At 41.5% G+C, this 115343-nt stretch carries 99 protein-coding genes, 3 tRNA genes and 2 pseudogenes (2 of these 104 only partly in view); 50 read left to right on the forward strand and 54 right to left on the reverse strand.

Annotated elements, in window-relative coordinates; translation table 11 throughout:
* Positions 1-893 carry the 3' portion of an NAD(P)/FAD-dependent oxidoreductase gene (locus M1F03_RS16620; RefSeq protein ID WP_154621985.1) on the forward strand. 529 nt of this gene lie to the left of the window's left edge, so 893 of the gene's 1422 nt are visible here — the last part of the coding sequence; its start codon lies off the left edge, out of view; the stop codon is at positions 891-893.
* Between the two features lie 183 nt (positions 894-1076).
* Entirely contained in the window at positions 1077-1568 is a 492-nt protein-coding gene (locus M1F03_RS16625; protein WP_154621986.1) for a RidA family protein, read from the forward strand.
* Between the two features lie 118 nt (positions 1569-1686).
* On the opposite strand, the gene M1F03_RS16630 is transcribed toward M1F03_RS16625, so the two are convergent.
* The 4 genes from M1F03_RS16630 to M1F03_RS16645 are packed head-to-tail and all read right to left on the reverse strand — an operon-like array spanning position 1687 to position 5348.
* The gene (locus tag M1F03_RS16630) at positions 1687-2442 is read right to left on the reverse strand and encodes an ABC transporter ATP-binding protein (RefSeq protein WP_154621987.1); all 756 of its coding nucleotides are present in this window, start codon (positions 2440-2442) and stop codon (positions 1687-1689) included.
* A gap of 1 nt (position 2443) precedes the next feature.
* Entirely contained in the window at positions 2444-3427 is a 984-nt protein-coding gene (locus M1F03_RS16635; RefSeq protein ID WP_154621988.1) for an iron chelate uptake ABC transporter family permease subunit, read from the reverse strand.
* Entirely contained in the window at positions 3414-4376 is a 963-nt protein-coding gene (locus M1F03_RS16640) for an ABC transporter permease (protein WP_154621989.1), read from the reverse strand. The genes M1F03_RS16635 and M1F03_RS16640 overlap by 14 nt, the downstream gene beginning before the upstream one ends.
* Before the next feature lie 3 nt (positions 4377-4379).
* Positions 4380-5348, reverse strand: a complete 969-nt coding sequence (locus tag M1F03_RS16645) for a siderophore ABC transporter substrate-binding protein (RefSeq protein WP_154621990.1) — start codon at positions 5346-5348, stop codon at positions 4380-4382.
* An 827-nt stretch (positions 5349-6175) separates the two neighbouring features.
* Between M1F03_RS16645 and M1F03_RS16650 the strand changes: the two genes are divergently transcribed.
* The gene (locus M1F03_RS16650) at positions 6176-6634 is read left to right on the forward strand and encodes a hypothetical protein (RefSeq protein ID WP_163863126.1); all 459 of its coding nucleotides are present in this window, start codon (positions 6176-6178) and stop codon (positions 6632-6634) included.
* A gap of 24 nt (positions 6635-6658) precedes the next feature.
* Positions 6659-7003: a thioredoxin family protein gene (locus M1F03_RS16655; protein WP_247047704.1), complete on the forward strand. Its 345-nt coding sequence runs from the start codon at positions 6659-6661 to the stop codon at positions 7001-7003.
* A 1-nt stretch (position 7004) separates the two neighbouring features.
* Here the strand turns inward: M1F03_RS16655 and M1F03_RS16660 are convergent, their stop codons facing one another.
* Both M1F03_RS16660 and M1F03_RS16665 read right to left on the reverse strand, forming a co-directional pair.
* Positions 7005-8432, reverse strand: coding sequence for an SPOR domain-containing protein (locus M1F03_RS16660; protein WP_318840016.1), 1428 nt, complete (start codon positions 8430-8432; stop codon positions 7005-7007).
* Positions 8433-9562: 1130 nt separating this feature from the next.
* Positions 9563-10762, reverse strand: coding sequence for a nicotinamide mononucleotide deamidase-related protein YfaY (locus tag M1F03_RS16665; RefSeq protein WP_318840017.1), 1200 nt, complete (start codon positions 10760-10762; stop codon positions 9563-9565).
* Between the two features lie 281 nt (positions 10763-11043).
* Here M1F03_RS16665 and M1F03_RS16670 point away from each other — a divergent pair, with 281 nt between their 5' ends.
* Complete coding sequence (locus M1F03_RS16670) at positions 11044-11697, forward strand: CPBP family intramembrane glutamic endopeptidase (RefSeq protein WP_318840018.1); 654 nt, start codon at positions 11044-11046, stop codon at positions 11695-11697.
* Between the two features lie 74 nt (positions 11698-11771).
* Positions 11772-13124: a molecular chaperone gene (gene yegD, locus M1F03_RS16675; RefSeq protein WP_318840019.1), complete on the forward strand. Its 1353-nt coding sequence runs from the start codon at positions 11772-11774 to the stop codon at positions 13122-13124.
* Positions 13125-13369: 245 nt separating this feature from the next.
* On the opposite strand, the pseudogene tnpA reads toward yegD, so the two are convergent.
* The 3 genes and pseudogenes from tnpA to M1F03_RS16690 form a co-directional block, all read right to left on the reverse strand.
* Positions 13370-13733 (reverse strand): annotated as a pseudogene (gene tnpA, locus M1F03_RS16680) (IS200/IS605 family transposase).
* A 346-nt stretch (positions 13734-14079) separates the two neighbouring features.
* On the reverse strand, positions 14080-15783 hold the full coding sequence (locus M1F03_RS16685; protein WP_154622004.1) for a lysophospholipid acyltransferase family protein: 1704 nt from the start codon (positions 15781-15783) through the stop codon (positions 14080-14082).
* A 414-nt stretch (positions 15784-16197) separates the two neighbouring features.
* Positions 16198-16788: a HutD family protein gene (locus M1F03_RS16690; RefSeq protein WP_251464731.1), complete on the reverse strand. Its 591-nt coding sequence runs from the start codon at positions 16786-16788 to the stop codon at positions 16198-16200.
* A gap of 448 nt (positions 16789-17236) precedes the next feature.
* Between M1F03_RS16690 and M1F03_RS16695 the strand changes: the two genes are divergently transcribed.
* From M1F03_RS16695 to M1F03_RS16710, 4 genes are all read left to right on the forward strand, one after another.
* Positions 17237-19276 (forward strand): McrB family protein, encoded by a 2040-nt coding sequence (locus M1F03_RS16695; RefSeq protein WP_196713676.1) that lies wholly within the window; start codon positions 17237-17239, stop codon positions 19274-19276.
* A gap of 29 nt (positions 19277-19305) precedes the next feature.
* A complete protein-coding gene (locus M1F03_RS16700) occupies positions 19306-20598 on the forward strand; it encodes an McrC family protein (protein WP_318840020.1) in 1293 nt (430 codons plus the stop codon).
* Positions 20599-21151: 553 nt separating this feature from the next.
* Positions 21152-21883, forward strand: coding sequence for a class I SAM-dependent methyltransferase (locus tag M1F03_RS16705; RefSeq protein ID WP_318840021.1), 732 nt, complete (start codon positions 21152-21154; stop codon positions 21881-21883).
* Between the two features lie 763 nt (positions 21884-22646).
* The gene (locus M1F03_RS16710) at positions 22647-26156 is read left to right on the forward strand and encodes an AAA domain-containing protein (RefSeq protein ID WP_318840022.1); all 3510 of its coding nucleotides are present in this window, start codon (positions 22647-22649) and stop codon (positions 26154-26156) included.
* Positions 26157-26313: 157 nt separating this feature from the next.
* Here the strand turns inward: M1F03_RS16710 and M1F03_RS16715 are convergent, their stop codons facing one another.
* Positions 26314-26796 (reverse strand): glutathione peroxidase, encoded by a 483-nt coding sequence (locus M1F03_RS16715; RefSeq protein WP_154622100.1) that lies wholly within the window; start codon positions 26794-26796, stop codon positions 26314-26316.
* A gap of 745 nt (positions 26797-27541) precedes the next feature.
* On the opposite strand from M1F03_RS16715, the gene M1F03_RS16720 reads away from it, so the two are divergent.
* The 4 genes from M1F03_RS16720 (at position 27542) to M1F03_RS16735 (ending at position 33547) form a co-directional block, all read left to right on the forward strand.
* Complete coding sequence (locus M1F03_RS16720) at positions 27542-28090, forward strand: hypothetical protein (RefSeq protein WP_154622099.1); 549 nt, start codon at positions 27542-27544, stop codon at positions 28088-28090.
* Between the two features lie 9 nt (positions 28091-28099).
* Positions 28100-29785 (forward strand): site-specific DNA-methyltransferase, encoded by a 1686-nt coding sequence (locus tag M1F03_RS16725; RefSeq protein WP_251464734.1) that lies wholly within the window; start codon positions 28100-28102, stop codon positions 29783-29785.
* Positions 29782-32640 carry a DEAD/DEAH box helicase gene (locus M1F03_RS16730; RefSeq protein WP_318840023.1) on the forward strand — a complete coding sequence of 953 codons (2859 nt, stop codon included), beginning with the start codon at positions 29782-29784 and terminating at the stop codon, positions 32638-32640. Before M1F03_RS16725 ends, M1F03_RS16730 begins: the two co-directional genes overlap by 4 nt.
* A 343-nt stretch (positions 32641-32983) precedes the next feature.
* Entirely contained in the window at positions 32984-33547 is a 564-nt protein-coding gene (locus M1F03_RS16735) for a PH domain-containing protein (protein WP_318840024.1), read from the forward strand.
* A 956-nt stretch (positions 33548-34503) separates the two neighbouring features.
* On the opposite strand, the gene M1F03_RS16740 is transcribed toward M1F03_RS16735, so the two are convergent.
* A tRNA-Leu gene (locus M1F03_RS16740) sits at positions 34504-34588 on the reverse strand.
* Between the two features lie 464 nt (positions 34589-35052).
* Between M1F03_RS16740 and ampH the strand changes: the two genes are divergently transcribed.
* Positions 35053-36279 carry a D-alanyl-D-alanine-carboxypeptidase/endopeptidase AmpH gene (ampH, locus tag M1F03_RS16745; protein WP_154624861.1) on the forward strand — a complete coding sequence of 409 codons (1227 nt, stop codon included), beginning with the start codon at positions 35053-35055 and terminating at the stop codon, positions 36277-36279.
* Between the two features lie 1103 nt (positions 36280-37382).
* Here ampH and lptG read toward each other — a convergent pair.
* Positions 37383-38459 (reverse strand): LPS export ABC transporter permease LptG, encoded by a 1077-nt coding sequence (lptG, locus tag M1F03_RS16750; protein ID WP_154624860.1) that lies wholly within the window; start codon positions 38457-38459, stop codon positions 37383-37385.
* Positions 38459-39556, reverse strand: a complete 1098-nt coding sequence (gene lptF / locus M1F03_RS16755) for an LPS export ABC transporter permease LptF (RefSeq protein ID WP_163863162.1) — start codon at positions 39554-39556, stop codon at positions 38459-38461. Before lptF ends, lptG begins: the two co-directional genes overlap by 1 nt.
* Before the next feature lie 278 nt (positions 39557-39834).
* Here lptF and pepA point away from each other — a divergent pair, with 278 nt between their 5' ends.
* From pepA to M1F03_RS16775, 4 genes are all read left to right on the forward strand, one after another.
* Positions 39835-41346, forward strand: a complete 1512-nt coding sequence (gene pepA, locus M1F03_RS16760) for a leucyl aminopeptidase (protein WP_154624859.1) — start codon at positions 39835-39837, stop codon at positions 41344-41346.
* Between the two features lie 243 nt (positions 41347-41589).
* Positions 41590-42039 (forward strand): DNA polymerase III subunit chi, encoded by a 450-nt coding sequence (locus M1F03_RS16765; RefSeq protein WP_154624858.1) that lies wholly within the window; start codon positions 41590-41592, stop codon positions 42037-42039.
* A gap of 13 nt (positions 42040-42052) precedes the next feature.
* Positions 42053-44947, forward strand: coding sequence for a valine--tRNA ligase (locus M1F03_RS16770; RefSeq protein WP_196713702.1), 2895 nt, complete (start codon positions 42053-42055; stop codon positions 44945-44947).
* A gap of 304 nt (positions 44948-45251) precedes the next feature.
* Entirely contained in the window at positions 45252-45752 is a 501-nt protein-coding gene (locus tag M1F03_RS16775; protein WP_251464737.1) for a GNAT family N-acetyltransferase, read from the forward strand.
* A gap of 52 nt (positions 45753-45804) precedes the next feature.
* On the opposite strand, the gene M1F03_RS16780 is transcribed toward M1F03_RS16775, so the two are convergent.
* The 3 genes from M1F03_RS16780 to M1F03_RS16790 form a co-directional block, all read right to left on the reverse strand.
* A complete protein-coding gene (locus M1F03_RS16780; protein WP_154624856.1) occupies positions 45805-46203 on the reverse strand; it encodes a MerR family transcriptional regulator in 399 nt (132 codons plus the stop codon).
* Positions 46204-46414: 211 nt separating this feature from the next.
* Positions 46415-46774, reverse strand: a complete 360-nt coding sequence (locus M1F03_RS16785) for a helix-turn-helix domain-containing protein (RefSeq protein WP_154624855.1) — start codon at positions 46772-46774, stop codon at positions 46415-46417.
* Positions 46775-46803: 29 nt separating this feature from the next.
* The gene (locus tag M1F03_RS16790; protein WP_272661266.1) at positions 46804-47094 is read right to left on the reverse strand and encodes a DUF1471 domain-containing protein; all 291 of its coding nucleotides are present in this window, start codon (positions 47092-47094) and stop codon (positions 46804-46806) included.
* A gap of 286 nt (positions 47095-47380) precedes the next feature.
* Here M1F03_RS16790 and M1F03_RS16795 point away from each other — a divergent pair, with 286 nt between their 5' ends.
* The 6 genes from M1F03_RS16795 to M1F03_RS16820 all read left to right on the forward strand — a co-directional run bounded on the left by M1F03_RS16795 (position 47381) and on the right by M1F03_RS16820 (position 55543).
* On the forward strand, positions 47381-48610 hold the full coding sequence (locus M1F03_RS16795) for an efflux RND transporter periplasmic adaptor subunit (protein ID WP_251464739.1): 1230 nt from the start codon (positions 47381-47383) through the stop codon (positions 48608-48610).
* The gene (locus M1F03_RS16800; protein ID WP_251464740.1) at positions 48610-51750 is read left to right on the forward strand and encodes an efflux RND transporter permease subunit; all 3141 of its coding nucleotides are present in this window, start codon (positions 48610-48612) and stop codon (positions 51748-51750) included. Before M1F03_RS16795 ends, M1F03_RS16800 begins: the two co-directional genes overlap by 1 nt.
* 201 nt (positions 51751-51951) lie before the next feature.
* Complete coding sequence (locus M1F03_RS16805) at positions 51952-54450, forward strand: heavy metal translocating P-type ATPase (protein WP_318840025.1); 2499 nt, start codon at positions 51952-51954, stop codon at positions 54448-54450.
* Positions 54451-54508: 58 nt separating this feature from the next.
* Entirely contained in the window at positions 54509-54778 is a 270-nt protein-coding gene (locus M1F03_RS16810) for a glutaredoxin family protein (RefSeq protein ID WP_163863173.1), read from the forward strand.
* A 44-nt stretch (positions 54779-54822) separates the two neighbouring features.
* Positions 54823-55287 carry a Cu(I)-responsive transcriptional regulator gene (gene cueR / locus M1F03_RS16815; RefSeq protein ID WP_196713705.1) on the forward strand — a complete coding sequence of 155 codons (465 nt, stop codon included), beginning with the start codon at positions 54823-54825 and terminating at the stop codon, positions 55285-55287.
* A 58-nt stretch (positions 55288-55345) separates the two neighbouring features.
* The gene (locus M1F03_RS16820; RefSeq protein WP_154624848.1) at positions 55346-55543 is read left to right on the forward strand and encodes a heavy-metal-associated domain-containing protein; all 198 of its coding nucleotides are present in this window, start codon (positions 55346-55348) and stop codon (positions 55541-55543) included.
* A gap of 192 nt (positions 55544-55735) precedes the next feature.
* On the opposite strand, the gene rraB is transcribed toward M1F03_RS16820, so the two are convergent.
* Positions 55736-56146 carry a ribonuclease E inhibitor RraB gene (gene rraB, locus M1F03_RS16825; RefSeq protein WP_195848196.1) on the reverse strand — a complete coding sequence of 137 codons (411 nt, stop codon included), beginning with the start codon at positions 56144-56146 and terminating at the stop codon, positions 55736-55738.
* Positions 56147-56309: 163 nt separating this feature from the next.
* Between rraB and argF the strand changes: the two genes are divergently transcribed.
* Positions 56310-57335, forward strand: a complete 1026-nt coding sequence (gene argF, locus M1F03_RS16830; protein WP_154624846.1) for an ornithine carbamoyltransferase — start codon at positions 56310-56312, stop codon at positions 57333-57335.
* A 140-nt stretch (positions 57336-57475) separates the two neighbouring features.
* On the opposite strand, the gene phnX is transcribed toward argF, so the two are convergent.
* Together phnX and phnW are read right to left on the reverse strand one after the other, a co-directional pair.
* Positions 57476-58285 (reverse strand): phosphonoacetaldehyde hydrolase, encoded by an 810-nt coding sequence (gene phnX, locus M1F03_RS16835; RefSeq protein ID WP_251464741.1) that lies wholly within the window; start codon positions 58283-58285, stop codon positions 57476-57478.
* On the reverse strand, positions 58282-59397 hold the full coding sequence (gene phnW, locus M1F03_RS16840) for a 2-aminoethylphosphonate--pyruvate transaminase (RefSeq protein ID WP_251464742.1): 1116 nt from the start codon (positions 59395-59397) through the stop codon (positions 58282-58284). The genes phnX and phnW overlap by 4 nt, the downstream gene beginning before the upstream one ends.
* A gap of 140 nt (positions 59398-59537) precedes the next feature.
* Between phnW and phnR the strand changes: the two genes are divergently transcribed.
* From phnR to nrdG, 12 genes are all read left to right on the forward strand, one after another.
* Complete coding sequence (gene phnR, locus M1F03_RS16845) at positions 59538-60257, forward strand: phosphonate utilization transcriptional regulator PhnR (RefSeq protein WP_249999435.1); 720 nt, start codon at positions 59538-59540, stop codon at positions 60255-60257.
* Between the two features lie 113 nt (positions 60258-60370).
* Positions 60371-61384 carry a 2-aminoethylphosphonate ABC transporter substrate-binding protein gene (phnS, locus tag M1F03_RS16850; protein ID WP_251464743.1) on the forward strand — a complete coding sequence of 338 codons (1014 nt, stop codon included), beginning with the start codon at positions 60371-60373 and terminating at the stop codon, positions 61382-61384.
* A 7-nt stretch (positions 61385-61391) separates the two neighbouring features.
* Complete coding sequence (gene phnT, locus M1F03_RS16855; protein WP_251464744.1) at positions 61392-62501, forward strand: 2-aminoethylphosphonate ABC transport system ATP-binding subunit PhnT; 1110 nt, start codon at positions 61392-61394, stop codon at positions 62499-62501.
* 1 nt (position 62502) lies between these two features.
* Positions 62503-63372 (forward strand): 2-aminoethylphosphonate ABC transporter permease subunit, encoded by an 870-nt coding sequence (gene phnU, locus M1F03_RS16860; protein WP_251464745.1) that lies wholly within the window; start codon positions 62503-62505, stop codon positions 63370-63372.
* The gene (phnV, locus tag M1F03_RS16865) at positions 63366-64160 is read left to right on the forward strand and encodes a 2-aminoethylphosphonate ABC transport system, membrane component PhnV (protein WP_251464746.1); all 795 of its coding nucleotides are present in this window, start codon (positions 63366-63368) and stop codon (positions 64158-64160) included. Before phnU ends, phnV begins: the two co-directional genes overlap by 7 nt.
* A 313-nt stretch (positions 64161-64473) precedes the next feature.
* Positions 64474-65409: an aspartate carbamoyltransferase gene (gene pyrB, locus M1F03_RS16870; protein WP_154624845.1), complete on the forward strand. Its 936-nt coding sequence runs from the start codon at positions 64474-64476 to the stop codon at positions 65407-65409.
* Positions 65410-65422: 13 nt separating this feature from the next.
* A complete protein-coding gene (gene pyrI / locus M1F03_RS16875; RefSeq protein ID WP_154624844.1) occupies positions 65423-65887 on the forward strand; it encodes an aspartate carbamoyltransferase regulatory subunit in 465 nt (154 codons plus the stop codon).
* 98 nt (positions 65888-65985) lie between these two features.
* Entirely contained in the window at positions 65986-66372 is a 387-nt protein-coding gene (gene ridA, locus M1F03_RS16880; protein WP_004915899.1) for a 2-iminobutanoate/2-iminopropanoate deaminase, read from the forward strand.
* Positions 66373-66707: 335 nt separating this feature from the next.
* Positions 66708-67154 carry a GNAT family N-acetyltransferase gene (locus tag M1F03_RS16885; RefSeq protein WP_154624843.1) on the forward strand — a complete coding sequence of 149 codons (447 nt, stop codon included), beginning with the start codon at positions 66708-66710 and terminating at the stop codon, positions 67152-67154.
* A 126-nt stretch (positions 67155-67280) separates the two neighbouring features.
* On the forward strand, positions 67281-68588 hold the full coding sequence (locus tag M1F03_RS16890; protein ID WP_251465252.1) for an IS4 family transposase: 1308 nt from the start codon (positions 67281-67283) through the stop codon (positions 68586-68588).
* Positions 68589-69242: 654 nt separating this feature from the next.
* A complete protein-coding gene (gene nrdD / locus M1F03_RS16895; protein ID WP_163863180.1) occupies positions 69243-71381 on the forward strand; it encodes an anaerobic ribonucleoside-triphosphate reductase in 2139 nt (712 codons plus the stop codon).
* Positions 71382-71385: 4 nt separating this feature from the next.
* The gene (gene nrdG / locus M1F03_RS16900; protein WP_163863182.1) at positions 71386-71850 is read left to right on the forward strand and encodes an anaerobic ribonucleoside-triphosphate reductase-activating protein; all 465 of its coding nucleotides are present in this window, start codon (positions 71386-71388) and stop codon (positions 71848-71850) included.
* Here nrdG and M1F03_RS16905 read toward each other — a convergent pair.
* Together M1F03_RS16905 and M1F03_RS16910 are read right to left on the reverse strand one after the other, a co-directional pair.
* The gene (locus tag M1F03_RS16905; protein ID WP_196713706.1) at positions 71847-72284 is read right to left on the reverse strand and encodes a YhbP family protein; all 438 of its coding nucleotides are present in this window, start codon (positions 72282-72284) and stop codon (positions 71847-71849) included. The genes nrdG and M1F03_RS16905 overlap by 4 nt on opposite strands.
* Positions 72285-72398: 114 nt before the next feature.
* Positions 72399-72650: a DUF1471 domain-containing protein gene (locus M1F03_RS16910; protein WP_154624840.1), complete on the reverse strand. Its 252-nt coding sequence runs from the start codon at positions 72648-72650 to the stop codon at positions 72399-72401.
* Positions 72651-72947: 297 nt separating this feature from the next.
* Here M1F03_RS16910 and M1F03_RS16915 point away from each other — a divergent pair, with 297 nt between their 5' ends.
* Positions 72948-73250, forward strand: a complete 303-nt coding sequence (locus M1F03_RS16915) for a GIY-YIG nuclease family protein (protein WP_154622828.1) — start codon at positions 72948-72950, stop codon at positions 73248-73250.
* Here the strand turns inward: M1F03_RS16915 and M1F03_RS16920 are convergent.
* Together M1F03_RS16920 and ubiT are read right to left on the reverse strand one after the other, a co-directional pair.
* Entirely contained in the window at positions 73232-73735 is a 504-nt protein-coding gene (locus M1F03_RS16920) for a GNAT family N-acetyltransferase (RefSeq protein WP_154622829.1), read from the reverse strand. The genes M1F03_RS16915 and M1F03_RS16920 overlap by 19 nt on opposite strands.
* Positions 73729-74253: a ubiquinone anaerobic biosynthesis accessory factor UbiT gene (gene ubiT, locus M1F03_RS16925; RefSeq protein WP_163863186.1), complete on the reverse strand. Its 525-nt coding sequence runs from the start codon at positions 74251-74253 to the stop codon at positions 73729-73731. The genes M1F03_RS16920 and ubiT overlap by 7 nt, the downstream gene beginning before the upstream one ends.
* Positions 74254-74672: 419 nt before the next feature.
* Here ubiT and ubiU point away from each other — a divergent pair, with 419 nt between their 5' ends.
* The 3 genes from ubiU to M1F03_RS16940 are packed head-to-tail and all read left to right on the forward strand — an operon-like array spanning position 74673 to position 76724.
* Positions 74673-75668, forward strand: coding sequence for a ubiquinone anaerobic biosynthesis protein UbiU (gene ubiU, locus M1F03_RS16930; RefSeq protein ID WP_251464747.1), 996 nt, complete (start codon positions 74673-74675; stop codon positions 75666-75668).
* A 13-nt stretch (positions 75669-75681) separates the two neighbouring features.
* The gene (locus M1F03_RS16935; protein ID WP_154622831.1) at positions 75682-76557 is read left to right on the forward strand and encodes a U32 family peptidase; all 876 of its coding nucleotides are present in this window, start codon (positions 75682-75684) and stop codon (positions 76555-76557) included.
* 17 nt (positions 76558-76574) lie between these two features.
* Positions 76575-76724 (forward strand): hypothetical protein, encoded by a 150-nt coding sequence (locus M1F03_RS16940; RefSeq protein WP_251464748.1) that lies wholly within the window; start codon positions 76575-76577, stop codon positions 76722-76724.
* Positions 76725-76813: 89 nt separating this feature from the next.
* Here the strand turns inward: M1F03_RS16940 and M1F03_RS16945 are convergent.
* The 7 genes and pseudogenes from M1F03_RS16945 to M1F03_RS16975 all read right to left on the reverse strand — a co-directional run.
* Positions 76814-76981: pseudogene (locus M1F03_RS16945) on the reverse strand (PAAR domain-containing protein); the annotation flags it as partial.
* A 158-nt stretch (positions 76982-77139) separates the two neighbouring features.
* Positions 77140-78333 (reverse strand): glutathionylspermidine synthase family protein, encoded by a 1194-nt coding sequence (locus tag M1F03_RS16950; protein ID WP_163863188.1) that lies wholly within the window; start codon positions 78331-78333, stop codon positions 77140-77142.
* A gap of 2 nt (positions 78334-78335) precedes the next feature.
* Positions 78336-79052, reverse strand: a complete 717-nt coding sequence (locus M1F03_RS16955) for a DUF1190 domain-containing protein (RefSeq protein WP_251464749.1) — start codon at positions 79050-79052, stop codon at positions 78336-78338.
* A 16-nt stretch (positions 79053-79068) separates the two neighbouring features.
* On the reverse strand, positions 79069-79476 hold the full coding sequence (locus M1F03_RS16960) for a DUF350 domain-containing protein (protein WP_196713708.1): 408 nt from the start codon (positions 79474-79476) through the stop codon (positions 79069-79071).
* A gap of 267 nt (positions 79477-79743) precedes the next feature.
* Positions 79744-80904 (reverse strand): ABC transporter permease, encoded by a 1161-nt coding sequence (locus M1F03_RS16965; RefSeq protein WP_154622836.1) that lies wholly within the window; start codon positions 80902-80904, stop codon positions 79744-79746.
* Positions 80904-82049, reverse strand: a complete 1146-nt coding sequence (locus tag M1F03_RS16970) for an ABC transporter permease (protein ID WP_251464751.1) — start codon at positions 82047-82049, stop codon at positions 80904-80906. Before M1F03_RS16970 ends, M1F03_RS16965 begins: the two co-directional genes overlap by 1 nt.
* 11 nt (positions 82050-82060) lie before the next feature.
* Positions 82061-83032, reverse strand: coding sequence for an HlyD family secretion protein (locus M1F03_RS16975; RefSeq protein ID WP_163863196.1), 972 nt, complete (start codon positions 83030-83032; stop codon positions 82061-82063).
* A gap of 240 nt (positions 83033-83272) precedes the next feature.
* Here M1F03_RS16975 and M1F03_RS16980 point away from each other — a divergent pair, with 240 nt between their 5' ends.
* The 3 genes from M1F03_RS16980 to M1F03_RS16990 all read left to right on the forward strand — a co-directional run bounded on the left by M1F03_RS16980 (position 83273) and on the right by M1F03_RS16990 (position 86167).
* Complete coding sequence (locus tag M1F03_RS16980) at positions 83273-84958, forward strand: sensor histidine kinase (protein WP_154622839.1); 1686 nt, start codon at positions 83273-83275, stop codon at positions 84956-84958.
* 15 nt (positions 84959-84973) lie between these two features.
* Complete coding sequence (gene btsR, locus M1F03_RS16985; RefSeq protein WP_154622840.1) at positions 84974-85690, forward strand: two-component system response regulator BtsR; 717 nt, start codon at positions 84974-84976, stop codon at positions 85688-85690.
* A 102-nt stretch (positions 85691-85792) separates the two neighbouring features.
* The gene (locus M1F03_RS16990) at positions 85793-86167 is read left to right on the forward strand and encodes a YjaA family stress response protein (RefSeq protein ID WP_154622841.1); all 375 of its coding nucleotides are present in this window, start codon (positions 85793-85795) and stop codon (positions 86165-86167) included.
* Between the two features lie 237 nt (positions 86168-86404).
* Here the strand turns inward: M1F03_RS16990 and M1F03_RS16995 are convergent, their stop codons facing one another.
* The 16 genes from M1F03_RS16995 to rlmE form a co-directional block, all read right to left on the reverse strand.
* A complete protein-coding gene (locus M1F03_RS16995) occupies positions 86405-88336 on the reverse strand; it encodes a DEAD/DEAH family ATP-dependent RNA helicase (protein WP_154622842.1) in 1932 nt (643 codons plus the stop codon).
* A gap of 169 nt (positions 88337-88505) precedes the next feature.
* Positions 88506-89423 carry a lipoprotein NlpI gene (gene nlpI / locus M1F03_RS17000; protein WP_154622843.1) on the reverse strand — a complete coding sequence of 306 codons (918 nt, stop codon included), beginning with the start codon at positions 89421-89423 and terminating at the stop codon, positions 88506-88508.
* A 78-nt stretch (positions 89424-89501) separates the two neighbouring features.
* Positions 89502-91625: a polyribonucleotide nucleotidyltransferase gene (pnp, locus tag M1F03_RS17005; RefSeq protein ID WP_154622844.1), complete on the reverse strand. Its 2124-nt coding sequence runs from the start codon at positions 91623-91625 to the stop codon at positions 89502-89504.
* Between the two features lie 401 nt (positions 91626-92026).
* Positions 92027-92296, reverse strand: coding sequence for a 30S ribosomal protein S15 (rpsO, locus tag M1F03_RS17010; RefSeq protein WP_154622845.1), 270 nt, complete (start codon positions 92294-92296; stop codon positions 92027-92029).
* Positions 92297-92418: 122 nt separating this feature from the next.
* Positions 92419-93363, reverse strand: a complete 945-nt coding sequence (truB, locus tag M1F03_RS17015; RefSeq protein ID WP_318840026.1) for a tRNA pseudouridine(55) synthase TruB — start codon at positions 93361-93363, stop codon at positions 92419-92421.
* Positions 93363-93773, reverse strand: coding sequence for a 30S ribosome-binding factor RbfA (gene rbfA / locus M1F03_RS17020; RefSeq protein WP_154622847.1), 411 nt, complete (start codon positions 93771-93773; stop codon positions 93363-93365). Before rbfA ends, truB begins: the two co-directional genes overlap by 1 nt.
* Before the next feature lie 202 nt (positions 93774-93975).
* Positions 93976-96708 carry a translation initiation factor IF-2 gene (infB, locus tag M1F03_RS17025; RefSeq protein ID WP_154622848.1) on the reverse strand — a complete coding sequence of 911 codons (2733 nt, stop codon included), beginning with the start codon at positions 96706-96708 and terminating at the stop codon, positions 93976-93978.
* 23 nt (positions 96709-96731) lie between these two features.
* The gene (gene nusA, locus M1F03_RS17030) at positions 96732-98240 is read right to left on the reverse strand and encodes a transcription termination factor NusA (RefSeq protein WP_154622849.1); all 1509 of its coding nucleotides are present in this window, start codon (positions 98238-98240) and stop codon (positions 96732-96734) included.
* A gap of 23 nt (positions 98241-98263) precedes the next feature.
* Positions 98264-98716 (reverse strand): ribosome maturation factor RimP, encoded by a 453-nt coding sequence (gene rimP, locus M1F03_RS17035; protein WP_014657325.1) that lies wholly within the window; start codon positions 98714-98716, stop codon positions 98264-98266.
* Between the two features lie 207 nt (positions 98717-98923).
* A tRNA-Met gene (locus M1F03_RS17040) sits at positions 98924-99000 on the reverse strand.
* A 58-nt stretch (positions 99001-99058) separates the two neighbouring features.
* Positions 99059-99148, reverse strand: a tRNA-Leu gene (locus M1F03_RS17045).
* Between the two features lie 93 nt (positions 99149-99241).
* Positions 99242-99580, reverse strand: a complete 339-nt coding sequence (secG, locus tag M1F03_RS17050) for a preprotein translocase subunit SecG (RefSeq protein ID WP_154622850.1) — start codon at positions 99578-99580, stop codon at positions 99242-99244.
* 261 nt (positions 99581-99841) lie between these two features.
* Entirely contained in the window at positions 99842-101179 is a 1338-nt protein-coding gene (gene glmM / locus M1F03_RS17055) for a phosphoglucosamine mutase (protein WP_154622851.1), read from the reverse strand.
* Positions 101172-102020 (reverse strand): dihydropteroate synthase, encoded by an 849-nt coding sequence (folP, locus tag M1F03_RS17060; RefSeq protein WP_154622852.1) that lies wholly within the window; start codon positions 102018-102020, stop codon positions 101172-101174. Before folP ends, glmM begins: the two co-directional genes overlap by 8 nt.
* Positions 102021-102088: 68 nt before the next feature.
* Positions 102089-104065: an ATP-dependent zinc metalloprotease FtsH gene (gene ftsH / locus M1F03_RS17065; protein ID WP_154622853.1), complete on the reverse strand. Its 1977-nt coding sequence runs from the start codon at positions 104063-104065 to the stop codon at positions 102089-102091.
* A gap of 57 nt (positions 104066-104122) precedes the next feature.
* Entirely contained in the window at positions 104123-104752 is a 630-nt protein-coding gene (gene rlmE, locus M1F03_RS17070; protein WP_154622854.1) for a 23S rRNA (uridine(2552)-2'-O)-methyltransferase RlmE, read from the reverse strand.
* A 207-nt stretch (positions 104753-104959) separates the two neighbouring features.
* Here rlmE and yhbY point away from each other — a divergent pair, with 207 nt between their 5' ends.
* On the forward strand, positions 104960-105253 hold the full coding sequence (yhbY, locus tag M1F03_RS17075; protein WP_154622855.1) for a ribosome assembly RNA-binding protein YhbY: 294 nt from the start codon (positions 104960-104962) through the stop codon (positions 105251-105253).
* A gap of 118 nt (positions 105254-105371) precedes the next feature.
* Here yhbY and greA read toward each other — a convergent pair whose 3' ends face one another.
* The gene (gene greA, locus M1F03_RS17080) at positions 105372-105848 is read right to left on the reverse strand and encodes a transcription elongation factor GreA (protein ID WP_154622856.1); all 477 of its coding nucleotides are present in this window, start codon (positions 105846-105848) and stop codon (positions 105372-105374) included.
* Positions 105849-106108: 260 nt separating this feature from the next.
* On the opposite strand from greA, the gene dacB reads away from it, so the two are divergent.
* Entirely contained in the window at positions 106109-107557 is a 1449-nt protein-coding gene (gene dacB, locus M1F03_RS17085; protein ID WP_154622857.1) for a serine-type D-Ala-D-Ala carboxypeptidase, read from the forward strand.
* A gap of 75 nt (positions 107558-107632) precedes the next feature.
* Here the strand turns inward: dacB and cgtA are convergent, their stop codons facing one another.
* The 3 genes from cgtA to rplU form a co-directional block, all read right to left on the reverse strand.
* Positions 107633-108805: an Obg family GTPase CgtA gene (cgtA, locus tag M1F03_RS17090; RefSeq protein WP_196713711.1), complete on the reverse strand. Its 1173-nt coding sequence runs from the start codon at positions 108803-108805 to the stop codon at positions 107633-107635.
* 130 nt (positions 108806-108935) lie between these two features.
* Positions 108936-109193, reverse strand: coding sequence for a 50S ribosomal protein L27 (rpmA, locus tag M1F03_RS17095; protein ID WP_004915755.1), 258 nt, complete (start codon positions 109191-109193; stop codon positions 108936-108938).
* A gap of 19 nt (positions 109194-109212) precedes the next feature.
* The gene (gene rplU, locus M1F03_RS17100; RefSeq protein ID WP_004915752.1) at positions 109213-109521 is read right to left on the reverse strand and encodes a 50S ribosomal protein L21; all 309 of its coding nucleotides are present in this window, start codon (positions 109519-109521) and stop codon (positions 109213-109215) included.
* A 335-nt stretch (positions 109522-109856) separates the two neighbouring features.
* Between rplU and ispB the strand changes: the two genes are divergently transcribed.
* On the forward strand, positions 109857-110828 hold the full coding sequence (ispB, locus tag M1F03_RS17105; RefSeq protein WP_154622859.1) for an octaprenyl diphosphate synthase: 972 nt from the start codon (positions 109857-109859) through the stop codon (positions 110826-110828).
* A 25-nt stretch (positions 110829-110853) separates the two neighbouring features.
* Here ispB and M1F03_RS17110 read toward each other — a convergent pair whose 3' ends face one another.
* Both M1F03_RS17110 and M1F03_RS17115 read right to left on the reverse strand, forming a co-directional pair.
* A complete protein-coding gene (locus M1F03_RS17110; protein WP_154622860.1) occupies positions 110854-111216 on the reverse strand; it encodes a DNA-binding protein in 363 nt (120 codons plus the stop codon).
* Between the two features lie 146 nt (positions 111217-111362).
* Entirely contained in the window at positions 111363-111710 is a 348-nt protein-coding gene (locus M1F03_RS17115) for a DNA-binding protein (protein WP_154622861.1), read from the reverse strand.
* A gap of 517 nt (positions 111711-112227) precedes the next feature.
* Here M1F03_RS17115 and M1F03_RS17120 point away from each other — a divergent pair.
* Positions 112228-112500: a helix-turn-helix domain-containing protein gene (locus M1F03_RS17120; RefSeq protein ID WP_251464754.1), complete on the forward strand. Its 273-nt coding sequence runs from the start codon at positions 112228-112230 to the stop codon at positions 112498-112500.
* A 79-nt stretch (positions 112501-112579) separates the two neighbouring features.
* On the opposite strand, the gene mdh is transcribed toward M1F03_RS17120, so the two are convergent.
* The gene (gene mdh, locus M1F03_RS17125; protein WP_154624536.1) at positions 112580-113518 is read right to left on the reverse strand and encodes a malate dehydrogenase; all 939 of its coding nucleotides are present in this window, start codon (positions 113516-113518) and stop codon (positions 112580-112582) included.
* A 439-nt stretch (positions 113519-113957) separates the two neighbouring features.
* Between mdh and argR the strand changes: the two genes are divergently transcribed.
* Positions 113958-114428 carry a transcriptional regulator ArgR gene (argR, locus tag M1F03_RS17130; protein ID WP_154624535.1) on the forward strand — a complete coding sequence of 157 codons (471 nt, stop codon included), beginning with the start codon at positions 113958-113960 and terminating at the stop codon, positions 114426-114428.
* Positions 114429-114612: 184 nt separating this feature from the next.
* Here the strand turns inward: argR and mpl are convergent, their stop codons facing one another.
* On the reverse strand, positions 114613-115343 hold the 3' portion of the coding sequence (gene mpl, locus M1F03_RS17135; protein WP_318840027.1) for a UDP-N-acetylmuramate:L-alanyl-gamma-D-glutamyl-meso-diaminopimelate ligase. The gene runs 649 nt beyond the window's last position; 731 of the gene's 1380 nt are visible here — the last part of the coding sequence; its start codon lies beyond the right edge, outside the window; the stop codon is at positions 114613-114615.

Genomic DNA, 115343 nt, shown 5'->3' on the forward strand with positions numbered 1-115343 from the left:
AACTGGCAAAACGTCTTCCTAATGCTCAGACACCATGGAAAATTGGTGGATTTGAAGAAGATGCTGGTAGTCTCGATCCTGAAGTTGTGACGCCAACGATGGCGAACTACGCAAAATCACTCGGGATTCGTATCTATACCAATTGTGCCGTAAGAGGCTTGGAAACCGCAGGCGGTAAAATTTCAGATGTGGTGACTGAGAAAGGCTCCATCAAAACCTCTAACGTGGTTCTAACGGGCGGTATTTGGTCTCGTCTGTTTATGGGTAACCTCGGCGTTGACGTTCCTACACTCAATGTTTATCTCTCACAACAACGTATCACGGGTGTACCGGGCGCACCAAAAGGTAACGTACACTTACCAAATGGTATCCACTTCCGTGAGCAAGCAGATGGAACTTATGCGGTTGCTCCACGTATCTTTACGAGCTCTATCGTGAAAGATAGCTTCCTGTTAGGTCCACGCTTTATGCACTTACTGGGCGGCGGAGAACTACCATTAGAATTCTCTATCGGTAAAGATTTGTTTAACTCTTTCACAATGGCAACGTCATGGCGTTTAGATGAAAAAACACCATTTGAAGAGTTCCGTACAGCTACTAACACACCAAACACAGACCATCTGGATGGCGTACTCGAAAGACTACGTAATGAATTCCCTGTGTTTAAAGAGTCGAAAGTAGTTGAACGTTGGGGCGGCACAGTTAGCCCAACCGATGATGAAATTCCAATTATTTCTAAAATTGAACAATACCCAGGCCTTGTTATCAACACAGCAACAGGTTGGGGTATGACAGAAAGTCCAGCATCAGGTCAACTGACTGCGGATCTATTGATGGATACTAAACCAGTCATCGATCCACACCCATACAGACTTTCTCGTTTTACTGAATAAGAGCGATAATTTCTACTGACGTTAATTGTTCTTTAAAATTTATTGTTCAAGCTGTGCATTGCATCAATGAATGTATGGCTTGTCTATATAAGTTGATACTCTAAATAACTCAGTCCGTCGCCAACAACGCGACGGCTTGAAGTATGAGGAGAACTATTACTGTGATAATGTTAAGGAGCTTACATGCGCTATAAAACTTTACTTCTTTCTCTCCCATTGGTTCTGGGTGTAGCGAGTGCAAATGCTGAAGGTGTAAAAACCAATAAGCTGCAAGGAATGCCTATCGCTGAGTCGGTAGAAATCAGTGCAACTAATGACATCATTTTCCTAAGCGGAAAGGTGCCAACTAAAATCTCTAAAGACGCTCCTGAAGGTGTCCTTGAGTCATACGGTAATACTGAAACTCAAACTATCAACGTCATGAAGCAGATCGAAGCTCACCTTGCTGATCTTGGCCTGACTCTGAACGATGTTGTGAAAATGCAAGTTTTCCTTGTTGGTGGTGATGAAACTAAAGGCACTATGGATTTTGCTGGCTTTATGGCTGGATACTCAAAATTCTATAATGACAAATCAGAAAACCTGCCCGCTCGTTCAACTTTCCAAGTCGCTAAACTAGCTAACCCAGCTTGGCGTGTTGAAATCGAAGTGACCGCGGTACGTCCTAAGAAATAAGTGATTTAATGCAGCGGGCGATGGTGATTTATTATCATTCGCTGCATCAATAAAATAACCTCTATACCGAACCGGTGATAGAGGTTATTTTTTATACGATAGAAACTAAGGAATTAAGCTAGTAATACATCGCAATGAGTTTGTCATCCACCGATTTTATTTCTATTGGTGTATCAAAGATATCCTCAATAATGTCCACCTTCATAATATCCTTGGGCGTGCCATGATAAACTAACTCCCCAGACCGCATGGCCAAAATATGATCTGAATAAACCGACGCAAAGTTAATATCATGGATAACTAAAATAATTGTTTTACCTAGTTCATCCGCTGCGCGACGTAATAACTTCATCATGATCACAGAGTGCTTCATATCCAAGTTATTTAACGGCTCATCCAATAACACATATTCTGTGTCTTGACACAAGACCATTGCAACATAAGCGCGTTGTCGCTGACCGCCCGATAACTCATCTAAATAGCGATGACGTAAATTAGAGAGATTTAAGAATGCGAGCGACTCGTCGATTTTCTTTTTATCCTCGACGGTCAAGCGCCCTTTGGTATAAGGATAACGGCCAAAACCAACTAACTCTTCAACCGTAAGGCGACTAGCAAACTGGTTTTCTTGACGTAATACAGATAAGTAAGTTGCTAATTTATCGCTTGGCGTTTTCACAACATCTAATTCATTCACTTTGACATGACCGGAGTCAGCCATTAATAAGCGACCAATAATAGACAACAGTGTCGACTTACCGGCCCCATTCGGCCCAATAATCGACGTAATACCACTATTTTTAATGGTTGTTGTGATGTTATCTAAGACCTTAGTATCCTGATAACTTTTCGATATCTGATTAATTTCAATCATACTAAAACCTTCTTAACACCATATAAATAAAGAATATGCCGCCGATAAATTCGATCACAACAGATAGCGTACCCGCCATATTCAAACCATAATCTAGGATCAATTGCCCACCAATTAACGCAATTACCCCCAACAAGAAAGAGACAGGCAATAGATAACGGTGTTGGCTACTACCACTAATAAAATAAGCTAAGTTCGCCACCATTAATCCTAAAAATGTTAATGGCCCGACCAAGGCGGTCGAAATAGCGACGAGTATGGAGATAAGCAGCAAGATTACCGTCACTTTATGACGATAATTAATACCTAAATTAATGGCATTCGCTTGACCAAGCGCCAAAACATCAAAGCAATAACGCATGCGCCATAATAGAATGCCGACAACAAGCGTAATGATGAGAGTAAAGAGAATTAGCTCAGGTGTCGCACGTGTAAAGGTCGCAAACATACGACTTTGTAGAATAGAAAATTCGTTAGGATCCATCAGTCTCTGCAATAGCGTAGCAGTACTGCGAAATAAGGTCCCAAGAATAATACCTACCATCAAAACAAGGTTGATATTGAGTTTAGCTGACACAAATAACCAGCGATAAAGCAATACCGAAAAGAGAACCAATAACGAAGATTCTAATAAGAACTTACCAATATTTAATAGCCATGATGCAGGAAAAATATCGGTATAAAAGACAAAGATGGATTGTAATAAAATAAATAACGCCTCTAGCCCCATAATGGAAGGCGTTAAAATTTTATTATTAGCAATCGTTTGGAAAAGTACCGTCGATACACCGGAAGCAAATGCAACCAGAATCATTGTCAGTACCATATAACCCCGATGCGGCAGTATATAAGCGAGGTTATTGCCTAGGTTAATCGTCATAAATAGCACAATCGCTAAAACCGATAACCCCAGTAAAATCCATATCCTTTGTCGTGGTGTCATACCCTTTTTGGGCAATGCAATTGATGCATTAACTTTTTGCATAACGTTGCTGCTTCAATAATAAGAAAAGGAAAATCACGGCGCCGATAACACCTAAAATAACACTTGCGGGTATTTCAAATGGATAGCGAATTGATCGACCGATAATGTCGCAAAGCAACACTAAGCCTCCACCGGCAAGGCAGATCCACGGCAGTGTTTTACGAATGTTATCGCCCATAATTAAGCTAACAAGATTAGGAATAATCAGTCCTAAGAAAGGCAACGCGCCCACGACAACGACGACGACCCCACTAATCAACGCGATAATAGAGAGCCCAATCGTCATCACTTTGCGGTAGTTTAAACCAACATTGATAGCAAATTCACGCCCCATTCCAGCCACCGTAAAGCTATCCGCAATCCAACACGCAAGCAATGTGAGCAACCCGACTAGCCATAAAAGCTCATAGCGACCTTGAATAATGCTAGAAAAATCTCCACTCATCCAAGCACTTAATGCCTGCAATAAATCAAAGGTATAAGCTGTAAAAATGGTGAGAGCACTAATCACCGCACCTAACATGATACCGACAAGCGGTACAATCAGAGCAGATTTTAAAATCACTCGGCGCAACAGGATCATAAACAACATAGTGCCTAACAAAGCAAACCCACTCGCAACCACCATTTTTGTCATGATATCCGCAGTTGGGAACAACACCATGACAAACAGTAAGCCTAAACTCGCTGATTGAGTGGTTCCAGCCAATGAAGGCTCAACAAAACGGTTTTGCGTGAGAAGTTGCATGATAAGCCCAGCAACACTCATTGCGCTGCCTGCTAAGATTAAAGAAACGGTTCGAGGAATTCGACTGATAAAAAAGATGTCTTGCATCTCGGGGTCAGTGAAAAGTGAAACGGGTGACACGTCACCCGCTCCAATAAACAAACTGATCACCGCTAATACCAATAAGGCGATAATTCCAAAAAATAGATAAAGCGTTTTCATTGATTAGTTTGTTTGGCTTTTTTCCAGTGCGTTATTAACATCATCCATTAACTGAGAATAAGTTTGAATACCACCAGCGATATAGACCGCAGTTGGATCAAGATAGGTCACTTGCTGCTTATCCCATGCAGATGTTTTTCTTACTAATGCATTATCTAATACTTGTGCAGCAGGCTGCGCATCAGTACGACCGATTGCACTATCACGATCAATCACAAACAACCAATCTGGGTTCAGTTTGACCAGCAATTCTGCGTTAACAATATTACCGTGTCTGCCTGTGTCTTCACCGAACACATAAGCAGGTTCAAAACCTAACTCATCAAAAATAAAGCCAAAACGTGAACCAGGACCATAAGCAGAAATTTTACCGCCACTCACTAGAATCACCATAGCTTTACCTGCATTTGGTGTTTTCGTTTTGATATCCGCAATTTTTGCTTTGAAATCACCAACTAACTGCTCAGCTTCTTTTTCTTTGCCAAACAGCATACCCAATTCAGTCGTGCGCTCTGTTAAGCTATCGATAAAACGTTTGTTATCAATATCCATTGAGATGGTGGGAGCAACCGCACTCAGTTTATCGTATGCATCACGAGCACGACTACCACCTAAAATGAGGTCTGGTTGAGCGTTACTAATGGTTTCATAAGCAGGTTCGAACAATGTCCCAGCATTGGTATATTCTTGGCCGCTATATTTAGATAAGAATTTGGGTAAATGGACGTTAGTTTGTGGAAGACCCGCGACTGGAGCACCCAGTGCATCCATAATATCTAGGGTTTCCATATTCATCACGAAGACTTTTTCAGGATGGCGGGGAACGTCTGTTTTACCTTGAGCATGCTCAATCGTGATCGTTTGTTTCTCAGCCGCCGCTGAGGTTTCTTTGTTTTCTTTAGATTGATCACAACCCGCCAGCACTAAGGCCGACAGTAAAACTAGCCCCGAAGTTAATGATTTTACAAACATCCAATTTCCTCCATCTATACTCTAAATAATGAGAGTTATCGCTTTAGGTGTGATGAGCCGACCTGATTTATTAAACACATCGCATGCTCAACACGGTTAGTAACATCACAAAAACAAGCTTTGAACTTATGATGTAACCCGCCGATTTCACCCATATCACAAATAATGGTGCTATCTTACCTTGTACTTAGTACAAATGATATTAGTTTACATTTGCATTCAAAAGAAATGGTAGCGAACGCACAAATTCCTAAAATAGATCTTATTCGCAACATATAAGTACTTTGAGGCTATCCGCAGCGGATCAATCATCATCGAATACAAAAAGGAGGGATATAAACTAATAAAAATCGAAACAACACACTGGGCCATATTGCCTATAGCACAACCGTTTCTACGATAGCGATGCTCACGTCAGGGCTATTGGAGGACAATGCAATCTTGCTACTCACACACTTGAAACTCGCATCCATTCTCTAATAAAAATCATGCATAGTGATAATTAAAATATAACACTCAAACAATATTACGATGTAATGATATCAATCATAGCTCCCTCTAAATAATACACTCGAGATTGAGAATAAACCCTGTTAAAAGTCGAAAAGCGTTTTATCAATAAACGGTATTTCCCTCTAATAGCGGTATATATTCCGACTCAAAATAGTATTGAAAGGTCGCTAATCAACTTATCTGAAAACGGCGTCAGCATAAATTAGCTGTAGCAAAATAAACTCATCAGTTATATAACAAATTAATCAAACCGTCTGATAATGTTTATAGTCGTTAAATGCTCCCCTTACACAATAAGAATATTAGGATTCATTATGCTAACTTACCGTAATATAGTGTGTTTTACCCTCTCTTTAGGATTACTTTCTCCCATTGCTCTTGCTAATTCCCATACTGTTACTGTCTTCCAGTGTGTCAATAAAAATCAAAAAAAGGTCAATGTCAGTTTAGTGAATGGGCAGTATATTTATCAGTTTGGTAAACTGAACCAAACACCGGATATCACTATGGAGAGAAAGCCAGAACAATTAGTGGCGCGCTATTTCAATCCAAAAGGTGCTGATACCGATACGGGTACTGCGCAAATCTATGAGATGGATTTTCGTAACGGTCACTACACCTATACCATATCCTCTGCATATTTAGGCACAAAGCATGAAGCAGAAGTCAATGTGTATCAAAAAGATAAATTTCTCACTAGCATTTCTTGCTTACCTAACACTATTGTCGATAATCTTAGCGAACATATTTTCGATTTACCGAGTGATAATTAAATTTTAGGTAAAATAGACCTCATTATGGCGATCATCAAACACCTCGATCAATGCAGTTTTAATCGTGCTCTCTTAAATCCAGAACAGCCTGGGCAGATCGCCGTTGTGTATTTTTCCGCCTCTTGGTGCCAGCCTTGTAAAAATATGCGGCCTATCTTTGAGCAATTACCGACACAACTAAATAGCACTGCTATTCATTTTGGCATCGTTGACATTGCTCAGTCTCCTACATTGGCACCTATCTACGGTATTCGATCAGTGCCCTCAATTGCTTTATTTAAAGATTCACGCTTACTGACGGTTGTGGCAGGCGAAGTCTCACTACAGCATGCCACAACAAAAATACAATCCGCACTCACGACGGAATAAATTAATGCAACTCCGATTGGACATGTCGCAAACTACGCACCCATGGCTTATCACGTTGAATGGCTGCGGGTAAAGTCTTCAACGCTCGTTTTGCTGACGATAAATTAGCAAATTCGCCATAAACCAAAACATACCATTGACGCCCATTGCGCACAGTTTCATACACTAAATAATTCGATAATTTATGGCGACGGGCTTGGTCATATAGACCGGAGGGTGAACTCGCACTGCCAAGCTGCAACGTATAATGTAAAGCGCTAGCTGTCCGCAGCTCACCTCCTAAGTTATACACTGGGCTTATCGTTGATGATGGCTTATTCTCGACTTTCGCGGTTTTTACCATAGCAGAAGAGTTATCCTGTTTGGCCGTTTCTTCCTCTGGCTTCATTGTGACATGTAATATCTTATTTTCAGGTAACTTACGAAGTGTCGCAGCCAAATCAATGAGTTTTGTCTCTGGTGTTTGTTCATCATCATGACGTAAGGGTTCCACTATTGGGTCAGACACCACACCCTCCCCTTCAATCACTCCCTGTACTAATCGTTTGCTTTGCCGTGCCGCATTATTCGCTGGCTCTCCTTGCTGCTCAGACAATGAGGGCTCTAGGGTTGTGGTTTGCGCTGATTTTTTTGGGAGATTGCGTGCAACCTCAACAGGCTGAAGCGGCTCTACAGGTAAATGGTTAGCTATTTGGGTCTCTTCTTTTTGTTGATGACTAAAAATATGATGTGCAAGTAACTTCCCGTGTTCTGATAACTGATTCAATACATCATGATATAGGTATCCACTCGCACGAATCACCTCAATGAAACTAGGCAGGGTAGAAAATTTTTGCTGAAATTGCTCATACCTTAGTGGTGCTAAAGTGGGATTAAATTTCGGTACTGAGATGATGGCATTTTGCACTAACGCAAGATCAATTTTTGGCTGACGAATTGGCTCTATTTTAAAAGGGTTGCTCCCAATACCTTTATTTGTCATTTCCGGTAATTGTTGGCAAAGCTTCAGATCAGGCTCTGCAATGAGCGCGCGAGATGCGGGTGATAACATTGCGGTTTCTGCTCGAATTTCAGCAAGAAAATTTTTGGCAAGGTCATGCACTTCTCCTTTCGCGTGTGACGCTTTTTCTAACCACCATTGGGCGCAGGCCGTATTTTGTATTCCACCATCGCCAAAATAAAATAAAATGCCTAAATGGAGTTGCCCTAGCGGGTATCCCTGTACCGCCGATTGATGAATATAATAACGACCTTTAACGAGATCAACAGGAACGCCATCCCCATTAATTAATTGCACACCTTTATCATGAGTCATTTCGACCGATGAACTCTGTGTCTGTGCAATGGAGTTACTCAGAAAATTACTGCCTAAAACGATAGATAAAATAGCAAATTTAACGATACTGCGATGATGCTGTGAAATAAACATGAAATAATTCCAAATAAGTAATGTAGAAATAAACGACATGCACATCGGTAATCAATTTAAACGTTATTTGTAAGGTCAGTTGTCACATTCAACGATGCATTATTCTCATACTTGTCTTATAAATAAGAAAAAGTGAAGACCAAACAACGATAATTTTTACCTAGCCCATAGCTACGTCATTCACTGGTTTCATTGTTAACACACCAAAATACAATTGCTAAACCATAGCAGTGAACGGATTCGTTCAATCTGTTTCTATTAATTTATATTTATAGCTCTGCCATAAGTTTGATAACATTTTGCGGACAACTGTATATCTACACAATGTCATATTAGAGGTTATCGTTCCTTCTATCTTCTCACGATGAGAGTCTGTTAAATACATTCTGAATCGCTCTCCATTTGATGGCTCCCTGTGATATGACATAATAGACACCCGTTGCCCTATTATATCGATAGAATCTCTACATCCGTATTTGTGCGTTCACCTAAATAGCCACATCATCTGATTACAGAGATGTTTCTTTGTTTATAATCGCGATTAGCTTGCAGTAAACCATACTGCATTGCCTAATGATAATACAATGAATTATTATAAAATCATCTATTTTTAATAAGATATTCTTCGTTTAGCCTTCTGTCTTTTCTAATATTCATTCAATATTTTCATACCATGCTTAACTCGCCAAATAAACACAATAAGAAAATAAAATAATTATCTTAATTAACAGCTAGTTGCTTTAAAAAATCACAATTGATATCTTTTGAAATAATAAATGTGATTTATTAAAACAATATAAATATATTTTACTTATATTGGCCCTCATTTAAAAAACAATTCACGCCCATTAAAGTCATTACGCTGATAAAGTGGCTAACATTTTATGTTGCTTAATCGATTCTCCTCCTTCATTGAGAATAAAAAAATAAAATCTCATCACCTCATTTACGTCATTAAATAAGTTAAAATTAAAACTCACCATATTAAGTAAAACTACCAACGGCAATGATGTTATATAATATAAAAATTTAAAAATTCAATAATAGATAGATATTATTCGTTTGATATTATGAAGGGGCGTTTTATAAACGCTGTGTTGTTTCATACCAAACACAGCGCATAGCCTAGATTACTTTATTAATGTTTCTGATTGTTCTAGCCACTCATATTGACCAAAAACTTCACGTTCATTGAGCCAACGATGCAACATATCTAACACTAACATGACGCTAACTTCCTGCTTTACCTTAGTACTATGATTGCTTGGCATATAACGCACACGCTGGGCATAGCTTTTTTCAGGTGTGTATAATGCTAATGATAAACATCCATCATGGAATCCACCCACCGCTAAACCGATATGCGTATTTTCTTGTTTAGCCATTTCACGAGCATGACTTATCAGCGTTAATAAGGATTGATCTTCTTGTTGACCAATCACTTTCCCGCCATTGAGTGGCACCGATGCAGTATTTAACGTCCATGTCAGCAATCCAGCACTAAACTCTTCACATATAGCAACGCTAACTCGTTTCGCATTTAGCTCTCGACAGATCACACTTGGTAAACCTTCGGTGCCCTCAAAAACCAAATTTTCGCCAACACCATCTTTAATCACTTGCCACTGAGTTAACATCTGCTCTTTTAATGTCGCAGGCCCCGTCAGCTTCAATTCAATAATCGGCATAGACGAGCGATAACCAAGCACACCCCCGTCGGGTAAAGGTAGCTGATCAAACTGTTTTGCTAAACTACTTTCACTACGGCCAAAACTGGTTAATCGCAAACAGAGCGGAGCTTCATGAAATGGATATCGCTGACGTAGCCGTGGCAAAATTTGCTCATGCACCATCACTTTAAATTCAGAAGGCACCCCCGGCGTAAAAAACAACCAGCATCCATTAAGTTCCATCGCGAAACCACATGCTGTACCAACAGGGTTATCCACGAGTTCCGCCCCTTCTGGTAATAGCGCTTGTTTACGATTTGTTTTTGGCATCACTCGCTCTCGGGATGCAAAATAGCGCTCCATCACGGCAATCCATTCCGCATGTTCAACTAAAGGCACTTCTGCCGCCATTGCGGCCGCCAGAGAACTTAAATCATCTTTGGTCGGTCCTAATCCACCATTAACAATCAAAATATCTGCATGTTCACTTCGTTCGCGTAAAGTTCGTACTAAATCATTTAGATCATCACCGACCGTTGCTCGCCCATTCAATGGGAAGCCTGCTTGGAACAAACAATCTGCTAGCCAAGCCGCATTAGTATCCACAATTTGGCCATGTAATACCTCATCCCCAGTACTTAACATCTCAACAATTAGCATCCATGAACCCCTGTTTGTGAATGTATAACAATTTTTACTAAGCTACCCCATAATTGCGCTCACTCAAATAAGTATTTAATGCATATCCCTTTGATTTATTTTGTCAGTCGTTTTCTTTTGACAGAATGGTGGAAAGGCGTATTTTCGATGATTTAAGCAACCTATATCGCAAAATATTTCATAAATTTTTATTTATAACGTGAATTTATCTTAAATTTACGTATATTACCAAACCGAAATCCAACGGAATAATCACGTTATACGAAAAAGGATATTTATCTATGAATCCGCCAAAGAGTCGCATCGCTCATTCACTCATTTGTCTCAGCGCATTTGTTGCTTGGTATTTATCACCCTTTTTCGTTCTATTGATGCCAGATGCGAATAACTTGTTAACTTCCGCATATGCATTTCCATTTATTTCAATACTGTTGATGTTGCCTTGCGCTTTAATTTGTTGGTCTTATTACCAAAAGAGATTCAACCTTATGCCTATTGGTAAAACTGACTGGCAAGCACTCATACTCCCCATCTTTGCGTTAATCGGACTGATGTTTCTGAATGCACTATTCGGTGTTGAAGAAGAGTGGGTAAAAAGCGTCAGCCATATTAGTGGGTTGGTGTTTTTCCTTTATGTAATCGCCTTAATTATTGCGGCACCTATTGGTGAAGAAATTATATTTAGGGGCTTTTTACTCAATGCTGGCATGTGGTATGGCGCGAGAGGAAAATGGCTCGCTATCCTCGCTTCCTCATTTTTATTTTCCTCTGTGCACTCGCAATATACCTCGTTCAGTACCTTTATTATTCTCATGATAATGGGGGCTATTTTTTGTCACGTTAGAATTCACACTCGCACACTCATTGCACCAATATTACTCCATGCGTTAAATAACACAGCGGCGGTATTATTCATGTCAACCATGTCATTTTAATAGTGGTAATTATGCACTGCTTCCGGTAAAGTTTGCCGCCTTTTCAATATGCAACGAAGGTCATTGGAGGCAACATGTTTATTGGCTTTGACTATGGAACATCAAACTGCGCTGTCGCAATCATGGATAAAGGAACCCCCACTCTTTTACCTTTAGAAGGCGATAACGCTTATATTCCTTCAACCCTTTGTGCACCTACTCGAGAATCTGTTTCTGAACATCTATTTCGCCATCTAAATATCACGCCATCGGATTCAATAGGTGAGCAAATTCTCAGACGTTCATTAGCTTATAACCGTGAAGAAGGTATTGAATTAGCGCCTGAAGATATTGTATTTGGTCAAGCAGCATTGGATTTATACCTTAAAGATCCTCGCGATGTTTATTATGTCAAATCCCCCAAATCCTTTCTCGGTGCCTCCGGCCTACACGAAGTTCAGATCAGTTTCTTTGAAGACTTAGTGTGTGCGATGATGGCCAATATTAAATATAAAGCGGAACAACACCTTCAGCAGAGGATCTCTGATACTGTTATTGGCCGCCCCATCAACTTTCATGGCCGAGGTGGTGAACTAGCCAACCAACAAGCAGAAGCTATTTTGGTAAAAGCGGCAAAACGAGCAGGCTTTAAAAATATCGCCTTCCAATTTGAGCCTGTTGCCGCAGGTCTAGAATATGAATCGACTTTACACCAAGATCAGACCGTATTAGTTGTCGATATTGGCGGTGGTACCACAGATTGCTCACTGATCAGAATGGGGCCAACTTATCGTCATAAAACAGATCGTACCGAGAGTTTATTAGCGCACAGCGGCCAGCGGGTTGGTGGTAATGACCTTGATATCTATTTGGCGTTAAAGCAATTAATGGATCAGTTTGGTATGAGCAGCCAAACAGTGTCAGGGATTAAAATGCCAATTTCTCAATTTTGGAACCCTATCGCGATCAATAACGTAGAAGCTCAAAAAGATTTTTATGCGAAACAAAATTTCGCCGCGCTCAATCGTTTAAGACAAGATGCACAAGAACCAGAAAAGTTAATTCGCCTCATCGAAGTTTATCATGACACTTTAGGCTATAGCCTCGTTCGCCGTGCTGAAGAAGCTAAAATTGCCTTATCTAACGATGAAAATTATTTGGCTCGCATTCCATTAACCAATGAAACGCTAGAAATTAATATTCATCGTGACCAAATGGTCGAATCTATCGAATCACCAAAAAGTAAAATGATTGAATTGGTTAAAGAGGCGGTCAACCAAGGTGGAGTTCAGCCTGATGTTATCTTTATGACTGGAGGTTCAGCACAATCACCAGTTTTAAGCCAAGCTATCCAGCAACAGCTCCCCAATATTCCGATTGTTCGCGGGAATGATTTTGGTTCCGTTACCGCAGGTCTTACTCGTTGGGCTGAAATCTGTTTTAAATAAACAGGTGACAATAGCATTTAGCCTGCTATCGACAGAATAATCCAGTTTGGTCACAGGGGATCATGATTAAATGAATCCCTTGGTTTTCTGTTCAAAAAGTAGAAAAAACCGATTCCAGAAGTTACCAATAGTCAAATGCCACCTCTAAAAAGGTGGCGTTACATTGATTCCCGATAAGGTAGCTGTATTCCTGATTAATCCTCTAGCAATGCCATTTGTTGCTCAAGTTATTGAGCAACTTTATCCTAATACCTTACATAACGCCTGATAATAGCGCCATTCCTCCCCAGCGTATCAACAAAATATCCACTAGCCCAAAATGGTGACTTCAGCGTTTTTTACATATCGGGAGCAATCGATTATCACGTCTTATTGCACTACATCCTTTCAGGACTCCCATTTGGGTTGAAATTGATAACTGAAGAGGGATCATGGCAACAAAATGGACATGCTCTGGCTGAACATTTAGCTCTAGCACTTCACTGCCCTTCATATTACAGAGAATATAAATTGTTCTATCAGGCTCTTTCCCGACATTACTTTCAATATCTTATAACGATATTTAGGCGTCCGAACTCGATGATATGTGCAACGCCAATACCATATGATGACCGCGGTATAAACCCCTGTGATTTCCTCTTTACTTGTGGTGAATAAGAGGATGCTTTTAGCATGGATTACCTTTCGGCTATCGTCTCACAAATTCAACCCTCCTAAAAAGGGGGCTTAAGACTGACCATTAAAATGCGTGCGCTAACACGGTATTCAGACTGCTGACAAACCTATTATGTTTGGCAGCAAGTCGAATAGGTTTTGAAAATAAACGAAGAAAATCAATTTATAGATTTTCAGCTGATAACACAAAGTGGGAAAACCACGCTTTTATCCCGCGTTGTCAACAACCTCAATGCCGTGTGCTAGCACGGCATTGTTTCTCAAAGCACGATTTCATTTGCTATACCTGATGTACTGCGACATAGCGTTGGTAGCGCGTAGGTTTGAGTTTCGTCAAATCCACTAACACCAACCCATCAATACAATTGTTAAAGGCGGGGTCAGTGCCAAAATCAATAAACTGTACCCCACCTGGCTCACAGAGTTCAGTATATTGCTTGTATAAAGTCGGTATAGAACAACCAATATTATTCAAAAGGCTCTTCAGTTTAATTAAATCTTCTTGATAATTATCCCCTGAAAATTGCGCTAATACCTGTGGTAGTGATGCAGGGTATGGTCGACGAGACTGTGCTATTACATGTTCGGGCGAAAAATAAAGCCGATAAAAAGCAATTAATAAGTCTCTCGCCGCAATAGGCATCGCACCAGATATTGATACGGGACCAAATAAATAACGATATTGAGGATATTTAGCAAGATAAGCCCCGATTCCCAACCAAAGGTAATCAAGTCCCCGCTTTCCCCAATATGCCGGTTGAATAAAGCTACGGCCTAATTCTATGCCTTGCGCAAGGATGGGAAGCATTTCTTTATCATAATGAAATAACGTATGGCTATAGATGCTTTCAATTCCTTTTTTTGCCAATTGTTCAGCAGTAGGAATAAAACGATAAGCGCCAACAATTTCTAATTCATTTTCATCCCATAACACCAAATGATAATAATCATCGTCATAAGTATCTAAGTCTCGCCGCCTTCCCGAACCTTCACCGACTGCCCGAAAAGCAATTTCTCGTAATCGACCCAGTTCACGTAAAATTGGGGTTCTCTCTTCATCTTTTCGACGATAAAGAAAAATAGCCTTGCCGTCTGGAGCTGTACCTAATCGTTCGCATGCGCTTAATGCCTTTTTTAATTCAAGGCGATCTTCAGGTAAAGCAATCGCGGACTCACTAATAAATAACCCTTCTTTTCCTTGCCCTAGAAGATAAGTATGGCGACGAAAACGCTCAGCAAGATCATGCGCTCGCGTATGCCCATCATGCCAATGAGTAAAGGGAATACGACCACCAATGCGAATTTTTATTCGTCCGCCCCGTTGCTTAAACATTTCACGCACTAATAATAGGGTAGATAAAGGACGATAAATAAATGAGGTCAAATAAAATAGATGGCTATTTCGCCCACTAACATGAATAGGCACGATTGGGGCTCGCGCTTTAGCAGCTAAGCGCAAAAAGCCAGTATGCCAATGACCATCACGAATGCCTTTAGCGCTCAATCGAGAAACTTCACCCGCAGGAAATAAGATCAAAGCCCCCTGTTTATCTAGATGCTGCTGCATCGCTTCAATTTGTTTTCTGCTCGTACGGTTCCCCATATTATCGACAGGAACAAATAAACTACTTAGTGGCTCAATATAATTTAAAAGTTGGTTTGCAACGATTTTAACATCTGGTCGAATGGTTGCTACGGTTCGCAAGATGGCTAAACCATCTAACGAACCTATCGGATGATTTGCCACTAACACAACAGGGCCTTGAGAAGGGATATTTTCTAGGTCGCCATCAACTAATTCACAACTAATATTAAAATGCTCAACTATTTGCTCAACGAGATCTATTCCTTTTAAATGTGGATAGTCTTCTGCAAACTGTTTAAATTCTTTTTCCAGTAAAAGTATTTTCAGTAAATTACGTTGCCAAGCGGGAGGAGATCGCTCAGGAAATATATCTTGCAACAAAGCATCCAAACTAAACATAATATTGTCTCCTAGTTTAGTTATTGCAAATCTAAGCTAGAATAATGACAGTCATGTGTCAAACTCATGACAGAAAAATTAATTAATCACTATTTGATTAATTAGCTATATTCTTTATTAATATAGCATAAAAACCCAATATCATCAGTGTGACACCGCGAATAATGTTATTCTCTCCAATCGCTCCAAATATGAACATCACAACACACTTTAATAATAAGGAATATAAAAGCACGGAGATTTATTATAGATAGCGATAATCAGATTAAGGGTATGTGAGACTTTACCTCTTTCATTTCCGTTGTTTTTTAGTAAAAAACTTTATTATTTAGAATTAATAAAGATAAAAAAACAATCTTCATTCACGCTGTTCATTTTATAAAAAAGAACAGCGTTACCAACTAAGATAAAAGATTATGACTTAGAGAATAACTCAATAAGACAAAAGTCATATTCTGATAGAGATGCTGCAATATACGCTAATGAATTCCCTTCATTTTCCACCAACAATGTTTCAAATGCATTCAAAGCATAAGACTTGCCATCGACAGTGACATTAAGTTGGTCTGCGATATTAAATATCAATACTCGCTCGGCATCACTAATCCATGGAACAGGACTTTGCTGTGTATGGAACCAATGAAGGTGAGCCGCATATTTTTCCGGATTATAGATAAGGTTAAAATCACGAATGGCCTCATCTAACAATTCAGCATAAACATCACTTTCTCCATGAAATGCAAAAAATTGTTTTTGCCGCAATGTTACCGCTGCTTTTTGGTCAATATGTAGAGCCAGCCCCGAACCACCATCAAGTACACCAATGATCCGTTTTCTATTTGGAAAATGGGAGAAAGCGCCTGCTGTTTTAACATCTGCAATAGAAACGCGCCAATCAAAATCAGTCAACCCAACACCGTGACTACGCGCAATTTCTAAAGTAAAACCCTGCCCATTTTTCCACGGCATCTTTTGATAGTTTTCAGCTGATAATACTCGGGTCATGGATCCATTAGCCTTTAAGTTAGTGGTTTTGTTGTAAGGATTTAAACATATACTAAAATATATCTAAATTATACTGAACTCGTTTTAGTCGTTCATTACACGATGGAATGATTAAGTGAGCAAACCGATAATTTTTTACTTAAATTAGATAGATGGCATAGTGATAACTATAAAATCATCCACCACTCAAGCGTTAAACCACCCCGTTTTCTAAGATATTCTGCAAAAAATTAAGGGGCACTATGTGAATCTATTTTAATGATTAAAAACCAAGCAGCAATACGCGTTGAATTAATTTATCTAAAAACTTTTCTTGGACACTTAAAAAAATAATACAATCAGTTAATTTTACTAGTAAGATTAACTGATTGTATTAGAATCAAATAACTAAAAATAAAAGTAAAAATTTAAATAATCAGTCGTATCACATAGTAAAGGAAACATCACAATGGCTCTTGTGGATAATGTTGAGGCGGGTAAGCTGACTCTAAGTGAATTGATTAACACTTTGGCAAAAGATAAAAACTATTCTCTGTCAAAGTGGAATAAACGATACCGAGAATTAACAGCACAGCTACAGAAAACGTCAACATTCTTGATGCCTGAAACCGATGATTTGCTAAAACGACTATGGTATGAACGTAGTAATGGTATTGCGAGTATTAAACAAGGTGTTCCATCTTTAGTTGAATACGAACAGAATCTCCCACTACTTAGAGAGCTCACTGAGCGCATTCGTCAGCAGCCAGATGAAGCAACCTACCAATATGTCAACGATGCTCTGCAAGAGGCCAAAAAAAATGGGCAATTTAAGCGTATGTACTGGAGCTTAAAAAATCGTGTATTTGCCGCCTTTTCACCCGAAATCTGCACCAGCACAGTGGACGAAAATGCGTTTTCTAAAACAGCAGATTTCCTTAATAAGCAATTTCACCTCGGTTTGGTACTGAAGGGAAATTGGTTACAAAAAAACCACGAATTGAAGCAAGCTATCCACGCTCAATCTCCCAATATAGATCCTTATTACGTGAATATGGCTACTTGGCATCTCTATGAGTTGCTCCGTGAACGTGATAATCAACAAAAAAAGAAAACGGTACCTACCCCCCGATTAACCGCCAGTCATGAACCCAACACCACTAAGACCCTTTCACATCAACCAACTAACGTGATCTACTTTGGCCCACCAGGCACAGGTAAGACTTACACGTTGCAGCAAAAAATGAAAGAGTACACCTCTCATGCTATACCAGCCGACCGCGATGCTTGGCTGGATTCTCGCCTTGAGCCATTAAACTGGATGCAGGTGATAACGTTAGTGTTGCTTGATCTTAATAAACGCGCAAAAGTGCGCCAACTTATTGAACATACATGGTTTCAGCGTAAAGCATTATTAAATGACCGTAATAGCAATTTATCAAATACAGCTTGGGCTACGTTGCAAGCCTATACCGTTCCCGAGTCATTAACCGTTGATTATAAGAATCGGCGTGAACCTGCGATATTTAATAAAACAGATAATAGCGAGTGGCTGCTAATTGATGCACAGCTCGAACAAGTAGAGGATTTGCTCGCACTTTACACCGAGCTTAAACATGGCCCTAAACCTGAGGAAGCCATCCAACGTTTTGCTGTGGTTACTTTTCATCAATCTTACGGCTACGAAGAGTTTATTGAGGGTATCCGCCCTCGCTCTGACGAAAATGGCAACATCTCTTACCCTATTGAGCCGGGTATCTTTATGCGCCTATGTCAACGCGCCAATGCCGACCCAGCGCATCGCTATGCTATTTTCATTGATGAAATCAATCGCGGCAATATTTCCAAAATTTTTGGTGAACTGATCTCGCTCATTGAAGTGGACAAACGGGCTGGCATGCCCAATGCCATGAGCCTGCAACTGTCTTATAGCCGTGCTCATTTCAGTGTTCCCGCCAATGTTGATATTATTGGAGCCATGAATACCGCAGATCGTTCTTTAGCTATGATGGACACGGCTTTACGCCGCCGCTTTGACTTTATTGAAATGATGCCTGACCTATCTTTATTAAGTGATATAAAAGTTAAAGGTATTGAACTTGAGCCTTTGCTAGAAAGACTTAACAGCCGTATCGAAGCACTTTATGATAGAGAACACACATTAGGACATGCATTCTTTATACCCGTAAAAAAAGCACTCGATACTCACGATGAAGATTCCGCATTTGAACAATTAAAGTGGGTATTTCAGAATAAAATTATCCCTCTCTTGCAGGAATATTTCTTCGATGACTGGAGCAAGATTAGATTAGTACTTGCTGATAATCAAAAATCTGAGGAGCATTTACAATTCGTCATTGAAAAAAATAACGATTTAGATACGCTTTTTGGTAGCGATCATCCATTAGGAAGCCATATTCAGCAATTAACAACATATGAATTAGAGGCATTTGATCAGGAAATTTGGGATACCCCACAAGCCTATAAAGCAATTTATCAACCACAATAATCCCCTTTTTATAAGTAGGCTAGAAATATATGGATGAAGTCATTTCTATTTTCGAGTATGACCTTTTAGGAAGAGAAAAATCATCGCCTACTGGCGTGAGAATACTTCATCCAGAACTCTTTGATTATTTAGAGCAACTGAGTTTAGCAACTCCTCAAGGAAGCAAATTATTCAAATTGACTTCACGCTCAGGTTTTAAATTACTTCAGGTACAAAACTACGCTGGAGTCTTATATACACCTCACGGCACACAGCTTGAGATATTACCTAAAATTGGTAAAAACCTCACGAGTAAGAGTGCACGAGAAGCCTTTCTTACAATGTTAAGCCATCTTCCTAACTTTCGACACCTTCGAACACAACAGACAACGCTACAAACTCAACATACACCGCTGCTTGAAATTTTTATCCACCAATTTTTGTATAGCGTTAGCCTATTAATTAAACAAGGTTTACGTTCAAATTATGTAAGTGAGCAAAATAACTCGTCATATATGAAAGGAAAGTTAATTCTTTCAGAACAATTACGACATAACATAGTGAACCGTCATAGATTTTGTATTGAGTATGATGAATACATGCCTGATTGTGCAGCCAATCGGCTTTTACACTCCGCACTAAATGCGTTGGTTAGTTTAAAATTATCATCAGAGAATCAACGCTGGCTTTACGAATTACGCTTTGCTTTTGACAGTATTCCACTGAGTCGTGATATTGAAAGCGATATAAATAGCCTACGCTTGGAACGCGGCATGGCTCATTATCATGAACCACTCATTTGGGCACAATTAATTCTCAGGGGAATGAGCCCAACCTCTTTACAAGGAAATGTTAAAGCAATATCACTTTTATTTCCTATGGAAGCAATATTTGAGGCTTTTGTTGCACAAACCATCCACAATGAATTGCCTCCGGAATTTAAAATTGCAGCGCAAGTAAGCAGTTATTCCTTAGTAACACATGGCAATAATAACTGTTTTAAACTTCGCCCAGACCTGCTAATTCAATCACGCCAGCCTGTTAAGGCTAAAATAGTGATGGACACTAAATGGAAGTTAATAAATTGCAAACAAAGAAAAAAATCGCTATATGGGCTATCACAATCGGACTTCTACCAAATGTTTGCCTATGGACAGAAATATCTTAATGGAGAAGGTGAGATGTATTTAATCTATCCAGCACATGATGATTTTAGCCAACCAATACAACAACATTTTGCTTTTTCAGATACCTTGAGATTATGGGTTGTACCATATCAGATTACAGAAAAAGCAGGCCAAAGAATGATGTGGCCAGATAAGAGCTGTAATCTGATTAAATAAACTTAATCTATTTCAATATAGATAGATTATTATTTTTTCTCTGATTACGAAAACTCATCTACCATCCCTTGAATTCATTTATCTTTAATAAAATTATTTAAACTCCGTAGCTAAAAAAATGAAAATATCGAAGTGATTTTCATTTTACCCAACAAAATCTTCTACAGAGTCATATTTTATGACAACACTTTATAATTATTGGTTATAAATCAATCAATATGTGAACCCTTGGTTTCTTAAGTGCTCTATTGGGACATCAGCAACTAATTTATATTGATCCCTAAGTAAACGTTAAGGTACTAATAGTAGAGAATAACGCCAACTATTTTGAACTAATTATTATTTTAACAACATAAAATAACTCAAGTATTGCTCTCTAAGCATTTTCCTCTACCTAGAGTTCTAAAACATTGTTAAGCCATGCCTATATAACACAAAAAGTGCGAACAAAAGTGCCACCTCATTATATTATTGAAATGACCTAAATATAGCTTATCGCAATCGATTGAACGTTATGATTTCAAATTGAGGATCACTTAGGAATTATATGACTATGTCTGAACAAAATATCTATGATAATCCAATTTTCTTTGAGAAGTACAAAAGCTTAAGAATGAATGACACGGGTCTGAATGGAATAATGGAAGAACCCGCGCTAAGGGTGTTACTACCGGATTTAACGGATAAAATTGTTCTTGATTTAGGGAGTGGATTCGGTGATTTTGCTCGCTATGCACATAGCATGGGAGCCAAAAAAGTTTATGGCGTTGAATTATCTGCAAACATGATTGAGCAAGCAAAGCTCATCACACACACTGACGATATTGAATATATTCATGCCTCAATGACTGATCTTCCTAAGTTTCAAGAAAGTTTTGATTTAGTGATTTCCTCTCTCGCGATTCATTACATTGCTAATTTTAATCAACTCGCCAAAGAGGTATATTCACACCTCAAACCAGGTGGGAAATTTATCTTTTCGGTCGAACACCCAATGTGTACTGCGAAATCATCATCATTTATGAAAAATATAAATGGTGAATTTGTCTGTATGCCCGTTGATAACTACCAAAACGAATCAATACGCCACACTACATGGTTTGTTGAGGATGTTATTAAATATCATAGAACATTAGAAAGTTATATCACTGGGCTGCTTGGTGCAGGGTTTACCCTCGATGCTTTAAAAGAGCCTAAAGTCATAGACTCAGCACTTATAGATAGGCCAGAAACAGCCATTTTTAATCGTTATGCACCTTTTTTAATATTAAGCGCATATCGCTAATTGTAAGCAGTGCACATTGGTTACGATTATTTAATCAGTATGGTGCTTTGTTCAATGCCAACATATTGGTTGCGATTATTTAATCAGTATGGTGCTTTGTTCAATGTCAACATATTGGTTGCGATTGACTACAGGGTGTCGATATGAAGTAAAAATTCAAAACGGCACTTTGGGAACTTACCGAGAGAAACGGTTAATACCATTTTTGAAAAGAATATATTGTCTTCCAAGCGCCAAAACCAAGGAGATGCTGGAGGCATGGAAATAAACTCTTTTTTGGTAACTAAAAGCATAATTGTTATTAAGAGATATATTCAACTCAAGAGAAGATGTATTGAATAAATTACGTTATGACAAGTTAACGTAATTACATACTACGAAAAAAGAATTTGAGACATAAAAAAAGACGCCTTTTAGCGTCTTATTTTCACTTAAGTGGTGCCGAAGGCCGGACTCGCACATAACACTTAACCTCATGATCTAAATTAAAATATTAAAGTATAAATTTATTTATACCAACAGATGAAATTTTTACTTTTTCTGATGGTTATCTAATACAAAAAATTGCAATGTAGATAGACGGGTAAAACCGCACAAGCTGATAAGCGAGCAGATAACTGACATCGTATCTAGGCCTCTTATCAAAAATTAAAACTAAGTTAAATTTTATATTGAAGTTATCCTGTGAGTATGGAGAATAGCACTCTATATATAAATTTATCTTATTATAATTAATTAAATATTATTATCTTTAGGACAGAAAATGGATGATAACTATCTAAAATTAGCCTCTTATTGGCGAAATTCACTAGCTGATGCGGAGTCAGGAAAAGGTGCTCTAGAAAAACGAGACACGAATAATTTGACTAAATGGGAAAATGTTTCATCAGGTCGCCTTGATAACATTATTACTGAACGTTTTTTTTCTGATGAAAAAAATGATGTAAACACAGTAGATGTCATTTTACGCCCTAAAGTTTTTATTCGCCTAATACAACATGGAAAAGAGCGCTTTGCTGGCAGTCCAACATTTGTCACCCCGCTTGTGACACTAGCAAAAATAAATAGAGAAGGTTTTTTATTTCCAACATCAGCAACCGCAATTCCTAGAGATCTACTTGAACCGTTATCCCACGGTTCATTCTCTATTGGTGAAATATCTACTTATGATAAATATAAAACGAAAAATACATCATCATCTATGCATTATGATGAATCGCACCTAGAAATAGAAGAAACTGAAGAAGAAAGAGAGAAAAGATATGAAGGCTATTTTCAAGGGTGGAAAACATATCTAGATGACTCATCTAAATTATTAAATAGTATCGCTGGCTCTTGGATAAACACTCATGAACAGTATGAACTTGCCGATTACGGATATATACTAAAAAAAGTAGAACCTAAAGGCGCTAGTACTCATATTCTTTCTCTTTATGACCACTTGCTTGTAAATAAGAAAGAAGTCCCATTATTTGAGCGGTTCGCTAACTTCGCTTCTCCTGAAATCGAGCCATTAATTTCGACTGAAGATACCTTTACTTATCGATTAGGTCATTCTGGGGATAAGTTCCCTTTAGCGCTGGCCCAGCGAGATGCACTAGGTCATTTTCTTAATGCCAATGACGGCGATATTTTAGCAGTCAACGGCCCTCCCGGCACAGGAAAAACGACTTTACTTTTATCCATTATTGCAACACTTTGGGCTAAAGCCGCGCTCGAAAAAACAAATCCACCAATTGTACTTGCGACTTCTACCAATAACCAAGCAGTCACAAATATCATCGAAGCATTTGGAAAGGACTTTTCCGAAGGAAATGGCACCATGTCAGGTCGTTGGCTGCCAAATATTAAAAGTTTCGGTGCTTATTTTCCTTCAAGTACCAAGAAAGCTGAAGCAGTCAATAAGTACCAAACTGACGATTTTTTTAAAGAAATAGAATCTAAAGAATATATTGAAAGCGCATTAAATTTTTATTTAAATAAAGCCAAATTGGCATTCCCCAATAAAGATTGTTCAACCCCTGAAAAAATTATCGCGTTGTTGCATGAACAACTCTCCGAGCAGTCCAGTAAATTAGTTGAGATAAAGCAAACTTGGGATTCTCTACAAGAAATTCGAGGGAAAATCGCCCAAATATCCGATGATATAAATTCTTATCTTAATGACCAGACCGCACGACTAGCAAAAACACAATCTAAAATAAATAGATTAAAAACAGCTTCAGTAGAATGGGATAAATATAGAGCGAATGAATCCCTATTTATTTCATTATTTTCATGGCTACCACCTGTCCGTAAAAAGCGTTACTACCAAGTTAAGCTGTTCCTTGATGATAAATTAGGCAGTTTAATTATTGAAAAAGAACCAACTGAAATCAATGATATTGATGGTTTAATTAAAACGTTACTCAATAGTGAAGAGCAAGAACAAAAGAGTTATCAAAAAAATATCGATCGCATACATCAAATTCTCCAACAAGAAAAAGATATATTTTCCAAATGGCTCACCATTGCTTCTGAACTTGGATATAAACAGGGTGAAGAACCAAGCTTGTTGCAAATTGATGAACTGGCTGACACACAAATCAGATTTCCTCTATTTTTGCTAACCACTCATTATTGGGAAGGTCGTTGGCTCATTGATGTACTCAATATTGATGATCTTAATAAGGAGAAAGGCAGGAACGGGCTTAAAACAGTGGAACCTCGTTGGCAACGTAGAATGATGTTGACACCTTGTGTGGTGATGACTTGCTATATGCTCCCTTCCCATATGGTTATATCTGAGCATAAAGGTCAGAAAGGTTTCGAAAATAGTTATGCATATAATCTTGCTGATTTACTCATTGTAGATGAAGCAGGTCAAGTGTTACCTGAAGTCGCTGCAGCTTCTTTTTCGTTAGCTAAAAAAGCACTTGTTATCGGAGACACTGCACAAATTCCCCCAATATGGAATATCACACCATCAATTGATACAGGAAACATGCTGGAAGAAAAAATTCTGGCCGAAAATACACAAGGACAAATCAATGCAGAATATGAATCAGTAACTGAAATTGGAAAAAGCGCAGCTTCTGGTAGTGTGATGAAAATTGCACAATTGTCTTCACGCTACCATTATGACTCTGATTTAGAGAGAGGTATGTATCTCTACGAGCACCGACGCTGCTTTGATAATATCATCGGTTACTGTAATGAGCTTTGCTATCAAGGAAAATTACTACCCAAAAGAGGTACTAGTAACAACCATTTATTCCCAGCAATGGGCTATCTCCATGTCGATGGAAAAGGTGAGCAAAGAAATACGGGAAGCCGTTTCAATCGCTTAGAAGCAGAAATCATTTCAGCTTGGTTAATAGAAAATCAACAACGTATTGAAAATCATTATGGAAAACCTATTCAGCAAATAGTTGGAATAGTAACGCCATTCAGTGCTCAAGTTTCAACTATTAAAGATGCTCTTAGTAAACAAGGAATTACTACTGGAACTAGTGAAGGAGCTCTCACTGTTGGTACTGTTCACTCACTTCAAGGTGCAGAAAGAGCTATTGTTATATTTTCCCCTGTATATTCAAAACATGAAGATGGCAGTTTTATCGATAGTGATAACAGCATGCTAAATGTAGCGGTCTCACGCGCTAAGGATAGTTTTCTTGTTTTTGGCGATATGGATCTATTTGAAATCCAACCCCCTTCTTCACCAAGAGGATTGCTTGCCAAATACTTATTCTTAGAGGAAGAAAATGCCTTACACTTCGAATACAAAGAAAGGAAGGATTTACAAAAATCGAATACCAAAATATACACGCTTCACGGTGTGAAAGAGCACGATGACTTTTTAAATCAAACAATTATTAACACTGAAAAACATATTACCATTATATCCCCTTGGCTAAATTTGCAAAAACTTGAACAAACTGGATTCATTGATTCAATGGCTCAAGCAGCAGCTAAGGGTATCCAAGTAAAAGTGATCACCGATAGAAATTACAATATCCACCACTCTGATCCTGAAAAACGTAAAGAAAGAGAAGTCAATCTTCATAATGCCTTGGAACAATTAGATTCTTATGGCATTGCTACAAAACTAGTACGACGAGTTCATAGTAAAATTGTTATCGGAGATGATAATTTACTCTGCATTGGCTCATTCAATTGGTTTAGCGCATCTCGTGAAGCTAAGTATGAACGATATGATACCTCTATGGTTTATTGTGGTGGAAGTTTGAAAGAAGAAATTCAAGCTATCCACAACAACCTTGATCGACGGTAACACTGTATATTAGCTCAGACCTGAGCTGACCGGTTTTGTAGGTAGAACACAACTATACCTGACGGTTTGGTCTGAGCAAAGAGTTGACGCAATCCTTTCATCGATAATCCATATTTCAAAAACAATCGACAATTAAATGGTTCGAATTTCCGAGCAATTAAATTCCAAGTGCGGTAAGGATTGCAGGTTCCATTTTTTCTGGGGGAGTGGTCGGTGCAAAACGCTTGAGCGGTTCACCATTACGTCCGATCAAGAACTTAGTGAAATTCCACTTGATCCGCCCACCCATAATGCCAGGTAGCTCGCCTTTCAGATAGCGAAACACCGAGTGCGCAGCGATTCCGTTAACATCTACTTTCTCGAACATCGGAAAGCTCACACCGTAGTTAATGTAGCAGGTCTGCGCGATTTCATCAGCACCGCCGGGTTCCTGCTTTCCGAACTGATTGCATGGAAAACCCAGCACCACAAAGCCTTGAGCAGCATATTTATGGTAGAGTGCTTCAAGACCACCATATTGTGGCGTAAAGCCACAATGACTGGCTGTATTCACGACTAGAACCACTTTACCAGCGTAGTCAGCCATAGAGATGAGCTGACCGCTAAGGCTTGTTGCTGTCAATTGATAAAAGGTGGTCATAGTAGCATCCTCAAAGCAAAAACCGTCAATATTGACATTGCCACGTAGTACGTTGCTGTCGGGTCATAGGGCGTGGAAAGCGAATCGAGTCCTGATGACAGGGGAGATCTGAAATCGTGTGCAGATTATCTTTGCAAATTCGAAAGAAAAAAACAACAAACAGGCGAGACTTAAGCTGCTTTCCGTTAATTGAAATATGATGATGTTTGCCAGAATCCCCATTTCATATACCAACCTAGCAATAGGCAGTTGGCTGGTATAAATCTCCTTTGCCAACAATCAAAGTAGTTGTTGCTGGCAAAAGTCAATATCGGGAATCAATAGCAACTACTTACCGCTACCGTGACAAAAAACAGAAGAAACCATATTCCACCTACTTCACATACCATTATCGAAAATAATATCAAAGTACAGCCTTTGTTACACACTTTAACAGCTCAATGTGAAGCTTTACGAAATTCGTTTATCCAGTAAGTAGAATGTGATAACGAACTTTATTACAATGAAAAAGTAGAAAAAATTGAACAGTGGTCAGAAAATCGTCGTATTACACTAGATATACTTATTAAGCTGCCAGATATAAAAATTAAAGATACACATAAAACTACCCGCTAGCTTCCTTCTCTGAAGCAAAAATGAAAGTAAAGCGCGCGTTCAAAGCCCTAGTATACGAACTGAACAACATCATATTGTAGTACCATGATGAAGATGAAGAGAAAAAAATCGAGCAAGAAGAAACTCACCTATGGAGTATGTTGTTGTCATGCAATGTGAAGAGCAGATAGAAAATAACACCCATCAACTTTTTGAACTTCCCTTCCCTGCTTCATTTTTACGATCGCAGCGGTCCATTCGTGAGATCTGTGTTACGCTGACTTATTTACCAGCAGTACATACCACACAGTTGGATTATACGCCCACATGGATCAATTTCCAGCTGGTTAGAGACTACTTTCTGGATGAAATGCAGGCTACTTTTAATCACCAGATGCCAAACCAAACAGAGACCCACGCTGGTGATGTCCAAATAAATCGAGATGTATCTACCCAGCAGAGGGAACGCGGTACAATACAACCATCAGTATGGACTTTCCGCCAACGTAACTCCGACAAAAAATGCTTCATCCGAGTTATTCGTCAGGACAGAGATAGATACAAAGCATTCAGCAGCGAGCTGAAACCTTACACACTAGTAGTAACCACAACTGATCGCGATAACGAACAGGCACAGCTTTATACACAAATTCAGGCGCAGCTCCATGAACAGGAACTCGCGCAAGCACGTATTGGATAAAAATAGATTATGTCAACTAAGCAAAAATTAGAACTTAACTGGATTGGTAAGCATAAGCGCCCTCGTTTAGAGCCACGTATTTTGCTTGAAGATAAGGCACTATCTTATGGAGATGATGATAGTGAAAATCTACTGATTCATGGTGATAACCTGTTAGCCTTGAAAGCATTGGAGCATGACTACTCCGGAAAAATCAAATGCGTGTATATTGATCCTCCGTACAATACAGGTACTGCATTTGAAAGCTATGATGATGGGCTTGAACATTCAATGTGGCTTAGCATGATGAGAGACAGATTAGAAATAATCTGGAGACTCCTGAGCTCAAACAATGGAGTCTTACTCATTAGTATTAATGATGACGAACTACATTATTTAAAGGTTTTATGTGATGATGTTTTCGGTCGAGACAAATTCATTGCAAACCTTATTTGGAACTACGAGGGAAATACTGATAACCAAGCTAAAATAATAAACTACCATGAGTATATTTTAGTTTACTCTAAGACTGGGAGAATAGATGACCCTTCCGTGTTCGACCCCAACCTGCCAGAATCCAGTAAATTATTTAATGCGGAAATAAGGAATACTATTGTAAAAAATGGTCCTAAAAACCCGCCAAAATCAGTTTTATTACCCGCTGGGTTTCCTTGTTCTTTTCAAGAGGGACATATATATAAGTCAGACGTCCAATATCCATCCTATGACAACGATCTAGTCATTGGAAATGGAAAACTCAAAAACCCTGTAACTGCTACAACTGGTTGGAGCTCGAAATCCATATTAGAAGCATTTATTAATAATAATTTTGAAGCTGTTTTAGATTCCAAAAAACAAGAAACTATTTTTGAAATCACAAAAACAGGTGCAATCGAAGCAGTTAAACGCCGTGAACAGCGAAAGGGGCATTTCGTATCTGTTCTAAGAGGATTTGGCACGACCAATCAAATGAGACTTATGCTTTCTAAAATTGGAATCAAGTTCACTTATCCTAAACCAGTGAACTTAATTTCTTATTTAATAGAAGCATTCACTGGTGAAAATGACATTATCTTAGATTCATTCGCAGGGAGTGGTACCACCGGCCATGCCGTTTTACAATTAAATAAAAATAAAAGTACAAATAGAAAATTTATTTTAATTGAACTAAAAAAGGAAACTGTCGACTCAGTTATAATCCCTCGTTTGCAAGCCGTTATAAAGGGGCATAAAGCGGCCGCAATTGAGCCTCATGGCGGAGGGTTTCGCTATTTCCATTTAGCCCCTTCGCTATTGAAAAAAGATAATTGGGGGAATTGGATAATCAACAAAGAGTACAACGCTGAAATGCTTGCAGAAGCAATGTGCAAGCATATGAATTTCACCTATGCACCAAGTCAGACTCAATACTGGAATCATGGTTACAGTACCGAAACGGATTATATCTACGTCACTACCGGTTCTTTGGCTTATGAACAACTCAAAGTTATAAGTGAAGAAGTAGGAACTGAACGCACATTGTTGATCTGCTGCAAAGCCTTTATGACAGAAGGTGCTGATTTCCCTAATCTGACACTAGTAAAAATTCCACGAGCCATTTTAAACAAATGCGAATGGGATCAAGACGATTATAGCTTTACACTAAATGTACTTTCTACTACCGAGCAACCTGACGATATTGATGACGAAGATACTGAAGGTGAAGAACAATTATGAGCCGAAGCAACGCCATAAAAATTGCCAATAAGATTAGTGCACGACTGTCACTACGCGATCCCCAAGATGAATCATTGCGTATCTTATGCAACGTACTTGAACAATTCAGTCTCAGTAAAGATCCCGATCTTAATCGCTGGATTGAATTGCTAAGCCAACAGTACCCTACAGTGAAAGGGTTTGAACGAGCCTTTCCTTCATTATGCTTCGCACTGGCTACTGGTGTGGGTAAAACACGCTTAATGGGTGCAATGATTACTTGGCTATATTTAACCGGACGCAGCCGTCATTTCTTCATACTATCTCCAAATTTAACCATCTATGAAAAACTTAAGATGGATTTTTTACCCGGTTCACCAAAGTATGTTTTCCAAGGTATTCCTGAACTTGCACAAACACCTCCGGTTCTAATCACTGGTGATGACTATCAGGAAGGGCGGGGTGTTCGTCTAGATTATGCAATTGCCGAAAGCAAAACGGGTGATCTTTTTGACAGTGAAACCGCTCCACACATTAATATCTTCAATATTTCCAAAATAAACGCATTGGAAAATGCCAAAGGTGCTGCTAAATCTAAGGTCGCTAAAATTCGAAGAATACAGGAATACATCGGAGAATCTTATTTTAGCTACCTAGCGAATCTACCTGATTTAGTTATTTTGATGGATGAAGCTCACCGTTATTATGCCAGCGCAGGCGCACAGGCACTTAACGATCTGAATCCAGTATTGGGTATTGAATTAACTGCCACGCCGAAAACTGTGGGAACAAACCCGCGCGATTTTAAAAATATTATTTATCACTATCCTCTCTCACGGGCATTAAAAGATGGATATGTAAAAATCCCAGCGGTTGCCACACGTAAAGAGTTCCGCGCCGCAAATTACTCTGAAGAACAACTAGAAAAAATAAAGTTGGAAGACGGTATCCATCATCATGAATATGTGAAAACAGAGCTAACCAGCTTCGCTAACAATACCGGTAACAAATTAATTAAACCTTTTATGCTAGTTGTTGCACAGGATACCGACCATGCAGACAGCCTAAAAGTACGTATTGAACACGACGATTTCTTCAACGGTGCCTACAAAGGCAAAGTAATCACCGTTCATTCGAACCAAACGGGTGAAGAATCAGAAGAGACTATGCAGCGACTTTTGGCCGTTGAGTATGATAAAGATACAGAAATAGTCATTCATGTCAATAAGTTAAAAGAGGGTTGGGATGTTACCAACCTGTATACTATTGTTCCATTACGTGCTTCTGCTTCTGAAATCCTGACTGAGCAAACCATAGGGCGAGGGCTACGCCTACCGTACGGTAAAAGAACAGGCGTCGAAGCTGTTGATCGTCTGACAATCATTGCCCATGATCGTTTTCAAGATATTATCGACCGTGCCAATAATGATGACTCGATTATTAAAAAAGTCCTTTATATAGGGTTAGATGATGATGAAAATGGTATTCCAGAAGTAAAACCTCAGCAAATTGTCGTACCATCAATGGCAGAATTTCTACTGGGAAATCAAGTTATTGATAATAATTTGCAGGTGTGTGAACCTCAGGCAATATATCAAACGAATTCTATATCAAAACCGGTGCTCACCACGAACACAGAACGTAAAGTTGCAGAACTCACGTTCAAAGTAGTCTCAGAAGAAGCTAAACGGTTAACCAGTAGCCACCAACTCAGCACCCCAGAGGTGAAAGCAAGCGTAACTCGGCGAGTACAACAAGCCTTACGTGAATGGGAAGTTTCCCAATCTCAAATTTCATCCACTTCGGAACAGAGCGATCTGACAGAAATAATTGAAAAGCAAGTTGAACAGTCGAATTTCCTATCAATGGAAGATACGGAAGTTCAGGAGTTAGTCGGAACGATTACCGAAAAACTGATGGAATATACTATCGATATTCCTCGAATCGTGGTTTTGCCAGAACGCGAAGTCAATTACGGATTTAATGATTTTAACCTTTCCCAGTTAGATCGTATTGCGCTAAAACCAGGTAGCAAAGAACTCTTACTCACGCATCTGGAGAATAACGAACAACGTACAATCAGTTGGCAGGAAGGCGGAGAAGAGGAAGAACGACTTGAAAATTACCTCATTCGCTATCTGCTCGACCACGATGAAATTGATTACGATGAACATGCCGACATGCTCTATAAACTGGCCGGACAAATGGTGGGGCATTTATGTAGTTATCAGTCCCAAGAAGATGCTGAATCCGTTCTGAAAAATGCAGGTCGGCAGTTGGCAGAATTTATATGGGTGCAAATCAAACAAAATATGTGGACAACGCCAACGGGCTATACTGGACGTATAATACAGGGTTTTGATGTAATACATCCAGCCACATTCAATTTTGCTGGTAATGAAAGACCGAGAGATTTCCGTGTTGTGATTCCAGCAGGAGAAAAAAATAAAGTTCGCCAGATGATTTTCACTGGTTTTACTAAGTGCTGTTATCCTTATCAGAAATTTGACTCTGTAGATGGGGAGCTCCGTCTCGCACAAATACTTGAGAATGATCCTTCAGTGATTCGCTGGATGAAACCTCGGCCAGGTCAATTCCGCATTGAGTATGCTAATGGTAAAAATTATGAACCTGATTTTGTTGTCGAAACGGATAATGGCTATTGTTTAATCGAACCCAAAAAAGCGACAGAAATCGACACGCCTGAAGTTAAAGCCAAAGCACAAGCGGCTATCCGGTGGTGTGAGTTTGCAAATCAAAATGCAGATAAACTTAAAGGGAAAGCTTGGCAATATGCTCTTATTCCTCATAATGAGATTGAATTAAGTCGTTCAATCTCAGGATTACTAACTGATTTTAAGATGTCATTTCAATAGTCTATAACAAATTAGTTTATATTTTTTCAGCCGTCGTTACATCTAGATGTAACGACGGTTTATAAAAGACCAAAAACTATATTCATCAAGATTCGCCCACTACGCTACATATCTTATGATAATGAGTCTCGATAGAGCGGACGATAAAACTATCTATCTTCTCTCCATCGAGATAGTTCTATCAACTTTAGATTATGTGCCGCTGGTGGCATATGAAAGGATAATAGCTACTCACTGTAAATTTACACCATATTTAAGAGATCTTATAAAACTTAAATACTTCTATAATTTCATCTATACTCTGCATATCGAAATCATTTACAAACTATTTTGAGGTATTCAAATGATTGATTATAAAAAATGTAATAAAGAGCAACTAAAATACGAGTTTGAGCGATTAGCTGCTCTTTCAAAATACAAGCCAACCTTCGGTGTTTTTGATATTTTCTCTAAACTACCTGATTTACTTAATATTAATGAACAGCCCTTATGTGTCAACGCAGGATTAGTAAAGTCTAATGTTTGGTTAGTTGTACCAACAGATCTACGACTGATATTTATTCATAAAAAACCAGGATTCTTACATAAAAAAATTGAATCTTCATTTATTAGCTATGAAAACATTACTTCCGTAGACTCTTCTTCTGGCTTTACTGGAGGTAAAATTATAATTAGCACCGCAGGTATGAAATACGAAATAAATAAGCTTCGCAAAGACTCAGTTTCCCCCTTAGTCAGTACTATTTTAAATAAAAAACACAATACAGAAACACAAAGAAAACCAGATATCGAGTCAGCAAGTCAAGATGATTTATTACTAAAATTAGAAAAATTAGGGGAGTTAAAAGAAAAAGGAATATTAACTGAAGAAGAATTTAAAGAACAAAAGGCTAGACTAATTAGCTAATATAAAAGCTACAAAATAAATTAGCGCAGCTTTATATACCAAGTGGGGCTATGTTACAAACAAAATTACGTAATCTACTGGTTGATAGCCCCTAGTTTATACTTTTGTACGTCAATATCTGTCATAAGATGCTGCCGGATCTCTATTCAATCGAAATTAGTCGGTAAACGTACTTCTTCTAGCATTTCCGTATAACCCCACAAACGCCGCCGAAGTCCTCTACTGGATAGGCGTCCTTACCTTTTACGAAAAACAGAATAGCAGGGTTATCATTCACTGTTAATATGATTTCTTCTCGTAAAAGAGATGATTATTTTAAAGATATGTTTATATGGCCTACTATTTATGTACGCCTCACTAGCTAAGAACTGTCTATACCAGTGGGATAAATACTGTGGATGGTGCTACAAGATATTTATCTGAATATTAATAAATTCAGTGTCTTTCTCTCGCATCCACTAAAGAGTGGCTCAGAGTATACAGCAAAGGTTATCAAATATTATTTGCAGCCAAAGCGAAAACGCAAATATCTAGAACGATTGAGGTGAATATACTGACATAAACCATCACTGTTTGTTAGCGTATAAGCTTTCTCGTTTGAATTAGTTATGCCAGCCTATCTATTGGTTAATGCCAAATTTTTTATCCTCTTCTCCCCAAAGCAAGCATAAACACTCAATAATTTAGAGCACACCTAAGCAGCAGGCAAAGGTGACGGATAAGCTTAGATAACGAATATGATATGAATAGCTCCCATCAAACTAAAATCATAGATTCTAACGAGAAAATCACAATATTATCATAAGGATAATGACACATTAATCGCCACTCTAAGGGGGATACGACAGCCATGAATTAGAATAGGAATAGGAATAGGAATAGGAATAGGAACGCTGTGATAAAGAGAATTTGAGACATAAAAAAAGACGCCTTTTAGCGTCTTATTTTCACTTAAGTGGTGCCGAAGGCCGGACTCGAACCGGCACACCCGAAGGCGGTTGATTTTGAATCAACTGCGTCTACCAATTCCGCCACTCCGGCACGAAGTGATGTGTTTCTTGGAAAACGTGGCTATTATACTTGCCTTGTCTCGACTAGCAACATTTATCTTGATTATTCAGTTTGTTCGCTTAAAAAAAAAGCATCTTCAGGGCTACCTTTGCAGATCTGATTAGATTGCATTCTTTCAAACGGAATCTCTATATCCTTTATTGGCTATTTAATGCTTTTTGTTTATTTATCAGCCTATACATATGTTACTTTAGTCAAATATTTGATTTAATTAGTAGCATCCTCAAGCCTGCTGGCGACTTTCTATAAATTTTGTTAGCGTATGCACATTATTGAATTATTAAAGGTATTTACACATGGGTTTTCTAGGTTGGATAGCGACGGGGCTCGTCATTGGCATCTTGATCGGTGCTTTGATTAAGGTCTTCTCAAAGAAAAAATAACCTTGGTCTGTTCGACCATTTGCAAAATTACATATCGACTGGCTCCTAAACATGAAGAAATCATTTCTAAAAATTCTGTCAGTGTCCGCATTGTCGCTCGTTTTAGCAGCATGTTCTAGCACGACAGAAAAGCAACCAAAGTTTTTACAGGGCAATAATGATGCCGAGTCTAGCGACTGGAAAGTATTTGAAGGTGATAGAAGAACCTATGAACGTGTCGCTAAAATTGTCGATCTGTATGCGAATCGTATTTTTAACGAAAGTGATGCCCGCGGGATGGCTATCATTGTCATTGATAATAACCAAACATTATCACGCTATTATGGTGAGACCGCTCCAGGTAATGGCAAAAAGCCAGGACCTCACTCGCTCGTTCGTATTGCATCGATTACAAAACTCATGACCAGTGAAATTTTGATTAAGCTTGAGCAAGACAAAAAGTTACTCATCACTGATCCGCTCCAGCAATATAGCTATCACGGGGTTTCTGTTCCTGATAACAATAGTGGGCAACCTATCCGTCTGTATCATCTTGCGAGCCACACCAGTGGGTTACCGAGAGAGCAACCGGGTGGTAAATGGGGAAGGCCTGTCTTTATTTGGCCAACCCAAGACAATCGTTGGACTTGGCTAAAAAATGGTAAGCTTGATGCGACACCAGGCACTGAAGCCTCTTATTCAAACCTTGCCTATGACCTTCTTGCTGATGCAATGGTTAAAGCATCTGGCCAATCCTACCCTAACCTATTTAGCCGTTATGTGACGTCTCCTGCCAAAATGACGGAAACCACCTATACCCCCAATGCCTCGCAGTGTGCAAGGTTGATGGAGGGAACAAAACCCAGCCCATGCCACAATACCTTAGCCGCAGCAGGGAGTGGCGGAGTCTATTCAACGCCCGCCGATATGCAAAAATGGATGCAGCAATTTTTATCGACGGATAAAAACCTAAGAAAAGCCACAGCAGCACGCGAGCAAGGTATTTATTTTCCAAGAGGTAAGCTGCTTGATGTTAAAGGCATGGATGTTGCGGGCCATGCAGATGGACTCGGACTGGGGTGGGTATATATGAAACCACAAAATGGTAGACCCGGTATTTACCAGAAAACAGGCGGTGGCGGTGGTTTTAATAGCTATATGGCGATGATCCCACAACAAAACATCGGTGTTTTTGTGGTGATGACGCGTAAAGATAGCAGTAAATTTAGCAAATTAACGATCGGTGTGAATGAGATGGTCGCTGCATTATCAGCTAACCATGCTTATGGGAGACATTGAAAGCGTACCGCCGACGCAATGAATGCACTGGCGAGTTACACCCCAACCCTAAAACACTATTTTGTTCAGCTTATGGCTCTTAAATTAGCAATAGGTTGATAAATAAAACTTTGTTCACTGTTACCGAACAGTTTTGCTCGGTAACAGTATTGGGAATACCACAAGAGTCAACAAACAAAGCCTCGCTTTTATCCCCTTTTCACGTTGGCGATGACAACCGATAAAAGGCTATTACACCAAGTGGTCACCTCCACCACAGTACGAACCTTTTTTGCATCATATTAATAGCTTATTAATGCTCTTCTTTGCGTATAACAACCCATCATTGCTTTTGGCAAGTCTCCCCCACTCCCACAATGCTAATGGCATAAATCATTCAAGGGGGGAATCCTATGCCATCAATTATCATTAAAACACATGATTAAACAGGGTTACTGCAAATACGAGTGAGCACTTTGCCAAAATGACAAATACCAATTGCCATAGCACCGAAGAACGGATGACTCTCCAACGTGCAAGTAATGGCAAATCACTTAACACTTTCTAGAATGGGCCTTTATGACGTGATTCTCGAGAAGCTCATGGCATCCGCTATTGGCAATCCCGCTATTTTCTCTCCCCCAAGAAAATAAAGTACATGCCAAAATAAGTGAGCTAAGTAACGGGTTTATCGCTAACTTAATAAAATACCGCCTCTAAAAAATGGCTTTAAATTGCGACCCCGATCAAGAGCTATATACTTTATTCACCCTCTAGCAATTCCATTTGTTAGTTGAGCTCTGGGGCAACGGTATTTTGAGGCCTTACATAACGCCTGATGAGGGTTTCATCACACCCACCGAGTCACACTAGATGATATTTGTAACGCCGCTAGACATGTCATGAACTTGTATATCCTCTTTATGTGTGGTGAGTAAGAGAATGTTTTTTTTAACATAAACGGCCTTCAGGTGTTTTAAGGCTAACAATAAAAATGAGAATTTTTATGGCTCATCTCACTATCCCTGACGTTTTCAAACACTGAGTCGTTTAATTCCTATAAATAAGCCACCGTATAACGCTATACGATGGCTTATTAACGTTTTATCGATTTTGAAATGGAGCTACTTACGTTTCACCAGCAGGACAATACTGATCCCGAGGAATAGGACACTAGGTAGTAGCGCTGCAATGATCGGTGGCACGGAATAAACCAAACTCCAGTTCCCAAATCCTTGGTTAAGGATATAGAACAAGAAACCGCCGACAATCCCAGAAACAACCCGAACGCCCATTGGTACAGTTCGTAATGGGCCAAAAATAAATGAAACTGCCATTAACATCATCACAGCGGCAGATAACGGCGCCAATATTTTCTTCCACATGCTTAATTCATAGACTGCCGCGACTTGCCCACTTTCTTTTAAGTAGGCGATATATTGATAAAGCCCTCGAATAGAAAGTGAATCCGCGCTAAGTGACACTATACCGAGTTTTTCAGGCGTAAGATTCGTTTTCCAATCGTATGTTAAACGCTGAGAACCTGTGATTTTTTTCTCATTATTTAAAATAGATTCATCGACCTGAGACAGTGACCACTGTTGGTTATCCTTGTCATACGTTCCGCTTGAAGCAAACATCACTGAGGTCAGCTTATGTTGTTCATCAAAGCGATAAATGGAGACTTCTTGAATCGATGTCGTATCAGTGACCCGCTGGATATGAATAAAATCACGTCCATCTTTTGCCCACATACCTTCATCGGTAACCACTAATGAGTTACCCACAATCTTTTCGGCACGATAGTTTCGCGCCCATTGGTCGCCCGCTGGAGCAATCCACTCACCAATTAACATTGCCACAATAACCAGTGGAATCGCGGTTTTCATCACTGAGAGCGCGATTTGCAAACGTGTAAAACCCGACGCCTGCATGACGACTAATTCACTGCGTGAAGCTAATGCACCTAATCCTAATAGTGCACCGAGCAATGCCGCCATCGGGAAAAAAATATCAATATCTTTTGGGATGGTCAGTAACGTGAATACCCCCGCACCTAACGTGGTATATTCACCATCCCCGACTTTACGCAACTGCTCAACGAACTTGATAATCCCAGAAAGGGAAACCAGCATGAACAAGGTCATTAAAATAGAGTTCAGGATGGTTCGACCTATATACCTGTCTAAAACACCAAACATCAAGCAACCCCTCTATTAAATTTGACCCGCAAGCGGCGCATTGGCACGGTATTCCAAATATTTAAGATAATTGCTAAGGCCAGATAACCTAAGTTAACAGCCCACATGGCATATTTCGGGTCAACATCGCCTTTTTCTGCACTATTACGTAATGTACTTTGTAATAGGAAGAAAATCAGATAGAGCAACATGGCAGGTAGCATGCTTAATACTCGACCTTGACGAGGGTTAACTTCACTCAATGGCACAACCATTAATGCCATCACGACGACAGAGAAAACGATCGTCAAACGCCAATGGAATTCGGCATTAGAATCGGGATCGTTCGCCTTCCAGAGTTCAAGCATATTTTTTTGCTCAACTCTATCATTACGGGTATCGCTCGTTTTATGGTCGATAACCGCCTGATAATTTTTAAAATCCGTAATACGGAAGTCACGTAACAATGCGGTTCCTTCATAACGAGTACCTTCGTCAAGCACTACGGTTTGACGCCCGTCCGCATCTTCTTTCATATGACCACTATCCGCCACGACCACCGATGGACGTTGTTCATTAGTTGCGCGCAATTGCGCTAAGAAGACGTTTTTAAAATCGTTACCTTTGACTTCGCCGATATAAAGTACGATGTTACGGTCTTTGGTGGTTTTAAATTGCCCTTCAACCATCGCAGCCAATCCTGGGTTCGCCTTCGCGTCGGCGAGCACCCGTTCTTGATATTGCGAGGACCAAGGCAGCATCCACGTAATATTGCCTATCGCGATCAATGCGGTAAGTGTTGCCAGCACCAGAGCGGCTTTGACCAGAACACTTTTCCCTAATCCGCAAGCATGCATCACCGTGATCTCACTTTCGGTATACAATTTGCTATACGTCATCAATAGCCCAAGAAATAGGCTCAAAGGGAGGATCAATTGTGCCATTTCAGGCACCCCTAATCCCAGTAACGGTAACACTAAGTCTGAAGGAATATTTCCCTGAACAGCAGCCCCGAGTATATCGATGGACTTCTGACTAAAAAAAATCAACATTAGCACAAAAAGGATAGCTAACTGACTTTTCAGGGTCTCCCGTACCAAATATCTAATAATGATCACGCTTATACGCCTGTGAAAACTTGTCTTTTGGGTGGAAAATGGCTAAGTTCGTTCAATATCTACCATTTGTTAACATATACTCTGGCTCATTGTATGGCTAGAATGATATAAAAGCATTCTCTATACTGATTACCCAATCAGAACATGCTTAATATTATTGAAAAACCAGATATCTGCTCAGTTTAACATAAAGAGTTCATTCTCTATGAGGTAGATTATGCGGTAACGCTAATTTTAGCGGGAGCATGGGCCTTTGTCTTTAAGATTCAGGAGAACGCATGGAGTTTAGTGTAAAAAGTGGCAGCCCGGAAAAACAACGTAGCGCATGTATCGTTGTCGGAGTCTTCGAACCACGCCGTCTGTCCCCTATAGCTGAACAGCTGGACAAAATAAGCGACGGATATATCAGCGCCCTGCTGCGCCGCGGGGAACTTGAAGGTAAAGTAGGGCAATCCCTACTACTCCATCATGTGCCAAATATCCTGTCTGAACGTATTCTACTCATTGGCTGCGGTAAAGAGCGTGAGCTAGATGAACGTCAATTCAAACAAATCATTCAGAAAACAATCAGCACCCTGAATGAAACAGGCTCAATGGAAGCGGTTTGTTTCTTAACTGAATTACATGTTAAAGGCCGTAATAATTACTGGAAAGTACGTCAAGCTGTTGAAACGGCTAAAGAATCTCTTTACGTTTTTGATCAGTTAAAGAGTAATAAAACTGAGCATCGCCGTCCACTGCGTAAATTGGTTTTCAATGTACCAACACGTCGTGAATTAACCAGTGGTGAACGTGCTATCTCTCATGGGCTAGCAATTGCATCAGGCGTTAAGGCAGCGAAAGACCTCAGCAATATGCCACCCAATATCTGTAATGCAGCTTATTTAGCCTCCCAAGCTCGTCAGCTGGCAGACATTTCTGAAAATAGGCTCACCACGCGTGTCATCGGTGAAGAGCAAATGAAAGAGTTAGGCATGAATGCCTATCTGGCTGTTGGTCAAGGCTCACAAAATGAGTCACTCATGTCTATCATGGAGTACAAAGGGAATCCGGATCCTGAAGCGAGACCTATTGTCCTCGTCGGTAAGGGTCTCACATTTGACTCTGGCGGTATTTCTATCAAACCTGCCGATAGTATGGATGAGATGAAATATGACATGTGCGGTGCTGCAACTGTTTATGGTGTAATGCGTTTTATCACTGAATTACAGTTACCAATCAATGTCATTGGGGTACTTGCTGGCTGTGAAAACATGCCGGGTGGCCGAGCTTATCGCCCTGGCGATATTCTTACCACGATGTCAGGGCAAACAGTGGAAGTACTGAATACCGATGCTGAAGGGCGTTTAGTACTGTGTGATACGCTGACTTATGTCGAGCGTTTCGAGCCTGATTTGGTTATCGACGTCGCAACACTGACCGGTGCTTGTGTCATCGCATTAGGTAGCCACTATACCGGTTTGATGTCTAACCATAACCCTCTGGCTCACGAGTTGCTCAATGCTTCTGAACAAGCAGGTGACCGTGCATGGCGTTTACCATTAGCCGATGATTATTATGAGCAAATCAGCTCCAATTTTGCTGATTTAGCGAATACTGGTGGTCGACCAGCGGGTGCGATTACCGCAGGTTGCTTCTTGGCTCGCTTTGCCACTAAATATAATTGGGCGCATTTAGACATCGCAGGTACCGCATGGCGTTCAGGTAAAGCGAAAGGGGCAACCGGTCGCCCTGTATCAATGCTGTCACAGTTTTTACTGAACCGCGCTGGCCTAAATGGTGACGAGTAATACTCTATAATGCGTCAAGTGACAGCCAACCGTACTGTCACTTGACGTTTAGGGTCTATACGCTAAATATTTCAAGGGGAACGGGTGGCTAATCAATGCTCCCCATAACGTTGCCACTGGAAGTATGATGAGTATATAGCACTATGGTGTGCTATACGTTAAAATAGCACCCAACTTCATTTCAGGGTATTGCCTGTCGCAATACCCTTTTTGCATAAATATTTCTATTCCATAAAGAAAGAGATGAAAAACGCCACCTTTTATTTGCTTGAAAAACCATCACCACAAGTTGAGCTTGAGGCCCATGAATGGCTTGCTTGCGAGCTTGCGGCGCAAATGTGGCGTAATAGCAAACGAGTTTTAATCGCGTGTGAAAGTGCCGAACAAGCCGAAAAATTGGATGAAGCTCTGTGGCAAAGGGATCCTCATCAGTTTGTTCCTCATAATCTTGCAGGTGAAGGCCCCCGTTATGGCGCGCCCATTGAAATTTGCTGGCCAGGAAAACGAGGTAATGCTCAACGCGATGTACTGATCAATCTTCAAACTCAGTTTGCAGACTTTGCCACCGCATTCCATGAAGTGATAGACTTTGTGCCTATTGATGAAACTTTAAAACAGTTGGCGCGTGAACGGTATAAGGTTTACCGTAGCGTCGGCTTCAATTTGACTATGGCGACGCCGCCAACTAACTGAATACGATATAAAAATGGATAAAAAACCAGATAATGCGATTGCTGAGCCTTCGCTAGATAAAACTTATAATCCTGCTGAAATTGAGCAATCACGTTATGCTCATTGGGAAAAAAGCGGCTATTTCAAACCAAATGGTGATACCAGTAAAGACAGTTTCTGTGTCGTTATCCCGCCACCAAACGTGACGGGTAGCCTACATATGGGGCATGCTTTCCAGCAAACTATCATGGATACCATGATCCGTTACCAGCGTATGCAAGGTAAAAATACGCTGTGGCAAACGGGCACTGACCATGCTGGTATCGCAACTCAGATGGTTGTTGAGCGTAAAATCGCGGCTGAAGAGAATAAAACTCGTCATGATTATGGCCGTGATGCATTTATCGACAAAATTTGGCAGTGGAAAGCAGAGTCTGGCGGCACAATTTCACAACAGATGCGTCGTTTAGGTGACTCTGTTGATTGGGAACGTGAACGTTTTACTATGGATGAAGGCTTATCGAAAGCCGTTAAAGAAGCGTTCGTTCGTCTCTATAAAGATAACTTGATCTATCGTGGTAAACGCCTAGTTAACTGGGATCCAAAACTGCATACCGCTATTTCTGATCTCGAAGTGGAAAACCGTGAAATAAAAGGTTCCATGTGGCATCTGCGCTATCCACTCGCTGACGGCGTAAAAACAGCTGAAGGGAAAGATTACCTCGTTGTTGCTACAACACGTCCGGAAACGATGCTTGGGGATACAGGGGTTGCTGTTAACCCAGAAGATCCACGTTATAAGGATTTAATCGGTAAAGAAATTATTCTTCCGATAGTTAACCGCCGTATTCCAATCGTTGGTGATGAACATGCCGATATGGAAAAAGGCACGGGGTGCGTAAAAATCACGCCAGCTCATGATTTCAATGACTATGAAGTGGGCAAACGTCATCAATTGATCATGATTAACATGATGGATTTAGATGGTAACGTGCGCCACGAAGCTGAAGTTTTCGATACTCATGGCAATCCTTCCACTGCGTATAGTAGCGAACTTCCTGAAGCATACCGTGGCATGGAACGTTTTGCGGCCCGTAAAGCCCTTGTCGCGGAATTTGAACAGCTCGGTTTACTGGTTGAAGTTAAGCCTCACGACTTGACGGTACCTTATGGTGACCGTGGTGGTGTCGTTATCGAACCCATGCTAACTGACCAATGGTATGTTCGCACTAAACCTCTCGCTGAAAATGCGATCAAAGCCGTTGAAGATGGCCGCATTCAATTCGTACCACGCCAATATGAAAACATGTACTACTCTTGGATGCGTGATATCCAAGACTGGTGTATTTCTCGCCAACTCTGGTGGGGACATCGTATTCCTGCATGGTATGACGATAAAGGCAATGTTTACGTTGGTCGTGATGAAGATGAAGTTCGTCGTGAAAACAACCTTGGTGCAGACGTTGCCTTACGTCAAGACGACGACGTTCTCGATACTTGGTTCTCTTCTGGTCTGTGGACTTTCTCAACATTAGGCTGGCCTGAAAATACTGAAGCTTTAAAAACGTTCCACCCAACAGATGTGTTGGTAAGTGGTTTCGATATTATCTTCTTCTGGATTGCCCGCATGATCATGTTGACCATGCATTTCATCAAAGACGAAAACGGCGTCCCTCAAGTACCGTTCAAAACGGTTTATATGACAGGCCTCATCCGCGATGAAGAAGGACAAAAAATGTCTAAATCCAAAGGGAACGTTATCGACCCATTGGATATGATCGACGGTATTTCGCTCGAAGACCTATTGGAAAAACGTACTGGCAACATGATGCAGCCACAGCTGGCTGAAAAAATTGCTAAGCGTACGCGTAAAGAGTATCCAAACGGTATCGAGGCACATGGTACAGATGCATTACGTTTCACCTTAGCGGCTCTTGCTTCTACGGGACGCGATATCAACTGGGATATGAAACGTCTGTCTGGCTATCGTAACTTCTGTAATAAATTGTGGAATGCGAGCCGTTTCGTACTCATGAACACAGAAAACCAAGACTGTGGTCAGAATGGCGGTGAAATGAGCTTCTCTCTGGCAGATCGCTGGATCATGGCTCAATTCAACCAAACAATTAAAGCATATCGTGAAGCGCTAGATACGCATCGTTATGATATCGCGGCAGGTATTCTGTACGACTTCACTTGGAACGAATTCTGTGACTGGTATTTAGAGCTTTCTAAACCAGCGGTTCATAAAGGCAACGAAGCACAGGCCCGTGCAGCACGCTTCACATTAATTGAAGTACTGGAAGCATTACTGCGTCTAGCTCATCCAATTATTCCATTTATCACAGAAACCATCTGGCAACGTGTAAAAGTGGTAAAAGGCATTGATGCTGATACCATCATGCTACAACCCTTCCCAGAATTTAATGCCGAGAAGGTCGATGAGCTGGCATTAAGTGACTTGGAGTGGATCAAAGAAGCTATCATTGCGGTACGTAATATTCGTGCAGAAATGAATATCTCGCCGGGTAAACCTCTGGATGTCTTATTGCGTAGTGCATCGCAGGATGCCAAACGTCGCGTTGCTGAAAATGAAAACTTTATTAAGTCCATGGCTCGCCTCGCCAGTATCACCGTCTTGGCTGATAGTGAAGAAGCCCCCGTTTCTGTAACTAAGCTAGTGAGTGGTACCGAACTGTTGATCCCTATGGCTGGCTTAATCGACAAAGATGCTGAGCTAGCCCGTTTGGACAAAGAGCTAGAGAAAGTCATCAAAGAAATTGACTCAATTGAAAGCAAACTGGCAAATGAAGGTTTTGTTAGCCGTGCGCCAGCAGCTGTCGTTGAAAAAGAACGTGAGCGTTTAGCCGCGAATATTGAAGCGAAAGGTAAGTTAGAAGCACAGAAAGTGACTATCGCATCACTGTAATTTTGCCTTGTGCTACCTAGCCTAAGCCCTTATTGGTTAGCCAATAAGGGCTTTTCTTTTTTTACAGCTCGGCATAATTAGAGGCAGGCCACCAGCGATAGCGGAGTCAACCTTCCGTAAACAGATCATGCGAATAACTACGTATAAGCATAAATTAATACACCATAGGAATGTATTACAGATCTATACCCATCGTAATTAATCGATTATCATTAGCTGGCTGCGTTCGCAGATCTCAGATTGAAGTTCCCTTCTGGTTCTCTCTCACTGAGTAGTACAAAACAATAAATAAAGAGAGTCTCTCATGACAACAAATACAACAACCCACACGATCCGTTTAATTGAACAAGAAGATAATGCAGGTATTGCTGCCGTTATTCGTGAAGTTTCAGCAGAGCATGGTTTAACCGCCGATAAAGGCTTTGCAGTTGCGGATCCTATTTTAGATACACTGTATGAAGTTTATAGCAAACCCCGCAGTGCATACTGGGTGGTTGAGATGGACGGTAAAATTGTCGGTGGTGGTGGTATATCACAACTGGCCGGTGGTGATAATGAAACTGCCGAACTACAAAAAATGTACCTATCCTCTGTACTAAGAGGCAAGGGAGTGGCAAAGCAGATTGTATTAATGTCATTAGAGTTTGCTAAAGCACAAGGCTATACACGCTGTTATCTTGAAACAACAGCAGACTTACAAGCCGCTATTAAACTGTATGAAAAATTAGGCTTTGAGTTTATTGATGAGCCACTTGGAAATACAGGCCACAGCGATTGTGAAATTCGGATGTTAAAAGCGTTATAATCGCCGTCTCTATAAGGATAGCCAAATACGCTATCCTTATTTGTCTTATCGCTTAACGCTTTTTCGATAATAAGTTTTTTATTATTCCACATTTATGCCGAGAATCTATTTCATCGCTGTGATCTTGTAAAATAACCAGCTCTCGCTCTAAATGAGTGAGTTTCTCAATATTCTTTCGAACATTCAGTAAATGAGTATTGATCACGGCTTCAACTAATTGGCAATCATCACTATTATTATCAACCAAATCTAATAATGTTTTTATTTCACGATGAGACATATTAAGACTACGGCAATTCTTTATAAACCTGAGTCGTTGAATATGCTTTTCACTATAGCTTCGATAGTTATTGTCATTTCTATTAGGAGGAATAATCAATCCCTCTTTTTCATAGAAACGAATCGTCTCTCTTGGAATATTAAACAGTTTTGATACTTCACCTATTTTCATTATTTACCACCTAAAAACAGATACAGATCATTTTAAGTTTTTTTCATGTTAATCCTTACCACCATTGCAAGGTCAAGAAAAAAAACAATTTTATTTATTTTGTTTATTCAATGCCTTATTAGATGTGAGTTTTCATTTTCTGTTGAGATTGTTTTAGGTATAGAATTTGCCCATAAGCGTATTCTATACCTACGTTTATAAAAGATATTTATTAATAAGATGTATGATATCTTAGCATCGTTTCTTTCCTATATTTGCCAGGCGTCACTTTTAGCTTTCGTTTAAAGGCTCTTGTTAGCCCTTGTTGACCATCAAAGCCATACCTGAAAGCAATATCAATAATCTTATCGTTGGTTTCTTTCAAATCCGTGGAGACTCTTAGTAACCTCCTGATTAACAGATACTGTCCTAAACTTACACCAACCGTATTTTTAAAAACACGTTGAAAATACCACTTTGAATAGCCTGCACGGTTAGAGATTTCTTCTATTTGTAATGGCTTATCCACATTCATATCGATCCACAAAAGAATATCTTGTATTACATTTTCTCTAATGGTGTGATGGCTCATTACTCACCTCCTGACTAAAACAAATAGCGTTATTGATAAAATGTCACATGACCTCTAAGTTGATTTTCGCCACTTGCTCCAATAATTTTATAGTGACTTGCTCCTCGTTTTTTAGCCATCTCCTGTGCCTGTTTTTCGATTGATGACAAACTCGCATCACCAATAAAAGTCATTGAAAACAAAATTTTTTTATCAGGTTCTTCTGAAGCGTTGGTTTCCGTGATATGAGGTAATACAGGTTGAGTATTCAACGTATCACTTGATGCTAAGCTTTGATAACTTAATAAACTTAAAGCCAATAAAAATGTTATTTTCTTCATCATTAATCCTTATTTCTCTATGTATTTAAATTAATGACAATCATTAAAAACCTTAAAGTAGATACAAGGTCAATAGTTTATTTTAACTTTACATAGCAGACTTTTCTTTAATCATTAAAACCCAATACCAGCATTGATTTAATTAACAATAAATTCATCTTTATCACTAAATCAAGCTTTATCGTATTTAAAAGTTGACCTTACAACTACTGTAACCTTTACCCTGCCAAAACATTTTTTATTTAACGTTAAAGCTAACAACGAGATCAATAATTAGGTAAGGTTTATGATAAAAATGAAAATCGGAATATATGCTGCATTTATTGTAGCGATGAGTATAAGCGACCTAGCTATCGCACAAGAGACAAATAATGATAATAAATCAGCAGCCGCGAATTCTGCTATGCTGCCTAAAGTTCCTGTCGCGGAAGTTATTCAACGACACATTATCCCTTCTGCTGAATTTACTGGTTATCTCGCCTCCCCAAAAACCGTTGATGTTCGCCCCCGCGTTGGCGGACGTATTAATTCAGTCGACATACCTGAAGGACAACGGGTTAAAAAAGGAGATTTACTCTTTCAAATCGACCCCCAACCTTTTCAAATAGCGCTACTTGAAGCGGAGGGGAAATTAAGCCAAGCAGAGGCTTTAGCCGCGCAAGCCAATCGAAATTACCAACGCCTTAAAGGGTTGATTAATAAAGGCGCGGTTTCCCGTAAAGATTATGACGACGCACTTGCTATACTCACCGCAAATAACGCACAAGTGAAATCAGCCAAAGCCGCTGTAGCATCCGCTAAATTAAATTTATCCTATACCAAAATTCACTCGCCCATTGCAGGTCGAGTTGATAGAGCATTAATAACGGAAGGCAATTTAGTGACTGGTGGCGAGACAAATGAAGCCACTCGCTTAACGACGGTTGTGTCTATTGATCCAATATATGCTTATTTTGATATTGATGAAGCTACTTTCCATAAATTAACAGATTTATATTCATCGTCGATAAAAAATACCGACGTATCCTTGCCTCCCGTGACCATAACATTACCAAATAACAAGAGCACACCCTATATTGGCAATCTTAATTTTATTGGCAACCAAATCGAACGAACGACCGGCACGGTGAAAGTTAGAGCAGTTATCGATAATAAAGATGGCAAGCTGATCCCCGGTGCATTTATTCGTGCACAACTGCCTATTGGAGAAAAAAGTCCTTCTATTTTAATTGATGACCAAGCCATAGGTTCTAATCAAGGCCAAAACTATGTCTTAGTTCTCGATAAAAATAATAAAGCAGAATACCGCCCTGTCGAATTAGGTGCCATGGTTGATGGTCTCAGAGTCATTAATCACGGTTTAGTTGCGGGTGAGAAAATTATTATTAAAGGTTTGGTCAGACCGGGGATGGAAGTCGCACCTGTAGCTATGCAGTCCACACCAGCAGCAGAAACAACACCATCAACGACAAATAACAAACAGACCACAGCCAATAAATTTGAGGAGAAACAATAATGAAGTTTCCCCATTTCTTTATACAGCGCCCTATTTTCGCTATGGTGCTATCAATATTTATATTAATAGCGGGGATATTAAGTTTTTATAAACTGCCGCTTAGCGAATATCCGTCGGTAACGCCACCGACAGTTCAAGTTATTGCGAGTTATCCTGGGGCAACACCCAAAGTGATTGCGGATACGGTGGCTTCGCCCATCGAGCAAGCGGTCAATGGCGTCGAAGGCATGCTCTATATGAGTTCGCAGATGTCAACTGATGGAAAAATGGTCCTCACCATCTCTTTTAGGCAAGATGTGGATCCTGATATCGCTCAGATCCAAGTGCAAAACTTAGTATCACGGGTTATCCCTCGCTTACCTCAAGAAGTACAGCAAATTGGTGTCACCACAGAAAAAACATCTCCTGATGTGTTAATGGTTGTTCATATGTATTCGCCGAATAATGTTTACGACCCTCTGTTTGTGTCTAACTATGCGTTACTGAATGTACGTGATGAAATCGCAAGGTTACCCGGTGTTTCCAGTGCGTTAGTGTGGGGAGAAGGTGAATATGCGATGCGAGCATGGATTGATCCAACCAAAATAGCCGCCTTAGGATTAACTGCAAATGATATTGTTGCGGCTATCCAAGAACAAAATGTCCAAGTCGCCACAGGTTCTATTGGACAACAACCCAATTCAACATCATCGTTTCAAATTAGTATAAATGCACTCGGTCGACTCACAACTGAGGAGCAATTTGGTAATATTATTATTCATTCCGGAAAAGATGGGCAGGCAACTTATTTAAGAGATGTCGCTAGATTGGAGCTAGGCGCTGATAATTATTCACTTCGTAGTTTACTAAATGGGCAAAATGCCGTCGGACTACAAATTGTCATGAGTCCGGGCGCGAATGCATTAGAAGTCGCCGAATCCGTCAGAGAAACCATGGCCCGTTTGCAAACTAACTTTATCGACGGAATCGATTACAAAATCGCCTATGATCCCACCATATTTGTGAGCGCATCTTTAAAGTCTGTTGCCATCACGCTGCTTGAAGCAACCGTATTAGTGGTACTGGTTGTGGTTTTATTTTTACAAAGCTGGCGTGCCTCTATTATTCCATTGGTGGCAGTACCAGTATCTTTAATTGGTACATTTGCCTTTATGTATCTCTTTGGTTTTTCACTCAATACGTTATCGTTATTTGGTTTAGTTATTTCCATAGGAATCGTTGTCGATGACGCAATTGTCGTGGTTGAAAACGTTGAAAGGCACATCTCGGATGGCTTAACCCCAAAAGAAGCTGCATTTAAGGCAATGGATGAAGTTACGGGGCCGATACTGGCTATTACCTCAGTTCTCGCCGCTGTTTTTATCCCCACCGCATTTTTATCTGGTTTACAAGGGGAGTTTTATCGTCAATTTTCACTCACCATCGTCATTTCAACCATTATTTCAGCGATTAACTCACTGACGTTATCTCCCGCCCTTAGTGCAATTTTACTCAAACCACAGGGTAAAAACGTAAAAGCAGACTGGCTGACTCGCGTTATCAACGTAATATTTAGCCGCCTTTTTGCAAAATTTAATGTCTTCTTTAATACCTTGTCTAACAAATACGTTCAGATAGTCCGACGTTGTATCCGAGGAAGTCTGATTATTTTTGTATTGTATCTGGGGTTTGTTGGACTAACCGCATTAGGTTTTAAAGTGGTTCCTAATGGTTTTGTTCCCGCACAAGATAAATACTATTTAATCGGGGTTGCTCAATTACCTCCGGGTTCCTCTCTTGATCGTACCGAAGAGGTCGTCAAAGAGATGTCACGTCTTGCTCTCATGGAGCCTGGCGTTGAAAACGTAGTCGCATTCCCAGGACTCTCTGTGAATGGGCCTGTTAATTTACCTAACTCGGCCCTCATGTTTGCTATGCTCAAACCTTTTGATGAACGCACGGATCCCTCCCTCTCTGCGAACGCCATTGCAGATCGTTTGATGAAAAAATTCAGCCAAATACCCGATGGATTTGTAGGCATATTTCCGCCTCCCCCTGTTCCGGGATTAGGTTCAATGGGCGGCTTTAAGGTGCAAATTGAAGATAGGGCGGATCTAGGTTTTGAAGCTTTAGCACAAGTGCAAGAGCAAGTTCTCATGAAAGCGATGCAAGCACCTGAATTAACAGGGATGATGGCAAGTTTTCAAACTAATTCTCCACAAATCGATGTGGATATTGATCGGGAAAAAGCGAAATCTCAAGGCGTAACACTTACCGATATCTTTGATGCCTTACAAATCAATTTAGGTTCTCTCTACATCAATGATTTCAATCGTTTTGGCCGCACTTATCGGGTTATTGTTCAAGCGGATACACCATTTAGAATGGATCCAAAGGATATTGAACTGATCAACGTTCGCAACCAACACGGAGAGATGATCCCACTCAGTGCATTAGTCACTATTACGCGTACCAATGGTCCAGATCGCGTGATCCACTATAATGGCTATCCTTCAGTTGATATCACTGGCAATGCAGCCCCAGGTTATACCTCTGGCCAAGCAACTGACGCAATGGAAAAAATCTTACGTGAAACATTACCAGAAGGAATGGATTTTGAATGGACGGATTTAACCTACCAAGAACAATTAGCGGGTAACTCTGCACTCTATATTTTCCCATTAGCGGTGCTATTTGCATTCTTAATACTCGCTGCTCAATACAACAGCTGGTCGTTACCGTTCTCTGTATTATTAATCGCCCCAATGGCGCTGCTTTCAGCTATGACGGGAGTCTGGTTACTGGGTGGTGATAATAATATTTTCACGCAAATTGCCTTTATTGTGCTGGTAGGCCTTGCGGCGAAAAATGCTATTTTGATTGTTGAGTTCGCAATAGCCCAAGAGAAACAAGAAAAAGATCCGCTAACGGCCGTCTTGGAAGCGTCACACCTTCGATTACGCCCTATTTTAATGACATCCTTTGCCTTTATTGCAGGAGTTATTCCACTGGTCTTAGCGACTGGAGCAGGTTCTGAAATGCGGCAAGCAGTGGGGATCGCCGTCTTCTTTGGCATGTTAGGCGTCACTTTCTTCGGCTTACTATTAACGCCTGTATTTTATATGGCGATACGAAAACTAACGTCTAAAAAATCAGCCTAACAAACTCTTTATCGCTAATAAATGGTTCACTAAACAGGGATAGTTTAGTGAACCACTTTTTCAATGCAAAAAAACACCTATAAAACAATATATTACAAATGGTCATTATCAATCTATACAATAATTAAAAATAATGCTTGACCTTCCCCTTAAGGTAAACGTTAGTCTTTACGTAATGAAGAAATCCAAGAGGGTAAGTCCATGACAACGAATATATCTCACTCTTCCGTTAATAGGCTGAGTTTACCAGTAGAAGGCATGACCTGTGCATCCTGTGTTGGTCGTGTTGAAAAAGCATTAAACGCTGTCACGAATATTGAAACGGCAACCGTGAATTTAGCAACTGAGCGTGCAGACATCACGTTCAAAGGCCAAGCTGATCCGGCTGCGGCTGTTCGTGCAATAGAGAGTTCAGGTTATAAAGTCCGTGAAGAGACAACTGAATTAGCGATTGAAGAGATGACCTGTGCATCTTGTGTTGGTCGCGTTGAGAAAGCATTATCACAAATCCCCGGCGTTATTGAAGCGACTGTTAACTTGGCAACAGAACGCGCCCGCATTCGCCATTTCTCCGGCGCTGTCACTATCGATGATCTCGAAGCCGCGATAGTGCAAGCGGGTTATAAACCTCGTCGTCTGTCAGAAACAACGACTAATGCGAATGATCAAGCCAATGAACGTCGTGAGAATGAAGAGCGCTCGCTACGGCGTGCATTATTTACTGCTGCAATATTCACATTGCCAGTATTTATTATTGAAATGGGTTCACATTTTATTCCAGGTATTCATCATTGGGTATCGGAGAACCTTGGACAACAACTCAATTGGTATATCCAATTTGTCTTCGCGACCATTGTACTATTCGGCCCTGGTTTACGCTTTTTCCAAAAAGGGGTTCCGGCACTATTACGTGCAGCGCCTGATATGAACTCACTTGTCGCTGTCGGTACAGCCGCTGCCTATGGCTATTCTGTGGTGGCCACCTTTATACCACAGGTGCTGCCTGTCGGGACGGCGAATGTATACTTTGAAGCGGCCGTCGTTATTGTGACCTTAATTCTGCTCGGTCGTACATTAGAAGCCCGCGCAAAAGGCAAAACCTCCCAAGCCATCAAACGTCTTGTTGGGCTACAAGCTAAAACGGCCCGTGTAGAACGTGATGGGAAAATGATTGAGATCCCGCTGGATCAGGTCATGACAAATGATATCGTTTTTGTGCGCCCAGGCGAGAAAATCCCTGTTGATGGTGAAGTCATTGAAGGGGCTTCTTATGTTGATGAAAGCATGATCACCGGTGAACCTGTACCTGTATCCAAAGAAATAGGCTCTGAGGTTGTTGGGGGCACCATCAATAAAACAGGCGCCTTTAGTTTCCGAGTGACTAAAATTGGTTCGAACACCGTATTAGCTCAGATCATTCGTTTAGTAGAAGAAGCACAAGGCTCAAAACTACCTATTCAAGCATTAGTTGATAAGGTGACGATGTGGTTTGTTCCTGCGGTGATGACAGGCGCGGTGATCACCTTCTTCATTTGGCTTATTTTTGGTCCAGATCCAGCACTAACCTTTGCACTGATTAATGCTGTTGCTGTTTTAATTATCGCATGTCCATGTGCGATGGGGCTGGCAACACCAACCTCAATTATGGTCGGTACTGGACGAGCTGCTGAATTAGGTGTTCTATTTCGCAAAGGTGAAGCCTTACAAGCGCTGCGTGATGTAACAGTCGTCGCTCTTGATAAAACCGGAACATTAACGAAAGGTCGTCCAGAACTCACTGACCTGATCCCAGCTGACGGCTTTGAATATGATGAGGTTTTGTCCTTAGTTGCTGCCATCGAAACGCGCTCTGAACATCCGATAGCTGAAGCGATTGTGACTGCTGCAAACGACAAAGGTCTTGCACTGGCGGCTATAGAAGAGTTTGAAGCCGTTCCAGGATTTGGTATCTCGGCAAAAGTCAGTGGTCGTGCCATCTCTGTTGGTGCCGATCGCTTTATGAAACAGCTTGGATTGGATGTGAGTCACTTCCAGCAATCTGCGCAACGCCTAGGTGAACAAGGAAAAAGTCCACTCTACGCAGCTATTGATGGACGGTTAGCAGCAATTATCGCCGTTGCTGACCCAATTAAAGAAACAACGCCAGAAGCTATCAATGCATTACACGCTTTAGGGTTAAGAGTAGCAATGATCACCGGTGATAATACTGCGACAGCCGCTGCTATCGCTAAACAGCTTGGCATTGATGAAGTGGCAGCGGAAGTCTTGCCAGATGGTAAGGTTGCAGCTTTAAAACAGTTTCGTCGTAATCACAATAAAGTCGCGTTTGTTGGCGATGGAATTAACGATGCACCTGCACTTGCCGAAGCCGATGTTGGATTAGCAATCGGTACAGGAACAGATGTCGCTATTGAAGCTGCGGATGTTGTATTGATGTCTGGGGATCTACGTGGTGTTGTCGATGCAATTGCATTAAGCCAAGCAACTATCCGCAACATCAAACAGAACCTGTTTTGGGCCTTTGCTTACAATGCGCTATTGATCCCTGTGGCAGCAGGCTTGCTCTATCCAATTAACGGTACCCTGCTTTCACCTATTCTGGCTGCGGCAGCAATGGCACTTTCCAGTGTCTTCGTATTGGGTAATGCCTTACGCCTAAAACGCTTTCAAGCACCAATGAAAGATAGCGCCACTCAATAAATCATTTTAATAGCCAGACTGTATTAAGTCTGGCTATATCCGTAAAAAGGAGATCACGATGACGCTCACACCACAACCGCCAATTCTGATTTATACCACACCAACGTGCCCTGACTGCAAATTGCTCAAAGAGTGGTTGGTGAAAGAACAACTCTCATTTGAAGAGCGCGACCTGACAGACCCGCAAATAATGGCAGAAGCCAAAGCTCGAACGGGTGTACGCGTCGCACCGATTACCCTCATTGGTGAGCATATCTTTTATGGCACTTTTTCATCGCAAAAACCGAGCATTATGGCGATTCTTAAACAAGCGACAACAAAGAACTAGCAATTTTATTTCTTAAAGTATCCGATTGTTGAGGAGATAAAATAATGAATATTGGTCAAGCAGCCAAACTTTCTGGTATCTCAGCAAAAATGATCCGTTATTACGAACAGACGGGCTTGCTCCCCAAAGCAAAGCGCACAACCGCAGGGTATCGCTATTACAACCAATCGGACGTTAATAGCCTGAATCTTATTCGCCGTGCGCGTTCGCTAGGTTTCTCAACCGAGCAGATTTCAGTTTTATTGTGCCTATGGCGCAATAGAGAGCGTGCTAGCGCCGATGTTAAAAATATGGCACTAACACACCTTTCTGAATTAAAAAGAAAGATTCATGAGCTGCAAGGTATCGCAAATACGCTTGAAGCTCTCACTCGACACTGCCATGGTAATGATGATCCTGATTGCCCGATTATTGAAAATTTAGTTAATTCACATGAATACCTTGAAACCCAAGAGGTCAAAAAGGGGCTGTTTGGCAATTTTCCCGCGCATTCAGTAAAAACTGATTGACCTTCCAATAGGGTAAAGCTTTATATTTATCATAATGTTAATCATAGGAGTTAGAAAAATGATAAGTCTTACAATACCGAAAATGGCATGTGGCGGCTGCGCTAAATCAATCACAAAAATCATTTTGGATATTGATGGCAATGCGCAAGTGGACGCCGATCCCTCAACAAAAAAAGTGCAGATCACCAGCAATATGGAAGAAAGTATTTTCCGTACAGCCCTCAGTACGGCGGGATATCCAGCAGATCCAGAATAATCAGTGATAAGAACAGATATCAGGCGAATAAATGTGTAGTCGACGTTCTAAGACATTTATCGACGATACCTTCTTTAATGGCCTTTCACGCCTACTACGTTAACGATTTTAGTGACTGTTGATAGCAAAATGCCTGCTTTTGTTGATTTTACAAGAGCAGGCACATAGGGAGTTGAATCTTAGCTTATTGAATTAGTGGATTCGATCACCTTCGTCGTCATCACCTTCTTCATCATCATATTCAGCATCAGGATCTTCGAAATAAGTTCCCCAGCCGTCATAGTTGATTCCGAGTTTTTCAGCCAATTTCATCAGTTGTTCAACTTGAGCATCTATCAGCTCTGCGTTTAATGCACTCTCACTAATCACATCACAGCACATCAGCGTCACACCGTTTTCAACTTCCAACTCTTCCGCATCAGTGACTTCATAACCTAATTTAAAAGCTTCTACGGCTGCTTTTTCTAATAATTCAAAATTATCAGCAGAGAAATGGTGTTCAATTGCATACAATGCATCAGGATCACTGCCATCTTCCAGTAATTCTTCTATAATTAGACGAGTTTCTTCGTATTGAGCCTCTAATTCAGCTTTATCCACCATATCCACACCTCTTTTTTCATTATCGCTAGTCTCTGGGCCATTCTCCCATAGGGCTGCCAGTGACACCATACCTGAATGAATAATTTCTTTTCTTACAGGGGTTGATTTTGAATTTTTATGAATATAAATTGAATATTAATTCAATCACAAAAGGCTGCATTTTATGAACCCCTTCTATAAAAAGCATTTTCTTAGGTTACTTGATTTTACACCCAACGAAATTCATTCATTATTAAAACTATCAGCTTGGTTAAAAGCACAAAAGAAAGCCGGACTCGAAACCCCACTGCTCACAGGCAAAAACATCGCCCTTATTTTTGAAAAAGATTCTACTCGTACACGCTGCGCCTTTGAAGTCGGTGCTTTTGACCAAGGTGCAAGAGTCACTTACTTAGGCCCTTCAGGTAGCCAAATTGGTCACAAAGAAACCATGAAAGATACCGCAAGGGTTTTAGGACGGATGTATGATGGGATCCAATATCGGGGTTTTAGTCAATCAACGGTTGAAACTTTAGCTGCGCATTCGGGAGTGCCTGTATGGAATGGATTAACAAATGAATTCCATCCCACACAGTTATTGGCCGACCTACTGACCATCCAAGAACATCAACCAAACAAACCTCTTTCAGAGATCAAATTTGCTTATTTAGGCGATGCTCGTAACAACATGGGAAATTCCATGTTAGAGGCTGCGGCGCTCACAGGCATGGATGTTCGTTTAGTCGCACCAAAAAGTTGTTGGCCAGAAGCAGAACTCGTTGAAATTTGTCAAAAAGCAGCGTTGAAAACAGGAGGAAAAATCACGCTCACTGAAAATGTTGCAGAAGGTGTTAAAGATGCTGATTTCCTGTATACCGATGTTTGGGTGTCAATGGGGGAAGCAAAAGCGGTTTGGGCCGAACGGATTCATTTGCTTAAACCGTATCAAGTGAATATGGATACGATTCAGTTAACCGGTAACCCTGATGTTAAATTCCTACATTGTTTACCCGCATTTCATAACGAAGACACAACGCTCGGCGCTCAACTTGCCCAAGAGTTTAATCTGTGGGGTGGACTGGAAGTCACTGAAGAGGTTTTTGAATCTCCATACAGTATTGTGTTCGATGAAGCGGAAAACCGCTTGCATACAATAAAAGCGGTAATGGTTGCAACATTAGCACCTGAATTACCGAGTGGTATCATTTAATTGTATAGATTAGGTCGGCACTTATTTGAAGCTGTATTCGAATCTGTATTTGAAGCTGTGGTGCCTACTAATAGACATCGAGATAATAGGCGCCACAATATTGTACCGATTCGAACTCAACCTATAAGCGATACGGCCACTTAGGGTCTTTCGCCATTAGCCAGTCGCACATTTATCTTCTCTATGAGGTCAGGTAGATCAGCTAATGTATCAATAACATAGTGCGCACCTGCGGCAAATAACTTATTGGCGGCTTGCTGACGCAAATGCGCAACGTCATCGGCTGACATGCGTTGATATTCATCCCATGTTTTACCAAACTCATTCCCTGATAAAGCGAGGCCAACACTCCACATCCCTGCATTACGCCCTTCTTCAATACCAGGTGCGGCATCATCAACCTTAATACAATGAGCAACCGAGTCGATACCTAACTCAATAATATTTTGTAGTGCCATCCATGGACCTGGGCGACCACCAGCCACTAAGTCATCACTCGCAATCCAATAGTCCGGTCTATAGCCTAATTTTTCTGCTGCTGGAACCAATTTTTCCATCACGGCTCGCGGATAGCCAGAACAAGAACCGATTTTGATCCCAGATGCACGCAATATACTAACTGTATCGACAACCCCTTCAATTGGAGCAGCAAAATCGACGACTTTAGCAATTTGCAACGGCATAAATGCCTCATAAATGGCATTAATATCATCGGTCGTCATTGAACGACCAAACCTGTGCTGCCAACGTGCATCAATTGTTGGTAGTTTTCCTAACGCTTCAATATGTTGCCATTTGCCTAGCCCCATAGGTATACGAGCCTCTGCAAGCGTAATATCGATATCAAACACGCCATGAAATGCCTCAATAAAAATTTGGGTTGGCGCAAAAGAACCAAAATCAACGGTAGTCCCTGCCCAATCTAAAACGACTGCATTAATACGCTTCATACTGACTCCTTATTTTCCCAGTAAATAGCCTGCTTGATTGCAACGAGTAATGCGGCAATATCTTGTTGATACACTTCACCAATGTTCCCAATACGAAAACAATCACTTTGCGAAACTTTACCGGGGTAAATAACGAAGCCTTGAGCTTTCAATCGTTCATAAAATTGCTTGAAATGATAATCAGCAGCTTTAGGTGAATAAAAAGCCGTGATGATAGGAGATTGCCAATCATCCTTAAGTAAGGTTTCAAAGCCTAATTGACGCATCCCCGTGACTAATTGACGTTGGTTTTGTGAATAACGTTGGTAACGAGCAGTAATTCCCCCTTCTTGTTCTAGCTCTTTTAAGGCTTGTGCAAAAGCCAGCACCGTATGAGTTGGAGATGTAAAACGCCATTTACCATGGTATTTTTCCATGCACTCCCACTGCTCATAGAGATCTAACGATAATGAACGTGAATACTTTTTACAGACAAGTAACTGGTCAACACGAGCAATCACAAAAGCAAAACCAGGTACCCCTTGAATACATTTGTTGGCTGAGCTGATCATAAAATCAACGTTAAGCTCCGCAATATCCATGGGAATGCCTCCAAAACTACTCATGGCATCAAGGATATAACGTTTACGATATTGTTTAGCTAGCCTACCGACCGCTTCAACTGGGTTTAATATTCCTGTTGTTGTCTCACAATGCACCATCGCAATGTGTGTGATTTGTTCATCGTCCTGCAATAGCTGCTCAATTACCGCAGCATCCGGTAACGAGGTTTCCCCACAATCATACACATGATGAGCAATATCCATACGCTGTGCCATTTCAGCCATACGTACACCATAAGCGCCGTTACTGATAATCAGCACTTTATCATGCTGACGCATTGTGCTTCCCAATACCGCTTCTACAGCAAAACTACCACTACCTTGTAATAAAACGGTTGTATATCCAGACGTTGTTGTTGCTAGCGATGTCAGCTGCTGACGAATCGATTGCACAACGCCAAGATTATAATCATCATCCCATGTACAACTATCGAGTAACATCGCCTCTTTGACGGTTTTTGATGTGGTCAGTGGGCCTGGGGTTAATAACAAATAATGATTTGCAGACATTCAACTCACCTGTTGGTCTATACCAGATGGCAAATATAATGCGTATACTTATCACTAAAGGTCAAAGGAAAAATGACATTGCAACAAAAAATTCATATAACTCTGTATAATACAAATGAATTTCAACTTGGTGAAAACACATGAAACCAACCATAGAAGAGCAACCACAATATCGCCTAATCACCGCGCAATTACAGGCAAAGATTCAAAATGGTGCACTGAAAAGTGGTGATAAATTGCCATCAGAACGCGAATTATGTGCGATATATAACACAACAAGGGTAACGATTCGTGAAAGTTTGGCACAGCTAGAAGCCAGTGGTGTGATCTATCGTTCTGAGCGTCGGGGCTGGTTTGTCACGCCGGAGAGACTGTGGCTTAACCCTACTCAAAACACCAATTTTCACAAATTGTGTCTTGAACAAAGACGCCAGCCTAAAACCCTACTTTTGGATGGGCGTGTCGTCACTGTGCCAAGTGAAATTGCAAAACCATTAGCATTGGAGCCTTTTGAACCCATTTATTTACTCACACGTTTACGTTTCGCGGATGAGCGTGCAGTTTGTTATTGTGAAAATCACTGCTTACCTGCCCGAGTGCCAGAATTGTTAAGGCATGACCTAAATGGCAGTCTCACTGAAATATATGAAACCCATTACAATTTGATTTATACCAGTATGCATCTTTCGTTTTATCCAACTGCCATGCCCCTACAAGCTGCTCATGCACTTGGGGTGACAGCTGGCCGGCCTGCCTTGCTATTACAACGTTTGAACTATGATCAGTATGGGCGGATCCTTGATTATGATGTGGAATACTGGCGTCATGATAGTTTACGTATTGAGGTGGAAACCCTGTAGTCGATATCATTTTTTATAAAAATTGGATTATTTCATCTTTTTGTCACAATCTCTGGTTAGCGTAAAAGAAACTGGTATATACCAGACTTCATTTTCGTTAATAGGAGATCATCATGACGTTTTCTCGCCTTTCTTGTTTGTTGATGGCTGCGCTATGTTCAGCCCCCTCTTGGGCCGATTCTGTGGTTACCGTTTATTCAGCAGACGGCCTGCATGATGGCAACAATAGCTGGTATCAAAACCAGTTTAATGCGTTTACGAAGCAGACGGGCATTAAAGTACAATATGTGGAGAGTGGTTCTGGTGCCATTGTCGAGCGCCTTGCGAAAGAGCGAACTAACCCCCAAGCCGATGTATTAGTCACCGTTCCGCCTTTTATTCAACGTGCCGCCACCAGCAATTTATTAGCTAAATTTACCCCAGATGCTGCTCCACATATCCCTAACTCAACCCCTTATTACAGCCCTCTCGTCAATAATTACCTGACGTTCATTTATAACGAAAAGCTGTTAAAAACACCGCCAAAAAATTGGAATGCGCTGTTAGATAATCGATTTAAAAACAAGCTGCAATATTCCACCCCAGGACAAGCAGGTGATGGTACCGCTGTTATGCTGCAAGTATTCCATAGCTTTGGGAGCAAAGAGGCTGGTTTTGACTACTTAGGGAAGCTACAAGCTAACAATGTGGGCCCTTCTGCATCAACCGGCAAACTTACCGCTTTAGTCAATAAAGGTGAGTTATACGTAGCAAATGGCGATTTGCAAATGAACTTATCACAAATGGCGCGTAACCCTAATGTGAAAATATTTTGGCCGGAAGATAAGCAAGGTGAACGCAGCACACTTGTTCTGCCTTATGTCATAGGCCTAGTCCAAAATGGCCCAGAAACCGAAAATGGCAAAAAGCTGATTAACTTTTTATTAGATAAACAATCACAAAATCGAGTGAGTGAGCTTTCATGGGGGATCCCTGTCCGAACCGATATCACACCAACCGATGAACAGTACCGAACAGTAATGAAAACCATCGATGGTGTAAAAAGTTGGCAACCAGATTGGAATGAGGTGGCCATTTCACTTTCAGATGATATTTCACGTTGGCAACAAGTGACTGAAAGCGAGTGATATACGTATGTTGATGAAAAGAAAAACAAGTTCCTCTACGCAAACGACTGAGCATTCAGGTATTACTCTCGAATCATTGAGAGTCTCTTATCATGATAATGTCGTACTCAAGCCGTTATCTCTCACCATAGAATCAGGTGAGATATTGGTCCTTATCGGCCCTTCAGGGTCAGGAAAAACAACTGTTTTACGTGCTATTGCAGGTTTTGCTCAACCGGACAGCGGGCGTATTTTAATTGGTGATACGGATATTACCCACCTTCCTCCCTATCAACGGGGGCTAGGCATGGTAGTACAAAATTATGCACTCTTCCCACATATGAAGGTGGAAGAGAATGTTGCTTTTGGCCTACGCGCACAAAAACAACCTAAGGCATTAATTAATGAGCGTGTTACTGAAGCACTAAAAATTGTCGGCATGACCGATTATGCAACACGCTATCCTCACCAACTTTCAGGTGGGCAGCAGCAGCGAGTTGCCATCGCACGCGCGATTGCGGTTCGTCCACGAGTGTTGCTACTCGATGAACCGCTTTCGGCTTTAGACGCACAAATCCGCCATAATATGGTAGAAGAAATCGCCCGCTTACATCATGAACTTCCTGATTTAACGATTCTTTATGTCACACATGACCAAACTGAAGCACTCGCTTTAGGTGATAAAATTGGCATTATGAAAGACGGTTATATGGTGGCTCATGGTGAAAAAAATGCCCTTTACCATCAGCCACCAAACCGCTTCGCTGCTGAGTTTTTAGGTCGAGCGAATATTTTACCTGCCACTGTTCTTGGCGCCTCTGCCAAGGTAGGCCAAATTAGCGTGAGCTGCTTAGGAACATTAATTGAAGCGCAAGGCGCTGATCTGCGCACGGGAACGCATAAACTGGTCTGTATTCGCCCACAGCACATTAGTTTATCGTCTCGCTCTGATACCACTAATCAACTGAATGCCACCCTACGTTCAATCAGTTGGAAGGGAGATTTGACGCATTTAATTTGCCAAGTTGCGAATGAAACAATCAGTGTTGCGATCACTCACTTACATCCTAGCCCCCGCATTGGTGATCAGCTTACTTTATGGTTTTCACCCGCCAATACGATTTTAATTGAGGCGTGACATGTCACAAGCTATCGAGACCCATCAGTCATCCAACAATATTAAACCCTATTTTTGGATATTATTACCTCTGTTAGTATTAGCCACTCTATTTTTTTATCCATTATTGTTGATTACAGAGCAGGCATTGCACACTGAGCAAGGGCAATGGGGATTAGAGACTTTTTGGGAAGTTATTGAATCACGCCGTTTTATCAATGGCTTAATTAATACCCTCTACATTGCTGTTTTTGCCACATTAGGCTGCTTAATTATTGGTAGTATTCTCTCTCTCATATTGGTTTTTATACCTTTTACAGGCAGTCGGTTTATCACACAAGTTATTGATACTTTTATCGCACTGCCAACTTTTTTAATTACACTCGCTTTTACCTTCATTTATGGCTCCGCAGGCTTACTCAATGGAACCTTAATGGCACTCTTTGATGTCGAATTACCGCCCGTCGACTTTTTATACTCGGTAAATGGCGTTATTTTGGCTGAAATTACCGTCTTTACCCCTTTAATAATGCGCCCCTTAATGGCGGCTCTACGTCAAATAGATAAAAGCCAATTAGAAGCGGCCAGTATCCTAGGTGCACATCCGGCTAGAGTCATCTGCCAAGTGATTTTTCCTGCTGCACTTCCCGCCCTTCTGGCAGGAGGAAGCCTTTGTTTACTGCTAACGACCAATGAGTTTGGCATCGTCTTATTTATTGGCGCGAAAGGGGTAAACACCTTGCCTATGATGGTGTACAGCAAGGCTATTCTTGAATCGAATTACAGTGTTGCCTGCCTGATCGCTTTAATTAATATCTTGCTGTCACTTGGCTTATTTTCACTCTATCGAATGGCTGCCGGTCGCATTAATATGAGGAGATCATCATGCTAATTTGGTCTAAAAAAGGACGTATAATTGCCGCAATAATAGCTATCACCCTATTTGCCATTCTCTTCTTACTGCCATTAGTGATTATTTTAATGTCGAGTTTTAGCCAACAGTGGAATGGCTTATTACCCTCTGGTTTTACATTCATCCACTTTGTGAATGCGTTTCAGGGTCCTGCATGGGATGCGATTTTATCCAGTCTCACTATTGGTTTTAGTGCCAGCTTATTTGCTTTATTTTGTGGCTTATGGGCGGCTTTAGCCTTACGTCAATATTCCGCCAAATTTCAAAAGTATCTTGGGATTGCCTTTTATTTACCTAGCGCAATTCCGTCAGTGTCTATTGGATTGGGAATCTTAGTGGCATTCAGCCAAGGCTATTTACAAATGAATGGCACCTTCTGGATTGTCTTTTCCGCCCACTTTGTCCTAATCAGCGCCTTCACGTTTAGTAATATTTCAACGGGATTGACCCGTATTTCACCTGATATTGAAAATGTAGCCTTCAGCTTAGGGGCTACGCCTTGGTATCGCTTATACCGCATTACATTGCCATTATTGATGCCATGGATGATATCCGCATTAGCCCTGAGCTTATCATTATCTTTAGGGGAGCTAGGTGCAACCATGATGCTGTATCCCCCTGGTTGGGCAACACTGCCTGTGTCAATTTTCAGTTTAACGGATAGAGGAAATATTGCCGATGGTGCCGCACTCACCATTGTGTTAGTCAGCGTGACGCTTTTGTTAATGGTCAAATTAGAGAGGATCGCTAAGCGACTTAGCCAATAATGAATAGCTCTCTGATTTTATTATTTTTATACAAAATAACAAAAAAGGAATATCAGCATACCAGTAAAAAAATTTATTTTTCTGTATGCAAACGCTTGCGTCGAGAGGAGACACGCGTATAATGCGCCACAATTTGCCGGGAGAAACCATGAACGCTGTTGCTCTATTTGTTTCAAAGAACACCTCCATTGCACTGCCTTCTGGCGGTCTGGACAGCCTGTTTTTCCCCTCCGTATTTCAAGAAAAGCCCCTCATTGAGGGGCTTTTTTTTGGCCTATCACCTAACACGTCTTGCTGACACAGGAGAACAACGATGCCGAACCCTTTATACCATCGCGATATAATTTCAATTAATGATTTAGATCGCGCCGATCTTGAGCTCGTGCTCAAGGTTGCCGCTTCTTTAAAACAACAACCACAACCTGAATTTCTAAAACATAAAGTTATCGCCAGTTGTTTCTTCGAGGCATCGACCCGTACGCGTTTATCCTTTGAAACAGCCATTCATCGCTTAGGGGCATCTGTTGTCGGATTTTCTGACAGTTCGAACACTTCGTTAGGTAAAAAAGGTGAAACGCTCGCCGATACTATTTCGGTCATTAGCCAATATGTGGATGCCATTGTGATGCGTCATCCACAAGAAGGTGCCGCACGTTTAGCTAGCCAATTTTCAGGCAATATTCCCGTTATCAATGCGGGTGATGGTTCAAATCAGCATCCAACACAAACGCTATTGGATTTATTTACTATTCAAGAAACACAAGGCCGCCTTGAAAACTTGCAAGTGGCCATGGTCGGTGACTTAAAATATGGCAGAACCGTGCATTCTCTCACGCAAGCGCTGTCTAAGTTCGAGGGCAATCATTTTTACTTCATCGCTCCGGAAGCCCTATCGATGCCTGTGCATATTCTTCACCTACTTGAAGAAAAAGGTTCTACATACAGCCTGCATAACAATATTGATGAAGTCTTGCCTGAACTCGATATTCTCTACATGACTCGAGTACAAAAAGAGCGTTTAGACCCTTCAGAATATGCCAATGTTAAAGCACAATTTGTACTGCGAGCAGCAGATCTGCATGTTGCGAAACCTAACTTGAAAGTATTACATCCATTACCGCGCATTGATGAAATCAGTGTCGATGTTGATAAAACACCTTATGCTTACTACTTCCAACAAGCAGGCAATGGCATATATGCAAGACAAGCCTTACTGTCACTGGTTTTAAATAAAGAATTGGCCATCTGAGGAGAAACCCATCATGACACACGACCATAAATTACAAGTTGAAGCGATAAGCTGCGGCACTGTCATCGACCACATTCCTGCTCAAATTGGTTTCAAATTGCTGAGCCTGTTTAAACTGACATTAACTGATGAACGAATTACTATCGGTTTAAATTTGCCTTCGAATAATTTAGGTAAAAAAGATTTAATCAAAATTGAAAATACTTTTTTAACGCCAGAGCAAGCCAACCAATTAGCGATGTATGCGCCAGAAGCAACCGTCAATCGTATTGAGGACTACCAAGTCGTAGAAAAGCTGGAGCTAAGATTACCGGAACATATCGACAATGTGCTGATTTGTCCAAACAGTAACTGCATTAGCCATAATGAGCCAGTCTCCAGCAGCTTTAGAGTGAAAAAAGTCGGCAAAGAAGTTGCATTAACCTGCAAATTCTGTGAAAAAGAGTTCGATAGAGACGCCGTGATCAATAATCAGTAAACAAGATAAACGTAGACTGCGACTTTGTATGTGAATAGCAAAGCTTTATACTATGTTTCATCTATCACGCTAATTTTATCTGCTTAAATGGAGTCATTATGTCATACGAAATCAGTACAGAAAATGCACCAGCAGCAATCGGCCCTTATGTACAAGGTGTTGACCTAGGCAGTATGGTTATCACTTCAGGTCAGATCCCTGTTGATCCAAAAACGGGGGAAGTTCCTGAAGATATCGCTGCACAAACTCGCCAATCACTGGCGAATGTTGCTGCTATCTTAGAAAAAGCGGGTCTTAGCGCTGCTAATATTGTGAAAACCACGGTCTTTGTGAAAGATTTAAACGATTTCGCAACCGTGAATGCAACTTACGAAGAGTTCTTCAAACAACATAATGCCCCTTTCCCTGCGCGCTCTTGTGTTGAAGTTGCCCGTTTACCGAAAGATGTAAAAATCGAGATCGAAGCGATCGCTGTGCGTAAGTAATTAATAACAGATAACACAAAGCGGGAAAATGGCGTTTTTTCTGCTTTGTGTTATCACCTTTCACTTTCCCGAACTTATCCAAATAATCATGCGCTAATTCGCTATACGGACTATTTTTTTATTCACTTTCCTGCCAACAATATATTTTTCAATACATCTTGTTATTTTATTGCCATTCCGGCATATTTGAGCCGCATTTTTAGTCGCCAATTAGGCCCTATCACTCATCCGAACTAAGGGGGTTACCATGCGTAAAAATAATCTAAATACATTCAAAACATATTCTATTCATTCATAATTTAGAGAAGGTTTGCTTCTCTAAACAGGAGAAGTTAATGGTAACACTCGTTGGGTTGAATCAAGATAACTGGGAAGATTGTGCTGATTTACAAGTTTCAGAAGAACAAGCACAATTTATTGCTTCCAACTTATATTCAATTGCGGAAGTTCAATTTTTACCTCGGTTTATCGTTAAAGGTATTCAGCATCAAGATACATTAGTGGGGTTAGTCATGTATGGTATTGACCCCGATGATGGCAATTATTGGATTTATCGCTTTATGATAGACGAGAAGCACCAACGTCTCGGCTATGGTCGGCAAGCGATGCAGGTATTGATTGATGAAATAAAGTCATCAAATCAAGAGAAAATTCCAGCCATTATGATTGGCTATCACATTGATAACCTTGGTGCGCATCATTTTTACCAAAGTGTCGGCTTTGAATTTCAAGGTGTCGCAGACTGGGGTGAATACTTAGCAAAATTTGATTTGCTTAACTAATTCGCTATAACTCAATATAAAGGCCACATAAGTGTAATGCCGATCAGTTAAGAACTAAATAATGAGTTGAACGATCCTACAGTTCTGCAAAAATCCGTAATCATTCCAAAAATTACGGATTTTTTTATGTTACTTAGCCAAGCACTCGAGACTGTTCAGGCTTTCTCTCCAACAGAATTTACAGCCCTTTCGGACCTCCTTTCCGCTGAACTTATTGATGAATGTCTCGTGGATGCTGGGGTTGTTACGATAAGAAAACGCCGTCTTCCGATGGAAATGATGGTATGGGCTGTAACAGGAATGTCCCTTTTTCGTTCTCTTTCCATGGCGCAACTCGTTTCTCATTTAGACATTGTTTTACCAGGTAACCGGCCTTTCGTTGCACCAAGTGCCGTTGTTCAGGCACGTCAACGGCTAGGGGAAGATGCAGTCCGTAAAGTATTTGAGAAAACAAGTCAGCTCTGGCTTGATAAACTGCCATTATCACACTGGAACGGATTAACCCTAATGGCTGTCGATGGCACATTATGGCGTACACCAGATACCCCTGAAAATGATGCCGTATTTGGGCGAACAGCCAATGAACACTCACGTTCTGATTGGCCGCAACTTCGCATGGTTTGCCAGATGGAGATCACAAGCCATCTGATTTCGGGCGCACATTTTGGTAGCGTTTCCGAGGTGAGCGAAATTGGCCTTGCTGCCAAATTGACAGAGCAAACCCCGGATAGTTCTCTGACCATTTTTGATAAAGGATTTTATGCTCTGGGGTTACTTCACCATTGGCAGTCCTCTGGCGTAGAGAAACACTGGATGCTCCCATTACGTAAAGGCTCACAGTACCTAGTCGTAGAGAAACTCGGCTCCGGAGATGAGTTAGTTGAATTACGTCTATCCCCTCAAGCACGCAAAAAATGGACTAACGCTCCAATGATATTGAGAGCTCGATTGATAACAAAAGACGTGAATGGGAAGAGGGTTCAGATATTAACATCAATGAGTGATCCACTTCGATACCCCAACGCCGATATTGTCGACCTGTATGGGCATCGTTGGGAAATAGAACATGGCTTCAGAGAAATGAAGCAGCATATGTTGAATAATGAACTCACATTGAGGAGCAAAAAGCCCGTCTTAGTAAATCAAGAGTTATGGGGAATGGTACTCGCGTATAACTTACTGCGGTTTATGATGGCTCAGATGGCATACAGCTTGAAAGATACAGAGCCCTATCAGATGGGATTTAAACAAACTGCGATATACCTGAGTGCCCAACTGAGCCTGCTTCCCGCGGTTGCTCCGGGAAACATACCAAAATTCATTAATGGGATATTGGCAATGGCTAGAAGTTTTGTTCTACCGAGTCGACGACAAAGGCATTACCCTAGGGCGGTAAAGAAAAAGCCGCAACGATACCCGTTACGGCGATATTAATGACTTAACTGACAAGCATTACCACATAAGTGGCCTTTTTTTGTTAGATAAATCCACCATGATCAACTTTTTCTCTACTCTTAATATCCTTTCTTTGCCCGTATTTGGTGCTATGACGACTGAAGTGGCCGTGTTCGGTTTATTACCTCAATTAATCCACTCAACGTCATATAACTGCCCCGCAAGTTGGTTTTTTTGTCAGTATTTATGTCGTGGTTATCGCGATTTCCGGCCCTTTCATTACCTTATTACTAGGCGGTTTTAATCGGAAAACCATTTTATTAGCAATCAAGTTGCTATTTTGGATTCCTCATATGATTTATGCACTGACAGATCGCTATGATGTGATTTGACTGTTTCGTATTTTACCGGCGTTCACACAGGCCATCGTTTGCTGCCACGATCAATTTCATAATAGGTTTTTATTTTTGTTATCTCGGCTTTTGATATTCATACAATTTATTTTTTTCCTTGTTGTGGATCAAGTTTAGTGTAGCTAAAAAAGAGCAATAACCTATATATTGTGCTTTAATTGCATCAACACATACTACATATAGTATTTATTCACAGTTTTATCCACAAGACAGCCACTCCTGCTACTGCGGCATTATCTGACGGTTTGATATTGTGGATAACTCAATAAGGAGCATTTCAGTGAAAACGGTTGTGATTAAACGAGACGGTTGCCAAGTCAATTTTGACGCCCAAAGAATTCAAGAGGCCATAAAGCGTGCATCTACGGCTGTGAATATTCAAGATAATGACTACTGTCTTCACGTTGCAACTGCTGTCACAGAGCAACTCGGCCATCGTGAAAAAGTAGACATTCGCGAGATCCAAGATGCCGTAGAAAATCAGCTCATGTCCGGCCCTTATAAAAACCTAGCGCGCGCTTACATTGAATATCGTCATGATAGAGATAGTGCACGTGAAAAACGTAGCCAGCTCACCCATGATATCCGAGGCCTTATTGAGCAAAGCAATGTTTCACTGTTAAACGAAAATGCCAACAAAGACAGTAAAGTGATCCCTACTCAACGTGATTTACTCGCTGGTATTGTGGCAAAACACTATGCTAAACAGTATATTTTGCCTCGAGATGTTGTCATTGCTCATGAACGAGGCGAAATCCACTATCATGATCTGGATTACGCGCCCTTTTTCCCTATGTTTAACTGTATGCTTATCGACCTTGAAGGCATGCTAACCAATGGGTTTAAAATGGGCAATGCAGAAATTGAGCCACCAAAGTCTATTTCAACAGCAACTGCCGTGACTGCACAAATTATTGCTCAAGTAGCTAGCCACATTTATGGCGGTACGACTATCAATCGTATTGACGAAATACTGGCACCCTATGTACATATCAGCTATGAAAAACACCTTAAAACAGCGGAAGCTTGGGGGATCAGTGATGCTCAGCGCTATGCTGAATGCCAAACAGAAAAAGAATGCTATGACGCATTCCAATCCCTTGAATATGAGGTTAATACATTACATACCGCAAATGGACAAACGCCTTTCGTCACCTTTGGCTTTGGCCTTGGCACCTCAACAGAAGCACGTTTGATCCAGCAATCTATTTTAAAAAACCGTATTGCTGGCTTAGGTAAAAACCGTAAAACCGCGGTGTTCCCTAAACTGGTGTTTGCGATTAAAAAAGGATTGAACCACCAATTTGGGGATCCTAACTATGATATCAAACAGTTAGCTTTGGAATGCGCCAGTAAACGTATGTATCCAGACATTCTGAACTATGACCAAGTCGTTAATGTCACTGGTTCCTTTAAAACCCCAATGGGCTGCCGTAGCTTCTTAGGCGTTTATGAAGAAAATGGGCAACAAATTCATGATGGTCGCAATAATTTAGGTGTGATCAGCCTTAACTTACCGCGCATTGCGATTGAAGCTCAAGGTAATGAAGATGCCTTCTGGCAATTACTAGAAGAGCGTTTGTTCATCGCCAAAAAAGCACTCATGACACGTATTGCACGCCTAGAAAATGTGAAAGCACGTGTTGCACCGATTCTGTATATGGAAGGCGCGTGTGGTGTGAGACTCAAAGCCGATGATAGTGTTGCCGAGATATTTAAAAATGGCCGAGCCTCCATTTCATTAGGTTATATTGGACTGCATGAAACCATCAATGCGCTCTTCGGCGCTCAAGAACATGTTTATGACAATGCCCAATTAAGAGAAAAGGCAATCGCTATTGTTAGCCGATTACGCCAAGCAACAGACGAATGGAAGACGGAGACTGGTTATGGCTTTAGCTTGTATAGCACACCAAGTGAAAACCTGTGTGACCGTTTTTGCCGCCTTGATACCGCTGAATTTGGTGTGATTCCCCATGTGACAGACAAAGGTTACTACACTAATAGTTTTCATCTTGATGTTGAAAAACGTGTTAACCCTTACGACAAAATCGACTTTGAACAACCTTACCCTTCACTCGCCAATGGTGGTTTCATCTGTTATGGAGAATATCCTAACTTACAACACAACCTGAAAGCCCTTGAAGACGTTTGGGATTATAGCTATGAACATGTTCCTTATTATGGAACAAACACACCAATTGATGAATGTTATGAGTGTGGCTTTACGGGTGAATTTAGCTGCACTAGCAAGGGTTTTGTTTGCCCACGTTGTGGTAATCACGACACCAACCGCGTTTCAGTCATCCGCCGTGTCTGTGGTTACCTAGGAAGCCCTGATGCTCGCCCATTTAACGCGGGTAAACAAGAAGAAGTCAAACGACGCATCAAACATTTAGGCAATGGGCAGCTAGGTTAAGACTATGCATTATCATCAATATTACCCTGTTGATGTCGTCAATGGCCCTGGAACCCGATGTACACTGTTTGTCTCAGGCTGTGTGCATCAATGTCGTGGATGCTACAACCAAAGTACATGGCGTCTCGATTCAGGCATCCCGTTTACCCAAGCAATGGAAGATCGGATCATACAGGATTTACAGGATACACGAATCCGTCGGCAGGGGTTGTCTCTCTCCGGCGGAGATCCCTTGCACCCTGCTAACCTCGCGGCTATTTTTCAATTAGTTCATCGTGTCAAAACAGTTTGCCCTGATAAAGATATTTGGCTATGGACAGGTTATCAGCTTGCAGAATTGACACCAGAGCAACAGAAAGTGGTTAGTCTGATTAACGTACTGGTCGATGGGAAATTTGTTCAAGAGTTGTATGATCCCGCTCTACTTTGGCGAGGAAGCAGTAATCAAGTTATTCACACTTTACGTTAACGCTCTCGTGACCAATGCAGTTTGCGACCAAAACCTAACTTATTATTGACCATTTTGACTTCCTGTAAATCTAAGCGCCATACAGGGAGTTTTGCGGTCAACGCCACAGGGAAGCGGCGACAGTAAAATTGGCGAGCTTGCGGTAATAACGTTTCATCCAAGGCTATCACATCGCCAATAAATTGGATCCCTTGGATTTGGCTGACAACTTTTGTTTGTGCGGAAACTGTGCCTGCAATGCGAGGATTGGCTCGCATAAGTTGACCATGACGCGAATCGGGATCGGTCATAAAAAATAAACTCATTTGGTTAGCATCAAATGCATAGTAACAAGTGGCTGGCCAGATATCATGCTCATGATACGTAAAGAGAGAAAAAACGTGCTGGCGGGAAAGATAACGTTGGATATGTTGTAATGCCTGTTGGTCATTCATCGCAAAAACTCACATTGTCCGTTCAGAACACGCTCTTTGAATATCGTTTGTCTATCGCTGAGCGTGCTTAAGCTGTTCTGAACGTTTGGTATTGTATTTGCTAGGTACTATAAATTATTTATAGATTGCAGCAACACCATTCATTGAGTTTTCACCGCCTGCGGAAATAACACGGAATGAACTTGCACCAGCTTCTTCAGCTTTTTTGGCCAACTTTTCAGTTAGGTCATTAACGCTAACAGCACCTGTTACAGAAACATAACCAGCAGCGGGTTGACTAGAGTGTTGAACTTCTTCAGCAGCCATTGAGCCAAATGAAATAGCACTTAAAGCCAAAGTTGCAGCGACTAGTGTTGATTTTTTCATAATGTGTTCCTCATTGTATATTCAATTATTATCAGGGCGTTTTATCGTCCCCCTGTGATATGGATCATATTATGCACTTTAAATCGTAATGAAAATTAGCTAATTTTGCTGTTATCATTCAAAAAATTTGAATCAAAACCAATCTTTAGGTTACAAATTTATGACTTTAATGTGTCATTTTTTATATATAATTTAATAAGTTATATCTCCACTGATCAGCGAGATTTTTAGTTTATACCCAAATTATTTCCCCTTAAATTTCAGCACAGAAAGGCAAAAATAAGGCGCTAGGATCTAATGACCACACAGAAAAATTGGTATATTTACCTAATAAGAGAGAAAAATAACAGATTGTATTGTGGGATTACAACAGACATTCAACGCCGTTTTACTCAGCATCAAGAAGGAAAAGGTGCAAAAGCATTGAAAGGAAAAATGCCACTGACTCTTGTTTTTCATTGTTTAGTGGGGGATCGCTCAGCAGCATCAAAACTGGAATTTCAGGTCAAAAAACTCAGTAAAAAGGCAAAAGAAAGGCTGATCCTTGATCAGCCAGACAATATTATAAATTACTTAGTGAATCACAGTGCATCAAAATGAGCAGAATAAGTCACGCGCCCTGTATGATCACTTAAGGTGCCATTTTCTAATCCACAGATCATAAAATGGTCTTGTAACTCAGGCCATTGGCTTACAATATTGTGCTGTGATGCGGGTTCAAAACCAAAACGACGATAATAGTTGCTATCCCCTACCACCACCACAGCACCGTAACCAAACTCATTTAAGCTATCGAGACCTTCGTAAATCAATTGGCTACCAATACCTTGGTTTTGATATTGTTGACTGACAGCAATAGGCGCAAGGCCAACCCATTGCACATCTTCATTATTGACATCTACAGGCGTAAAACCTACATAACCAATCACTTCGCCGTCATCATTGGTTGCAACAACACCTAATGTTAATAAACCGTCTTCACGTAGTTTATGCACTAATTCTGCTTCAGCTTGCGTGGGGAATGTCTCACGCAATAATTTATCGATGCCTATTGCATCAACCGGTATTTCAACTCGAATTAACATGGGGATGCCACCGAGTTTTTATGCTCAGTGTCCTCGTCTTGTTGAGCGGTTTTGATAAAATCCGCCAGCTGTAACAATGTAAAACGCAATGGTGTTGGCATATTCTCTAATTCAAAAGCATCCATCAGGTTTTTCACGTACAAGCCTAATTCTGTATCGCCTTCAATCACTAAGCGGCGTTGGAAAAACAATGTATCGGGATCCTCTTTACGAGCCGCGATAAGGATCAGGTCATTCGCTTTACCGCTTACGCTAACATCGGCTTGTTCCTGAGCACTCGCGACTAACACACCATTTTGTAAGCTAATAAACCAGACTAAGTTAAGGTCACTGACTTCAACTCTTAGCCATTTACCCTCAAGGAAATCCAGCTCACCTTCTTTGACCGATTCACGGAATTGCCAGCTAAGTAGCTGCTCAAGCACCTGACGCTGCACAGCAAATGGGGTCACTTTTAAAGGAAACTTCAGTAGTGAAGGCCCTTTTAAGATAAGTTGAGAACGAATTTTTCCTAACACAGCTCTGACTCCCTATATCAATTGACTGCCTATTAAATACAACACAGCACCCGCTATGGCTTATGGCTAGCAAATCAGTGTGATAACAGACATATATATCGACATACTCAATAATAGAATATTCATATAATGCCAAAGAAAATAAGCACTCATTTGATCCTATATCAAGGTTTGCTCTTCTCGCCAGTATTTATTTTTTATTCTGCCAGAAATATCATGAATACTCTGTCTACTCGCCTATTTGCCAGTAAATCCACCTAACTAAAACGCATCAGTTTTTTGATATTGGAGTGTTAACATCAAAATAACGATGCAAATTCAACAGGTAAACAACCAATTCACTGCCTTAAATCAAAATCTGTCTCTACCGAGTTGACTAGAATGCTAAGTTGTCGAAATTTTACACTGGAATAGACACCATGGAATTACTCTGCCCTGCGGGCAACCTACCAGCTCTCAAAGCGGCTGTCGATAATGGTGCCGATGCGGTTTATATCGGCTTGAAAAATGATACCAACGCACGCCATTTTGCAGGCCTGAATTTTACTGAAAAAAAATTACGTGAAGCAGAACGCTATATACATAATCACAAGCGCAAACTGCATATTGCAATTAATACCTTTGCTCATCCCGATGGTTTTCAACGCTGGAGAGACTCTGTCGACCTTGCAGCATCTTTGGGCGCAGATGCATTAATTCTTGCTGATTTAGCCATGCTTGAATATGCCGCGAATAAGTATCCACATATTGAGCGACATGTGTCTGTGCAAGCTTCAGCGACAAATACCGAAGCGATTCGCTTTTATGCACGTAATTTTGATGTTCATCGTATCGTATTGCCGCGCGTACTCTCTATCCATCAAGTCAAGCAACTCGCCAAAACTAGCCCTGTTCCCTTAGAAGTCTTTGCTTTTGGTAGCCTATGCATCATGGCAGAAGGACGCTGTTATCTCTCATCTTATCTCACCGGCGAATCTCCCAATACGGTTGGTGCTTGCTCGCCTGCACGATTTGTTCGTTGGCAGCAAACGCCACAAGGCATGGAATCACGTTTAAATGAAGTCCTGATCGACCGCTATCAAGGCAATGAAAATGCTGGTTATCCGACACTATGCAAAGGACGCTATTTGGTTGATGGCCATCAATACCATGTACTGGAGGAGCCTACCAGCCTTAACACCATAGAACTACTGCCAGATTTGATGGCCGCAAATATTGCATCGGTCAAAATTGAAGGTCGCCAACGCAGCCCAGCCTATGTGACCGACGTCACTCGTATCTGGCGCAAAGCCATCGACAAATACAATGCAAATCCAAAACAATTTATTGCGGACCCACAATGGTTGAAAGTTTTGGGAGAACTGTCTGAAGGTAGCCAAACAACCCTTGGCGCTTACCATCGTAAATGGCAATAATAAGGAATACGTCATGAAATATGCATTAGGATCAGTTCTTTATTACTGGCCAAAACAGCAACTTGAAGCGTTTTATCAGCAGGCTATGCAAAGTGAAGCTGATATTATTTATCTCGGTGAGACCGTCTGTAGTAAGCGTCGTGAAATGAAACCAGCTGACTGGATTGATTTGGCTAAGGCACTGTCTGCTAGCGGAAAACAGATTATTTTAAGTACCCTCGCACTATTACAAGCCCCTTCTGAACTTAAAGAGATCAGTAAATTAGTCGATAATGGCGAATTCCTCGTGGAAGCACACGACTTTGGGGTGATTAATATGTTAATTGAGCGCAACCTGCCTTTTGTCGCCGGTCATGGTTTGAATTGTTATAACGCTCAAACGCTTAATATCCTACTCCGACAAGGTATGCAACGCTGGTGTATGCCTGTCGAATTGTCTCGTGATTGGCTAGTCAATTTACTCAACCAATGTGACGAGCTAGGAATACGTGACAAATTCGAAGTTGAAGTGATGAGTTATGGACACCTACCTCTCGCCTATTCGGCCCGCTGCTTTACCGCGCGCTCAGAAAATCGTGCAAAAGATGAGTGTGAAACTTGCTGTATCAACTATCCACAAGGCCGAAAAGTTTTTTCTCAAGAACAGCAACAGGTTTTCACGCTCAATGGATTGCAGACACAAAGTGGCTATTGCTACAACTTAGGCAATGAACAGCTATCCATGATGGATTTAGTGGATATTGTACGTATTTCTCCTGAAAGTCATGATTCTCTAAAAATACTGTCACAATTTAAAGCCAACCAAACAGGCCTAGCACCACTAACGATTACAGACAGGAGTTGTAATGGCTATTGGCGACAAGTTGCAGGTTTAGAGATGGTTGATTAGAGGTTAGCCATACATTCATGAGCGAAACACTCTGGTTGCTTTTTTATGTCGATGGGATATCGGCTGCCTTTATTCGTACTCGTACAGATAGTCTCCCAAATAATTCGCAGCGTATCTCGGCGGCAAGTCAACGAATCACTTGGAGTGATAGAAAACGATATGGCTAACGCAAATGTGCATCGCCAATACTGCTGCGATTTGCAGTATGACCAGGTAGTAGTTTCAGTGATATGCAGTGATATCAGCAAGTCATCACTTATCCCAACGTGACATGTACACAACCATTGAAGCCACCACAAGCCACTTTGTGGCCTTCCAGTGTTACGGCGATCCCATTGATTTTCATTAAACTGTCGCCCTCGGCAATAGTGCCTATTTTTTTACCCGATGGGCCATCAACCAAGTCGCCTGTATGGGCGACTCCTTAAGTTTGAATTGATGTATTTTATAGAAATTCATGAACGATGAAATGATTGAGTATGACTCTTTTATGGGGAGATAGAGTTCGCGCTTGATCACTATCACCATGCGAGAAATGAGATCAATTCCCGGTTCATAGGTCCCTTTCACAAATAAGCTGCATTAATTCATAATATAATGAGGAATAAATCGAGATGTATCTTTGGTTATTAACGAACCATCTTCTCGGATAGCAATGCCAGCAGGTTCATCACCAATCACCCAGCTTCCTATTAAGGTATAATCGGAACCAAATTTAGGCAGTAATGCACTGGCCTGATAAATACGGGGTTCATGAGCATATTCACCAAATTCTTCTGTAATAATCTCTTGTTCGCTGTTCATGAATAATGAAACATTCGCACCTTCGCGTGAGAATAACGGTTTGGTTGTAAAACCTTGCCAATGACTCCCCATATCCTGTTTAAGTTTTCCAACAATATTAATTTGCTCATCGGCAAAATAAGCAGGTAACAAATTAGGATGGTTAGGGAAATAACGCCATAACAAAGGTAATAACCCTTTATTACTTAAAATTGATTTCCATAACGGTTCCAACCATTCGGTCCGTTGGCTACGCAATATCGGGCCATAATCATCTTGGAACATCCACTCATAGGGGTATAATTTAAAACCTTGATGAATAATCTGATCTTGTAAATCCGTAAAAACCCCACCGAGGCCTAACCCGATATCTTCCATGTAAATAAATTGCGTTTGTAATCCCGCTTGGCGAGCACAGTCCTCCAAATATAAAACAGTTCCGCGATCTTCTATCGAGTCTTCGCAACAGCAAAAATAAAAAGGGTGCTCGTTACGCCATAATAAAAAACGCTGAATCAGTTTTTCCTGAATCGAATTAAACTGGTCGGCATTAGCTGGAATTAAACCTCTTGCTGTCATATCAGACAGCCACTGCCATTGAAAGAATGCGGATTCGTAGAGTGATGTCGGAGTATCTGCATTATATTCAAGTAATTTTGCTGTCTGATATCCATTCCATGAGAAATCCATTCTTCCATATAATGACGCTTTATTCTTTCGCCAACTATTTGCAATCGCATCCCAATATAATTCAGGGATTGCAAGTTCTTCTAAGATAGCCTCATCGTTAATAGCAAGATCAACAACCTCTAAACACATCTGATGTAATTCTTCGGTGGGATCTTCAATACCATTTTCAATTTGCTCTAAGGTAAAACAATAGGCATGTGATTCATCCCAATAAATTTCATCATCAATAATATGAAAATCAAAACCATAATCTTGAGCTATTTTATCTAAATTCTCACGCGGCTTTAATGGTATTCGCAACATACTCAGCCACCTTTACGACTGGATTTATGTCCGAAGCCGCCTCGTGAAGTCGTTTTAGTCGAGTTATTACTGTATTTAGCGGGTTTCAACTTATTTGAACCATCGGAAACCCATTTATCCGATGAACCAGGTTCATAATAAACATTCGGTTCACTTTTAGAACGATAAAATGGTCTAGCCCTTGAGTAATAATGCAATCCTGAATGCGCAGACGTTGAAGAACGACTCACTTCACTGGGATAATTATCAACCGAAAAGCCTGCTAGTGTAGGCGCATAAGCCTCGCGCTCTTGGGCATCACAATACTCATTGTCATGGTTTTGGGATAAGCACTCCAAATTTTCATACGGAGTCAATTTGCGATTTATTAATGAGCAATTGCCTTGCCCATAAATAGATTCACAGCTATTTAGTTGATTATAGTAAGCCATGTGCTGAATTAATTGTTGCTGAGCTTCTTCTTGTTTTTGCGTACAAAAAGATCGGCTATACCCCGCTAATACACAATCATCGCTATTTTTAAAGATCGTCACCGTAGAGGTTGGAGATTCTTTGCTACAACTACGTATACCAAAAATAACAGCCCCTCCCATAATGGCTAGCGTCAGTATGCTAGGGCCTTTACGTACTTCTTTTTTTACGGTACCAATTCGTTTTAATTGAGCGTTAGCATGGGGCTGATGACTTTTATGTTTCTTTATTTTCTTTTTCTTACTCATAGAACATCTTTATTTGTTAATAGCTCATACTAACGGCATTCAAAATACCAAACCCAAGTGATGTACCTCCTAAAAATAGCCCAGCAGAAATATTATTCTGTTCTATTTTCTCGCTGATCTTTGGCATATATATTTTGGTTGCGCCGAGAACAAGTAATTGAACAAATAATGCAATAACGCCCCAAATAATACAGTCGAGAAGACTAATAGAGTGAGAGATAGCACTCGATAGTGGAGTGATATAACCTAGCATAGCACCAATAAATGCAAGCCCAGCAGCGGTATTATTCTGTTTGATTAATACCCACTCATTATGACGCGATATTCGTGTATAAATAAAAAGAAACACAAGCACCATGACAGTACCTATCGCAAAATAACTCATAAACGAAAGTAACGCAGAAAGGATAGTCGAAAAGTCCATAGAGATTTATTCCTTTAAAAAAGGAATAAATGTAACTTAAGCTTTTTTTAAAATAAAGCATTTATAAAGAATTAAATTAACTTAATTTTAAAGTTCAGGCTATTAATATCTTATAATGCGTAAAACTATTTATTCATAATTGGGATTATCTAATAATGACTTAAAAACTCACCGTCATATTAGAATGAAGGCCGGTTATTTATATCAACATCGCAATGACTTTCAATCTTTATCAGGCCTTCTATTCATGAGACATCTTAAACAACATTATGAATCATGACGCTGCTTCCGCCAACGATGCATAATATGGGAAATATGACGTAATTCACCGTCACGTAGCATACCAATAAACACACCAATCACAGTATAAATGACCCCAAGAACCAGCATCATCACAATATCCATCAATACGCCACTAAACGGTAGACCCATTTGGTTGATCCCCGCCATGGCACTGGTTGCCCATGTTGATGGTAATGCTGACGCGATCATGCGTACCCACTCAGGCATTGCTTGCAATGGCCATATCGTTCCTGACATATAGAAAACCGGTGTGGTAATAAATGCTAAGGTTAAATAAATCATCTCAACACTACGTAAACATTCAGTCACTAACTTACCTAACCCAATTACTGCCAATAAGAAAGGAAAAGTCAGCATCCATAATTGATACAGTGGTGCTTCTTGGCGATAACCTAGGATCCATGGCCACAAAGCAAAAAAGACGGTGGATAAAAATAACCAAATTGGGATCAATGCAGATAATGCCCCTAAATATACTGCTAATGGCGGTTTACCTTTTGGCGTGCCACGAATAGCAATACTCACGCGAACACAGGCAATAAGCAGTGAATGCTGTAACAACATGACGAGCAAACCGGGAAACACAATGGCGGCAAAGCTGACACCTGGATTATACAAAGGCTCCGTTAAGCTACGAATTGGAGTAATAATGACTTTAGCTTGCTCTTTGCTATAACCAGAATTAATTAATAATTGCGTGTTATAGCTATTTAATAATGTTTGATAAGCACTGACTAATTCTTGTTGGATCTGGCCGCTCGCCAAACGGTTGGTCGCGTCACCATAAACAGGGATCGTAATAGTTTTACCATTCAATAAAAACTTTTCAAAATCGGTTGGAATGATAATGATAGCGAACAATTGCCGACCGATCATATCCTTGCGAGCTTGATCTAAACTATCATAACTGTGCAGTTTCACTTTCGGAGCAGCATCTAAGTCACGGATAAGTGCTCGACTTGCCACACTATGATCTTGGTCGATCACTGCAACAGGTAAATCCCATAACACCGGCTTCGCATAGACTAAACTCATCACACACAACGAGACGATCAATAATAACCACATTGGCTTATCTAACATGCCAATCAGTACTTTACGGAAGGTTGCAAAATACATCTGCATTAGAGCTCCCCTCCTTGTGCCGCAATTCTTTTCGGCAAGCGTTTACGGATCAAAAATGCCGTTACGATGGGATAAATCAGTAAGAACAAACAGACTTCGACAATACGTTTAAATGAAATTTCACGTAAGAAAATATCAAACATCGCGTTGAGTGTGTGGGTTAATGGCTCAACATTCGAAATAATTTGTGCGGGCAAAATCATGGATAATTCAGGTACTGCCATTCCCGAGAAGGCTAATGCAATACTCACTAGCATCCCAATAAGGCTATAAGCCATAATTGCACTAGACGTGAAACTAAATAGCAATAACCCAATACTTTGTGCCGCTATCACATAGAAGAAGCCAACCATTATCATATAGAGGGGATTTCCCACCACCTTAGCGTCAAAGATACTCACCAATGCCGCAAGTTCAACCACTAATAATGTGGTAAAAAATAATGTATAAGGGGCCATTTTTCCGAGCACGGCCATGCCAAATGGCTTCACACTCTGTAATATTGAGCTACGCGATAAAGTATAAATCGTACACGTCACCACGAACAATTGCAGCATATGAATAGTTGCTGCGAATTGCTGGTAATAGATATAGCTGCCGCTGGGGTTAAATAAACTGTCGTAAGAAAGAGTCACTTGTGCTAATGGGGGTAAGGCTTTTCCCATTGAACTCGCCAGTTGAGTACGGTACTTGGCATTCAGCTCAGCCACCAGACCACTGAAATCTTGGATCGCATAACTTCCCGACGCATAAAACAACGCATTGTAGTACATGCGTATTTCAGGTTGGCGCCCCCGTAATACATCCGCTTCAAAATTGGTAGGAATATATAAAAGCGCATAATCTTGCGCACTAGCTAAGCGTTTTATCGAGCTGTTAAGGTTGTTATCAATCGCTTTTACATCTGCATGGGGGCCTGCATTCAGATCCCGAATAATCTGCCTAGAAGCTGGGCTTCGATCATTATCAACGACGGATACCGGCAGATCCATCAGTGTTCCTTCTGAGAAGTTAGCGCTTATTAACGTAAATAACATTAACGGAAACAGCCAACTTAACCAGTGAAAAACAGGGCTGCGGATAGCAGCTTGTGTTTCTCGACTGAATGCATGTTCAAAACCATGCCAAGCGAATTTTAATCTCATAACAGCGCCTTTTATTTATCCCAGCGCCATAACACGCTCATACCCGGTCTTAAGCCATCAACCGGTTCTAATGGATACAAACGAACTTCAAAGGTTTTCAAATCGAAATCCCCTGTCGCACGTGTTGCCCTTTTTGTTGCGTAATCCCCTTTTGGTGCGATATAACGAACCTCTGCTTCAATTTTTTTATCGCCTAAAGCGGGAACATCAAGTTGAATCTTGTCACCTTTTTTAATATCAACGAGGATATCTTCACGCAAGTTATAAATAAAATAAGCCTGTGGGATGCGGACCATGGTCATTAATGGGCTACCTGCATTGAAAATTTCACCAATTTCCGCGGGTATAGGCCCTATTTCGCCATCAACGGGAGCTTTCACTTGTAAGTCATCTAACTGCACTTGCAGCTCAGCCAGTTTCTGTTCAGCTTCACTCAGTTGTGCCGCATATTTTTGACGTAATTCAATACGGTCACCATTTTTGGCTTCTTCAAGCTGCGCCTTTGCGCCTTGTACTTGCTGGAAAGCCACCTCTTTTGCTTTACGTGCATTATCTAACTCATTAGCAGAAACGTAGCCTTTAGCAGACAAGTTATTTAAGCGAGTATATTCACGTGTCGCATTTTGATACTGTGAGTTAGCTTGTGCCAATGACGCTTGTAAATTACGAATTGTTTCTTCACGTGTTCCATTAATTGATTGAGCTAATTGCGCTTTCGCTTGGTCTCTCGCGGCTTTTAAAGCTGCGTATTGTGCCGTTAGTTCAGGGCTATCTAATGTTAATAACAATTGCCCTTTTTGAACGTCATCCCCGCGTTCCACATGGCGTTCAATAACACGACCTTTTGCCTTAGAGGTCACCATAACCTCAGGCGCATCGACTTCACCTTGCAATAATAAGAATTGATTGTGGGAATGGAAAAGTGCCGCCGCCGCTATCAAAATCAGCATCAACAAAATCAGTGCTATTGTTCTTTTTTTCATTATTAGTAAAACCCTAAATAATCACGGAGGAAACTATAATCATCAAATTATCGCAATAATTGCCGATACAGCGTTAATAAATTTGTGCGCAAGGTCACAAACAAGAGGGGGGAGATATAATATTGAAGCGACTTTCCCCTTATGTCAAATAAAGATAGCTAACTTTGACTAAATCGCTATTATTAAATCAGCAGCTTACGCTAAAATTGCGCGGCTAAAATGCCAAAATTGGAACCCTTTATGTACGAATTTGATCTCATTTTGCTGCTATTACAACAGATGTGCGTTTATTTAGTCATTGCATGGGCATTGAGTAAAACGCCTCTTGTTATCCCTCTATTAAAAGTCACTATCCGCCTGCCGCATAAGGTCATGTGCTACCTTATTTTCTCTGTTTTTTGTGTGATGGGAACTTATTTTGGCTTACATATCAATGACTCTATCGCCAATACACGTGCGATTGGTTCCGTGCTTGGAGGGCTACTGGGTGGGCCAGCGGTTGGCTTTGCAGTGGGATTCACTGGGGGATTGCACCGTTATTCACTCGGCGGTATGACCGCATTTAGTTGTATGGTTTCCACTATCGCCGAAGGATTGATTGGCGGTTTAGTGCATCGTTATTACATGAAACGAGGCCAAATCGATAAAATTTTTAACCCAATTACCGCCAGTTGTGTCACCTTTGTCGCTGAAATTATCCAAATGCTCATTATTCTATTACTGGCACGTCCTTTCGATGAAGCATTAGAACTGGTGAAAAATATTGCAGCGCCCATGGTGATTGCCAACACGATTGGTGCCGCTATGTTTATTCGTATTTTGCTCGATCGCCGAGCGATTGTTGAAAAATACACGACGGCCTTTTCGGCTCAAGCCTTGAAAATCGCATTATGTACAGATGGTATTTTACGCAAAGGGTTCAATACTGATAACAGTATGAAAGTAGCCAAGATCATCTATCAAGAATTAGAGATTGGTGCCGTCGCCATCACGGATAGAGAAAAGATTTTAGCCTTTATTGGTATCGGAGCCGATCACCACTGCCCAGGCACACCGATAGCTTCCGAGCAATCGCGGCGAGCGATCGATAATAATGAAGTCGTCTATGCTGATGGTAATGAAACCCCATATAAATGCTCTTTAAGCCCAACTTGTAAACTCGGCTCCGCGTTGGTTATCCCCCTTCGTGGGGAGAATGAGCGAGTTATCGGCACGATTAAACTCTATGAAGCGAAAAATCGTTTATTCAGCTCAATTAACCGCACTCTAGGTGAAGGCATCGCGAGCTTATTTTCAGCACAGATTCTCGCTGGACAATATGAGCGTAATAAACAATCACTGCTACAGTCGGAAGTAAAGCTACTTCACGCGCAAGTGAATCCTCACTTTTTATTTAACGTACTTAATACACTACAAGCTGTTATACGCCGAGACAGTCGGCAAGCTGGACAATTAGTCCAATACCTCTCAACATTCTTTCGCAATAACCTCAAACGCCCTGAACAAAATGCGACACTCGGTGAAGAATTAGAGCATGTGAATGCTTACTTACAAATAGAAAAAGCCCGCTTCTGTGAAAACTTACAAATAGCGCTCGATATTCCAGACACATTAAAACAGGTGCAATTACCGGCATTCTCGCTGCAACCTATCGTCGAAAATGCAATTAAACATGGCACCTCACAGTTATTAGATACTGGATATATTACAATAAGAAGCTATATACGCTGTGAACAGGTTTATATTGAAATAGAAGATAATGCAGGCCTCTATCAGCCCACAGCACAAAACGATGGCCTAGGAATGAGTTTAGTTGATAAACGCCTACGTCTAAAATATGGCGAGCAATATGGCGTTAGCGTGGAGTATGAACCAGAACAATTTACGCGAGTGCAATTACGGCTTCCCTACATGTTAAAGCAATAAAATGATTAAATTTATATGAATGTATTGATTGTTGATGATGAACCACTTGCACGGGAAAACTTACGTTGTTTATTAGAAGAGCATGATGATATTGAGATCATGGATGAGTGTGCTAACGCTATTGAAGCGATAAGTGTTATTCATAAAAAGAAGCCCGATGTCGTCTTTCTTGATATCCAAATGCCTCGTATCACAGGCCTTGAGATGGTTCGCATGCTTGACCCTGAGGATAGGCCGTATATCGTCTTTTTAACGGCCTTTAATCAGTTTGCTATACAAGCTTTTGAAGAACATGCCTTTGATTATTTATTAAAGCCATTAGAAAGCGAAAGGCTGAATAAAACTCTGAATCGACTACGTCAAGGTAAGCAGAAGCAAGACCTTGACGTTCTTAGCGATCATGAACCTCTAAAGTTTATTCCATGTACAGGACATAGCCGTATTTGGCTGATGAAATTAGATGAAGTTCAATATGTCACTTCACGCATGAGTGGCGTTTATGTGATGAGCACCCAAGGACAAGAAGGCTTTACTGAACTCACCTTAAGAACCTTAGAATTACGCACACCATTAGTTCGTTGTCATCGTCAATATTTAGTCAACATGACGCAGTTAAGTGAAATTTTGTTTGGTGATAATGGTCAAGCAGAGCTAGTCTTAAGCTCAGGGGAGCACATTCCTGTAAGCCGCCGCTATTTAAAGCCGTTAAAAGAAGCACTTGGATTAATTTAATGACTTTAAATGATACCAATTGCAGCTAGGCTGATTAATGTGAGTAAGCCTAGCCATTAACGCTGTAACCTGAAATATGACGAATATATAGGGAGATCACACATGGCTGACTTCTACTTACAGCTTCGAACCAACTCAATGACCTTAAAAAACTTAGAGACTCATGAGGAATACACCGCTGAAGGGGAATTCTCATCGTCTCGGTTAATTATTGGGGATTTCTACGTCGCGCAAAGCCTTCTAGTACAACTTATTGATGCCATGAAACTCAATGTTCGGCTTCCTTTAACGACTCATCACCGTATTGTGATACAGGCCTTAGAAAAAAATGAAGGTGGACTCAGTCCCGTTGAAGTCAGGCTATTAGAAGAAATTACGGTTGCAGCGTTTAATCATAAACTCAAAAAAGTGATTGTCAGCCATGACGAGTTACCCATGCCACAAAGGCAAGCGGAAGAGTTATTAGAAAACAACTAGTAGTAAAACCTATTGTTATCCACTTACTGCGTATACCCATTCACGCATAAGCACCAAAGTAGCCATCCACAAGGAAGAGTGACCGCTTGGCTGTATCTTAATCCGCAACACAATATAGAAAGCGATTGTTGCGACGATAGATTGAAATAATAAAAAAACCCGCAATCCAATGGAAAGCGGGTTTTTAGATCTTACCGATAACGTTTTACACTAAGAACTCGGTAAATGCGTGACTAATTACGCATTATGGCTAGCGCTACGACGACGTGGTGCGGCGGTATTGTGGTCTTCATTGCGACCACGTGGACCGTTGCTATTACCGCGATCACGGTTACCACCACGGCGGTTACCCCCCGCATTATCACGATCACCACCACGGCGGTTTCCACCATCACGATCGTGACGACGACCCGCACCGAAACCACCTTCATTGCCACCATCACGACGTGGACCACCACGACGCTCACGGCGCTCAAATGGTTGTGCATCACCAATCAATTGCATTTGTGTTGGTTTGTTCAGAATGCGCGCACGGCTTAAATGCGTTAATACGTCAGTCGGCATGCCTTTTGGTAATTCAATCGTCGAGTGAGTCCCGTACAACTTGATATTACCGATATAACGGCTGCTGATATCGGCTTCGTTAGCAATCGCACCAACGATGTGACGAACTTCCACACCATCATCGCGACCCACTTCGATACGATACATTTCCATATCACCAACATCACGGCGTTCACGACGACCGCCGCGATCACCACGTTCTGCACGCTCGAAACCATTACCATTACGGTCACGACGACGGTCATCACGGTCATTGAATTCACGACGTGGACGACGTGGTGCATCAGGTGGCAGGATCAGCGCACGCTCACCTTGTGCCATTTTCAGTAGTGCTGCTGCTAATGTTTCCATATCAACATCTTCTGACGGTGACAGTTTTTTCAGCAGTGCACGGTATTGATCTAAGTCGCTGCTTTCAAATTGCTGTTGAATTTTCTCAGCAAATTTCGCCTGACGACGTTCACTCAGCAATTGAGAATCTGGCAGCTCAACTTCTGGGATCGTCAGTTTCATCGTACGTTCAACGTTACGCAGCAAGCGGCGTTCACGGTTCTCAACGAACAGTAATGCGCGACCAGCACGGCCTGCACGACCTGTACGACCGATACGGTGAACATAAGATTCTGCATCCATAGGGATGTCGTAGTTAACAACTAAACTAATACGATCAACGTCAAGGCCACGCGCCGCAACATCTGTTGCGATCAGAATATCTAAACGGCCGTCTTTTAAACGTTCCAGAGTCTGCTCACGCAGTGCTTGGTTCATATCACCATTCAGTGCCGCACTGTTATAGCCATTACGCTCAAGGGCTTCAGCCACTTCTAGCGTTGCATTCTTAGTACGAACAAAGATGATTGCCGCATCAAAGTCTTCTGCTTCCAAGAAACGAACCAACGCTTCATTTTTACGCATACCGTAAACAGTCCAATAGCTTTGAGCAATATCTGGACGTGTTGTAATACTAGCCTGAATGCGAATTTCTTTAGGCTCTTTCATGAAACGACGTGTAATACGACGAATCGGTTCTGGCATCGTTGCAGAGAACAGTGCTGTTTGATGTTCTGCTGGGATTTGGCTCATGATGTTTTCTACATCTTCAATAAAGCCCATACGCAGCATTTCATCAGCTTCATCCAATACTAAACCTTTCAGTTTAGACAGGTCTAACGTACCACGCTTCAGGTGGTCAAGTAGACGACCTGGTGTACCAACAACCACTTGTGGTCCTTGGCGTAGAGCACGCAACTGAACGTCATAACGTTGACCGCCATACAGGGCAACAACGTTAACGCGGCTCATGTGTTTAGAAAAATCGCTCATCGCTTCAGCAACCTGCACCGCCAACTCACGCGTTGGTGCTAGGACTAAAATTTGCGGAGCTTTTAAATCAGGGTCGATGTTATGGAGCAGTGGCAGACTAAATGCAGCGGTTTTACCACTACCCGTCTGAGCCATACCCAGCACATCATTACCATCCATCAACAATGGGATACATTGTTTTTGGATTGGCGAAGGTTTTTCATATCCCAGGTCGTTTAGTGCAGTCAAAATAGACGCTGATAAACCTAAATCAGCGAAAGAGATATCAGTCTCGGTGGTCATGTAAAGGTGCCTCATACTTAATGGCGGCCAGTTTACATAACCGTGCGAAATTCATTTCGGTCATTTTCATTTAAAATGTGAACTGGCTCAAATTGTGTTATTAAACGAACAAATAGGCCGTCACCCCGAAGGATGATGACTCAAAAAATAATCATGAAATGTTCGTCAGCTATTGCTGGCCCGATTCTAAAAGGTCGTCTTGTTCTTGGCCTAACAGCGCCAATTCCAACAATGCATAGCGGTGTTCAACAAAGCTGTGGGCGTTGTTAGCCACCGTCAGTTTGAATAACGCAGTTGCGCTATCCTTATCCCCCAGACTTAGGTAATGCTTACCTAAATAGAAGTTAGTTTCACTGAGATGCTCAGCGAGCGAAGTGTTATCCGCAGAAGTTTCTTTCAAACGCGCCATCAATGTGTTCTCACTGATATTGCCTAGATAAAACTCTACGATATTCCAGCCCCATAGCCCTTTCTCCGCGCTGTTATAACGAGCAGCCAGGTTATCCTGTGCTACACGCGGGTCTATGTCTTTCTCTACTAGATAAAGCCATAGTGTACGAAAAGGATCATTTGGATCTATCTGATAATACGCCAGCAGATCATCCTGCGCTAATTTGTATCGGCCACCGTAATATAATGCGATGCCACGATTCATACGCGCGAAATTGTAAGTTGGATCAAGCTCTAATACAGAATCAAACGCTTCATAGGCGGCATCATAGTTGCCAGCCTGCGTAAAATATATTCCTAAAAAGTTAAAGATTTCAGGAATATCGGGACGAATAGCTAACGCTGTTGAAAAATCATTGCGCGCTAACGCCCTCAAACCGAGACTATCATACAACACTCCGCGCTCATATAAAAGCTGGGCGTATTCATCATCGGTCAAAGATCGGCTCGCAAGGATTTGTTCCATACGAGCCAATATTACTTCTTGTTGTAGTGAAGGTTGCAGAGGAACAGCAAATACCTCGTTTTTACGCCAATCTTTGTTACTGCATCCAAGGAGCACAAAAAAGATAAGCGCAGAGACCCCGCGAGTTAACGCGTTTAAGCCCCTAAACCGAAGACAGATACTGTTCAGCATACTCCGTCCTTACATTACCACTGTGTCAGCAAATTATGGCTATGCGCCCTAAAACATAGGGCGCTGTTCAGATTCAGCCTATTCTGCTGAGTCCTGCTGCTGTGCTGGAGTTTCTTCAGTCGCGACAGCTTCTTTCATGCTCAGGCGGATACGGCCTTGACGGTCGATTTCCAATACCTTAACAGGAACTTCTTGACCCATTTGCAGATAGTCAGTCACTTTCTCAACACGCTTGTCCGCGATTTGAGAAATGTGAACCAAACCTTCTTTACCGCCACCGATAGCAACAAATGCTCCGAAATCAACAATACGAGTCACTTTACCTTGGTAAATACGACCCACTTCAACTTCAGCGGTAATTTCTTCAATACGACGAATAGCTTCTTTCGCTTTTAGACCGTCGGTCGCGGCGATCTTCACTGTACCGTCATCTTCGATTTCGATGGTTGTCCCCGTTTCTTCTGTCAGAGCACGGATCACAGAACCACCTTTACCGATAACATCTTTAATCTTGTCCGGATTAATACGAATAGTATAAATACGCGGAGCAAATTCAGAGATCTCTTCGCGAGGACTGTTAATCGCTTGTTCCATTGTCCCTAAAATATGCAGACGAGCACCTTTTGCTTGGTTCAATGCCACTTGCATGATTTCGCGAGTGATACCTTCAATTTTGATGTCCATTTGCAGTGCGCTGATACCATCACGGCTACCCGCCACTTTAAAGTCCATATCACCCAAGTGGTCTTCATCACCTAGGATATCGGACAGAACAACAAAATCATCACCTTCTTTCACGAGACCCATTGCAATACCAGCAACAGCCGCTTTAATTGGTACACCAGCATCCATCAGAGCCAACGAAGCACCACAAACTGACGCCATTGATGATGAACCATTTGATTCAGTGATTTCTGATACCACACGAACAGTATATGGGAAGTCAGCATGGTCAGGCATAACAGCCAATACACCACGTTTTGCTAAACGACCATGACCAATTTCACGGCGCTTAGGTGAACCTACCATGCCCGTTTCACCGACAGAATATGGAGGGAAATTATAATGGAACAAGAAACGATCAGTATATTCGCCCATTAACTGGTCAATAACCTGTGCATCACGCTCAGTACCCAATGTTGCGGTAACCAGAGCCTGAGTTTCACCACGTGTAAACAGGGCGGAACCGTGGGTACGAGGTAGAACACCCGTACGCACGTCGAGAGCACGCACCATGTCTTTCTCACGACCATCGATACGTGGCTCACCACGAATAACACGGCTACGAACAACTTGTTTTTCTAAGTTAGCCAAAATTTCAGCAACTTCAGCGACATCAACGTTTTCGTCTTCAGCAACGATAGCAGCGGTCACTTCTTCTTTAATCAAGTCAACTTGCGCATAACGCTCTTGTTTTTCAGTAATGCGGTATGCGTCGCCCATACGGCTTTCAGCCAGTGCAGCCACTTTATCACGCAGAGCTTGGTTAACTGGCTCTGGTTGCCAATCCCATTTTTCTTTGCCTGCTTCTTTAACTAATTCGTTAATCTCTTTAATGACAACTTGTTGTTGGTCATGACCAAAAACAACAGCACCTAGCATTTGCTCTTCGCTTAACAGCTCTGCTTCTGATTCAACCATCAGAACAGCACCTTCAGTGCCCGCAACAACTAAGTCGAGACGGCTTGATTTCAGCTCATCTGCTGTTGGGTTCAGAACATATTGATCATTAATGAAACCAACACGTGCCGCACCAATTGGACCATTGAAAGGAACGCCGGACAAGGCCAGTGCAGCTGAAGCACCAATCATAGCGACGATATCAGGGTTAACTTGAGGGTTAACTGAAACAACCGTTGCAATGATTTGGATTTCGTTGAGGAAACCTTCTGGGAACAGAGGACGTAGAGGACGGTCAATCAAACGAGCGATCAGTGTTTCGCCTTCGCCTGGGCGACCTTCACGACGGAAAAAGCTACCTGGGATACGACCTGCCGCATAAGAGCGCTCTTGATAGTTAACCGTCAGAGGGAAGAAATCCTGACCTTCTTTAACTTTTTTCTGAGCAACCGCAGTAACAAATACTGCTGTATCATCCATATTTACCATCACAGCCGCCGTCGCTTGACGCGCGATCATGCCAGTTTCGATGGATACAGTATGCTGACCGTATTGAAATTTACGAACAATAGGATTTAACAAAATATCACCCTTTATTTTAGGCCACCTGAGCTTCTCTAGTGGCATTGGCTTTCTCTTCCTACTACAGCCTCGCGACTAATGAGAACACTGATGTTCATATAATCAATGTTCTCATTAGCCGCGCGAATCGGTGTAGCTGAAGAGGCGTTAATAAAACAATTAATTAGGAACTATAGCTTAGCATTTAAGTTAAGTATAATTCGAGTACTACTTCAACTTTATGTATAACTTTTAGAAGAAAAGGGGCCATTTGGCCCCTTTCCACTGAAACTGACTATAGTCGTCATATTTCGAGTTGCAGCGATGTTAACTAGGCTAATTTAAGCTAGCCACATAACTCTGCGCCTAGCCTTTCAATTCACTTATTGACTAGCTGCACCTAGAATTATTTAGAGTATAGATTAGCGACGCAGACCCAGACGCTCGATCAGAGCTGTGTAACGTGCGATATCTTTACCTTTCAGGTAAGCTTGCAATCTACGACGCTGAGCAACCATACGCAGCAGACCACGACGGCTGTGGTGATCTTTTTTGTGCTCTGAAAAGTGGCTTTGCAGGTGGTTGATTTGCGCAGTTAACAGTGCGATTTGCACTTCACTTGAACCAGTGTCGTTAGCATCGCGGCCGAATTCAGCAACGATTTTTGCTTTCGCTTCAGTACTTAGAGACATAATAAACTCCAAATGTATAAATGTATGTAATGAGACCCAATCTCTAATTTAGTATCTCACAGATTAAGCGCCGCTATTCTACGCTGCTTGTAGCAGCAAAGCAATAAGCGCCGCTATGCAGATTATTCATTTTCGACAACTAAACGCCGTGGGGCAATTCGTAGGTCTTCACTGATTAATGCGATACCAATAAAACGCTGCGCTGCACCACAAGTAATACGTACCATTGTACCTTCAGCAAGTTGACCGATATCCGCCCTGACCGGCTGGCCTTGCTTGAAATAAGCGGCCGTTTCGTCGGTCAAATTAATGACTGGAAAATGAATAACCGCGGCATCCATTGGTAGCAATAAAGGATCAAGTAACGACTCGAAAGTGCCTTCACCCTCATCAACCTTCGCTCTTAGTTCGGCGAGTTGCTCCAATGTAACCATACGTTCGTATGGATAATTAGCGACTTGAACTCGACGCAAATAAATCACATGAGCACCACAGCCTAACATTTCACCTAAATCATCTATAATTGTCCGAATATAGGTGCCTTTAGAGCAGTGAATTTCCAGCTCAAGTTCATTATTTTCTAAACGAAGAAATTGCAACTCATAAACCGCTATCGGACGGGCTTCTCGTTCAACAGTGATCCCTTTTCGTGCATATTCATACAATGGACGCCCCTGATGTTTCAATGCCGAGTACATAGAAGGCACTTGTAAGGTATCACCACGAAAATGCGCTAATGCAGCGTCCAGCTGAGCCTGTGTAAACTCAACATCGCGCTCACTAATAATTTCACCATGAGAATCAGACGTATCCGTACGTTGACCCAACCGTGCAATCACACGATAGCGCTTATCTGAATCGAGTAAGAATTGAGAAAATTTGGTTGCTTCACCGAGACAAACAGGGAGCATCCCTGTTGCAAGTGGATCTAACGCACCCGTGTGACCCGCTTTATTTGCATTGAAGAAGCGCCGCACTTTTTGCAGCGCATCATTTGAAGAAATATCCGTGGGTTTATCCAGCAGCAAAACGCCATGTATATCACGGCCGCTACGACGACGCCCCATTATTTTTCCTCTTTACTATCCGCATCCGCACGACGCATTTCATCATTGCGAATCACATTCGAAACTAAGTTAGACATACGCATACCATCAACCAGTGAGCTATCGTAAGAAAACGTTAACTCAGGAATAACACGTAAGCGCATCGCTTTACCTAGCAAAGAACGAATAAAACCTGAGGCTTCATTCAGAGCTTTAATGCCATCTTGCACCATTTGAGATTCATGCTCTTCATGAGAGATATTAAGGAAGGTAACAAACACCTTGCCATACGCTAAATCTCTTGAAAGCTCAACACCTGAAACCGTTGCCATTCCAATGCGGGGATCTTTAACTTCACGCTGCAAGATAATCGCAATTTCTTTTTGCATTTCTTGTGCTACGCGCTGAGAACGACTAAATTCTCTTGCCATCGTTATATCTCCTGACATTAAGGGGGGCATAAGCCCCCCAAATATACTCATCCTACTTTTAAGATGCCGTGTTGTTGACTACGCTGATTCGTCCTAATCACATACCGATGTATCTTCTTAAGCACTCATTCACTTGTCGCCTAACGGCATCCTAAATGATTTAGAATAAATATTAATCTGTAATTACAGTATATCAAAGAAATTAACCGTCAATAGAACGCTTAACTTCAATCACTTCAAAGACTTCAATCATATCGCCAACACGGACGTCATTGTAGTTCTTAACACCGATACCACATTCCATACCGTTACGTACTTCGTTGACGTCATCTTTAAAGCGACGTAATGACTCCAGCTCACCTTCGTAAATAACAACGTTATCACGTAGGACGCGGATTGGGTTATTACGCTTGATAGTACCTTCTGTCACCATACAACCTGCGATTGCACCAAATTTTGGTGACTTAAATACATCACGGACTTCGGCAAGCCCCATGATTTGCTGTTTGTATTCAGGCGCCAGCATACCGCTCATCGCTTGTTTGATCTCATCAATCAAGCTATAGATGACGGAATAGTAACGTAAGTCAACGCTTTCACTCTCGATAACACGACGAGCAGATGCATCCGCACGAACGTTAAAGCCAAGAATAATCGCATTTGACGCAGCTGCCAATGTCGCGTCAGTTTCCGTGATACCACCCACGCCAGAACCGATGATTTTAATTTTCACTTCATCAGTAGACAGTTTCATCAGTGAGTCAGTAATGGCTTCACAAGTACCTTGAACATCGGTTTTCAGAACAATGTTCAATTCAGACACTTTACCGTCTTCCATGTTAGCAAACATGTTTTCCAGTTTAGATTTCTGCTGGCGAGCCAGTTTCACATCACGGAATTTACCTTGGCGATACAATGCAACTTCACGTGCTTTTTTCTCGTCACGAACAACCGTTGCTTCATCACCGGCTGACGGTACATTTGATAGGCCGAGGATTTCAACAGGCATGGATGGACCCGCAGATTGTACCTCTTTACCTAATTCGTTACGCATTGCACGAATACGGCCGTATTCAAAGCCACACAGAACGATATCGCCTTTGTTAAGCGTCCCTTCTTGAACAAGGATAGTCGCAACTGGACCACGTCCTTTATCAAGATAAGACTCAACAACCACACCGCTTGCCATACCTGCATAAACCGCTTTCAGTTCTAATACTTCAGCTTGCAGCAAGATAGCATCGAGCAGGTCATCAATACCCGTTCCTTTTTTCGCTGATACACTGATAAATTGTGTATCACCACCCCAATCTTCAGAAATAACGCCGTATTGTGACAGCTCATTTCTAACGCGATCTGGGTCAGCTTCTGGTTTATCAATTTTGTTCACAGCAACAACAATTGGCACACCCGCCGCTTTCGCGTGTTGGATGGCTTCAATCGTTTGTGGCATCACGCCATCATCTGCTGCAACAACCAGAACAACGATATCCGTTGCCTGTGCACCACGAGCACGCATTGACGTAAACGCGGCGTGACCTGGGGTGTCTAAGAAGGTAATCATACCTTTGTCTGTCTGCACATGGTAAGCACCAATGTGCTGGGTGATACCACCCGCTTCACCAGAAGCAACTTTGGTCGAACGAATATAGTCAAGTAGCGACGTTTTACCATGGTCAACGTGACCCATGATAGTGACGACAGGTGCACGAGGTTCTTCACCCGCTGAACCTGTATCACGATCGTTCATTACCGCTTCTTCTAGCTCGTTTTCACGACGAAGGATAACTTTGTGTCCCATTTCTTCTGCAACCAGTTGTGCAGTTTCTTGGTCAATGACTTGGTTGATAGTCGCCATCGCGCCCATCTTCATCATTGTTTTAATCACTTGTGAGCCTTTAACGGCCATTTTATTCGCCAGTTCACCGACAGTGATCGTTTCGCCGATAACAACATCACGGTTAACTGCTGCGGCTGGCTTATTAAAGCTTTGTTGCAGTGAGCTACCTTTACGTTGTTTACCTTTGACACGATTAGAGCGACCCACAGCGCGTTCTTCTTCGCGATCAGCCTTCTCAGAAAGTTTATTCCCTTTCTTCTGGCGAGGCGCTTTAGCGCTACGGTTACGAGAACGACGGCCTTCTTCTTTCTCGTCGTTTTCATCTTCCGCGGCACGAGCATGACGAGAAGTTGTCGTGTGATAATCACTATCATCGTCGACTTTGGAATCATTATTCCACTTATCGTTATTTTCTTCTGCCATTTTGCGGGCTTCTTCAGCTACACGTCTCGCTTCAGCTTCAACTTTACGCTGGGTTTCTTCTTCAACTTTACGTTTCAGAGCCGCAGCTTCAGCTTCACGGCGCTGTTTTTCAGAGTTGTTTTCACCGGCTTTGCCAGCTTTTTGATGATTTTCGCTTGGTTTCACTTTTTCTCTTTCCGCTACTTCGCGCGTAGCTTTTTCAGCTGCTTCACGTTTTGCTTTCTCTTCGGCCTCGCGCTTTGCTTCTGCTTCACGTTTCGCATTTTCTTCTGCAATACGTTTTGCTTCTGCTTCGCGTTTGGCCAGTTCTTCAGCTTCGCGCCGTGCTTGCTCTTCCGCTTCACGCTTCGCCTGCTCTTCCGCTTGCGCTTGCTCAGCGTCGCGGTTCACATAAGTGCGTTTTTTGCGGACTTCTACATTTACCGATTTGCTCTTACCACCGGTGACTGGAACACTCAACGTACTACGCGTTTTACGTTGTAGTGTTAACTTACTTGGCTGACCCGCAGAACCGCCTTGTTCACGATTCAAATGGCCCAGCAATGTCTCTTTTTCTGACTGACTAACAGAGTCATTCTCACCTTTTTTGATCCCTGCTTCAGCAAATTGCTGTATCAGGCGTTCAACTGTGGTTTGAATTTCTGCTGCCAATGATTTTACAGTTTCTGTCATGCCGTTCCTTCCTGCTACAGTGTTTACGCATCGTTACCGAACCAGCAAATATTACGTGCGGCCATGATGAGTGCACCTGCTTTCTCACCATCCAGACCTTCAATATCAATAAGGTCGTCGATGCCCTGCTCAGCAAGATCTTCCAGTGTACAGATACCGCGAGTAGCCAAATTATAGGCCAAAGTATTATCCATACCTTCCAGATTTAATAAATCTTCTGCTGGCTGATTATCACCTAGGCTCTCTTTTTGAGCCAATTCAATTGTGGTAAGGGCCGCTTTCGCTCTTTCACGTAGAACTTCAACAGTTTCTTCATCTAAACCGTCAATTTCCAGAAGCTCTTTGATAGGCACGTAGGCCAGTTCTTCTAACGTCGAGAAGCCTTCTTCAACAAGTGCAGTGGCGAACTCTTCATCAATATCAAGATGCTTGGTGAATGTGTCAATAGAAGCGTGTGCTTCTGCCTGATGTTTTGCATTCAGCTCTTCTGCGGTCATGACATTCAGTTCCCATTTGTCATCACCACGGTGTTTTTTCAGTAATTGTGCCGCCAAACGAACGTTTTGACCATTACGGCCGATCGCTTGAGCCAAATTACTGCTTTCTACGGCAACATCCATTGTACATTTGTCTTCATCGACCACAATAGATGCCACATCAGCCGGAGCCATTGCATTAATCACGAATTGAGCTGGGTTATCATCCCATAACACAATATCAATTCGCTCGCCGCCTAACTCACTAGAAACCGCTTGAACTCGCGCACCACGCATACCAACACAAGCACCGACTGGATCAATACGCTTATCGTTAGTTTTAACTGCAATCTTGGCACGAGAACCGGGATCACGAGCAGCAGCTTTGATTTCAATAATTTCTTCACCGATTTCTGGCACTTCAATGCGGAATAGTTCAATCAGCATTTCAGGGCGAGAACGGGTCACAAAAAGTTGCGCACCGCGTGCTTCAGGACGGACATCATACAGCACACCACGAATTCGGTCACCTGGACGGAAGTTTTCACGCGGTAACATATCTTCACGTAAGATAACGGCTTCAGCATTATTGCCAAGATCTAACGTAATATTTTCACGATTAACTTTTTTAACTTGAGCAGTGATGATTTCGCCTTGCTGCTCACGGAACTGGTCAACGACCATTGCACGTTCAGCTTCACGAACTTTCTGAACGATAACTTGTTTTGCTGTTTGTGTTGTAATACGGTCAAACGCAACAGATTCAATCTGATCTTCAACGTATTCGCCCAGTTGAAATTCTGGGTTTTCAAATTGTGCAGCTTCCAGCGTAATTTCACGCGTTGGCATAGTAACATCTTCAACAATTAACCAACGACGAAAAGTGTCAAAATCACCAGATTTACGATCAATCGCTACACGAACGTCGATTTCTTGTTCATATTTCTTTTTGGTTGCTGTCGCTAGTGCTGTTTCCAGAGCCTCGAATATTTTTTCACGAGGGAGGGATTTTTCGTTAGAAACCGCTTCTACAACAGCCAGAATTTCTTTGTTCATCCTAGTTGCCTCATTGAACTTAATTAAAAGTGGGGTACCAAGTTAGCTTTCTGGATGTTGCCAAGGGCGAACACTTCATCCTTACCATCCACAGTAACCGTTATCATTTCACCTTCGACGGCTTTAATAATGCCTTGCCATCTACGGCGGTTCTGCATCGCTATGCGTAAAGTCAGTGCCACCTCTTCACCGACAAAACGCTCATAATGGGCGACAGTGAATAGCGGGCGCTCTAGCCCTGGTGACGATATTTCTAGGTTATAGACCACAGAGATTGGATCTTCGACATCCAACACTGCACTCACCTGATGGCTGACATCAGCACAATCATCAACAGTGATGCCTTCTTCACTATCGATGAAAACACGCAATGTCGATGTACGCGCACGGACAAACTCTAAGCCTACAAATTCAAAGCCAAGTGCTTCCACCGGTGCTGAAATCATCTCTGTCAATTTTTGTTCTAATGTGGACAAGCCCACCCCCAGACATAAAAAAAGGGCTATAAAAGCCCAGTTAATTCGATTGTCAAATAACAAAAAACCCCGAAATTTCGGGGCTTTATGAAACTGGACCCTGTAGTGCCAACGGGTTCTACCATGTTCTTAGTATATCTTTAAAATCTAGATAAATCGATGAGAAATTCCGATAAATACATCTGACAAGATATGCTGACTAAGAATTGGTTGCGGGAGCCGGATTTGAACCGACGACCTTCGGGTTATGAGCCCGACGAGCTACCAAGCTGCTCCATCCCGCGTTCGAAAACGTGACATATTCTACACAAATAACTCGTATAGCACAAGTTATCTAAATAATGGTGCCGAGGACGGGACTTGAACCCGTACGCCCGTTTTGTAGGCACTACCACCTCAAGGTAGCGTGTATACCAATTTCACCACCTCGGCACTGAGGCGAGGTTATTCATTTATTAATAAACAATAACCTCAAATTCTTTATTTTGATGATGGCTAAAGGCCTTCATCCGGAATCTTTAACACTTAACGAGGAATATCACTCGTTGGTGTAGCTGGTGCTGCCGGAACGTCTGTTGGTTGCTCGACTTTTGCCGGTTCACTGATGTTTTCCCACTTACTACCAGTTCCATATTTGTTGGCAGTCATGTTGCCAAGAATCAAACTGATAATGAAAAACGCAGCAGCCAAGATTCCAGTCATACGAGTCATGAAGTTACCAGAACCCGATGAACCAAACAGTGTTGCAGATGCACCCGCACCGAATGACGCACCCATGTCAGCACCTTTACCTTGTTGCAACATGATCAGACCAATAAGGCCGATAGCTACCAACAAGAAAACAATTAAAAGAGCTATGTACATTCGAGTTACCTATTCAGTTGCGGCACATAGTGTTACCACTATGACCTAAAGTACTGCACACCTACTCATTTTACCTTTCAGGAAGACCTTTACAGGATTGAGCAGGTGCGAATACTAACCAAAGCTGAGCAGACAAGCAAGCCAAATTTTATTTCCGCGGTTTATTTGCGGAAAAAAACAGCAAATAAGTCAAACGGCTTGCCACTTTGTCATGCTTTCAGCGAGTCCCTTATTTTTAAACAGCATATATGCTGAATGTGATTAACCTTCAGCTTTGACAGCGTCAGCAATACGATTTGCCATGGCTAAAACTTCAGCTTCATTTTCGCCTTCCACCATAACACGAATCAGTGGTTCAGTTCCTGATTTTCTCAGTAACACACGGCCTTTACCAGCCAATTCCTTCTCCACTTGCTCATTCGCCGCCAATACCGCTTCACTTTGCAGTGGATCATGGGAACCAGAAAAACGCACGTTGACCAAGACTTGAGGAAGTAATTTCATTCCACTACAGAGATCATGCAGGCTCATTTGGTTACGTACCATCGCACTCAATACTTGCAAACCAGCAACAATGCCATCTCCTGTTGTCGTCTTATCTAATAAGATAATATGACCTGAGTTTTCAGCTCCCATACGCCAGCCTTTTTCTTGAAGCTTCTCAAGGACATAACGGTCACCTACTTTTGCACGTTCAAACGGAATACCGAGCTGTTTCAGCGCAATCTCTAACCCCATATTACTCATTAGTGTGCCAACAACGCCACCTTTTAGCTGGCCTTGACGTAAGGCTTCCCGTGCGATGATATACAGGATTTGGTCACCATCGACTTTGTTACCTTCATGGTCAACCATAATTAAACGGTCACCATCACCATCAAACGCCAAGCCAACATCCGCTTTTTCTGCTAAAACACGCTCTTGCAGCATGCGTACGTCGGTAGCACCGCATTTTTCATTAATGTTAATGCCATTAGGCTCGCAGCCAATTGCGATCACTTCCGCGCCTAATTCACGAAAAACATTCGGTGCAATGTGATAAGTGGCACCATTCGCGCAATCAATAACCACTTTTAAGCTAGATAGACTTTGCTCACTTGGGAAGGTGCCCTTACAAAATTCAATGTAACGCCCTGCCGCATCAACGATACGATTTGCACGACCTAATTCAGCTGACTCGACACAAGTGATCGGCTTTTCCATTTCTGCTTCTATCGCTTCTTCGACTTCATCAGGTAATTTTGTACCATCAATAGAGAAGAATTTAATGCCATTGTCATCATATGGGTTATGAGAAGCGGAGATAACGATACCTGCTTCAGCACGGAAAGTTCGAGTAAGGTAAGCAACCGCAGGGGTTGGCATTGGACCTGTGAATGAAGCAGATAATCCTGCCGCCGCCAAGCCAGCCTCTAAAGATGACTCCAACATATAACCAGAGATACGCGTATCTTTACCAATAATAATTTTCCGTGAACCATGGCGCGCAAGGACTTTTCCTGCTGCCCAACCTAATTTTAAGACAAAATCAGGCGTGATTGGGCTATCACCCACTTTGCCACGAATACCATCGGTACCAAAAAATTTACGGTTACTCATACGCTAACTTTTCCTTTTCTGACAGAGTCATCTGAACGATCTGCATTGCTTGAACGGTTTCTTTGACATCATGCACACGAATAATTTGTGCACCTTTCATTGCGGCAATTGTCGCGCAAGCAACACTTCCCACAAGCCGTTCTTGTGGTGGAACATTCAATAAGTTTCCAATCATAGATTTACGAGACATGCCTGCCAATAGCGGTAGTCCGAAATCATGAAACTGATCCAAATTTGCCAATAGCTGGTAATTATGCTGCAAATTTTTGCCAAAACCAAAACCTGGATCGAGTATTATCTGTTGCCTATCAATTCCTGCCGCGACACAGCGCTCAATTTCAGTATTAAAATATTCTTTAACTTCTCTTACCACATTTTCATAATTAGGCGCGTCCTGCATGGTTCGTGGTTGACCTTGCATATGCATAATACACACAGGTAAACCACTTTGAGCCGCAACCTCGAGGCTACCCTCTTCATGTAATGAGCGGATATCATTGATTAAGTGCATACCTGCTTTTGCCGCCTCTGACATGACTTCTGCTTTTGAGGTATCAACAGAAATCCAGACATCAAATCGTTTTGCGATTGCTTCAACAATAGGAATGACTCTATCGAGTTCTTCGTTAATCGAAACATCGGCAGCACCGGGACGGGTCGATTCACCGCCGATATCGATAATCGATGCTCCTTCATTAACCATTTTAGCGGCATGCTCGAGTGCATCATGATAACGATTATGAGTGCCACCGTCTGAAAATGAGTCAGGAGTAACATTCAAAATCCCCATCACCTTGGGAGCCGACAAATCAAGTTCACAACCTTTCGCTCTGATTTTCATTCGTTATCTCACCTTAACGTAAAAAACCCCAGAGACCTGGGGTTTTTCTATATAGACTTCACGATAGCTTACTGAGGTTTGTTATCGTTTGTATTATCTGGTGAATGCGATCCACCTTCACTGTCTTTTGGTTCTTCAGATTGTTGAGGTTTTTCCGTATTGATTTCAGGCTTTGATGCGCTTGCACCAGTACCAAAGGAACCCGTTACGTTACTTACCTTTTTATCTTCATCCCAACCTGCTGGCTCACGCACTGGACGTCGATTCATCAGATCATCAATCTGAGGCATATCGATAGTTTCATATTTCAACAATGCATCTTTAGTTGCATGCAAAATATCAATATTGTCTGTTAACGTTTTATAAGCCAACTGATAACAGTGGTCTAAGATAATTTTAATTTCTTCATCGACAATGCGAGCGGTTTCATCAGAAATGCCAGAACCATTACCAGAAGAACGACCTAAGAACGCTGGACCTTCCTCTTTAGAATACTGCATTGGACCTAAACGATCTGAGAAGCCCCATTGTGTGACCATGTTACGTGCTAAGTTTGTCGCAAACTGAATATCAGATGACGCACCGGTTGTGACTTTTTCACGACCATAAATCAACTCTTCTGCGATACGACCCGCATATGCCGTTGCAATCATCCCTTCCAGTTTTAGGCGGCTACGGCTGACTTCATCCCCTTCAGGTAAGAAGAAGGCCACACCGAGCGCTTGTCCACGAGGAACAATAGTCACCTTATGAACAGGGTCATGTTCAGGCATTAAGTGACCAACAATCATATGCCCACCTTCATGATAGGCGGTTGATTCTTTTTGTTCTTCCGTCATCATCAGAGAACGACGCTCAGCACCCATCCAAATTTTGTCACGCGCTTTTTCAAACTCAACCATCGAAACAACACGTTTATTTGCACGAGCGGCGAATAAAGCGGCTTCGTTAACTAAGTTTGCTAACTCAGCACCCGAGAAACCCGGTGTCGCACGAGCTAAGATAAAGGTATCAACACTTGGGTCGATAGGAACACGACGAATATGAACTTTTAAAATTTGTTCACGACCACGAACATCCGGTAGTCCAACAACAACCTGACGGTCGAAACGGCCTGGACGCAATAATGCAGGGTCAAGAACATCAGCACGGTTGGTCGCAGCAATAACGATAATTCCTTCATTGCCTTCGAAACCATCCATTTCAACCAACATTTGGTTCAATGTCTGTTCACGCTCATCGTGACCACCACCTAAACCGGCACCACGTTGACGACCTACAGCATCGATTTCATCGATGAAAATAATACAAGGTGCGGCTTTTTTCGCTTGTTCAAACATATCACGAACACGAGATGCACCAACACCCACAAACATTTCAACGAAATCAGAGCCTGAGATGGTAAAGAAGGGGACTTTTGCTTCACCAGCAATGGCTTTAGCAAGCAACGTCTTACCCGTACCTGGAGGACCTACCATCAAAACGCCTTTAGGAATTTTACCACCCAGCTTTTGGAAACGAGCAGGTTCACGGAGGAAATCAACGATTTCACCGACTTCTTCTTTTGCTTCATCACAACCTGCAACATCCGCAAAAGTTGTTTTGATTTGATCTTCCGTCAGCATTCTAGCTTTGCTTTTACCGAATGACATCGCTCCCTTACCGCCACCACCTTGCATTTGGCGCATAAAGAAGATCCAGACACCGATTAGCAGAAGCATTGGGAACCAGGAAATAAAGATAGTTTGCAGAAAGCTAGGTTCTTCTGGTGGCTCACCAACGACAGTTACGTGCTTATTTAGTAGCGTGTCTAACAGCTTCTCGTCCTGCATAGGAAGATAAGTTGTATAGCGGCTATTATCAGCTTTTCTGACGTTTAATTCACGACCTGTGATACGAACTTCACGTACCTGATCCTGGGCTAACTCATTGATAAACGTAGAATAATCAACTCTGCGATTATTCGAATCGCTTGGGCCAAAACTCTGGAACAAGGACATCAGAACAACTGCGATGACTAACCAGAGAATCAGGTTTTTCGCCATGTCACTCAAGGGATTAACCTCATATTACAACTGTGTTAACAAATAACGTTCAGGGTACTACAGTTTTAGCCCTGTCGCTACAATGTATACTTCACGCGATCGTGCCCGCGAAGATTCGGGTTTACGAACTTTTACCTTCGTAAATAGGGAGCGGATATCCCTGAGGTACTCGTCAAAGCCTTCTCCCTGAAACACTTTAACAATAAAACTTCCCCCAGGTGCCAGCACAGCACGGCACATATCCAATGCTAACTCAACCAGATACATCGATCGAGGTATATCGACCGCGGGAGTCCCACTCATATTGGGAGCCATGTCAGACATGACTACCTGGACTTTTTTATCACCAACCCGCTCTAACAATGCTGCCAACACTGCTTCTTCACGAAAATCCCCTTGAAGGAAATCAACGCCGACAATCGGGTCCATAGGTAAAATATCACAAGCAATCACCCGGCCATTATTGCCTATTTGGCTGACAACATACTGTGACCAACCTCCGGGTGCTGCCCCCAAATCAACAACGGTCATGCCTGGTTTAAAAATTTTATCACCTTGCTGGATTTCATCCAGTTTAAACCATGCACGTGAGCGAAGCCCTTTCTTTTGTGCTTGCTGAACATATTTATCACTAAAATGTTCTTGCAACCAGCGACTTGAGCTTGCCGAACGTTTTTTATTGGCCATTGCATTTTCCAACTATACTAATAGAACACATCTATCCCCACTATTTTTCAAACTACATGACTATTCATCACTTCACAGACATGTAACACGAATTATTTTGGGTATTCATTGTTACTTCTTTACCATCCGACAGAGATTAATTGATGGTGATAGATATCAGATGGCGGTAGAATAAGCCATTTTCAATACTAACGAAGTAAAAAATCGATGAATCTTAACAAAAAACAAATCCAGCACCTGAAAAGCCTTGCTCATCACTTAAACCCAGTTGTTATGATTGGCAACAATGGATTAACTGAAGGCGTATTAGCAGAGATTGAACTTTCATTAGCTCATCATGAGCTTATCAAAGTCAAAATCGCAGGCGAAGATCGCGAAACTAAAAATTTGATCGCGGCGGCAATCGTTCGCGAAACGGGTGCTGCTAATGTACAAATTATAGGCAAGATACTTGTTCTCTACCGTCCATCGGCTGAGCGCAAAATTATTTTACCTAAATAATCACCCTTAATTTATATAAAAATGCCATTGAAGGCAGCTTTTATATGAAGAAAAAGGCCGCTAGCGGCCTTTTTCGCTAATACAGTAAAATAATATAACCAATTCAGTGAAATAGGAATCAGATATACTCAACTTTAAGAATTTCGAACTCAACATCACCGCCTGGGGTTTTAATCACAACCACATCATCGAGTTCTTTACCTATCAACCCGCGTGCAATCGGTGAATTGACAGAGATTAGATTAATTTTAATATCTGCTTCATCATCACCCACAATACGGTAAGTCAGTTCTTCATCTGTATCAACATTCAGAACAGTTACTGTTGCACCAAAGATCACACGACCATTATTTGCCATTTTAGTGACATCAATCACCTGAGCATGGGAAAGTTTTGATTCGATTTCTTGAATTCGACCTTCACAGAAACCCTGTTGTTCGCGCGCAGCATGATATTCTGCGTTTTCTTTCAAGTCACCGTGTTCACGAGCTTCGGCAATTGCTGCAATAATTTCCGGGCGGCGGACAGATTTAAGATGATCGAGCTCTTCTCGTAATTTATCTGCACCCAATACCGTCATTGGAATCTGTTTCATTGATAAATACCTCTGTTTCAATCCTATCTAAAAATAAGTATCTTCCTGATTTTTGTAACAACAGCACACTACCCCCCGTAAGAAAGAAGGGGGCGTTCGAACAATACACAGGCCGTGAATGACTCTTTAGTAACCATTCACACACTTATCTTATCACAATGCTTGCCATTCTAACGTAGAGTTAATAGCGGGTCATCGTTTACTTTTTCAGGCATTACACTTTAGTATGTACAGTATGTCTACCCTAATGCGTGAAATTTATGCCGTTATTAACACTCACCAGAAAATGGATCATCACTTTAGGACTTGTTTTGGCGACAGGACAAGCAGTTGCTATTCCGATTGATGATTATAAACAATATTTACCCGATGGTACTAACCTCGCTCTGGTTGCGCAAAAAGTCGGTAGCGATACGCCTATTATTGATTACAACGCACAGCAAATGGCACTGCCTGCTAGTACTCAAAAAGTCGTTACTGCACTCGCTGCACTTTTACAGCTTGGCCCTGATTACCGTTTTGTGACCAACTTTGAAACGGACGCCAAATTAAGTGGTAATACATTAACGGGCGATCTTGTTATCCGCTTTAGTGGCGATCCAACGCTCACTCGCCAGCAGATTCGCAATATGGTGAATGCATTAAGGCAGTTGGGGATCCACAAAATAGAGGGGGATCTCATTGTCGATATTTCGGCATTTACCAGCCATGATAAAGCGCCAGGCTGGGTGTGGAACGATATGACACAATGCTTCAGTGCGCCCCCTGCTGCGGCTATTATCGATAGAAACTGTTTTTCGGTCTCACTTTACCCCGCCCAGAAAGCGGGTGATATGGCCTATATCAAGGCTGCGAGTTTCTACCCCGTTAATATGTTTAGTGAAGTCAAAACATTAGCCCCAGGCGCTCCTGAAGGTCGCTATTGTGAACTTGACGTCGTGCCGGGCGAATTAAATCGTTATACCTTAACAGGGTGCCTAGCTCAACGCAGTGAACCTCTACCACTCGCGTTTGCTGTACAAAATGGGGCTAGCTATTCTGGCGCTATTGTTAAAAATGAACTACAAAATGCAGACATTGAATTAACCGGTCATGTGAAAAAACGTACGCTACCAACGGCGCCATCACAGGTTTTAGTCAAAACGGAATCACAGCCACTGCATGATCTGCTCAAAGTCATGCTGAAAAAATCTGACAACATGATTGCTGATACCGTATTTCGTACTATCGGGCGTGACTATTATGGTGTCCCCGGAACATGGCGCTCCGGCTCCGATGCGGTTAGACAGATTTTAAAGCAGAAGGCAGGCATTGATTTAGGAAACACCGTAATGGTCGATGGCTCAGGCTTATCACGCCATAACCTAATTACGCCTGCAACTATGATGGAAATTTTACAGTTTATTGCCAAAAATGATCAGCAACTTGATTTTATTTCGATGCTGCCTCTTGCAGGACACGATGGCACGTTACGCTATCGTGGTGGGTTAGATGAAGCGGGCGTCAATGGCAAAGTTTCAGCAAAAACAGGTGCGTTACAAGGAGTCTATAACCTTGCTGGCTTTATAACTACTGCCAGTGGTCAACGAGTCGCCTTTGTACAATTTATTTCTGCCTATGCAGTACCACAGAATCAACAACGTAGTCGACGTGTTCCTTTGGTGCGTTTTGAAAGCAGACTCTATAAAGATCTTTTCCAAAAAAATTGATCACCTAACATGATCAAGACAAATAAAAAGGCGCGGTAATAAGCATCCGCGCCTTTTTCATATCAGTCGATTGACTTATTTTTGATAGATGATTTCGACACCTTCGTCATCATCTTCATCCCAATCGTCATCCCAATCATCCAGATCTTCGGCACCCTCTAGTTGCTCTTTGTGGTAGTCATCCCACATAAATTCAACTTTTTCAGGTTGTTTTTCATCTTCAGTGACGGCCATATCACGTGGTTGAGTTTCCATAAACTCCATGATATCCCAGCACAGGGCTTTTACGCCTTCATGATTCACCGCAGAGATCATGTAGTATTTGTCTTCCCAGCCCATGGCTTTGGCAATTTCAGCCGCACGCTGAGCAGACTCTTCAGGGCCAAGAATGTCGACTTTGTTAAAGACCAACCAGCGTGGTTTTTCAGCGAGTTTTTCACTGTATTTTTCGAGTTCGCTAATAATGATCTTCGCATTTTCTACTGGATCAGATTCATCAATTGGGCAAATGTCGATTAAATGCAATAAAACGCGACAACGCTCTAGGTGCTTAAGGAAACGGATCCCTAGACCTGCGCCTTCAGCTGCCCCCTCGATCAATCCAGGAATATCTGCAACCACAAAGCTTTTTTCGTTATCCATCCGTACGACACCGAGACTTGGCACTAAGGTGGTGAATGGATAATCTGCAACTTTTGGCTTTGCAGCTGATACAGAGCGAATAAAGGTAGACTTACCTGCATTCGGCATCCCTAACATACCGACATCTGCCAAGAGCATTAATTCTAACATCAGTTCACGCGTTTCACCTGGAGTACCCATCGTGCGTTGACGTGGTGCACGGTTAACTGAAGATTTAAAACGGGTGTTACCTAGGCCATGAAAACCGCCTTTAGCAACCATTTGACGCTGTTCATGGCGCGTCATATCACCCAGTACCTCACCGGTACCAAGATCGCGTATACGCGTTCCTACAGGGACTTTAATCGTGATATCTTGACCACGCTTACCGGTACAGTCACGGCTTTGTCCATTTTGCCCACGCTCAGCGCGGAAAGATTTTTCAAAGCGATAATCGATGAGTGTATTGAGGTTCTCATCTGCTTGCAGGTAAACGTCACCGCCGTCACCGCCGTCACCGCCGTCAGGTCCACCTTTTGGAATATATTTTTCACGACGGAAGCTGACACAACCATTGCCGCCATCTCCCGCCACAACCAAAATCTTGGCTTCATCTACAAATTTCATAATTCTTTCTCCGTATGATAGCCATTATAGTGCTGGATGGCCGCGTTACCCAGAGATGGCGTATTTTGAATATAAAAAGCCCCGCAAAAAGTTTTTGCAGGGCTTTAATTCGAATTAAAAGTCAGAAAACTTATTCAGCTTCGATGCTGATAAATTTACGATTTTGAGGACCTTTAACTTCAAATTTAACTTTTCCGTCCGCTAAAGCGTACAGAGTGTGGTCACGGCCACAACCTACGTTGTTACCTGCGTGGAACTTAGTACCACGTTGACGAACGATGATGCTACCTGCTAATACAGCTTCGCCACCGAAACGTTTTACACCCAGACGTTTTGCTTCTGAATCGCGACCGTTACGAGTCGAGCCGCCAGCCTTTTTGTGTGCCATTAATCTGCTCTCCTAAATCTTAAGCGATGCCAGTGATCTTAACATCAGTGAACCACTGACGGTGACCCTGTTGTTTACGGCTGTGTTTACGACGACGGAATTTGACGATCTTAACTTTATCGCCACGACCGTGTGCAACCACTTCCGCTTTCACTTTTACGCCTTCAACGACAGGAGCGCCAATTTTGATATCGTCGCCATTAGCAACCATCAGAACGTGATCAAATTCAACAGTTTCACCTGTTGCGATGTCCAGCTTTTCTAGGCGGACAGTTTGACCTTCGCTAACTCGGTGTTGTTTACCACCACTTTGGAAAACCGCGTACATATTAACTCCGCTTTCCGCGTACTCGCTAAATAATTTAATTCCAGAGTACGCTATAAAATATTCACAATAGGGCGCGAATTCTACGCAAAAAAGCGTCAGAACACAAGCCAATAATGCAGTTAGATCACAAAAAAACCGACTTTTTTATTCCATGCACAGGTTAGCCGCTAAATTATGATGAATAACTCGAATTGTTACTTATTTAAACATTTTTTGCATTACAACTAATTATCTTAGAAATATTAATGTTATGCTTACAGGATAACTGTTTTATTGGCGGCACCTTTTTTTAGCAACAGGTGACGGCTAAAATCTTATAATATGAATAAATTACGATGAATTTAGAATCTATTGTTGAACTAACTACAGAGGATATGTCAGCGGTTAACGAGGCAATCCTCAGTCAATTGAATTCAGACGTTGCGCTCATTAACCAGCTTGGTTATTACATTGTTAGCGGTGGTGGGAAAAGGATCCGTCCAATGATCGCAGTGCTGGCAGGACGATCTCTTGGCTATTCTGGGCATAAACATATTCAAGTTGCTGCCCTGATCGAGTTTATCCATACAGCCACTTTATTACATGATGATGTGGTCGACGAATCGGATATGCGCCGTGGCAAACAAACTGCCAATGCTGTTTTCGGCAATGCGGCAAGCGTACTGGTAGGAGACTTTATTTATACTCGATCCTTCCAGATGATGACGGATCTTGACTCTATGCGCGTATTGAAGTTGATGTCAGAAGCCACAAACGTCATCGCAGAAGGTGAAGTTTTACAGCTAATGAACTGTAACGATCCGAACATTACTGAAGAAAACTATATGCAAGTGATCTACAGTAAAACAGCCCGCTTATTTGAAGCTGCTGCACATGCTTCGGCGATTTTAGCCTCTGCAACTCCCGAGCAAGAGAAAGCCTTACAGGACTATGGCCGTTATTTAGGTACAGCCTTTCAATTGATTGATGATCTGCTAGATTATGATGCCGATAATACGCAACTCGGTAAAAATACGGGTGATGATCTTGATGAAGGGAAACCAACGCTTCCTCTTCTGCATGCAATGAATCATGGCACTGAAGAAGAAGCTAAATTGATCCGCCAAGCGATCGAGCAAGGTAATGGTCGTCATCTGCTAGAGACAGTACTCGCTACCATGAAACGTTGTGGCTCGCTCGAGTATACTTATACCCGCGCACAGGAAGAGTCGCAAAAAGCCATTGATGCCTTAAGTGTTCTCGATGATTCAATATACAAAGAAGCGCTTATCGGTCTTGCTAACGTCGCGATTTCACGTCATTCATAGTTCTCTATGCCATTAGGGGATGAAATTATTCTTCCCCTTTTTCTTCTTGTTCTATTCGAGCGAGCAATGATGATAAACCATAGCGCAAAATATATTTAACGATTTTATTGCGCTCAGCCTCTGTCAGTTGGTAATACGCGCCCGTCCATATTTGTAAAGCATCCATCCTTTGGCTTTGATACCCCACAGAGGGTTCCGCAAGACTCAGTTGACCCTGTATTTCTCCAGGCAAGCTATCTAAATGATATTCTACAGCTTTACCTTGAACACCACGCTTACGACGATTTTTCCATCCTTCCCTTCTCGCCATTAAATTAACGCCTTGGGGGGAAGTTGGTAAGCCTTCTAAACCTGCTAATTCTTTCGCAGTGAACCACATTTTTTTCATATTATCTCTTTCGAATTTATATGATGAAATCTGCCGTTGAGGCTATATCTAGAACTATATCTCTACCTTGTTAACAAAGAATTAATTGAGCTTAAATATAAGTATTCTTCATTAATTAATTACATCAGACCTCTTTTTAAGGTAGGTCATTTTTTATTTATTAAATCCACTAATGCTATTACCCCTTCGCGCATAATAAATGCCAAAATGGCGCTGCGCTCTTCCGGTGAAAGTTGGTAATATATTTCCTGCCAAATAAATGCATTATCATTATGTTTTACTTGATATAATGCAGGCGTCTCATAAACAGAAAAGGAATCAAATAAACCTTCAGGTAAACTATGAATATGATATTCCAACGCCTTTCCTTGAATACCTCGCCGTTTGCGGCATAGCCAGTTTTCCCGACGAGCCATCGCATTTATCCCCTGAGTTGTCATTGGCAATCCCTTTAAACCAACTAACTCTTTCGCTGTTAACCACTCTTTTTGCATACTTGACCCTCCTGGTCATTATTTACAATTCAATAATAATTGCTGAAAAATGTGCTTATTTTCTCAATAACCTTATTCTCATTTGTTTTTATTAAAACTTATTATTAATTAATATATGAGTTATACATGTAAAGTGTATTTTAATTTCTTTTAATAACAACAAATTGAGTTGAAATCAGCATACAATTCTCTTTTTTTGCTGAATAATATTTATATATTATTAGTAGTTATAACTATAATCATTAATATGCCATTTCCCTCAGATAACTATAAGTAGTTAGTTTTTATTTTCAATATGTTAGATGTACCCACAAATATATTTGCTAACGCTTTCTAATATTTCACAAAAATAGAATCCCTTTCATAAAACTGAATTTTTAGAAAAAATTAGAAATATTTTTGGGAAATTTCTGTTATTTTATTTCCAATAACAGGACGATTGCAGTGAATGTATCACAAAGTCCTGTTAGATGTACTACTAACTCTACATGATTCTGAGTAAAAAAAGGACTAAAAAATGATCTTACGGAAATCGGATTGGCATCCAGCAGATATAATTGCCGCATTACGTAAACGCGGAACAACTCTAGCAGCAATATCTCGACATGCGGGTTTAAGCTCTTCCACACTGGCGAACGCTTTATCTCGCCCTTGGCCAAAAGGAGAATGGATTATTGCAAATTTTCTTGAAATCCACCCATCAGAAATATGGCCAAGCCGCTATTTTAATCCCATGACAGGTGAATTATTAGAAAGAAAGGTAAGAGAAAAAGTATCAACATCACGCTAAAAACCAATAAAAAAAACCGCTGACCCAATTCGTTAGGAGCAGCGGTTTTCTTAAAATTCAGTAAAAAACTGAGCGACAATTAGCCGTTAATGAATTTTTCACCTAGTTCGATATCTTTTTTCAGTACATCTAGCATATCTTTCAGTGCTTTTTGTTCAAAATCACTTAATTTACCGTAAGAGATGTGCTCTTCAATCCCGTTTTTGCCTAAACGAACGGGTTGAGCAAAGAAACGGGCATGTTCACCTTCGCCTTCAGTATAAACACACTCGATCACGTTAGGTTCACCTTGCAGACCGCGGATCAGAGAGAGGCCGAGACGTGCAGCTGCTTGACCCATAGACAGGGTTGCAGATCCACCACCTGCTTTTGCTTCAACAACTTCAGTACCTGCGTTTTGAATACGCTTAGTCAGTGCAGCAATTTCCTCTTCGGTGAACTCAACACCTGGAACTTGAGATAATAAAGGTAGGATCGTGACGCCTGAGTGACCACCAATGACAGGCACTTCGATTTCATGAGGTTTCTTACCTTTCAGTTCTGCAACGAAAGTATTCGAACGGATAATATCCAGCGTTGTCACACCAAACAGACGGTTTTTATCATACACACCTGCTTTTTTCAGTACTTCAGCAGCAATAGCCACTGTCGTGTTAACAGGGTTAGTAATGATACCGATCAAGGCTTTTGGACAGGTTGTCGCAATTTGTTGAGTCAAATTACGAATAATACCAGCGTTAACATTAAACAGGTCTGAACGATCCATACCTGGTTTACGAGCAACACCAGCTGAGATCAGTACAACATCGGCACCTTTCAGTGCAGGGGTCGCATCTTCACCTGAAAAACCAACCACTTTCACATCAGTTGGGATATGGCTAAGGTCTGCAGCAACACCCGGAGTTACTGGTGCGATATCGTATAGAGAGAGTTCTGAACCTGCTGGAAGCTGGTTTTTAAGAAGAAGGGCCAGAGCTTGACCAATACCACCTGCTGCGCCTAGAACTGCAACTTTCATTCTGAAACTCCTTTATTTGTACTTTAAAAAGTATATGGATTCATCTTGTTATGCATTAAACACATTACTGATAAAAAACAATTCATTAACAGATGTTGAAGCATATTAAAGTTAATACGCTTACGTACTCATTTTATCTATTCTAAACAAAATCCTTATCTGTTAATGAGATAAGGGGCACTTTTTTAACAAATAGTTTTTATCACTATTGACCTTTACATAATAAATAGTTTTTACGGATTTGTTACAAATAATACATTAGCGCATTTTTTTCTGTGCGAATTGAGTGTTTCACGCTAAAACCATCTCCGCATTGAGTGCTCGATTCATAAAGGCAGATCGTTCCTGTACACGAAACCATCATAACGCAATTTTGTTGCATAAAAATTCACATTTACGGATAATACAACTTAATTTATTGTCATAGGATGGGTTAATTATGCGTACACCGTCTAAACAAGAAGACTTGGTTAAAGCTTTTAAAGCTCTACTTAAAGAAGAAAAATTTAGCTCTCAGGCTGAAATTGTGATCGCACTGCAAGAGCAAGGCTTTGAAAATATCAACCAATCAAAAATTTCCAGAATGTTAACTAAGTTCGGTGCCGTTCGTACTCGTAACGCTAAAATGGAAATGGTTTACTGTTTACCTACTGAACCCGGTGTTCCTACTGCCACCAGCCCACTAAAAAACCTTGTACTTGATATTGATTACAATCACTCTGTTGTTGTGATTAGAACCAGCCCAGGTGCAGCGCAGCTGATCGCACGTTTACTGGATTCTTTGGGGAAAGCGGAGGGTATTTTAGGTAGCATTGCGGGTGACGATACTATTTTTTCTACGCCAGCGAATAATTTCACCACTAAAGAGCTTTATGAAGCGATCCTTGCGCTTTTTGATCAAGAACTCTAAGACTGTTGTCACTCAGGCGGGAAGCCTCTCGCCCCTTCTTTCACATCGATGCGGTCACTGTAGTCGTCAATTCTGACCTTATCTCATGACCGCCCGATGATCATCTGCAATAAAAAAGCAGCTTCAGAAGTGACTCAACCAATGAAACACTTTCGTTAAGCTGCCTTTTTTATTAAGGCTTATTTTAATTTTCGCCTTCGGCTTCGGATTTCTTTTTAAGTCCCGCAAGCAATTTACCGTGAATATCACCAAAACCACCATTACTCATGACCAAAATATGATCACCTGGCTGTGCGGTCTCAATCACCATGTTCGCTAACGCTTCAATATCAGAACTCCAACGTGCAGGTTGCACACAATTTTCAGCGATTTCTGTCACCATCCAAGGAATATTCGCAGGTTGGAAGAGAAATACTTCATCAGCACGGCCTAATGATGGTGCAATATCATTTTTACTGATCCCCATCTTCATGGTATTTGAGCGAGGCTCAAGTACCGCAATAATCCGTGAAGTACCGCCAACTTTACTGCGTAACGCTTCTAAGGTCGCTAAGATTGCCGTTGGGTGATGAGCAAAATCATCGTAAACACTCACGCCATATTCAACACCCCGTAACTCTAAACGACGACGCGCGTTGATAAACTTATGTAATGCTCGACACGCTTCTGCTGCGGGAACACCAACATGATGTGCGGCTGCAATCGCCATTAACGCATTATGGATGTTATGGTTGCCGACTTGTGACCAAATGACGTCGCCCACTTTTTCTTGTTGGTAGAAAACTTCAAAATGGCTTCCATCATGATTTAATTTATTAGCTTGCCACTCTCCATGTTCACCAATAAATTCTTGTTCACTCCAGCACCCCATTCCAATAACCTGTTTCAGATTTGAGTCATTATCGGGCATAAAAA

Origin of the sequence: Providencia sp. PROV080 (assembly GCF_033688105.1) — a bacterium.
Taxonomy (GTDB): domain Bacteria; phylum Pseudomonadota; class Gammaproteobacteria; order Enterobacterales; family Enterobacteriaceae; genus Providencia; species Providencia zhejiangensis.

Coding starts and splice junctions, on each gene's coding strand:
- phnW (WP_251464742.1), bottom strand. CDS start 59,397: ATGTCTGCAAATCATTATTTGTTATTAACCCCAGGCCCACTGACCACA.
- cgtA (WP_196713711.1), bottom strand. CDS start 108,805: ATGAAATTTGTAGATGAAGCCAAGATTTTGGTTGTGGCGGGAGATGGC.
- M1F03_RS16715 (WP_154622100.1), bottom strand. CDS start 26,796: ATGACCACCTTTTATCAATTGACAGCAACAAGCCTTAGCGGTCAGCTC.
- rpmA (WP_004915755.1), bottom strand. CDS start 109,193: ATGGCACACAAAAAGGCTGGCGGCTCGACTCGTAACGGTCGCGATTCA.
- M1F03_RS16955 (WP_251464749.1), bottom strand. CDS start 79,052: ATGAGTAAGAAAAAGAAAATAAAGAAACATAAAAGTCATCAGCCCCAT.
- M1F03_RS16730 (WP_318840023.1), top strand. CDS start 29,782: ATGAGCCGAAGCAACGCCATAAAAATTGCCAATAAGATTAGTGCACGA.
- M1F03_RS16700 (WP_318840020.1), top strand. CDS start 19,306: ATGGATGAAGTCATTTCTATTTTCGAGTATGACCTTTTAGGAAGAGAA.
- btsR (WP_154622840.1), top strand. CDS start 84,974: ATGAATGTATTGATTGTTGATGATGAACCACTTGCACGGGAAAACTTA.
- M1F03_RS16735 (WP_318840024.1), top strand. CDS start 32,984: ATGATTGATTATAAAAAATGTAATAAAGAGCAACTAAAATACGAGTTT.
- ridA (WP_004915899.1), top strand. CDS start 65,986: ATGTCATACGAAATCAGTACAGAAAATGCACCAGCAGCAATCGGCCCT.
- M1F03_RS17120 (WP_251464754.1), top strand. CDS start 112,228: ATGATCTTACGGAAATCGGATTGGCATCCAGCAGATATAATTGCCGCA.
- M1F03_RS16630 (WP_154621987.1), bottom strand. CDS start 2,442: ATGATTGAAATTAATCAGATATCGAAAAGTTATCAGGATACTAAGGTC.
- M1F03_RS17110 (WP_154622860.1), bottom strand. CDS start 111,216: ATGAAAAAAATGTGGTTCACTGCGAAAGAATTAGCAGGTTTAGAAGGC.
- infB (WP_154622848.1), bottom strand. CDS start 96,708: ATGACAGAAACTGTAAAATCATTGGCAGCAGAAATTCAAACCACAGTT.
- phnR (WP_249999435.1), top strand. CDS start 59,538: ATGAAACCAACCATAGAAGAGCAACCACAATATCGCCTAATCACCGCG.
- M1F03_RS16660 (WP_318840016.1), bottom strand. CDS start 8,432: ATGTTTATTTCACAGCATCATCGCAGTATCGTTAAATTTGCTATTTTA.
- M1F03_RS16770 (WP_196713702.1), top strand. CDS start 42,053: ATGGATAAAAAACCAGATAATGCGATTGCTGAGCCTTCGCTAGATAAA.
- M1F03_RS16805 (WP_318840025.1), top strand. CDS start 51,952: ATGACAACGAATATATCTCACTCTTCCGTTAATAGGCTGAGTTTACCA.
- greA (WP_154622856.1), bottom strand. CDS start 105,848: ATGAAACAGATTCCAATGACGGTATTGGGTGCAGATAAATTACGAGAA.
- M1F03_RS17115 (WP_154622861.1), bottom strand. CDS start 111,710: ATGCAAAAAGAGTGGTTAACAGCGAAAGAGTTAGTTGGTTTAAAGGGA.
- M1F03_RS16970 (WP_251464751.1), bottom strand. CDS start 82,049: ATGAGATTAAAATTCGCTTGGCATGGTTTTGAACATGCATTCAGTCGA.
- pepA (WP_154624859.1), top strand. CDS start 39,835: ATGGAGTTTAGTGTAAAAAGTGGCAGCCCGGAAAAACAACGTAGCGCA.
- rraB (WP_195848196.1), bottom strand. CDS start 56,146: ATGGTGGATAAAGCTGAATTAGAGGCTCAATACGAAGAAACTCGTCTA.
- M1F03_RS16920 (WP_154622829.1), bottom strand. CDS start 73,735: ATGTTAATTCGAGTTGAAATACCGGTTGATGCAATAGGCATCGATAAA.
- M1F03_RS16820 (WP_154624848.1), top strand. CDS start 55,346: ATGATAAGTCTTACAATACCGAAAATGGCATGTGGCGGCTGCGCTAAA.
- M1F03_RS16915 (WP_154622828.1), top strand. CDS start 72,948: ATGACCACACAGAAAAATTGGTATATTTACCTAATAAGAGAGAAAAAT.
- M1F03_RS16625 (WP_154621986.1), top strand. CDS start 1,077: ATGCGCTATAAAACTTTACTTCTTTCTCTCCCATTGGTTCTGGGTGTA.
- M1F03_RS16690 (WP_251464731.1), bottom strand. CDS start 16,788: ATGACCCGAGTATTATCAGCTGAAAACTATCAAAAGATGCCGTGGAAA.
- rplU (WP_004915752.1), bottom strand. CDS start 109,521: ATGTACGCGGTTTTCCAAAGTGGTGGTAAACAACACCGAGTTAGCGAA.
- phnT (WP_251464744.1), top strand. CDS start 61,392: ATGTTGATGAAAAGAAAAACAAGTTCCTCTACGCAAACGACTGAGCAT.
- ispB (WP_154622859.1), top strand. CDS start 109,857: ATGAATTTAGAATCTATTGTTGAACTAACTACAGAGGATATGTCAGCG.
- M1F03_RS16780 (WP_154624856.1), bottom strand. CDS start 46,203: ATGAAAATAGGTGAAGTATCAAAACTGTTTAATATTCCAAGAGAGACG.
- M1F03_RS16655 (WP_247047704.1), top strand. CDS start 6,659: ATGGCGATCATCAAACACCTCGATCAATGCAGTTTTAATCGTGCTCTC.
- M1F03_RS16960 (WP_196713708.1), bottom strand. CDS start 79,476: ATGGACTTTTCGACTATCCTTTCTGCGTTACTTTCGTTTATGAGTTAT.
- M1F03_RS16705 (WP_318840021.1), top strand. CDS start 21,152: ATGTCTGAACAAAATATCTATGATAATCCAATTTTCTTTGAGAAGTAC.
- M1F03_RS16990 (WP_154622841.1), top strand. CDS start 85,793: ATGGCTGACTTCTACTTACAGCTTCGAACCAACTCAATGACCTTAAAA.
- M1F03_RS16645 (WP_154621990.1), bottom strand. CDS start 5,348: ATGTTTGTAAAATCATTAACTTCGGGGCTAGTTTTACTGTCGGCCTTA.
- nlpI (WP_154622843.1), bottom strand. CDS start 89,423: ATGCTGAACAGTATCTGTCTTCGGTTTAGGGGCTTAAACGCGTTAACT.
- truB (WP_318840026.1), bottom strand. CDS start 93,363: ATGGGGCGTCGTCGTAGCGGCCGTGATATACATGGCGTTTTGCTGCTG.
- yegD (WP_318840019.1), top strand. CDS start 11,772: ATGTTTATTGGCTTTGACTATGGAACATCAAACTGCGCTGTCGCAATC.
- M1F03_RS16975 (WP_163863196.1), bottom strand. CDS start 83,032: ATGAAAAAAAGAACAATAGCACTGATTTTGTTGATGCTGATTTTGATA.
- glmM (WP_154622851.1), bottom strand. CDS start 101,179: ATGAGTAACCGTAAATTTTTTGGTACCGATGGTATTCGTGGCAAAGTG.
- M1F03_RS16800 (WP_251464740.1), top strand. CDS start 48,610: ATGAAGTTTCCCCATTTCTTTATACAGCGCCCTATTTTCGCTATGGTG.
- pyrI (WP_154624844.1), top strand. CDS start 65,423: ATGACACACGACCATAAATTACAAGTTGAAGCGATAAGCTGCGGCACT.
- secG (WP_154622850.1), bottom strand. CDS start 99,580: ATGTACATAGCTCTTTTAATTGTTTTCTTGTTGGTAGCTATCGGCCTT.
- M1F03_RS16910 (WP_154624840.1), bottom strand. CDS start 72,650: ATGAAAAAATCAACACTAGTCGCTGCAACTTTGGCTTTAAGTGCTATT.
- M1F03_RS16980 (WP_154622839.1), top strand. CDS start 83,273: ATGTACGAATTTGATCTCATTTTGCTGCTATTACAACAGATGTGCGTT.
- ubiU (WP_251464747.1), top strand. CDS start 74,673: ATGGAATTACTCTGCCCTGCGGGCAACCTACCAGCTCTCAAAGCGGCT.
- M1F03_RS16810 (WP_163863173.1), top strand. CDS start 54,509: ATGACGCTCACACCACAACCGCCAATTCTGATTTATACCACACCAACG.
- phnS (WP_251464743.1), top strand. CDS start 60,371: ATGACGTTTTCTCGCCTTTCTTGTTTGTTGATGGCTGCGCTATGTTCA.
- yhbY (WP_154622855.1), top strand. CDS start 104,960: ATGAATCTTAACAAAAAACAAATCCAGCACCTGAAAAGCCTTGCTCAT.
- M1F03_RS16665 (WP_318840017.1), bottom strand. CDS start 10,762: ATGCTAATTGTTGAGATGTTAAGTACTGGGGATGAGGTATTACATGGC.
- ampH (WP_154624861.1), top strand. CDS start 35,053: ATGAAGAAATCATTTCTAAAAATTCTGTCAGTGTCCGCATTGTCGCTC.
- M1F03_RS16695 (WP_196713676.1), top strand. CDS start 17,237: ATGGCTCTTGTGGATAATGTTGAGGCGGGTAAGCTGACTCTAAGTGAA.
- nusA (WP_154622849.1), bottom strand. CDS start 98,240: ATGAACAAAGAAATTCTGGCTGTTGTAGAAGCGGTTTCTAACGAAAAA.
- cueR (WP_196713705.1), top strand. CDS start 54,823: ATGAATATTGGTCAAGCAGCCAAACTTTCTGGTATCTCAGCAAAAATG.
- phnX (WP_251464741.1), bottom strand. CDS start 58,285: ATGAAGCGTATTAATGCAGTCGTTTTAGATTGGGCAGGGACTACCGTT.
- dacB (WP_154622857.1), top strand. CDS start 106,109: ATGCCGTTATTAACACTCACCAGAAAATGGATCATCACTTTAGGACTT.
- M1F03_RS16795 (WP_251464739.1), top strand. CDS start 47,381: ATGATAAAAATGAAAATCGGAATATATGCTGCATTTATTGTAGCGATG.
- rpsO (WP_154622845.1), bottom strand. CDS start 92,296: ATGTCTCTAAGTACTGAAGCGAAAGCAAAAATCGTTGCTGAATTCGGC.
- M1F03_RS16685 (WP_154622004.1), bottom strand. CDS start 15,783: ATGTTTAGTTTGGATGCTTTGTTGCAAGATATATTTCCTGAGCGATCT.
- M1F03_RS16765 (WP_154624858.1), top strand. CDS start 41,590: ATGAAAAACGCCACCTTTTATTTGCTTGAAAAACCATCACCACAAGTT.
- M1F03_RS16785 (WP_154624855.1), bottom strand. CDS start 46,774: ATGAGCCATCACACCATTAGAGAAAATGTAATACAAGATATTCTTTTG.
- M1F03_RS16890 (WP_251465252.1), top strand. CDS start 67,281: ATGTTACTTAGCCAAGCACTCGAGACTGTTCAGGCTTTCTCTCCAACA.
- M1F03_RS16720 (WP_154622099.1), top strand. CDS start 27,542: ATGGAGTATGTTGTTGTCATGCAATGTGAAGAGCAGATAGAAAATAAC.
- folP (WP_154622852.1), bottom strand. CDS start 102,020: ATGAAAATCAGAGCGAAAGGTTGTGAACTTGATTTGTCGGCTCCCAAG.
- M1F03_RS16670 (WP_318840018.1), top strand. CDS start 11,044: ATGAATCCGCCAAAGAGTCGCATCGCTCATTCACTCATTTGTCTCAGC.
- M1F03_RS16965 (WP_154622836.1), bottom strand. CDS start 80,904: ATGCAGATGTATTTTGCAACCTTCCGTAAAGTACTGATTGGCATGTTA.
- M1F03_RS16640 (WP_154621989.1), bottom strand. CDS start 4,376: ATGAAAACGCTTTATCTATTTTTTGGAATTATCGCCTTATTGGTATTA.
- lptG (WP_154624860.1), bottom strand. CDS start 38,459: ATGTTTGGTGTTTTAGACAGGTATATAGGTCGAACCATCCTGAACTCT.
- argR (WP_154624535.1), top strand. CDS start 113,958: ATGCGTACACCGTCTAAACAAGAAGACTTGGTTAAAGCTTTTAAAGCT.
- argF (WP_154624846.1), top strand. CDS start 56,310: ATGAACCCCTTCTATAAAAAGCATTTTCTTAGGTTACTTGATTTTACA.
- M1F03_RS16905 (WP_196713706.1), bottom strand. CDS start 72,284: ATGAATGACCAACAGGCATTACAACATATCCAACGTTATCTTTCCCGC.
- M1F03_RS16635 (WP_154621988.1), bottom strand. CDS start 3,427: ATGCAAAAAGTTAATGCATCAATTGCATTGCCCAAAAAGGGTATGACA.
- M1F03_RS16935 (WP_154622831.1), top strand. CDS start 75,682: ATGAAATATGCATTAGGATCAGTTCTTTATTACTGGCCAAAACAGCAA.
- M1F03_RS16790 (WP_272661266.1), bottom strand. CDS start 47,094: ATGAAGAAAATAACATTTTTATTGGCTTTAAGTTTATTAAGTTATCAA.
- nrdG (WP_163863182.1), top strand. CDS start 71,386: ATGCATTATCATCAATATTACCCTGTTGATGTCGTCAATGGCCCTGGA.
- mdh (WP_154624536.1), bottom strand. CDS start 113,518: ATGAAAGTTGCAGTTCTAGGCGCAGCAGGTGGTATTGGTCAAGCTCTG.
- pyrB (WP_154624845.1), top strand. CDS start 64,474: ATGCCGAACCCTTTATACCATCGCGATATAATTTCAATTAATGATTTA.
- phnV (WP_251464746.1), top strand. CDS start 63,366: ATGCTAATTTGGTCTAAAAAAGGACGTATAATTGCCGCAATAATAGCT.
- M1F03_RS16710 (WP_318840022.1), top strand. CDS start 22,647: ATGGATGATAACTATCTAAAATTAGCCTCTTATTGGCGAAATTCACTA.
- M1F03_RS16885 (WP_154624843.1), top strand. CDS start 66,708: ATGGTAACACTCGTTGGGTTGAATCAAGATAACTGGGAAGATTGTGCT.
- M1F03_RS16775 (WP_251464737.1), top strand. CDS start 45,252: ATGACAACAAATACAACAACCCACACGATCCGTTTAATTGAACAAGAA.
- M1F03_RS16725 (WP_251464734.1), top strand. CDS start 28,100: ATGTCAACTAAGCAAAAATTAGAACTTAACTGGATTGGTAAGCATAAG.
- ftsH (WP_154622853.1), bottom strand. CDS start 104,065: ATGGCGAAAAACCTGATTCTCTGGTTAGTCATCGCAGTTGTTCTGATG.
- M1F03_RS16995 (WP_154622842.1), bottom strand. CDS start 88,336: ATGACCACCGAGACTGATATCTCTTTCGCTGATTTAGGTTTATCAGCG.
- rlmE (WP_154622854.1), bottom strand. CDS start 104,752: ATGGCCAATAAAAAACGTTCGGCAAGCTCAAGTCGCTGGTTGCAAGAA.
- M1F03_RS16950 (WP_163863188.1), bottom strand. CDS start 78,333: ATGTTGCGAATACCATTAAAGCCGCGTGAGAATTTAGATAAAATAGCT.
- M1F03_RS16940 (WP_251464748.1), top strand. CDS start 76,575: ATGAGCGAAACACTCTGGTTGCTTTTTTATGTCGATGGGATATCGGCT.
- M1F03_RS16650 (WP_163863126.1), top strand. CDS start 6,176: ATGCTAACTTACCGTAATATAGTGTGTTTTACCCTCTCTTTAGGATTA.
- rbfA (WP_154622847.1), bottom strand. CDS start 93,773: ATGGCAAGAGAATTTAGTCGTTCTCAGCGCGTAGCACAAGAAATGCAA.
- phnU (WP_251464745.1), top strand. CDS start 62,503: ATGTCACAAGCTATCGAGACCCATCAGTCATCCAACAATATTAAACCC.